Genomic DNA, 115343 nt, shown 5'->3' with positions numbered 1-115343 from the left:
CGCCGGACAGGTGCTCGGCGCCGCGTTCGGCGAACTCCGCGACGCCGGTCAGGGCGAGCGCGCGGTCCACCGCTGCGCGGCCGTCCGGGTCCGTCCGGCCCCAGCGGCCCCGGTAGGGGTAGCGGCCGAACTCGACGACGTCGCGTACGGTCAGCCCGCTCGGCGTGGGCCGGCCCTGGGTCAGCAGGGCGACCCGGCGCGAGAACTCACGGGGCGACAGGGCCAGACCGTCCGTGTCGGCGTCGATGACGAGCGTGGCGGTACGGGGCCGCTGCAAGCGCGCGATCGTACGCAGGAGCGTCGACTTGCCGCTGCCGTTGGGGCCGACGAGGACGGTGACCTCGCCGGGCCGCAGCGTCATCGAAGCGCCGTGGACGACGTCGACGCCGTCGTACGCCACGGTGACGTCCGTGGCCGACAGTTCATGGCCGCGGGGGCGTCCGGCCGCGGATCTCTCTTCACCAGCTTGCACGAGCAGAAGGTTAGCCTAACCTAACCATTTCGCAAAAGGCGGTCCGGCGAGGGCGTACGAGGCACTCACCGGCCACCCCCCTCCCCTCCGGTCACTCCCCTTTCAGTCGCGCCCCCCACTCAGGGATCGGCGCGGCTCACCGGGATATGGACGCACGAGCGGGTGCAAGTTAGGTTAGCCTTACCTCAGTCGAGGCGCCCCGGCGTCCCGTCCCGAGCCTCCATCCGTCCCCTTTTCGCGAGGAGTTCACGTGAGCGCCGCCCCCGACACCGCCCTGCCCGAGCAGACCGCGGCGGAGCTCGTCCGCTCCGTCCTCGCGCGGGCCGTCTCCCTGTCGCTCACCACCGACGGGCAGGAGTACGACCTGATCGGCATGCACGCGGTGGGCAGGAAGGGGCGGATCACGCTCCGTCCCCAGGCGGACAGCCCGCTGGCGGCGCAGATCACCACGGCGCCCCGCGGAAGCCTCGCCGCCCTCCTGGAGTTCACCGACATCACGCCGACGGCGCTCCGGGACCGCGTACGGGCGAGGGTGACGATCTCCGGCTGGCTCGCCCCGGCCGGACCGGAGGAGGACGACGCGCTGCGGCTCGACCTCGCGCGCGTGACCCTGCGGACCTCGGCGGGGACCGTGGAGGTCGGCCTCGACGAGTTCGCCCTCGCCGAACCCGACCCGCTCGCCGTCGAGGAGGCCGCGATGCTGACCCATCTCGCGGACGCGCACGAGGACATGGTGGCGGACCTGGTCGTCCTGGCCGGATCGCGTCTGCCGCACGGGGTCGTACGGGCCATGCCGCTCGCGGTGGACCGGCACGGCATCACCCTGCGCTGCGAGTACCGCGAGGGCCACTGCGACCTGCGCCTGCTCTTCCCGGCCACCGCCCGCGACGCGGCCGAGGCGGGGGAACAGGTCCGCCGGCTCCTCACGACGCCCCGCTGCGCGCACCACGGGCATCCTTCCGCGCGGTCCTGACCCACGGGCGGAAGGGCCGGAGGACGAGCGCCCGCACGTCCCGCCGTACGCCCGCCGGCTCGCCGCCCCGCCCGCCGACGCACCCATGGGGCTCGCCGCACGCCGTCGACCTGCGACGGAGCCGCAGAGCGTTCACCTTTTCGTCACACTCCGTCAGACAACGCTACTGACAAGGCGGTTGAGCGCGAGCGGGCGTCGGGACGAGCCGCGCGCGATCGACCCACCGCCGACAGAACTTAGGTTAGCTCAGCTAAGCAGTGATCGTGGGGCGGGCATCGCGTACGCCCTCGTCATCCGGGGAGGAATCACCATGGGTCTGCCGGCCATCGACCCCTACCCCATGCCGCGATCCGGCATGCTCCCCCGCTCCTGCGCGTCCTGGACCATCGACCCCGGCCGTGCCGCGCTCCTGGTCCTCGACATGCAGAACCACTTCGTGGAGCCGTACTCCGCCGGAGGATCGCCGGTCGTGGAGCTGGTCGACAACATCGCCGCCCTGCGCGAACTCGCCGGGGCGCTCGGCCTGCCGGTCGTCTTCAGCGCCGAGCCCGCCGGCCAACGTCCCGGCCAGCGGGGCCTGGTGGCCGACGTCTGGGGCCCCGGCATAGGAGACGAACGAGAAGCGGCGGCCATCGTCGAGCCGCTCACACCCCGTCCGGGCGAGCACGTGCTCGCCAATGTGCGCCCCAACGCCTTCCTCCGCAGCCACCTCGGCCGGCTGCTGCGGGAGGAGGGCCGTGACCAGCTGATCGTCTGCGGCGTGTACGCCCACCTCGGCGTCCTTCTGACCGCCGCAGACGCCTTCATGAACGACATCCAGCCCTTCGTCGTCGCCGACGCGGTGGCGGACCTCTCGCCGGAGGAGCACGCCATGGCCCTGCGGTGGGCCGCCCGCAGCGGCGTCGTGTGCACGACGGAGTCCTTGATGCGCGACCTCCTGCTCAACAGGTGGTCGCCGCACGGCCTCCGCAGGGACGCCTGACGGCTCCCCGCGAGCCGGTCGTCCGCCCCGGGGCCGGACCGAACGGGCCCCGGCGGCGACCCCGCCGCACCCGCCCTGCGACAACAGCCCCCACACGTACCGAGAGAGACGGATCGAGATGACCTTGAAGGTCGCGGTGGCCGGTGCCAGCGGCTACGCCGGCGGGGAGATCCTCCGCCTGCTGGTGGCGCACCCCGAGGTGGAGATCGGCGCGGTGACCGCACACGGCAACGCGGGCCAGGCTCTGGGCTCCGTACAGCCCCATCTGACCGCGCTCGCCGACCGCGTCCTGACCCCGACCTCGGCACTCGCTCTACGCGGCCACGACGTGGTGTTCCTGGCCCTGCCGCACGGTCAGTCGGGCGCGATGGCGGCGGAGTTGGACCCCGGCACGCTCGTCGTGGACTGCGGCGCCGACTTCCGGCTGCGCGATCCGGCGGCCTGGGAGCGCTTCTACGGCTCCGCACACGCCGGCACCTGGCCCTACGGACTCCCGGAACTGCCGGGCGCGCGGGCAGGGTTGAAGGGAGCGCGGCGGATCGCCGTGCCGGGCTGCTACCCCACGGCGGTGACGCTCGCGCTGTTCCCCGCCTACGCCGCCCGTCTGGTGGAGCCGGAGGCCGTGATCGTGGCGGCGAGCGGCACGTCGGGCGCCGGCCGGGCGCTCCGGCAGCAGCTCCTGGGAGCCGAGGTGATGGGCTCCATGAGCCCGTACGGCGTCGGGGGCGGCCACCGGCACACCCCCGAGCTGATCCAGAACCTCTCCGCGGTGGCCGGCGAACACGTCAGAGTCTCCTTCACCCCGACGCTGGCGCCCATGCCCCGGGGCATCCTCGCCACCTGCTCGGCCGCCCTCCGTCCCGAGGCGGCCGCCGCCGGGCCGGGGGCCGCGCGCGCGGCCTACGAAACCGCCTACGCCCACGAGCCGTTCGTCCGTCTGCTGCCGCCCGGCCGGTGGCCCTCGACGGCCGCGGTCCTCGGCTCCAACACCGTCCAGGTGCAGATCGCCCTGGACCCGGACGCCGGCCGGCTCGTCTGCGTGAGCGCCGTCGACAACCTGACGAAGGGCACCGCGGGTGGTGCGGTGCAGAGCATGAATGTCGCCCTCGGCCTGCCGGAACGGCTGGGCCTGCCCACGAATGGAGTGGCTCCGTGAGTGTGACCGCTGCCCGAGGATTCCTCGCCTGCGGTGTGGCCGCCGGGATCAAGGAATCCGGTGACCGCGATCTGGCCCTGGTGGTGAACCGGGGGCCGTCCCGCGCCGCCGCCGGCGTCTTCACCTCCAACCGCGTGCAGGCCGCGCCCGTACGCTGGTCCCGGCGCGCCCTCGCGGACGGCCGGATCTCGGCCGTCGTCCTCAACTCCGGTGGCGCCAATGCCTGTACGGGACAGGCCGGGGCCGTGGACGCGCTGCTGACGGCCGAGCACACGGCCCGGGTGGTGGACGCGCCCCCGTCCGAGGTCGCGGTCTGCTCCACCGGGCTCATCGGCGTGCGGCTGCCGATGGACCGCCTCATGGCGGGCATCACCGCGGCCGGCGGCCGGCTGTCGCCGGAGGGCGGCGAGGACGCCGCCGTCGCGATCAAGACGACGGACTCCGTGCACAAGACCGCCGTCGCCTCCGGGTCCGGCTGGACGGTGGGCGGGATGGCGAAGGGCGCGGGCATGCTCGCGCCCGGTCTCGCCACCATGCTGGTCGTCCTCACCACGGACGCCGACGTGAGCGCGGCCGGCCTCGACGCGGCGCTCCGCGCGGCGGTGCGCACCACCTTCGACCGGGTGGACTCCGACGGCTGCATGTCCACCAACGACACCGTCCTGCTGCTCGCCTCGGGCGCCTCGGGGATCACGCCCGAGCCGGAGGAGTTCGGGCGGGCCGTGCACGCCGTGTGCCTGGACCTGGCGCGGCAGCTGGTGGCGGACGCGGAGGGCGCGTCCAAGGAGATCGAGGTGACGGTGGTCGGCGCGGCCACCGAGGACGACGCCGTCGAGGTGGGCCGGTCCGTGGCCCGCAACAACCTCCTCAAGTGCGCGCTGCACGGGGAGGACCCGAACTGGGGCCGGGTGCTGTCGGCCATCGGTACGACCTCGGCCGCCTTCGATCCCGACCGCCTGGACGTGGCGATCAACGACGTGCGGGTGTGCCGCAACGGCGCGGCGGGCGAGTCGCGGGACAAGGTCGACCTGTCGGGGCGCCTGGTCACGATCACGGTGGACCTCTGCTCCGGAGACTCCTCGGCGGCGATCTGGACCAACGACCTCACCGCCGAGTACGTCCACGAGAACAGCGCGTACAGCTCATGAGCGGCCCGGGGACGACACGGGCGGGACATCCGCCCCTCGGCCGGCCCGGCGTCGGCGCCGACCGTGCCGCCGAGCCGGCCGCCGCCGACCTTCCCTGGCTCGAGGAGCTCCAGGGCAGGACGGTCGTCGTCAAGTTCGGCGGCAACGCCATGGTGGACCCGGCGCTCTACCGGACCTTCGCCCAGGACGTCGTGGAGCTGTGGCACGCGGGCCTGCGACCGGTGGTCGTCCACGGCGGCGGTCCGCAGATCAGCGCCATGCTCGACCGCCTCGGCCTGGAGGTCCGCTTCGAGGCGGGCCTGCGGGTGACGACACCGGAGACCATGGACGTCGTCCGCATGGTGCTGACCGGATCCGTCCAGCGGGAGCTCGTCGGCGCCCTCAACGCCCACGGCCCCTTCGCCGTCGGCCTGTCGGGCGAGGACGCGCACACCATGACCGCCGTACGGAGACCCGCGTGGGTGGACGGCAGGCCCGTGGACATCGGCCTCGTCGGCGAGGTCGTCGACGTGGAGCCCCGCACCGTGCGCACCCTGCTCGAGGAGGGCCGCATCCCCGTGATCTCGCCCGTCGCACGCGGCACGGACGGGGCGGTCTACAACGTCAACGCCGATCTCGCGGCCTCCGCGCTGGCCGTGGCCCTCGAAGCGGAGCGCCTGGTGGTGCTGACCGACGTCGAGGGGCTGTACGCGGACTGGCCGCACAGCACCGAGGTCATCGAGCGACTGACGGCCGCGCAACTGGACGCGATGCTCCCCGCGCTCGCCAGTGGCATGCTCCCGAAGATGGAGGGCTGTCTGAGAGCGGTGCGGGCGGGGGTCCGCAAGGCCCAGGTCATCGACGGCCGGGTGCCGCACGCGCTGCTGCGCGGCGTCTTCGCCGAGAACGGCCCGGGCACGACCGTCGTGCCGGACGCGGCCACGCCCACGGCTGCGGCGGAACACGGTCCGGGGACGGACCCGGACGCCGACGGGGACGCCGACCGGAGCACGGGCCTGCGGGCCGAGGCCGAGGAGGTCGGCGCGTGAGCGACCTCGAAGGACCGCTGCCCCTCGCCGACCGCTGGCGAGCGGTCATGATGGACACGTACGGCACTCCCCCGCTGGCTCTGGTCCGGGGCGAGGGCGCCACGGTGTGGGACGAGGCCGGGCGCGCCTACACCGACTTCACCGGCGGCATCGCGGTCAACACCCTGGGCCACGCCCATCCGGCCGTCGTCGCCGCCGTCCGGGCGCAGATCGCCCGGCTGGCGCACGTGTCGAACCTGTTCGTCTCCGAACCGCCGGTCGCGCTGGCCGAACGGCTGCTGAGCCTGCTGGGCAGGCCGGGCCGGGTCTTCTTCGCGAACTCCGGTACGGAGGCGGTCGAGGCCGCCTTCAAGATCGCCCGCAGGACCGGGCGGCCGCACCTCGTCGCGGCGACGGGCGGATTCCACGGACGCACCATGGGGGCGCTGGCCCTCACCGGACAGCCTGCCAAGCGGGCTCCCTTCCTGCCGCTGCCCGGCGAGGTCACGCACGTCCCGTTCGGCGACGTGGCCGCCCTGCGCGCGGCCGTCACCACGCACACCGCGGCGGTGGTCCTCGAACCGGTGCAGGGGGAGGCCGGGGTCGTCCCGGCGCCCGAGGGGTACCTGCGCGCCGCCCGGGAGATAACCCGGGCGGCCGGAAGCCTGCTCGTCCTGGACGAGGTGCAGACCGGCGTCGGCCGCACCGGCCACTGGTTCGCGCACCAGGCCGCCGACGGCGTCGAGCCCGATGTCGTCACCCTCGCCAAGGGGCTGGGAGGCGGACTGCCGATCGGGGCCGTGGTCGCCTTCGGCGGGGCCGCCGGCCTGCTGGGTCCCGGCGAGCACGGGTCCACCTTCGGCGGCAATCCGGTGGCGTGCGCTGCCGGGTTCGCCGTCCTGGAGACCATCGAGGCCGAGGGGCTCCTCGACCGGGCCGTCCGCGTGGGTGACCGGCTGCGCCGGGGCATCGCGGCGGCGGCAGGCGTGGGGGCCGCCGACGGGCCGGGCCGTGTGGGGGTCGCCGAGGTGCGGGGCGCGGGTCTCCTGCTGGGTGTCGTGCTCACCGCGCCGAGCGCGGCCTTCGTCCAACGGGCGGCGCAGGACGCGGGATTCCTTGTCAACGCGGCCGGCCCGGCCGTCGTCCGGCTGGCGCCGCCCCTGACGGTCACGGAGCGCCAGGTGGACGAGCTGGTGGAGGCGCTGCCGAAGATCCTCCGGGCCGCCGGAGGCGCCTGACCCGTACGGACACCCCGCGACACCCGGACGCGGCCCAGGTCGTGTCCGCAGAGTCTCGCCTGGATCGCGACGCCCTCCGGGCGGACGCCGATACTCTCCGGACACTCCCTGAGCGGGCCCGGAAGCCGACGCGGCTTCCGGGCCCGCCCGTCGCGTTCCGTTCTCACCGCGCCCCGCGGGGCTTGCGGCCCTGGGGCAGGGCTCCTGCGCCGTCCGTGCGTTCGTCGTTCGTGGGTGCCGTCGAGCGTGCGGTCGCCGTCGTGCACGCGCCCAGGCGCGTGCGTCGGCGAGCGGGCCCCGGCCGTGCGAGACCCCTCGCGCGCGCTCCGTGCGAGACCCCTCGTCTGCCCGACTCCGCACCGGACGCTGCCTGCAAGCGCCGCGCCTCGTGGCTCAGCGCCTCACAGGGGGCGGGCAAGCACGCGGGCGTGGCGGCAGGGGTCCAGGGACCGCGCCCAGGCCGTCGGGGCAAGGTTCGGGCAGGCCGGGGCGAAGCCGTGCCGGAGGAAGAGGCGGCCGCTGCCGGTCGTCGCGGTGAACAGGGCCCGCAGGGAGTGGCTTCGTGCCCTCGCCACCGCCGCGTGCAGCAGCCGGGCGCCCATGCCGCCGCCCTGCCGGTGCGTGGCGACGCAGAAGTTGTAGAGGACGCCCGCGGCGCTACGGCCGGCGGCCGGGTCGGCGGCGTGGAGGCTCAGCCCGAGACACCCTTCGAGGGAGCCGTCGGGGGCTTCGGCGACGAGGAAGTCGTCCACCTGGGCGGCGTATTGGGCCCGCGAGCGCTCGCGCAGGGCGCCGGAGCGGGCGAACGGCCCGGACAGCGCGGCGAGTGCGACGGCGTCGCCGGGCCGGGCGGGCCGGACGGTGAACGGGGTGGGGCCGGGCGGGGGCGCGACGCGGGGCGGCAGCGTGGCGGTGCGCGGCGGGGCCGTGATCAAGGCTTTCCTTCCTCGGTTCCACCGCGCGCGACAGGGGAGGCGGGTTCGCCGCGTCACCCCGGTGAAACTCACGACCCAGGTTAGCCTCACCTAAGTGAATGACCAAGTCGGCTTGTGCGCACGGCACTTCGGCCAGGAAGCAGAGCCGCTACCGGCGGATCGCACAGGCCGCCGCGTAGCCGGGGTAGGTGGGGACGTCCGTCACCGACCAGCCGGGTACGTCCGCCGGCGCCGCGCCCGCACCGACGTAGGTGACGGACAGGTCCTCGCCCAGGCCGATGCCGACCCCTTTGAGGTACGCCTCCTTACGGGCCCAGCAGCGTCCGACGGCGGCGGGGCGGTCCGAGGGCGGCAGGGCCGCCAGTTCGGCGCGCTCGTCACGGTGCAGCAGCTGTCCGACCTCCGCGGCCGTCTCGGGCGCGGGCCACTGCTCGACGTCGACACCCACCGGAGTGTCCGCGAAGGCCATCAGGACGGCGTCGCCGGCGTGCGAGAGGGAGAAGTGGAGCGGTACGGGCCCCGGGTCGGCCACGGCCGGGCGGCCGTGCGGTCCGCCGCATCCCGGGCACGGCTCGGGCGCGAGGCGCACGCGCGCCGGATCGCGCCGCAGGTAGGCGCCGAGGAGCTGACGGAGCGCCACATGGGCGACCCGGTAGCGGTCCCGGTCGGCGGCCCGGCGCAGGGACCCGCAGCGGGCGCGCTCCGCCTCGTCGAGGAGCTCGGACAGCGCGTGGGCCCGCGTCGCGTCCGCGCTCACGCGCGCGGCCCACAGACGAGGTCCGTACCCGCCCTGCCACGGCGACGGCAACGGGTCCGAGCCCCAGCACGCCGGGGCCGTCGCTACCCGCACCGTCGGCCCGGGTAGTCGTCGAACTCCGGCACCCCGGCCCCGCGCATCCGGCGCAGGACCTCCGCGAGGTCGGCGTCGTCCACGGCGTGGGGGATGTTGCACTCCTTGTCGAAGACCATGACGTCACCGCCGCCCGCGTGCCAGATGACCCAGCGCGGCGAGGTCCCGGGGGTCTGCCAGAGGGCCGAGAGCCGGTCCAGAGGGTCGCTCACGGCTTGTGTCCCTCCGTCGCGTCGCGTCCGTCCACGTAGGTCGCCACGACCTCGATGTCGCCGATGCGGGAGGTGTCGACGTCCCGCGGGTCGTCGCCGAGGACGACGAGGTCGGCGCGCTTGCCCGGGCTGAGGCTGCCGGCCGTGTCGTCCCACCGGCAGGCGTACGCTCCGGCCACCGTGTAGGCGCGCAGCGCCTCGTCGACGGTGATGGCCTCGTCGGGGCCGATCGGGCGGCCCGAGGTGGAGGCGCGTTCGACCATGAACTGCACGGCCCGCAGCGGTGATCCGTCGGTGACGGGCCGGTCCGAGCTGCCGACGAGCGTGATCCCGTGGTCGAGGAAGCCTCGGCCGCGGTACATCCAGGGCGCCCGCTCGGGTCCCATGATCGTCGCGTAGTCGTCGCCGAAGTAGTGCAGGAAGTTGGGCTGGACCACGGCGCTGAGGCCGAGCCGGGCGAAGCGCGGCAGCTGGTCGGGCCGGATGAGCCCGGCGTGCTCGACGCGGTGGCGGGCGTCGGGGCGGGGCCGCAGCGCCTGTGCCCGCTCCAGGGCGTCCAAGGCGAGGTCCGCGGCCCGGTCGCCGATGGCGTGGACGGCGAGCTGCCATCCGGCGAGGTGCCCGTCCACGATGAGGGAGGCGAGGTGGTCGGGGTCGGCCTGGAGCTGCCCCCGCTGGTCCGTGCCCTCGTACGGCTCGGTGAGGGCGGCGGTACGCGCCATCATGCCGCCGTCGGTGTAGATCTTGAGGGCGCCGACGGACAGCCAGTCGTCACCGAAGCCGGTGCGCAGGCCGAGGTCCAGGCCGCGGGGGATGCCGTCCCGCTCGTGCGCGCCGACCGGGCGCAGGGTGTCGGCCCCGGGCATGAGCTGGACGCGCAGCGGCAGTCGGTCCTGGTCGCGCAGGAGTTGGTAGGCGCCGAGCTCGACGGGGCTGTGGCCGAGCAGGCCGCCGCCGATGCCGGCCTCGGCGCAGGCCGTGATCCCCTCGGAGAGACACTGGCGGCCGGCGTACTCGATGGCGTCGGCGAGCTCCTCCTGGGAGTACGGGAGGCGCAGGCGCCGCACGGCGCCCATCGCGCTCTCCACGAGGACGCCGTCGTCGTGCGGCACGTCGGCCGGGAGGAGGTCGAGGACCGCGGTGTTGACCACGCAGGCGTGGCCGGAGGTGTGCATGAGGAACACCTTGCGGCCGTGGGCGACCCGGTCCAGTTCGGCCGCCGTCAGGTGCCGGCCGAGGGCCCGCTGGTCGTAGCCTCCGACGTGGACCCACGCGCCGGGCGCGCTCGAGCGGGAGACCGCCTCCGCCACGACGGCGAGGGCGTCCTCGATCCGCTCGCAGCCGGCGAGGGTCGGGGAGGCGGCCTTCAGGCCGGTCCACGCCAGGTGCACATGGCTGTCGATGAACCCGGGGAGCACCGTGGCGCCCTGAAGGTCGACGACCTCGCGGGCGGGCAGGGAGGTCACGGCCTCGTCGAGGCCGACGATCCGGCCGTGCCAGATGCCCAGGTCGTGGGCGACCGGGTGGTCGGGATCCATGGTGAGGATGCGCGCGTTGGTGATCCTCGTGCACAGCATCATGGGCAGTTCCCCTAGGTCGTTTCGGCGAGCACGGTGCCGGGGGCCGCGGTGGCCCGGGAGTCGTGCGTGCCGGTCGGCGTCTCGTGGCGGCGGGGGGCGGCGGGCACCATCAGCGGGGTGCCCGTCTCCGGGTCGTCGATGATCCGGCACGGCAGTCCGAAGACGTCCTCGACGAGTTCGGCGGTCATGACGGTGGCCGGGTCGCCCTGGGCGGCGATGACGCCGCCGGGTCGCATCACGATGAGGTGGGTGGCGTAGCGGCAGGCCTGGTTGAGGTCGTGCAGGACCGCGACGACGGTGTGTCCCTTGCGGGCGTGCAGGTCGGCGCAGAGGTCGAGCACCTCGACCTGGTGGGCGATGTCGAGGAAGGTGGTGGGCTCGTCGAGCAGCAGGATGGAGGTCTGCTGGGCGAGGACCATGGAGAGCCAGACGCGCTGGCGCTGCCCGCCGCTGAGGTCGTCCACCGGGCGGTCGGCGAGTTCGAGGACGCCGGTCTGGCGCATCGCCTCGACGACGGCGGTCTCGTCCTCGGCGGACCACTGCTTCAGGAGCCGCTGGTGCGGGTAGCGGCCGCGGGCCACGAGGTCGCCGACGGTGATGCCGCCGGGCGCGCTGGACGACTGCGGGAGCAGGCCGAGGCGCCGCGCGACCTCCCGCGAGCGGTACGAGGCGATGGCCGCGCCGTCGAGGTAGACCTGGCCGGCCTTGGGCTTGAGCATCCGGGCGAGCGCCGTGAGCAGGGTCGACTTGCCGCAGGCGTTGGGGCCGATGATCACGGTGAAGGAGTGGTCGGGGATGTCGACGCTCAGGGAGGTCGCCACCGTCCGCTGGTCGTAGGAGAGCGTGAGTTCCTCGGCGCGCAGCCGGGGCTGCGGGGGGTTCGTTGCGGTCATGCGCGGCTCTTTCGCGACTCGGTGATCAGCAGCCAGATGAGGTACAGCCCGCCGATGGCGCCCGTCGCCGTGCCCACCGGAAGGAGCGCGGGCGCGAAGGCCCGCTGGACGACGAGGTCGCTCACGGTGAGCAGGACGGCGCCCATGAGGGCGGACGGCAGGAGCGCCGGCGCGGACGAGCGGGTGAGCCGGCGCACCACTTGGGGTGCCGCGAGGGCGATGAACCAGATGGGACCGGTCACGGCGGTGGCGAACGCGGCGAGGGCGACACTGATGACGAGCAGGGCGGTGCGCGTGCGGGAGACGTGGACCCCGAGCCCCATGGCCGTGGTGTCGCCCATCTCCACCATGGCGAGGCGCCGGGAGAGGAACAGGGCGGGCGGCAGCAGGACGGCGAGGGCGAGCCCGATCGCCTGGGCGTGGACCCACAGCCGGTTCCCGAGGCTGCCGATCAGCCACGCCTGGGCCTCCAGTGCCTCCTGGAAGGTCGCCCGGGTGATCAGGTAGGAGTTGACGGCGAGCAGCAGGGCGCTGACGCCGACACCGATGACGACCAGGCGGAACCCCTGGAGGCCCCGGCCGATCATGAGGAGGTGGACGGCGAGGGCCGTGGCGAGGCCGCCGATCAGCGCGCCGAACGCGATCTGGGTCATGCTGCCGTGCAGCAGGATGATGACGATCAGCGCGCCGACGGCGGACCCGTTGGTGAAGCCGATGATGTCGGGGCTGCCGAGGGAGTTGCGGGTGAGGCTCTGCAGGATCGCCCCGCTGACGGCGAGGGCGGCGCCGACGAAGACGGCGGTCAGGATGCGGGGCATGCGCAGCGTGTTGACGACGAAGTCGGCGGCTCCCGACCCGTTGCCGGTCAGCGCCTGGAACACCTCGGGGACGGTGAGCGGGAAGTCGCCGGTGGTCAGGGTGACGCCCACGACGAGCACGAGCGCGGCGAGCAGCAGGGCGGTGACGGTGACCGTGCGGCCCTGGACGCGCAGGGAGACTCCGGCGGTGCGGATGACGCGGCCGCTGATGACGCGGGGGGCCGGGGCGTCCACGGACGCCGGTCCCCGGCGGGTGCCGCTGGTGGGGGTGTGTCCGGGTGTGGAGGGGCCGGAGGACTTCGCCTCCCGTACGACGCTCACAGCATGACCAGCTTTCGACGGCGGCACAGCGCGATGAACAGGGGCGCGCCGATGAACGCGGTGACGATGCCGACCTGCACCTCGCCCGGGGCGCCGAGCACCCGGCCGACGACGTCGGACCCGATGAGCAGGACGGGAGCGAGGAGCGTCGAGTACGCGAACACCCAGCGCTGGTCGGGGCCGACGACGAACCGGGCGATGTGCGGGACGGCCAGGCCGACGAAGCTGATCGGCCCGACCGCGGCGGTGGCGGCCCCGCACAGCAGCATCACGGCGAGGGCGGCCAGCACCCGGGTGCGGCCGATGTTCACGCCCAGGGCGCGCCCCACCTGTTCGCCCATCGCGAGGGCGTTGAGGGACGGGGCCAGGGCGAGCGCGACGACCAGGCCGACGGCGACGAACGGCAGGATCAGGAGGACGATGTCGTAGTACCGGCCCGCGAGCGACCCGACCGTCCAGAAGCGGAACTGGTCGAAGGCCTCCGGGTCGAAGAGCAGCACGCCCCAGTTGAAGGCGTACAGCACGGCGGTCACGGCCGCGCCGGCGACGACGAGCCGGTCGGGGGTGGCCAGTTTCCGTCCGGAGGAGCCGAGGAGGTAGACGCCGACCGACGCGGCGGCCGCCCCGGCGAGCGCGAACCACACGTAGCCGAGGGGCGAGGCGACGCCGACGAAGGCGATGGCGACGACGACGCCGGAGGAGGCGCCCAGGTTCACCCCGAGCAGCCCGGGGTCGGCGAGGGGGTTGCGGGTCAGCGCCTGCATCAGCGCGCCGGACAGTCCGAGGGCGATGCCGACGAGGAGCCCGAGGAGGGTGCGGGGGATGCGGTACTCGTGGACGATGACGGAGGCCTCCGAGCCGTCAGGACTCCACAGCAGGTCCCAGGTGGAGGCGAAGGGGATGCCTCTGGTCCCGACCCAGACACTGACCAGGCAGACGACGGCCAGCGCGCAGAGCGTCACGAGGAGCCCGGTTCCGCGCAGGGCCACGGCGGCCGGACGGACCGTGGGCACGGCGGGGCCGGCAGGACCACCGGTCTCGTTCCCGGACGCCGTCTGGGTTTCGACGGACAACGACCACTCCCCTGGCGGTGGTTGGCGCACCCCGCGTACGCGAGGCGTCAAACTGGTTCTGCCGGTCGGTGACTTGACGCGATGAACACTGCAACTTAGGTGAGCCTAACCGTACAGTCCTGAGGGGTCAACGCGGCCGCGCGCCCCGCGCGCGGGCTCGCGCATCAGTACCCCCGCAGCTCCCGCACGACCCCTTCGCTCCGAAGGTAATTAAGGTAGCCTTACCTAACCACCCACTCTGTCTCGTGGAGGATCCGCATGCCCGCTGGAGGACCAACGGGAGGCCATGTCCTCCGCAGAGCGCTCGGCGACCAACGTAGCCGTGTCGGCGGAGCGTCCCTCCTCGCCATGGCGCATCAGGCGTGCGAGGCCCTCGTGCCCGTCGTCATCGGCCTGGTCATCGACGAGGCGGTGGCGACCGGTTCGTCCGGTGCGCTCCTGCGCTGGCTGCTGGTGCTCGCCGTCCTGTTCCTCGTGCTGTCCACGTGCTACCGCATCTCCGCGCGGCTCACCGAGGGCGCGGGCGAGAGCGCGGCGCACCGGATCCGGCAGGACCTCGCCGCCCGGGTGCTCGACCCGCGGGGCGACGCCGACACCGGCCGGCTGACCGGCGCGCTGACCGCCGTCGCGACCGGCGACGCCCGACGGGTCGGCTCGGTGGCCTCCGCCCTGCCGTACGCGCTGTCCGCGCTGACCGGCCTCGCCATCAGCGCGGTGGCCCTGCTCCGCACCTCCGTCCCGCTCGGCCTGCTCGTGCTCCTCGGCGTCCCGCCCCTGCTGTGGATCGGCCACCTCATCAGCCGCCCGCTCGAGCGCCGCAGCGAGGCCGAGCAGGAGCACGCCGCCCACGCGTCCGGTGTCGCCGCCGACCTGGTCGCCGGACTCCGCGTCCTCAAGGGCATCGGCGCCGAACCGGCGGCCGTCGCCCGCTACCGCGAGACCAGCCGCGGCTCCCTGGCCGCGGCCCTGCGAGCGGCCCACAGCCGCGCCTGGCACGACGGCGCGATCCTCGCCCTGACGGGCGTCTTCATCGCCGTCATCGGCCTGTTCGGCGCCCACCTGGCGATGCGCGGCACGATCACCGTCGGAGAACTGGTGGCCGCCGTCGGCCTCGCGCAGTACCTCCTCGGCCCCTTCCAGCTCCTCACCTACGTCAACGGCGAGTTCGCCCAGGCCCGCGCGTCGGCCGACCGCATCGCCGATGTCCTCGCCTCGCCCCCGGCCGTCCCGGCCGGCACGACCGCCCTGCCCGAGCGGGTCGCCGGACGGCTGCGGCTGCGGGGCGTCACCCACGGGGCCCTGCGCGGCGTGGATCTCGACATCGCCGCCGGCAGCGTCGTCGGCGTGGTCACCAGGGACCCGGCCGCCGCGAACGACCTGCTGCTCTGTCTGGGCCGCGAACTCGACCCCGCCGAAGGGACCGTCGAACTCGACGGCGTCCCGCTGACCGACCTCCACCCCGGCGAGCTGCGCCGGGCGATCCTGGTCGCCCACCACGACGCCGACCTGTTCGAGGACAGCCTCCTCGCCAACGTACGGGCCGGGGCGGACACCGGCACGGTGGACGTCGGGCCGGCGCTCGCCGCCTCGACGGCGGACGACGTCGCCCAGGCCCTGCCCCAGGGCGTGGACACCGTGCTCACCGAGCGGGGCCGGTCTCTCTCCGGCGGCCAGCGCCAGCGCGTGGCGCTCGCCCGCGCGCTCGCCGCCGACCCCCCGGTCCTGGTCGTCCACGATCCGACCACGGCCGTCGACACGGTCACCGAGGCCCGTATCGCCGCCCGGCTGCGCGAGCTGCGCCGGGGCAGGACGACGGTCCTCGTCACCACCAGCCCGGCCCTGCTCGCCGGAACCGACCTCGTCGTGGTGCTCGACGACGGCGCCGTGACCGCCGAGGGCAGCCACCCCGAGCTGGTCGCCGCCCACGAGTCGTACCGCGCGGCGGTGCTGGCATGACGACCGCGCGGGACACCACACCGGACCAGCACACGCGGCAGCCCGAGGCGAAGGACGAAGGACGGACGATGAGCGGACCCGGCACGCCCGAACGCGAGCTCCTGCCCACCGCCACCGGCGCGCAGACCCTCTCCGTCGTCAGGGAACTGCTGCGCCGCCACCGGCTGCTGTCGGTCGGCGCGGTGACGGTCCTCGTCGTCGGCACCGCCATCGGACTGCTGACCGCCCCGCTGCTCGGGCGCATCGTCGACCTGGTCGTGGACCGGCGCGGCGCGTCCGCGCTCACCCTCCCCATGGTGCTGCTCCTCGTGGTGGCCCTCGCCAGGGGCGTCGCCACCGCCATCGGCAAGTCGCTCGTCGCCCGGCTTGGCGAGACGGTCCTCGCGGACCTGCGGGAGCGGTTCATCGCGCGGGCGCTGCGGCTGCCGCTCGAACGCGTCGAGCGGGCCGGGTCCGGCGACCTGACCTCGCGGGTGACCGGCGACGTCACGCTGATCGCGCGCGCGGTCCGCCAGGCCCTGCCCGAGTTCGCGAGCGCCTTCCTCACCATCGCCCTGACCCTGGCCGGCCTGACGGTCCTCGACTGGCGCTTCCTGCCGGCGGTCCTGCTGGCCGTGCCGATCCACGTCCTCACCGTGCGCTGGTACATCCCGCGGGCCTCGAAGATCTACGCCGAGCACCGGGTCGCGACCGGCGCCCTGCAGCACCAGCTCCTCGACAGCGTCGGCGGAGTCCGTACCGTACGGGCGTTCCGCCTGACCGACCGGCACACGGACCTCCTGGAGCGGCGGTCCCAGGCGGCCGTCGACCTGGCCGCCGGGGGCATGCGCCTGATCTCCGGCTTCTTCTCCCGCCTGAACGCCGCCGAGTTCGTCGGCATGGCCTCGATCCTCGTCACCGGCTTCCTGCTGGTCGACGCCGGAGCGGTGAGCATCGGTACGGCGACCGCCGCGGCCCTCTACTTCCACGGCCTGTTCAACCCGATCAACGCCGCGCTCTTCCTCATCGACGACGCCCAGTCCGCCGGGGCCAGCCTCGCCCGCCTGGTCGGCGTGTCGAGCCTCCCGGCCGAACGGGAGCCCGAGGCGCAGGCCGCCACACCGGTCGACGGCTCCGTCAAGGTGTCGGGACTCGGGCACGCGTACGTGGACGGCCACCCGGTCCTGTGCGACGTCGACCTGGACGTGCGGTCAGGGGAGCGCGTCGCCCTCGTCGGAGCGAGCGGCGCGGGCAAGACCACACTGGCCAAGCTCATCGCGGGCGTCCACGACCCGGCGGCCGGCGTGATCTCCCTGGGCGGGGTGGACAGCCGGGAGCTGGGCCCCGCCGGGGTCCGCAAGGCGGTCACACTGATCAGCCAGGAGGTCCACGTCTTCGCAGGACCGCTGGCGGAGGACCTGCGGCTGGCCCGGCCGGAGGCGACGGACGAGGAGCTGCGCACCGCGCTGGACCACGTCGGCGCCCTGGAGTGGGCCGACGCGCTCCCCGACGGCCTGGCCACGGTCGTGGGCGAGGGCGGGCACCGCCTGACGGTGACCCAGGCCCAGCACCTGGCGCTGGCCCGGCTGGTCCTGACCGACCCGCCCATCGCCATCCTCGACGAGGCGACCGCCGACGCCGGCAGCGCGGGCGCCCGCGTCCTGGAGACCGCCGCCCTGCGCGCCCTGGAGGGCCGCACGGGCCTGATGGTGGCCCACCGGCTCCCCCAGGCCGCCACCGCGGATCGCGTCGTCGTCCTCGACCAGGGCCGCGTCGTCGAGACCGGCACCCACGACGAACTGGTCGCGGCGGGCGGGCGCTACGCCGAGCTGTGGTCGGCCTGGTCCGCCAGCCGCCGCGAACCGACGGTCGGCGCGTAGCCCGGACCGGGCGGAACGAAGGGGCCCCGCCGGACGGCGGGGCCCCTTCGCGTGTCCGTGCCCGAAGCCGCACCACCGGCTGCGGGACGGGCGTACGGCGTGCGGGCTCGGCACGGGCCCGTCGTCCAGCCGATGCGGAGACGGGCGCTCCCCCGATGCTCGGGGCGGGCAGGCACGCGCCGAGCCCCGTACGCGGCCGGGACCGGACAGCCGGGTCGGAGGCGTGCGAGGGCTGGGAACGCGGGACGCCGCCGCCCGGGGAGGGGTTCCTCCCCGGGCGACGGCGTCCCGCGGGCGGGCGTCAGCCCTGTTCCGCCGCGAGGCTCGCCGGGCGCAGGTCCGTCCAGTGGGACTCGACGTACGCCAGGCACCCCTCCCTCGTGTCCTCACCGAAGACGGTGCGCCAGCCGGCCGGTACCTCCGCGAAGGACGGCCACAGCGAGTGCTGGTTCTCCTCGTTGACCAGGACCAGGAAGCGGCCCTGCGGGTCCTCGAACGGGTTGGTGCTCATGCGGTTTCACTCCTTGTGGACATGGCGGTGAACAGCTCCGAAAGCGGCTGCTCGGGATCGGCGGCCACGGTGCGCAGCAGCCTCTGGAGTTCGTCGGCGAGCCGCCGTGCCTTGGCGGCTCCGAACAGGTCGGTCGCGTGGATCAGACCGCAGTGGACGGGGCCCTCGCCCCGCGGCTCGTAGAAGCTGAGGGTCAGTCGCGCCCGCGTCGAGCCGGTCGGCACGGCGTCGAGGGAACCGACGCCGCCCTCCAGCTGCTCCAGGTCCGCCTGCTCGTGGTGGATCACCATGACCTGGGGACCCTCGGGGGGCAGCCCGGTCGCCCGAACCACCTCCTCGAACGGCAGTTCCTGGCGGTCCAGCGCGCTGAGCGTCGTCTCGCGGACGCGGGACAGCAGCTCGGCGAAGGTCGGGTCCCCCGCCGTGTCGGTGCGCAGCACGACCGTGTTGAAGAAGCAGCCGACCAGATCGGCCAGTTGGTCGTCGGTGCGGCCCGCCACCATCGTGCCGATGGGGAGGTCCGTGCCGGCGCCGTGGGCGGTCAGCAGCGCCGCCAGGGCGGAGTGCAGGACCATGAACATGCTGGTGCCGGTCGCCCGGGCCAGCTCGTCCACGGCCTCGTGCAGCCGCTCGTCGAGGACGAAGCCGACGTGGCCGGCGCCGGGGGCCGACGCGTCCGGGCCGTCCGCGGGGAGCGCCAGCTCGGCCGGTACGTCCTTGAGCGTGTCCCGCCAGTAGGCGAGCTGGCGCGCGCCGCGGCCGTCCGGGTCGTCCGGGTCGCCGAGGACCTCGCGGGCCCAGCGGCCGTAGTCCGCGTACGAGACCGGCAGCGGGGTCCACTCGGGTGCGCGGCCCTCCGTGCGGGCGGCGTACGCCGCCGTCAGGTCACGGAACAGGGGCACGACCGACCACTCGTCCACCGTCAGGTAGTGCATGGTCAGGAGCAGCGCCTGGTCTCCCTCGGCTCCCGTGAGCAGATGGGCGCCGAACGGCGCCGCGCGGTCCGGCTCCGGTGTTCCCGCGGCGAGTTCCGTCAGGCGGGTCTCCAGGTCCGCGCACGCCTCCCGGACCAGGGCCGGGGGCTCGGCGGGCCGGTGGTGGACGGTGCCGTCGCGTTCCGTGAACGCCGTCCGCAGCGGCTCGTGGCGGCCCGCCACGTCGGCGAGCGCGGCCGCGAGGGCGTCCGCGTCGAGCCCGCCGCCGGGTGAGCGCAGCACGAGGGCGTGGTCGAAGCGGGGGGTACGGCGGTACGCCTCCCACTGCCAGCGCTGGACGGGGGCGGCCGCCAGCGGTTCGTGGCCGGCGTCCCCCGGGCGCAGCGCCGGGCGGGCGGCGGCCGCGCCCTTCAGCTTGCCCTCCAGTCCGGCGACGGTCAGCGCGTCGAAGACGTCGCGGATGCTCAGTTCCACCCCGAACTCGGCGCGGATGCGGCCCAGGAGCCGCATCGAGGCCATGGAGTGGCCGCCGAGCGCGAAGAAGTTGTCGTGGACGCCGACCTTCTCCAGCTTGAGGATGTCGCAGAACAGCGCGGCGAGCCTGGCCTGCGTCCCGTTCGCCGGCCGGGTGTCTCCGGTCATGGCGGCCCAGTCCGGCGCGGGCAGCGCCTTGCGGTCGAGCTTGCCGTTGGGCGTCAGCGGCAGCGGGCCGTCCAGCGGGACGACGAGCGCCGGGACCATGTACTCGGGCAGGACGCCGGCCACGTGGGCGCGCAGCTCGTGCGGGGCCGCTTCCCCGGCCTCGCCCGCCTCCCGCACGGCGTAGCCGACCAGGCGGACGATGTCGCCGTCGCGGTCGGGCACGACGGCGGCCTGGGCCACGGACGGGTGCGAGGCGAGGACCGCCTCGATCTCGCCCAGTTCGATGCGGAAGCCGCGCACCTTCACCTGGGTGTCGACGCGCCCGAGGAAGTCGACGTTGCCGTCCGCGCGCCAGCGGGCGCGGTCGCCGGTGCGGTACATCCGGCTGCCGGGCGGGCCGTAGGGGTCGGCGACGAACCGCTCGGAGGTCAGCCCGGCCTTGCCGAGGTAGCCCCGGGCGAGGCCGCGTCCGGAGACGTACAGCTCGCCGGCGACACCGGGCGGGACGGGACGCAGATGGTCGTCCAGGACGTAGCAGCGGGTGTTGGGGTCGGGCCGGCCGATGGGCACCCGGCCGGTCGGGCGGCCCGTCTGCTCGCGTGCGGGCCACAGCGTGGAGTTGACGGTCGCCTCGGTCAGGCCGTACGCGCAGATCAGGTGGGCCGTGGCGCCGAATCGCTCGAAGAGGTCCGGCGGCACGGTCTCCGTGCCGACCAGGACGGTCGACCCTTCGGGCAGTTCGCAGCCCGGCGGCAGGGCGGACACCAGGGACGGCGGCAGGATCATGTGGGTGATCCGCTGGTCCGCGAGGAAGTCGGTGAGCGCCGGGCCCGCGACCCGGGCCTCGTCCGTGATGAGGACGAGCCGGCCGCCGTGGCAGAGCGCCATCGACAGTTCGAAGGCGAAGACGTCGAAGCCGATGGACGCGAACTGCAGGACGCGGCTGTCGCGCTCCAGGCCCATCCGGTCGACGGCGGTGGCGACCAGGCTGGCGATGCCCTCGTGGGGGACGATCACGCCCTTGGGGCGGCCGGTCGAGCCGGAGGTATAGATGACGTACGCCGCCTGGTCGAGGGCGATCCGGCCGCCGTCGACGGGGGTCTCGGGCAGGGCGTCCAGTTCGGCGGCGGTGGCGGGGTCGTCCAGCAGGACCGCCGGTACGCCCGCCACGTCGGGGATCTTGCCCGCCACCGGCTCGGTGCCGACCACGAGGGCGGCCCGGGAGTCCTCGATCATGTAGGTGAGACGGTCGGCCGGGTGGACCAGGTCGAGCGGCAGGAAGGCCGCGCCCAGCTTCAGGGCCGCGAGGACCGTGGCGACCATGTCGACCGAGCGGGGCACCGCCACGCCGACGACGCTCTCGGCGGCCACGCCGCGTGCGGCGAGGAGCCGGGCGATGCGGTTGGCCCGGGCGTCCAGCTGCGCGTAGGACACGGAGCGGGAGCGGTCGACGACGGCGACGGCGTCGGGGCGCTCGGCGAGCCTCGCCGCGAACAGGGCGGGGAAGGTCTTCTCGTCGACCTCGCGGGCGGTGTCGTTGAAGCCCTCCAGGACCAGCCGCCGCTCGTCGTCGCGGAGGATCTCCGCCCGTGAGACGGGCCGCTCGGGCGCGGCGACCAGGGCCGTGACGAGCGTCCTGAGGCGCTCGCCGAGGCGCTCGGCGGTCTCCTGGTCGAACAGCTCGGTGGCGAACTCCAGGCGGCAGCCCAGGGAGCCCGTCGAGCCGTCGGCCGGGGTGTGCTCGGTGAAGCTGAAGACGAGGTCGAACTTGGCGGAGCGGACGCGGAAGGGCACGTAGTCGGCGTGGAGACCGGGCAGTTCGAGGCCGTCGCCGGTGCGGGCGTGGTAGCCGACCATCACCTGGAAGAGCGGGTTGCGGGACAGCGAGCGGGTGGGGTTGAGCTTCTCCACGACCGCCTCGAAGGGCACGTCCGCGTGCGAGAACGCCGCCAGGTCGGTCTCCCTGACCCGCCCGAGCAGCTCCATGAAGCTGGGGTCGCCGGTCAGGTCGGTGCGCAGGACCAACGTGTTGACGAAGAAGCCGACCAGGTCGTCCAGGGCCTCGTCGCCGCGCCCGGCGATGGGCGAGCCGAGGGGGATGTCCGTCCCGGCGCCCATCCGGTGCAGCAGGGTGGCCACGGCGGCGTGCGCCACCATGAACATGCTGGCCCCGCTCTCGCGGGCGAGCCGCCTCAGGCCCTCGTGGACGTCGGCGTCGAAGGCGATGTCGAGTTCGGCGCCGGAGAACGCCGGCCGTGCCGGGCGCGGCCGGTCGGTGGGCAGCTCCAGCTCCTCGGGGGCGCCGTCCAGCGCCGTCCGCCAGTACTCCAGCTGCCGGGCGGCCAGGCTGCCGGCGTCGGCCGGGTCGCCGAGGAGGCGCTGCTGCCACAGGGCGTAGTCGGCGTACTGCACCGGGAGCGGCTCCCAGTCGGGTGCCGAGCCGCCGAGGCGGGCCGTGTAGGCGGTGGCCAGGTCGCGCAGGAACGGGCGGTCCGACCACTCGTCGGTGGTGATGTGGTGCAGCAGCAGGACGACGACGTGGTCCTCGGGGGCCAGCTCCACCAGGGTGGCGCGCAGCGGCAGTTCGGCGGCCAGGTCGAAGGGGCGGTTGGTGGCCGCGTCGACGATGCCGGGCACCTCGTCCTCGGTGGCGCGCAGCCGCTCCACCACGGGCCGCGCCTCCGCGGCGGGCAGCACGCGCTGGATCGCCTGGCCGTCGCGGTCGACGAACACCGTGCGCAGGGCTTCGTGCCGGGCGGTCACGTCGGCGAGCGCCGCCTCCCACGCGTCGGCGTCGAGCGCGCCGCTCAGCCGCATGACCAGCGGGAAGTTGTAGGCGGCGGAGGTGCACTCGATCTGCTGGATGACCCACAGGCGCTGCTGGGCGTGGGACAGCGGCAGTTCGTCGGGCCGCTCCACGGCGGTCAGCGCCGGGCGGGCGGCGCCGCCGGAGCGGGCCGCGCGCTCGACCAGCTCGGCGACCGTGGGGGCCTCGAAGAGGTCGCGGATCGCCAGTTCGGTGTCGAGCGCCGTACGGGCCCGGCTGACGAGGCGGGTGGCGAGCAGGGAGTGGCCGCCCAGTTCGAAGAAGTCGCTGTCGATGCCGACGCTGCCCTCGGGCAGAGCGAGGACCTCGGCGAAGAGCGCGCAGAGCGTCTCCTCGCGGGGGTCGCGCGGTGCGCGGCCGGTGCCGGTGCCGGCGAAGTCGGGTGCGGGCAGGGCGCGTACGTCCAGCTTGCCGTTGACGGTGAGCGGCAGGGTGTCCACGGGGACGAGCGCGGAGGGGACCATGTAGTCGGGCAGGCCCGCCTTGAGGTGGTCGCGCAGCCGCTGGACCAGGTGGTCGTCGGCCGTGGTGCCGTCCTCCGGGGCGAAGTAGCCGACGAGGCGCTTCGTGCCGGTGCTCTCGTTCACGACCACCGCCGCGTGGGCGACCTCGGGGTGCGCGGACAGGGCGGAGGCGATCTCGCCGAGCTCGATGCGGTATCCGCGGATCTTGACCTGGTCGTCGGTGCGGCCGAGGAAGTCGAGCAGGCCGTCGGGCCGCCGGCGCACCAGGTCGCCGGTGCGGTACATCCGCTCCCCCGGCTCGCCGTAGGGGTTGGCGACGAACCGCTCGGCGCTCAGTGCGGGACGGTCGTGGTAGCCGCGGGCCAGACCGGTGCCGGCGATGTACAGCTCGCCCGGGCAGCCCTGCGGGACGGGCCGCAGCATGGTGTCGAGGACGTAGGCACGGGTGTTGCGGATCGGCAGGCCGACCGTGGGCGTCGGGCTGTCGGTCGTCGAGCCGCCGAGCGTGTTGATCGTGTACTCGGTCGGTCCGTACAGGTTGTAGCCGTACGTGCCCTCGGTGCGGCGCAGCGTCGTCCACACGGTGTCGGACACGGCCTCGCCGCCGAGCAGGACCAGGGCCGGCCGGTGCTTGCCGGCCTTCTCGTCCCGGTCGAGGAGTCCTTCCTCGATGAGCAGCTGGGCGTAGGTGGGCGTCACGTTGACGACGTCGACCCGGTGGGCGTCACAGTAGGCGACCAAGGCCTCGGCGTCGCGGCGCAGCTCCTCGTCGCAGACGTGCACCTCGTGGCCCTCGACGAGCCAGAGCAGCTCCTCCCAGGACATGTCGAAGGCGAAGGAGACGGTGTGCGCGATCCGCAGCCGGCGCCCACCGGCCGAGGCGATGGCCGGGTCGAAGATCTCCTTCTGGTGGTTGAGCTGCATGTTCGTCAGGCCCCGGTAGGGGGTGACGACGCCCTTGGGGCGGCCGGTGGAGCCGGAGGTGTAGATGACGTAGGCCGGGTGCTCCAGGCGGTCGGCGAGGTCCCGCGCGAACGCGGGCCGCTCGGCGTCGGTGACCTCGTCGCCGGACAGGGCGGCCAGTTCGGCGGCCACGGCCGCGTCGTCCAGGAGGAGTTCGGGGGCGACGGGGCCCGCCTCCGCGCGCAGCGTGGGGGCGACGGCCGTGGTCGACACCAGGCACAGCGGGCCGGTGTCCTCCACCATCAGGCGCAGCCGGTCGGCCGGGTGGTCCAGGTCCAGCGGCAGATAGGCGGCGCCGGTCCGCAGGACGGCGAAGAGCGCGGCCACCATGTCGATGGAGCGGGGCAGGGCCAGCGCCACGACCTTCTCCGAGGCGGCTCCCCGGGCGAGGAGCAGCCGGGCGAGCCGGTTGATGTGCGCGTCCAGTTCGGCGTAGGTGAGGGCGCGCTCGCCGAAGACCAGCGCGACCGCGTCCGGGGTACGGGCGACCTGGGCGGTCAGCATGTCCGCGACGGTCTCGTTCGGCACGGGCTCACGGCTGTCGGCCCACTCGGCGGTCAGCGCGGCGCGCTCGGCGGGCAGCAGCAGGTCGACGCCGACGGTCCGGGCGGTGGCCGCGTCCGGGGCGTCGAGGGTCGCGGCGAGCCGCTCCAGGACGGTGGTGAACCGGCCGAGGACGGTGGTCGCCGCCTCGGCGTCGAAGAGGTCGGGCCGGGCCGCCAGGGTGACCCGGAGCCGGGTCTCGGGGGTGACGATGAGGGTCAGCGGGAAGTGGGTGCCGTCGACGTTCGACACGTCGGTGATGCCGTACCGCTGCCGCAGCGCCGCGGCCCGGTCCTCGCCGTCGGCGGAGCGGAGCACGAAGAGCGTGTCGAAGAGGCGGCGGTGGCCGGTCTCCTGCTGAAGCGTGCCGAGCCCGACGTACTCGTACGGCATGACGGCGGCGCGCTCGGACTGCATGCGGCGCAGCAGGTCGAGCAGCGGCTCGTCCGGGGCGAAGGCGACCCGCGCGGGGATGGTGTTGAGGAACATGCCGATGATGCCGGCGACGTTCGGCACGTCGGTGGGGCGTCCGGCCACGGCGGTGCCGAAGGCGACGTCGGCGCGGCCGGTCATCGCGGAGAGGACCAGGCCCCAGGCGGCGTTGAGGACGGTGTTGAGGGTGAGGCCGTGGCGGCGGGCCAGGGCGCGCAGGCCGTCGCTGGTCTCCCGGGTGAGCAGTGCGTCGAAGTCGGCCGGGATGACCGGGTCCGCGTCGCGGCCGGTGGGGGCGACGAGGGTCGGCTCGTCGAACCCGGCGAGCGCGTCGCGCCACGCGCCGACGGCCTGGGTGGTGTCCTGCCGGTCGAGCCAGGCGAGGTAGTCGCGGTAGGAGCCGGGGGCGGGCAGACCGGTGGTGTCGCCGCCGCGCTCGTACAGCGTGAACAGCTCCTCCAGGAACAGCCAGGCGGACCAGCCGTCCCACAGGATGAGGTGGTGGGTGACGACGAGCCGGTCGCGGCCGTCGCCGAGCCGGATCAGCTGGAGGCGGCAGAGGGGCGGCGCGGACAGGTCGAAGCGCCGGCGGCGGTCGGCCGCGAGCAGCTCGTCGACGCGGGCGCGCTGCTCGTCGGCGGGCAGGCCGGACAGGTCGGTCTCGACGAGCGGGATCTCGGCGCCGTCCGCGATGAACTGCACGGGCCGGGGCAGGCCGTCGCTGGTGAAGCCGGCGCGCAGGCTGGCGTTGCGGGCGAGGAGCGCGCGGCAGGCGGCGCGCAGGCGGTCGGCGTCGAGGCGGTGGTCGAAGTCCAGGTTCTCCTGCGACAGGTAGACGTCGAGGGCGTCGCCCGCGTCGTAGGTCGCGTGGAAGTACATGCCCTCCTGGAGCGGGGAGAGCGGCCAGATGTCGGCGACGGGCAGTCCGGCGGCGGCCTCGACGCGCGCGGTCTCCTCGTCGGTCAGCTCCAGTCCGCCGAGCGGGGCGGGCGCGGGCGGTTCCTCGGGGCCGGCCGCGGCGGCGGTCAGTTGGCCAAGCAGCGCCTGGAGGGCGGGGTCGACGGCCGCGCCGGACAGACTCTGCTGGGCCAGCATGGCCCGGAGCGCGGCGGCGGCCTGTCCGGCGTCGGTGGCCGAGACGGTGAGGGCGGGAGCGTCGGCGGGCGGGGCCGCCGGGGCGGTGGGGCCGTCCTGGGGGTGCGGAGCGTCCTGGGCCGTCGCGGCGAGCGCGGCGGGCGTACGGTGCTCGAACACGTCGCGCGGGCTGATGGTCAGTCCCCTTTCCCGGGCCTGGGTGACGACGGCGATCGAGGTGAGGCTGTCGCCGCCGAGCATGAAGAAGTCGTCGTCGGCGCCGATCCCCGGCGTTCCGAGGACGGCGGTGAAGATCTCGCACAGGGCGCTCTCGCGCTCGTCGCGGGGCGCGCGTCCGCCCGCCCTGGGGGCGACGGACGGTGCGGGCAGGGCGTTCTGGTCGAGCTTCCCGCTGGGGCTCAGGGGCAGTGCGTCGAGGGTGACGACGGCGCTGGGCACCATGGCGGCGGGCAGCGCCCCGGCGAGGGCGCCGAGCAGGGCGTCGCCGTCCGGGGCGGTGGTCCCCGGAGCGGGGACCGCGTAGCCCACGAGGGCCCCGTCGCGGACGACGACGGCCGCGCGGGCGACGCCCGGCAGGCCGCCGAGAGCCGCCTCGATCTCGCCCAGCTCGATGCGGTTGCCGCGGATCTTCACCTGCCGGTCGGTGCGGCCGAGGTACTCGACGGCGCCGTCGGCCCGGCGCCTGACCAGGTCGCCGGTGCGGTACATCCGGGTGCCGGGCTCCCCGAAGGGGTCGGCGACGAACCGTTCGGCGGTCAGGCCGTACCGCGCGTGGTAGCCGCGTGCCAGCTGCGCACCGGCGAGGTACAGCTCGCCCGGGACGCCGTCCGGGACGGGTCGCAGGAAGGCGTCGAGGACGTACAGGCGGGTGTTCCAGACGGGCCGGCCGATGGGGACGGCGAGTTCGCTGCCGCCCTCGTACGGGAAGAAGGTCACGTCGACGGCCGCCTCGGTGGGCCCGTACAGGTTGTGCAGCGGCACCGGGCCGGGGGCGTGCCGGGCCGTCAGGTCGGACCAGCGGCGGGCGTCGGGGCCGGTGAGCGCCTCGCCGCTGCAGAAGACCCGGCGCAGGCTCGCGGCCCAGTCGGGGGCGGCGGGTGCGGCTTCGAGGGTCTGGACGAACGCGGCCAGCATCGACGGGACGAAGTGGGCGGTCGTGATCCGCTCGGTGCGGATCAGGTCGGCCAGGTACGCCGGGTCGCGGTGGCCGTCGGGCCGGGCGAGGACGACGGTGGCGCCTTCGACCAGGGCCCAGAAGAACTCCCACACGGACACGTCGAAGCTCGACGGGGTCTTCTGCAGCACCCGGTCGTCGGCGGTCAGGCCGTACTCGCCCTGCATCCAGGCCAGCCGGTTGACGATGGCCCGGTGGGTGACGGAGACGCCCTTGGGGCGGCCCGTGGAGCCGGAGGTGTAGATGAGGTAGGCGGGGTGGTCGGGGCCCGCCGGTTCGAGCGGCGCGCCGGGGGCCTGCCCGTCGTGTTCCGGGACCTCGTCCTCGCGGTCCACCAGGACGTGCGCGAGGCCCGCCACAGGAGGCAGCCGGTCCGCGGACGCGGAGGTGGTGAGGACCGTACGCGCGCCGGAGTCGCCGAGCATGAACGCGACCCGGTCGGCGGGGTAGTCGAGGTCGACGGGCAGGTAGGCCGCGCCCGCCTTGTGGACGGCGAGGAGCGCCACCATCAGCTCCGCCGAGCGGGGCACCGCGACGGCGACGAACCGCTCGGGGCCGGCGCCCCGGGCCCGCAGCCGCCGGGCCAGGGCCTCGGCGCGCCGGTCGAGTGCGGCGTACGTGAGGGTGGTGCCCTCGAAGACGACGGCGGGGGCGTCGGGGGTGCGGGCCACCTGCGCGGCGAAGAGCGTCGCGAGGGTGGCGCCGGTGTCGGGGAGCGGGCGCGCGGTGGCGTTCAGCTCGGCGAGCCGCTCCCGCTCGCGGTCGGACAGCAGGCCGAGGCGGGCGACGGTGCGGTCGGGGTCGGTGGTGAGGGTGCGCAGCAGCGTCTCGAAGCGGTTGGCGAGGACAGCCACCGCGACCTGGTCCAGCCGGGCGGCGTCGTACGCGAACCGCAGCGCGAGGTGCCCGTCGCGGGGTTCCACGATGAGGGCGAGCGGGTAGTGCACGGCGTCGATGACCTCGGCGCCGGTGACCAGCGGGGCCACCGGCCCGCCGGCGGAGGCGAGGTCGCCCGCCGGGTAGTTCTCGAAGACCACGAGGGTGTCGAAGAGTTCACCGCCGCCGGCGACGCGCTGGATGTCGGCGAGGCCGAGGTGCTGGTGGTCAAGGAGCGCCGCGTGCTCGTCCTGGACGCGCCGCAGCAGGTCGGCGAGGGACTCCTCGGCGCGCAGGGTCACGCGCGCCGGGACGGTGTTGATGAACAGGCCCACGGCCGCGTCCAGGCCCTCGACCTCCGTGGTGCGCCCGGACACGGTGGTGCCGAACACGACGTCCCGGCTGCCGGTGAGCGCGCCGAGCAGCAGGGCCCAGGCGCCGTTGACGACGGTGCTCAGGGTGAGGCCGGCCAGCCGGGCGCGAGCCGTCAGGTCGGCGGTGAACACCTCGGGCAGCCGGAGGTCGACGTGCTCGTGCCGGGCCCGGCGCGCGGAGCCGGCGCCGTCGTCGGTGGTCAGGGCGGGCAGCCGGGTCGGTCCGTCGAGGCCGGCGAGCGCCCGGGCCCAGGCGTCGCGGGCGGCGTCACGGTCCCGGCCGGCCAGCCAGGACAGGTAGGCGCCCGGTGCGACGGGCTCGGGCAGGGGCTCGCCCGCGTAGGCGGCGGTGAGTTCGCGCAGCAGGACGGAGACGGACCAGCCGTCGGCGATGATGTGGTGCAGGGTGAGCAGCAGCCGGTGGCGCTGCCCGTCCCGGATCAGGGTGGCCCGCAGCAGGGGTGGGGCGGCCAGGTCGAACCCCTCGGCGCGGTCGCGCCGCAGGATGTCCGCGATGCCGGTCGGGGCCGTGTCGGCCTCGCGCCAGGGCAGGGTCACCCTCTCGGCGAGCCGCTGGACGACCTCGCCGCCGGGGAGCTGGCGGAAGGAGGCGCGCAGCAGCGGGTGCCGGTCGAGCATCAGCTGCAGCGCCCGGCGCAGCCGGTCGGGGTCGACGGTGCCCGCGAGGTCGAGGACTTCTTGGACGACGTAGAGGTCGTCGTCCTCCCGGTCGAACGAGGCGTGGAAGAAGAAGCCTTCCTGGAGCGGCGAGACGGGCAGGGCGTCCTCGTCGAGGACGACCGCCGGGGCGGTCACCGCGCCGGCCGCGGGATCGATCCGGCTCGCGGTCCTGGCGAGCGCCGCCACGGTGCGCTGGCGGAAGACGTCTCGCGGGGTGAGGGCGAGTCCGCTCTCCCGGGCACGGTTCACCATCTGGATGGCGACGATGCTGTCGCCGCCCAGCTCGAAGAAGCTGTCGTGGACGCCGACCGACGGCAGGCCGAGGACCTCGGCGAAGAGCCGGGCGAGGGTGGTCTCGACGGGGCCGGCCGGCGCGTCGTGGCCGGCCATCGCGGTCCACTGCGGTGCGGGCAGCGCGCGGCTGTCGAGCTTGCCGTTGGGGGTGAGCGGCAGGGGGCCGTCGAGGCGTACGAGCGCGGAGGGGACCATGTAGTCCGGGAGCGCCTCCGCGAGCCGGGAGCGGGCGTCGGCGACGGCGGCGTCCGCGTCGGTGCCGGACTCGGCCACGAGGTAGGCGACCAGGCGCTTGACGCCGCGGTGGTCCTCGCGGACGAGGACGGCGGCCTGGGCGACGCCCGGGCAGGCCATGAAGGCGCTCTCGACCTCGCCGGGCTCGATGCGGTGGCCGCGGATCTTGATCTGTCCGTCGGCGCGGCCCAGGAACTCCAGGTTGCCGTCGGCGCTCCAGCGCACCCGGTCGCCGGTGCGGTACATGCGGGCGCCGGGCTCGTCGGCGTACGGGTCGGCGACGAAGCGCTCGGAGGTGAGCCCGGGCCTGCCGAGGTAGCCGCGGGCCAGACCGCGGCCGCCGACGTACAGCTCGCCCTCGGCGCCGACCGGGACCGGTCGCAGGGCCGAGTCGAGGACGTAGGTACGGGTGTTGGGGTCGGGCCGCCCGATCGGCGCGGGGCCCGGCCGGTCGGCGTCGGCGGACCAGAGCGTGGAGTTGACGGTGGCCTCGGTGAGGCCGTAGGCGACGACGACCCGGACGCGGCCGGCCCAGCGGGCGATGAGCTCGCTCGGCACGGCCTCCGTGCCGACGATCAGCACGGCGCCGTCGGGCAGGTCGCACTCCTGCGGCAGCGCCGAGACGAGCGACGGCGGCAGGATCATGTGGGTGGCGCGGTGGTGGGCGATGTAGTCGGTGAGGGCCGGCCCGGCGACCCGGCGTTCGGTGGGGACCACGATGACGCGGCCGCCGACGCACAGCGACATGATCAGGTCCCAGACGGTCACGTCGAAGCCGGCCGAGGCGAACTGCACGACCCGGCTGTCGGCCGTGATGCCGATGCGGTCGGTGGCGGTCGCGATGAGGCTGCCGACGCCGTCGTGCGAGACGACGACCCCCTTGGGGCGGCCGGTGGAGCCGGAGGTGTAGATGAGGTACGCGGCCTGGTCGAGGACGACGGGGACGCCGGGAGCGGTCGGGGCGAGGGCGGCGCACTCGGCGGCCACGGCCGGCTCGTCGAGGAGCACGCGCGCGGTGCCGGGGGTGTCCGGCAGACCGTCGGACAGCTCCCGGGTGGTGACGACCGTCCGGGCGCCGGCGTCGTCCAGCATGTAGGCGATGCGGTCCTGGGGGTGGTCGGCGTCGAGCGGCAGGTAGGCCGCCCCCGCCTTCATCACGGCCAGCAGGGCGATCACGAGTTCCGGGGAGCGGGGCAGCGCCACGGCGACGATGTCCTCGCGGGCGACGCCCCGGGCGAGAAGGAGGCGGGCGAGGCGGTTCGCGGCGGCGTCGAGTTCCGCGTACGACAGCTCCCGGTCCTCGCAGACGAGCGCGACGGCGTCGGGAGCGAGGCGTACCCGCTCCTCGAAGGCGGCGGGCCAGGACAGCTCGGGGGCGGGGCGGGGCGCCACGCCGAACTCGTCGAGCAGCCGGGAGCGCTCGGCGCCGGAGGTCAGTTCGATGTGCCCGACGGGCAGGTCGGGGTCGGAGGCGAGCGCGTCGAGCACGGCGAGGAAGCGGCGCTCGTGGTCGGCCAGCGTGGCCTCGTCGCAGACGGCGGCGTCGGCGTCGAGGTGGATGCGCAGCCCGTGGCCCTCCGCGAACTCCCCGAAGGTGAGGGCGAGGTCGCTGACGGGGCCGAGCCAGCACGGCACGAACTCCGCGTCGGCGCCCTCGAAGCGGAGTCCCTCCGGCTGGGGAAGGATGTTGACCGTCGGGCCGACGAGCTCCTGGACGCCGTCGACAAGGCCCAGGTCACGGGCGAGGTCCTCGGCGCGGTAACGGCCGTGGTCGACGGCCTCGGAGACGGCCTCGCGGACGGTCTCCAGGAGCCGGGTGCCGGTCATGTCGGGGCGGACGGTGAGGCGCAGCGGCAGGATGTTGGACACCATGCCGGGGGTGCGCCGGGTCCCGGGGTCCTGGCGGGTGGTGACGGGCAGGCCGAGGACCAGGTCCTGCTCGCCGGTGGCGCGGTGCAGATAGGCGGCCGAGGCGGCGATCAGGAGCCGGGAGAGCGACCGGCCCGCGGCGGTGGCCCCGGCGCGCAGCGCCGCGGCGGCCTCGGGGGCGAGCTGGGTGGTGCGGCGGACGCGGCGCCTCATGGGCGCGGCCGCGCGCTCGACGAGGCGGACGGGCTCGGGCCGGCCGGCCGTCCTCTCCCGCCAGTACGCGCGGTCCCGCTCGTACCGCTCGGAGCCGCGGTAGGCGGTGTCCGCCCGGACGAGCCGGGCCAGGGACCAGTCAGGGGCGGTGGCGGCCCCGTCGGCCGAGTAGAGGTCGCCGGCACGGCGGGTGATCTCGGCGATGCCGGCGCCGTCGACGACGATGTGGTGGTAGCGCTGGAACCACCAGACGCGGTCGTCGGCGAGCCGGAGCAGTGCCTGGCCGAACAGCGGGCCGGCGGACAGGTCGGCGGGGCGGTCGCGGTCGGCGTCCATCCACCGGTAGGCCGCCTCCTCGGGCTCTGCCTCGCCCCGCAGGTCGACGTGGGTCACCTCGACGGGGAAGCGTGTGGGTGTCTGGCGCGGTACGCCGTTCACGTCCTCGATCCGGACGTGCAGGCTCTCCGCCTCCTCGGTGGCCCGGCGGACGGCGGCCGTCAGGCGGTCCAGGTCGATGCGGCCGCTGAGTTGGAGTACGAAAGCGATGTTGTAGGCCGAGCCCTCCGGCTCGATCTGCTGGGCCAGCCAGATGCCGGACTGCCCGCCCGTGACGGGCATCCCGGAAGCGGACGTCCGGTCCGACTCGACGTCAAACATCGTTCGTGAGGGCCTTTCCCTGGTGGTGCGTCGGTGACGTGCGGTACGCGTCCCGCCCGCCCGCCCGCGGGGCCGAGCTGCGGCGGGCGGGGCGGGACGCGCGATCGGGGGCGGACGGCTACTTGACGGCCGTCAGCAGCGGCTCGATCTCGTCGATCGCGTAGGGGATCGACAGGACCGTGTTGAAGGAGAAGGCGGCGCCGATGTCCGGGTCCTGGTACGGCACGAACAGGTCGCGCTTCTCCTGGTTGACCTTGAGCTTCTTGTAGAGCGGCTCGGCCTTGATGCGGTTGTTGGCGTCCGTGCTGGAGGTGACCCAGACGAGACGGTCGACGTCGAGGACGTTCAACTTCTCGGCGCTGAGTTCGGCGACGTTCCAGCCGGGCTTGGCCATGGTGTCGATCTCGGGCTTCAGCTTGAAGCCGAGCTCGGAGAAGAAGATCGACTTGGGGTCGGTCTTGGTGAAGGCGGAGTACTTGCCGGCCTCGAAGCTGTCGGCGACGGCCAGGGTCTTCTGCGCCCACTCGGGGTGCTTGTCGCGCGCGGCCTTGAAGCGGGCGTCGACGCCGGTGATCAGCTTCTCGGTCTCGTCGGCCTTGCCGAGCGACTTGCCGATCTGGCGGGTCATCACCTGCCACGGGGCGCCGTAGTCCGGGTGGTCCTTGGGCTGGGCGACGACCTTGGCGATCTTCGACAGGGTGTCGTACTGCTCCTTCTTCATGCCCGAGTACTGCGCGACGATCAGGTCGGGCTTGAGGGCCGCGATCTTCTCGATGTTGTACTCGTCGCGCTCGCCGACGACCTGCGGCGGCGTCGAGCCCCACTTGTCCTTCGCCCAGGGCCACTTGCCGTACGGCTGCTCCTTGAACCAGTCGACGGAGCCGACCGGCTTGATGCCGAGGGCGAGGACGGCGTCCTGGTCGGACAGGCCGAGGGTGACGACCTTCTTCGGCTCCGACTCGATGGTCGTGCTGCCGTACTTGTGCTCCACGGTGACCGGGAAGGCGGTGGACTTGCTCGCGCCGGCCTCGGCCGACGGCTTGGACTCGGTCTTCTCCGTACCGCCCCCACAGGCGGACAGGGCGAGCGCGGCGGCGGCGGCGACGGCCACGCGGGGGACGTTTCTGACGAACCGCGTCAGCGCGGGGCGTGTACCAGTGGACACGGATGTTCCTTTCACGGGGGTTTCTCTGTGCTGCCACGCCTGCCGGGTGCGACGGCGCCACCCGGTGGAGCGCGGCGGTATGTGCGTGGGGGGTACGGGGACAGGGGGTACGGGGGACGGGGGTGCGGCCTGGGCGCGGAGCGTGCGCCCGGTGCCGGGGTGGCCGCCACTCGGACCGGACCGGCGAGCGGGCCGGCCGGATCCCCGGGGCGGTCCTGGGGGTGTGTCGCCGATCGGGCCGGATCAGGGAGCGGAGGCCGGCGGGATCGGCAGGACGTCCGCTAGCGGCTCGTACCGATCCCGTCGGCGACCGGGCGGGCCACCTCGGCGGAGGCCGGGAGACCGCGGTCGAGGATCGAGTCAAGGATCTCGCCGACCCGGATGGCGGTGTTGGACAGCAGCGACGACGTGATGCCGTGCGTGTGCTCGGTGCCGCCCTGGAGGTAGATGCCGCAACGCAGTTCGGCGTCTGTGGCGATGCGGTAGTCGCGTTCGACGCGGACGCGGCCCTGGTCGTCGCGGTGGCACCGGCCGGCGACGTCGCCGAGGAGGCCGAGGCCGTCCGCCTGCTGGTAGCCGGTGGCGAAGACCACGATGTCGGCGTCCAGCGTGCTGTCCTCGCCGCTCACCAGCGACTTGACGGTGGCGCGGACGCTGTCGGGGGTCTCTTCGACGCCGGTGAGGCGGGAGACGTTGATGAAGCGCAGGCGCTCGGTGCCGAGGACCTTCTCCTGGTACGCCTGCCGGTACAGGTCGTCGATCAGGTCGATGTCCACCACGGAGTAGTTGGTGTTGCCGTGATAGCCCATCAGCTTGCGCTTGATGTCGTCCGGGGCGGCGTAGTACTCGTCGACCGCCGCGGGGTCGAAGATGCGGTTGGCGAAGCTGCTGTCGTCGGCGGGGCTGTAGCCGTAGCGCGAGAAGACGGCGCAGATCTCCGCCTCGGGGAAACGGCGGTGCAGGTAGGCGACGTTCTCGGCGGCGCTCTGACCGGCGCCGACCACGACGAAGCGGGAGGGGTCGGTGCCCTCCAACCCCTCCACCTTGGCGAGGAGTTCGGAGTTGTGCCAGACGCGGTCGCCCCGCTCGACGCCCTCGGGCATGAGTGGCCGCAGCCCGGTGCCGATGACGAGGTTGCGCGCCCGGTGGACCACCGTCTCGGTGCCGGACCGGGCGGTCACGTCCAGGTACTCCACCACGCCGTCGACGACCACGGGTTCGACGGAGACGACCTCGTGGCCGTAGGAGACCATGTCGTCGACCTTGGCCGCCGCCCACTCGAAGTAGTCGTGGAACTCCACGCGCAGCGGGAAGAGGTTCTTGTGGTTGACGAAGTCGATCAGCCGGCCCTTGCTCTGCAGGTAGCAGAGGAAGCTGTACTCGCTGGTCGGATTCCGCAGCGTCACCAGGTCCTTGAGGAAGGAGACTTGCATCGTCGCGTCGTCGATGAGCATGCCGCGGTGCCACCCGAAGCGGGGCTGCCGCTCGAAGAAGTGAGCGGTGACCGCCTCTTGCCTTCCGACGCGTGCGTTGTGCTCGCTGAGCGCGATCGCCATGGCCACGTTGGACGGCCCGAAGCCGATTCCTATGAGGTCGTGGATCAGTGGTGCGTCGTCAGGAAGAGCCTGAGACATGTCACTCCCATCGTGCGGGACAGCCGCCTGCCAGGCGCGGCTGTCAGGCGTGGGGAACGGCGGAGCCCGAGCACGCCGGTAAGTCGGCACTGCCGAGCGGAACTTAGGTAAAGCTAACCTGATCTGGCCCTACTGTCGACGGGGCAAAACGGACACGAGGCCCGTCACCCCCGTCAACTGGGCCACAAATGATGGGTCGTTGCATCCTTAGGTAAGGCTTGCTTTACTTGACGCCGGTCAGTCGCTTTTCTGAGGAGGAACCTCCATGCGGGTCGTCATGTTCGGTTATCAGACCTGGGGCCATCGCACCCTGCAGGCGCTCCTGGACTCCGAGCACGACGTGGTGACGGTCGTGACGCACCCGAAGAGCGAGCACGCCTACGAGAAGATCTGGAGCGACTCCGTCGCCGATCTGGCCGAGGAGCACGGCGTCCCGGTCATCATCCGCAACCGGCCCGACGACGAGGAGCTGTTCCAGCAGCTCAAGGAGGCCGACGCGGACATCATCGTCGCCAACAACTGGCGTACATGGATCCCCCCGCGCATCTACACCCTGCCGAGGCACGGCACGCTGAACATCCACGACTCGCTGCTCCCCAAGTACGCCGGATTCTCGCCGCTGATCTGGGCGCTCATCAACGGCGAGCCCGAAGTCGGCGTCACCGCCCACATGATGGACGAGGAGCTCGACGCCGGCGACATCGTCATGCAGCGCGCGGTCGCGGTCGAGGGGACGGACACGGCCACCGACCTGTTTCACAAGACGGTCGACCTCATCGCCCCGGTGACCATCGGCGCCCTCGACCTGATCGCCTCCGGACAGACCGAGTTCACCCGGCAGGACCGGTCGCAGGCCACCTTCTTCCACAAGCGCGCCGAGGAGGACATCCGGATCAACTGGGAGTGGCCCGCCGAGGTCCTGGAGCGACTGGTGCGCGCCCAGTCCGCCCCGTACCCGAGCGCCTTCGCCTTCCACAAGGGCAAGCGGATCGAGATCGTGTCCGCGGTGGTCTCGCAGGGACGTTACGGCGGCACCCCGGGGCGCGTCTTCTACCGCGAGGGCGAGGGCGTGGTGATCGTCGCCGGCGCCGACGCCCGCACCGGCCGCAACCACGGTCTCGCGATCACCCGCGTGCGCACCGAGGACGGCCGGGAACTGCCCGCGACGGAGTACTTCACCTCCATGGGCGGCTACCTGACCAGTCGTCCCTGACGACCGGTCCCCCGCACACCGGCCCGCCCGGACGGTCCCGGGACGGGCCGGCATCTTCGGTCAAAGTTAGGTTAGGCAAACCTAACCAGGACGCATCTGTGACATCTGAACAGTGAGGAAAGCGATGGATCAGCCGGTCATCTCCGGAACAGCGCACGACCCGTCCGGCGCGCGGTTCGCCGTCGTCGGCATTTCGAACATGCCGACCGACTGGGCGCAGGTCTTCCGATCCCTCGCGGGCGCCGACCTGACCCTGACGCTCACCACCCCGCCCCTCGCCCCCGAGGGCACGGCCCCGGAACGCGTGCCGGTCTCCGGGCCGCCCTCCATGAGCATGACCCCGCCCAGTGTGCTCGGCCTCAACGCCTACCTCATGTACGCGATCGGCAAGGCCGCGCGACGCAGGCTCCAGGACAAGCTGACCTCCCGCGGGTTACGCCTCTGGCACCTCACCGTCCTCGCGATCCTCGCCGACCTGGGACCCCAGGCGAAGACCGTCCTCGCCGCGCGCCTCGACATGAACGCGAGTGACCTCGTGAAGATCGTCAACGACCTCGTCACGACCGGTCACGTCGACTGCGACCGGGACCCCGACGACCGCCGCCGCGTGGTGGTCCGGCTCACTCCCTCCGGCCGGTCCGCGCTGGCCGAGCTCAACGCGGACATCGCCACGGCCGACGACGAACTCCTCGCCCCCCTCACCCCGGAGGAACGCGACACCCTCTCCTCCCTCCTGCGCCGCGTCCACCACCACCTCGACCCCTCGCCCGCCGGGGTGCCGACGACACCCGGCTGAGCCGACCCCCGCCACCGGGCCCGTCGGTGGTGCCGCGTCACCAGCCGTCCTCACAAGGGTCTTTCGGGCCAGTCGAGCAGGCGGGCGCCGATGACCGCCGTCTGGAGGGTGTAGCGGTGCATGGGATCGGCCGGATCAGCGCCCGTCAGGGTGCGGACGCGTTCCAGCCGGTACGTCACCGCCCGGACGCTCAACGACAGCCGACGGGCCGCTTCGGCGGCCACGCAGCCCGTGGCGAAGTACTCCGTCAGGGTGTCGAGGAGCGGCCGGGGCCCGCCACGCGCCGCCTCCAAGGGGCTGAGGGTGCTGCGCACGAGGTCGACGAGGGCCTGCCGGTCCCGGGCGAGCACGGGGAAGACCAGAAGGTCGGCGGCGCGGAGCAAGGGCTGTTCGTAGCCCATGCGCTGGGCCACGTCGAGGGCGTTGAGGGCCTCCTCGTAGCTGTGGCCGATACCGACGGCACCGGGCCGGGGACGGCCGATGGCGACCTGTCCCCCGTCGGTGGCCGCGTGGGCGTGCTTGGCGAAGTGGGTGAGGACGTCCTCCTGGTCGCCAGGGGCGATGCACACCATGCGTCCGTCCTTCGTGGTGAAGAGGATGCGGCGGTTCTCGAAGCGCGCGAACAGGGCGCTCTCCACCCGGCGGGGGACGGGGTCGGTCTCGTCGTACTTGGCGGGGCCTTCGGCGACGGCGACCGCGTGGGCGCGGGACAGCCGCAGGCCGAACCGCTCGGCCCGGGCGGCGAGGTGACCCGGGTCGCCGCGGCCGTGGAGGAGGTCGTCGATGAACTCCCGCCGGGCGGCCTCCTCCTGCCGGATGACACGACGCTGGGCGTGCTCGTACCCGTCGGCGAAGGCGTCGACGGCCTGCTCCATGACGGCCAGGACACTGTCGGGGGTGGCGGAGGCGGGCCAGCAGGCACGTCCTGCGGCGAGGTGCTCGCGGACCAGGACGCGCCAGGCGAGTCCCCGCTCGGCGGCCCGGGCGCCCAGCGCGCGGCGGGAGGCGAGCTCGTCGCGGGTGAGCCGGCGACCGGTGGCGGAGGCGTCGGCCAGTATCTCCGGATAGCCGTCGAGGAACTCGGCGGGCGTGTCGTGCACGGTTGCGTCCCCTCCAGGGGCGGCGGGCTTCGTGGGCGGGGCTCGATGCCCGGTCGGGCCGGGCGGGGTCGGTCGGGTCGGACGAGGTCGGCTCGGGGCGAGCGGCCGGACGGGGCGGGGGCCGCGACGCGCGGACGTCGGCGGTACCGGCGCGGCTGGGCGGAGGGCCGACTCCGATGGAGCGCGGACGCCGCGCGGGCCGACGCCCCTACCGTACGGCGTACGGCGGAGGCGGGCCGCGCCCCGGCCGTACGCATGGCGGAGCGTACCGGCTCGACGGACGGGCCGGCCCGGCCGGTTCAGGGCAGAGGCGGAGAGCCGCGCAGTTCGGCGAGGCCGCGGCGGGTCGCCGCGATGACGATGCGGTCCTCGGGACGCAGGACGTAGCCGGGGTGGAGGTCCCAGAGGAGGTGGGGGTGTGCGCCTTCGCCCGGGGTGGTCGCGAGGTCGGGGCGGCGGGCCGTGGGGGTGGCGGTGTCGAGTGCGAGGACGCGCCAGGCGCCCGGGCGGAACGCCTCGGCGATCGTGCGGCCCTCGAACCGGGGGCTGCCGGCGACCGGCAGGGCGGCGACGAGCAGGACCCGGCGTTCGACCGGGATGGCGCCCAGTATCTGACGGCCCATCATGGCCGCGGCGAAGGCGGGAGCGGCGAGGTGGGTGACGCTGCGGCTTCGGGTGAGCCCGTCGGGGTGGGCGGTGCGCAGGGTGCGGTGGACGGCGGTGGCGAAGTCGTCGTCGTACAGCCGCAGCGCGACCCGCAGGTCGGCCTTCACGGTGCGCGCGTGGAGCGTGGCCTCCAGATTCGTGGTGTCGGAGCTGGTGAGCGCCAGCAGCGCATGGGCCCGGTGCACCTTGGCGGATGCCAGGACGCCCTCCTCCGTGACGTCGCCGAGGACGACGGGCACGCCCAGGCGGCGGGCGGTCGGGATGCCCCGAGCCTCGGGGTCCTCCTCCACGCACACCACCGGGATGTCGAGTTCGCGCAGCCGGGCCAGCACGCGCGTACCGATCCTGCCGAGGCCGAGCAGGACGACGTGGTCCGAGAGCCCTCGCGGCGGGCGGCGCAGGGCGCCCGCCGAGCGGAGGGTCCCGAGGGTCTCCAGGGCCCCCGCGACGAGCAGCGGCAGCAGCGCCAGGCCGACGAGCCCCGACAGGAGCTGGAGGACCTGGCGGGTGGTCGACGCGTCGACGGCCGGATCGTTGATCGAGAACAGGTCCAGCAGGGTGAGGTACACCGCGTGGACGGGGTCCGCGTCGGTGGCGACCGTGGTAGCCACGGTCAGCGCGAGCACCGAGGCGGCGATCCCCGCGAGGGCCCGCGCCAGGCGGCTGGAGGCGAGTTCGCTCCAGGGAGCGCCCCGTCGGGCGAGCCGCCGGCTCGGCAGGACGGGACCGGCGTGCCGGACCGCCTCCAGGACGACGCTTCCCCGATCGGCCGCGCCGCGCACCGCCCGGTCGTCCGGGAGCAGTTGCGGGCCCTGGGGCCCGCTGGAGTCGGAGCCCTCGGCGCCCGCCGGGTCGGCGGTGGTGGACGAGAGGAGGGCGAGGGTGCACAGCCCCGGGTCGGGAGTCTCACCCCGGGCGGGCGGCCTGCGCTCCACCGCCCGCAGGAGCAGTCCGTCGGCCTGGACGACCTTGCTCGTGCCGGCGACGGCGGTGGCGGCAAGGGCGGGCGCCGCCGTGTCCGCGTCAGAGAGCACGGTCGTGGAGGCGTCCAGGACCGTCCTGTCCGTCCCCGGCATCGCCACGAGGGCCGCCTGGTCGAGCAGTTCCTCCATGTGCTGTCCCAGCTTGCGGTTGTACATCCGGACCACGAGCCGCAGCCGCGGACTGAGACGGCGGGCGGCGAGCGCGGCCCGGAGGTTGGTCTCGTCGTCCTCGTACAGCAGGGCCAGCGCCGCGGCCCGGTCCACACCGGCCCGCAGGAGCGCCGCCTCGGTCGGGGCGTCCGAGGACAGCTCCTCCAGGGGCGGCGGCCCGCCCGGCGACGGAGGGGCCGGCGGCCGCGCCGTACGGACGCTCGTGTCGTACGGCGCCGGGCCGCCGGACCGTCTCGCGGCCGCGCCGAGCCGTACCACCAGCCCGGCCGCCCGGCCGAGGGCGGCGGGCCGCGGCTCGGCGGGACCGTGGGGCACGACGAGGACGACCCGCTCGCGGTAGACGTCCCGTAACTCGGCGGCGAGCCGGTGCGCGAGGCCGTCGTCCCCGCAGACGACCATGTGGCCGGCCAGGCCCGCGCCCGTATCCTCGCCCTGGCTCCGATACGTGAGCGGCAGCATGCTTCCCCCCTCTGGTCAGCGCACCGCGGACTCGCCGGCCCATCGGCCCGTCGATCCGTCCCGTCGGTGGTCCGTCTCGTCGGTGATCTCGACCGGCGTGCCGCCGGCCGCCGGCTGGTGCTTCCGGGTGAGCCCCTCAAGCAGGGCGGCGAGGTCGACTCCGGTGGCGGAGCCGAGGAGTTCCATGCCCTGGGCGACGTTGTCGGTGACCGTACGGGAGAGCCGGCCGGCGCCGTCGGTGGAGATGACGGTCAACTTGTCGATGGCGGCCAGCGGTTCGGCGGCCTTCGCGACGACCTGGGGCAGGACCTCGACGAGCATCTGGAGGACGGCCGCGTCGCCGTACCGGGCGTAGGCGTCGGCCTTCGCGCGCATCGCCTCGGCCTCGGCGGCGCCCCTGGCCGCGGTGGCGGCGGCCTGGGCCTCCCCCTCGATGCGTACGGCGTCGGCGAGCGCGGCGCGGTGCGCCTTCTGTCCCTCACCGGTCAGCCGCGAGCGTTCGGCGTCGGCCTCGGCCTCCTTGACCAGGGCGATGCGGCGGGCCTCGGCCTCCTGCTCGGCGCGGTAGCGGGCCGCGTCCGCGGGCTTGCGCACCTGCGTGTCGAGCTGCCGGTCGGTGAGCGCGGCCTGCCGTCCGGCGACCTTCTCCTGCTCGGCGAGGACCTCCTGCTGCCGGGCGGCCTCGGCGAGCGGACCGGCGGCGTTGGCCTGGGCGGCGGCCTCGTCCGTCTGCGCCTTGATCTCGGCCTGCTTCAGGTAGAGGGTCCGCTGGGCGATCGCGATCTCCTCCTCGGCCTTCAGCCTGGCCTGTTCGGACGCGCGGCGGGCGACGGCCTCCGCGATGTCGGCCTCCTGCCGGGCGCGGGCGGCCTCCGGCCTGCCGAGGTCCTCCAGGTACGAACCCTCGGTGGTGATGTCCTGGATCTGGAAGGCGTCCAGGACCAGGCCCTGCCCCGACAGGCTGGCCTCCGCCTCCTCCGCGACCTGTCCGGCGAACGCGGCGCGGTCACGGATGACGTCCTCGACCGACATCCGGCCCACGATGGAGCGCAGGGCGCCGGAGAGCACCTCCTGGGTGAAGCCGACGATGCCGTCCTGCTGCATCAGGAACCGCTGGGCGGCGGCGCGGATCGAGTCCTCGGTGCCACCGACCTTGACGATCGCGACGCCTTCGAGGTTCGCCTTGACCCCGCGCAGCGTGACCGCGCCCCGGACCGCGACCGGGATATGGCGGCTGGAGAGGTCGAGGGTGAACTTCTGCTGGACGAACGGCACGACGAAGACACCGCCGCCGACCACGACCTTCTGGCCGCTGTTGTCGGTGAAGACGCGTCCCGTGGCCGGGTCGGTGGCCTTCTTCCCCCGCCGGCCGGTGATGATGAACGCCTCGCTGGGCCCGGCGACCTTGTAGCGCGTCACGACGACGAGGGCGAGCAGGACGACGAGGACGACGATGCCCACCACAGCGGTGAGGACGGGGCCCATGACAATCAACTCCCTTGACTTCGAGCGTGGTTCGGACGGGGCGGGCGCTGTTCGCCGGGCGAACGGGCACACGTCGAAGCGGCAGACGCCGGGACTTGCCGTCCGCCGCCGCGAACAAGGCCTGCGGCCAAGGGCGTTCGACGGCGCGGCGGCGACGCGAGACAGCGCCGCGGGTGTCAGCGTTCGACGGCGCGGACGAGCACCGACGTGGGGGACAGCAGGCTCTCGACCCACACCTCGGTGCCCCGGGAGACCGGGAGGGCGGACTTCGCGGCGTACTTCACCGGCTGGCCGGCCAGGTGGAGCAACACCTCGCCGTACCCGTCGGCGGGGATCGCGGTGACCACCGCCCCCGGAGCCCCGGCCAGGTCCTCGCTCCGCGGCGCGGGGGCGCCGTCACGCATCAGCGCCCGGCCTAGCCTCCAGGTCAGCCAGGCGACGACGCACCCGGCCACCGCGCCCGCACCGGTGGCGATCCCCGCGCCCGCGCCGGTGACCCCCTTCGTGATCGCCCCCGTGAAGCCGAGCGCCGACACGAACCCGGCGGCCACCGGCAACGACAGGAAGCCGTCCGGCCCTCCCCCGACGCCGTCGAGGAGCCCGTCCAGGACACCGTCGAAGAGCAGGGAGAGAGCGAGCAGTACGAGCCCGGCGATGCCGAGACCCAGAAACCACCCCATGTGTCCGCCCCCTTCCCCCGCCGGAGCCCTCGTACGGCTCCGCCCTACGGCCGCACCGGCTCAGGTCCCGCCGTCCCGTGCATCGTTCCACCGCACCGCACGTCGGTTCACTGCCGGACCCCGGCAGTCTTCGCCCCCCTTCGATGCCGCTCCCGCGCCCCTCGACCGGGCCATTGGCCACCGAAGCCCCCTCCGCTCCGTGCCTCCCACCTCTCGGGCTCTCGGCCGGGGGAAGCCCCCGGCTCAAGGCACTCACACCCCGGTCCGGTCCGGATCGGATGGCCGGCGACGGCGGGAGCCGCGACCGGCCCGCGGGACGGGACGCGGCGGACCGGTGGCCCCGCTCAGCCGGCGGACGGCGTCAGGACGACGAAGTCCGCGTTCGACGGGTCGAGGCAGACGGCCAGACGGCCGACGCCTTCCGCGTCATCCGGACCCATCTGCACGGTGCCGCCGTTCTCGGTCACCTTGGCGACCGTGGCGTCGCAGTCGGCGACGGCGAAGACGGGGTGCCAGTACGGCCGCCCGCCCGCGAGGGCGAGGGCGTCGGCGGGCAGCTCCATGAGGCCGCCGTGCATGCGCTCGTCGGGCAGTCCTGCCGGGGTGATGAGGGCGTACGCGCCCCCGCCGCCGGGCAGCTCCATGTCGCCGAACCGCCAGCCGAGGACGCCGCCGTAGAACTCCTTCGCGGCGGCGGCGTCGGTCGTGTACAGCTCGGTCCAGGACAGCGAACCCGGTTCGTCGACCAGCTCGACGCCCTTGTCCGTCCCCGGCTGCCAGACGGCGAACTGGCCTCCCAGCGGGTCGCTGTACTGCGCCATCCGGCCCCACTCGTCGAGGTCCCGGGGCGCGACCCGGACCGTGCCGCCCGCCCGTTCCACCGCCTGGGTCGTGGCGTCCGCGTCGGCGACGCTGTAGTAGATCATCCAGGCCGGGCGCGCCCCCTCCTCGGTGAGCTTGCCGAGCCCGGCGACGATCTTGCCGTCCTTGCGGAACATCCCGCCTTCCATGTCCTCCCCCTCCCCCATGGACTCGTACTCCCAGCCGAGCACGGCGCCGTAGAAGGCCGCGGCGGCGGAGACGTCAGGGGCGCCGAGGTCGAGCCAGCAGGGGGAGCCGGGTACGAAGTCGGTGGTGATCATGGCAAGCGCCTTTCGCAGGTCCGGTACGTCCTCAGCCTCGCACCGGAGCCCTGCCCTCGCCCGTCGGCCGCGCCGTTCCGGCGGCCGTCACCCCTCCGGCCGGTCGGGAAGCCGGAAGCCGTTGAACAGGTCGTCCAGGCCACGCAGGGCCAGCCGGTCGGGAGTGGCCCGGACCGCGAGGTCGCGGGCGGCCACGGCGAGCGGGTGGCGGAGGGCGCCCAGGCGGCCGACCCGGCGTGCGCGGACGCGCACGGCGTCGGTCCGGTCGCGGCGGGCGGCGGTGTACGCGGCGAGGGCGGCCGGGACGCCGTCCGGGCCGTCGCCGCCGTCCCCGGCCGGGAGGAGGTGGGCGAGGATCACCGCGTCCTCGATGGCCTGGCAGCCGCCCTGGCCGAGGTTCGGGGCCATGGCGTGGGCGGCGTCGCCGAGCCAGGCGATCCGGCCGTGGTGCAGGCGCGGGAGCGGGGCGGCCAGCTCGTGGAGGTCGTGCCGCAGGACGTCGTCGGGGGCGAGGCGGTCGACGCGGTCCAGCAGGGCCGGGATCGGGTCGTGCCACGAGCCGAAGCGACGACGGAGTTCGCCGCGGGCGTCGGCCGCCCGCATGCCGGCCGGGACGACCGCGGTGGCGTAGAGGTAGAACCGGCCGTCGGAGAGCGGGGTGACGCCGAACCGCTCGCCGCGCCCCCAGGTCTCGCTCATGGCCTCGATGCCCAGGTCCGGAGCGTCCACGAGGGCCCGCCAGGCGGTCTCGCCGATGTAGTGCGGACCGGGGTGGGCGGGGAAGTACGCGCGGCGCAGCGGGCTGTGGATGCCGTCGGCGGCGACGACCACGTCGGCGGGCAGGTCCGGACCGGCTTCCGTACGCACGACCGGGCGGCCCGTGGCGTCGTCGACGGCGGTCACGGCGGTGGCGTAGCGGAGGGCCCGCGCCGGCAGGGCGGCGGCCAGAGCGACGGTGAGCGCCGGGCGCGGGACGGCGATCGGGGGCATCCCGTAGCGCGCCGCCAGGTCGGCGGTACGGGTCCGGGTGAGCCAACGGCCGTCGGAGCGGCGCACGCCCATGGCGGCGGGTACGGCGCCACCGGTGGCCCGGGTGACGTCGACGTCGATGGCGCGCAGTGCGCGCAGCGCGTTGGGGGCGAGGCCGATACCGGCACCGGTGACGGGGGGTTCGGGGGCGCTCTCGCAGACGGTGACGTGCCAGCCACGGCGGTGCAGCGCCACCGCGGCGGTGAGGCCGCCTATCCCGGCTCCGACCACGACCACGCGACGTCTCGGCATGGAGCCTGTCTCCCCTCGGTCCTGGCGTTCACCACCGCTGCGGGCGCCGCGGCCGGCCGCGGCGCCCGGGCCTGTAGCCGGATGCCGCCGAGGCCCCGGGGCGAGCCCGGGAGCGTCGCCGCGCGGATCCCGTTCCCGGCCACCGTACTCACCTCACCGGCGCGACATCCGCCCACAGGGCGACGGCTTCGGGCGAGAGCGGTGTGACCGCCCGGCCCGAGGCGGTGTCCTTCGGAGGCTCGGCTCGCCTCCGGGGCGCTTCGAGCGTGCGTCGACGGTCGGCCGTGCTCGCCCGCTCGTACCTCGCGGCCTCTGCGCGATCTCCATCCTCGACCACCGCGCGCCCCCGGGGCTCGTCCCACCACACACCCTGCCCCGCGGCCAGGGTGTGCCCCTCGGTATCCGTCCGCCAGTGGCCGCGCAGCACGTACAGCACTCCGGCGTGGCCGCCGGGCGGCACGACGGGCGCGGTGACGCGGTCCACCCGGGCGGCCCGGACGCCGCGCCGGACCATGAGGTTGAGCACCCGGCAGGCCCCGCCCCGCAGTTCGGCGGTGAGCTCCAGGTCACCGGAGAAGCCGAAGGGCTCCCCCGCTCGCACCGTCCGGTCGAACGCTCCGGGGGCCGTCAGGCGCACGCCGTCGCCCGCGAGGACGGTGAACGTCCGGTCGACGCCGGGAAAGGCGGAGAACGGCCCGTCCCGGTCGATGTCGGCCACGCTCGCCCGCCACTGGAACTCCCCGGCGCCCACCGGCCACGAGACGATCTCCCGCGTGGCGCCCCCGCCGTTGCGCCACCGGCCCGCCGTCAGGGTCTCGACGTCGAAGAGGTGCATGCGGACTCCCGGGCTGCGCGGCGTACGGGGTGCGGATCACCCGTCCGGCCAACGATAGAGGGGCCGTCCCCGAGGCCCCGCAGGGCGGAGGGCTCCCGAACGGGGACCGCCGGCCCGGGTGGACGTCCGCGTCCACGCCGGGCCGGCGGTTCCTCGGCCGTCGCGCTCCTCAGAGGGCGCCGACGATGTCCTCGACCCGTGCCTTCGCGTCACCGAAGAGCATCGCGGTGTTCTCCTTGAAGAACAGCGGGTTCTGCACGCCCGCGTATCCGGAGGCCATCGAGCGCTTGAACACGATGACCTTGCCGGCCTCCCAGACGTTGAGGACCGGCATGCCGGCGAGCGGGCTGCTGGGGTCCTCCGCCCCGGCCGGGTTGACGGTGTCGTTGGCGCCGATCACGAGGACGACGTCGGTCTTGGCGAAGTCGTCGTTGATCTCGTCCATTTCGAGCACGATGTCGTACGGCACCTTGGCCTCGGCGAGGAGGACGTTCATGTGGCCGGGCAGGCGGCCGGCGACGGGGTGGATGCCGAACCGTACGTCGACGCCCCTCGCGCGCAGCTTCGACGTCAGCTCCGCGACCGGGTACTGGGCCTGGGCGACGGCCATGCCGTACCCGGGCGTGATGACCACGGACCGGGCGGCGCCCAGGAGTTCGGCCGCGCCCTGGGCGGTGGTCTCCTGGTGCTCGCCGTAGTCGACGTCCGAGCCCGACGGCGCCTCGATGCCGAAGCCGCCGGCGATCACGGAGAGGAACGAGCGGTTCATCGCCTTGCACATGATGTAGGACAGGTAGGCACCCGAGGAGCCGACGAGCGCGCCGGTGATGATCAGCAGGTCGTTGCCGAGCAGGAAGCCGGAGGCCGCCGCCGCCCAGCCGGAGTAGCTGTTGAGCATCGAGACGACGACCGGCATGTCACCGCCGCCGATCGAGGCCACCAGGTGCCAGCCGAGGGCCAGCGCCAGGACCGTCACGGTGATCAGCAGCCACAGGTCCGGCGTGATCACGAACCACACCGTCAGGGCGAGGAAGAGGACCAGCGAGCCGAGGTTGAGGGCGTTCTTGCCCGGCAGCACCAGCGGCTTGGAGTCGATCTTGGCGGCGAGCTTCAGGTACGCCACGACGGAGCCCGTGAAGGTGACCGCGCCGATGAACAGGCCGATGAACACCTCGGCGTGGTGGATGCCCAGCGTGCCGAGCGCGTCCAGGGCCTTGGCCTCGTGGCCGTCCGGGTCGTGCTCGACGTTGAGGAAGCCGTTCCAGCTGACCAGCACGGCGGCCAGACCGACGAAGGAGTGCAGCAGCGCGATCAGTTCGGGCATCCCGGTCATCTCGACGCCGCGGGCCCGCTGCAGGCCGATCAGCGCGCCGATCAGCATGGCGCCGGCCATCAGGCCGAGGCCGGCACCGCTGATGTCACCGTCCAGCGCGAGCACGACCGTCGCGACGAGCGCGACGCCCATGCCGAGCATGCCGAACGCGTTGCCGAGCCGTGCCGATTCGTGCTTGGAGAGTCCTGCCAGCGCGAGGATGAATAGCAGCGCGGCAACGAGGTAGGCCGCCTGTGCGGCGAGGGTCGCAGACATGTCAGCTCCGGTTGAACATGGCGAGCATGCGACGCGTCACCGCGAAGCCGCCGAAGATGTTGATACTGGCCAGAAGGATCGCGACGAACGAGAGCACCGTGACCGCCGTGCTCGTGTGGCCGATCTGCAGGAGCGCGCCGACGACGATGATCCCGGAGATCGCGTTCGTCACCGACATCAACGGCGTGTGCAGGGCGTGGTGCACGTGCCCGATCACGTAGTAGCCGATCACGATCGCCAGGATGAAGACCGTCACGTGGGGCAGCAGCGCCGCCGGGGCGAACGCGGCCATGAGGAAGAGGGCCAGCGCGCCGAGGGCCACGCCGCCGAACTTCTGCTTCGCCGACTTCGGCTGCTTCTTCGGCGCCGGCTGCGCGGGGGCCGCCGCGGGCGCGGGGGCCGGGGCGGCGGAGACCTGGACCGGCGGGGGCGGCCACGCCGACTCCCCCGCGCGTACGACGGTGATCGAGCGCTGCACCGGGTCGTCCCAGTCGAGGACCAGCGACCCGTCCTTGCCCGGCGTCATCAGCTTCAGCAGGTTCACCAGGTTCGTGCCGTACAGCTGCGAGGCCTGGGCCGGCAGCCTGCCCGCCAGATCGGTGTACCCGATGATCGTCACGCCGTTCTCGGTGACGGCCTTCTCGCCCTTCACGGTGCCCTCGACGTTGCCGCCGTTGGCGGCCGCCATGTCGACGATCACCGACCCCGGCTTCATGCTCGCCACCATCTCGGCGGTGATCAGCGTCGGCGCGGGACGGCCCGGGATCAGCGCGGTGGTGATGACGATGTCGACCTCGCGGCACTGCGCGGCGTAGAGCTCGACCTCGCGCGCCTTGTAGTCGTCGCCCATCTCCTTGGCGTAGCCGGTCTTCGAGACCTCCACCTCCGGGGACTCGATCGACAGGTACTCGCCGCCCAGCGAGCGAACCTGGTCGGCCACCTCCGGTCGCGGGTCGGTCGCCCGTACGATCGCGCCGAGCGAGCCGGACGCACCGATCGCCGCCAGGCCGGCGACGCCGGCGCCCGCGACGAGCACCTTCGCCGGCGGGACCTTGCCCGCCGCGGTCACCTGGCCGGTGAAGAAGCGCCCGAACTCGTGCGCGGCCTCGATGACGGCCCGGTAGCCGGCGATGTTCGCCATGGACGACAGCACGTCCATCGACTGCGCCCGGCTGATGCGCGGCACGGCGTCCATCGACAGGGCCGTGAAGGGACGCCGGCCCAGGTCCTCGACCATCGCCGGGTCGAAGGCCGGCGCGAACAGCGCGACCACGGTGGCCTCTGGGCGTACCCGGTCCAGCTGGGAGGGCGTCGGGGCGTTGACCCCGAGCACCACGTCGGCGGCCTCCGCCTCGCCGACGGTCGCGCCGGCGGCCTCGTAGGCACCGTCGGTGAAGCCGGCCGCGACCCCCGCGCCCGGGGCGACGACCACGTCGTACCCCAGTTTGCGGATCTGTTCGATCGTGGCCGGCGTGGCCGCGACGCGACTCTCACCCGCCCGCGCTTCCTTGAGGACTCCGACGATCACGAGTGTTCTCCGTTCGCTGCTCCGGCCCACACGGCCTGTTCCCGACACGATCAGAAGTGCACCCGCGATGATCCGGAGCACGACGCTCAGCTTGGCCGTCGAAAGCTCTCCTTGAACAGCACCCACCAGTGAGGCACACGCAACACTCGACAGAATTCGAATCCCGTGCTCACCTCACGCCGCGCGTCCCGGGGCGGAGGTCACCGGGCGACCGCGCTCGGCGCCGTACCCCTGCCCGCTTGGCGCCTCAAGGGCCTCTACCTGGGCGGACGCAGGAGGACCGACGCGCCTCCGGTCCGCGACCACCGCACGCGCGAACGCACGAAAGGCCGCCCTCTCACGGATGAGAGAACGGCCTCCGACCAGCGTTTCCGCATGGTCGGGACGACAGGATTTGAACCTGCGACCCCTTGACCCCCAGTCAAGTGCGCTACCAAGCTGCGCCACGTCCCGGTGCTTCGGCCCGCCCGGATCGTCCCGGTGGGGCGTTGCGAGACAGACTTTACCCCACTCCGGGGGGCCGGTGAGCGCACGGGGTCGTCGTCGCGTCGGGCGGCGGTGGGGCGACGGCGCAGGTGGGCGCGCACGTGGGGGTGCGGCGGCTGCCGGAGCGGGGCCCGGGGGCCACAATGGCGGGGTGAGCCGGACGCCGAGGGATCGCGACGAGGAAGGGCGGGCGCGCAGTGCGCGGCCGCGTGACGGGCTGGGGCGGCCCCTGCCGTACGGGGCGGAGGGCGTGCCCCGGCAGCCTGAGGGGCTGACGCGGGCGCCCGCCGAGACGCTCGCCGAGGCGCAGCGGCTCCTCGACGCCGGGATGCCGTTCCACGCGCACGAGGTCTTCGAGGACGCCTGGAAGACGGGGCCCGCCGAGGAGCGGGACCTGTGGCAAGGGCTGGCGCAGCTCGCGGTGGGGCTCACGCACGCGGCCCGCGGCAACGCGCCGGGCGGGGCACGGCTGTTGCGCCGGGGCGCCGACCGCGTCGCGAGTCCCGGGCCGGCGTCGCGGGCGCGGTCGTACGGGGTCGACGTGGACGGCCTCGCGGGATGGGCACGGGTGCTCGCCGACCGGACCGACCGGCCCGGCGAGGTGATCGACGCGTCCGCCGAGGCGCCCCGGCTGCGAACGGAGTAGCTTCTTCCGGCCGCCCGCGGGGCTGCTCACCAGGTGAGGCGCGGCGCCTCGGGTGAGCGGTGGACGAGGGTCGGCCGCATCACCGCCTCGTGGCCCTCCGCGAGCCGCAGGCCCGGCAGGCGGCGGGTGAACCGTTCCAGGGTGAGCCGGAGTTGTGCCCGGGCGAGCTGGGAGCCAGCCGGGCGTGCGGTGGCCGAAGCCGACATGGCGGGTGGGGAGCGGCGGGTCGGGTGATGTGGAAGGCCGTTCCGGTCATGGTGACCGGCGCGGCGCCCCGGGTCCCTGGCGATGGACCGGAAGGGGGTGGACGGTCAGCCGCTCGGCGCGGCCAACAGGCGCTCCAGGACGGCAGTGTGGCTGACGGAGGGGTCCTTGGCGGCGGTGAGGAGGGTGATCGTGCCCCGCCCGGCGAGGTCGCGCACCCGGTCGAGCGCCTCGGCGGCGGCGGGCTCGGCGAGCTCCTCCTCGTACCGTCCGCGGAACTCCTCGTACGCGCCCTCGGAGGCGTGGTACCAGCGGCGTAGCTCGGTGGACGGAGTGAGCGCCTTGGGCCATTCATCGACGCGCGCGTCGGTCTTGGCGAGGCCGCGCGGCCAGAGGCGGTCGACGAGGATCCGCACGCCGTCGTCGGGCGAGGGGGTTTCGTAGACCCGGCGGACGCGGATGCCGGGCGTGGTGGCGGCCATGTCTCCAGGGTGCGGGACGGGGCGGCCGGTCACCCCTCGACGCGCAGCGCCGGAAGGAGGACCGCGTCCACCAGGCCCCGCAGCGCCGCCTCGTCCGCGAAGCGCTCCTCGAAGAGGCGCTCGACGCGGAGCATGCCGAGGAAGCAGGGGGCGACGAAGCCGACGGCGGGGTTGTCCGCGTCGATCTCGCCGCGCTCGACCGCGCGCCGCAGCATCGCGTCGAGCGCCGCGACCTCGGGGTTGATGACCGTGTCGCGCAGTGCGTCGCGCAGGTCCGGATGCCGGGTGTAGGCCTGGCTGACGGCCTCCATCAGCTCGACGTCCCGGTCCCGGCGGGATCCGGCCGCCCGCGCCGCCTCGCGCAGGTCGCCGGCGAGCGAGCCGGTGTCGATGCCGGTGAAGAACGCGCAGCGGCGGTGGGCGAGCGCGGCCGTGACGAGCTGCGGCTTGGTGCCCCACTGCCGGTAGAGCGTCGCCTTGCCGCACTTGGTGCGGGCGGCGACGCCCTCCATGGTCACGGCGTCGTAGCCGCCCTCGCGGAGGAGGCCGATCACCGCCTCGTACAGCTCCGTCTCCCGCTCGGGGGTGATCTTGCTACGGCGGGCTGCGGCGGTCGCGGCCTGCGTGGACATCGATTCCTCCCGGTCGTCCCGGAGCGTGCTCTGCACATACGAGAGTAGGGGGTGCACAATCGAGACGCAAACGTATCGAGACGCTTGCGTCTCGATGAAATCGGATCTAGACTTCCCCCGTTTGTTGACGGTTTGATCGGAAAAAGGGGCCGCGCCATGGCTGCCGGGATACGCGGGACACGTCCCGCGGAACCGTGGCCGCCGCCTACCCCGGCGCGGGGAACGGCCTCGCGGGAGACCCCGTCACCGAGAACGGCCACACGGAAGACCCCGGCGCGGGGAACGACCTCGCGGGAGACCCCGTCACCGGGAACGGCCACGCCAGGTACCCCCAGGCCGCCCCTCGTCCGCGAACTGCTGCTCGTCACCGCCCTCTTCGTCTTCTACAAGTGCGGCCGGCTCTTCGCCAACGGCCACGAGCGCCGTGCCTTCCACAACGCCGATCGCGTGTGGGACGCCGAGCGGGCCGTCCACCTGCCGGGCGAGGCCTCGGTGCAGGCGCTGCTCCTGCACGGCGACGCCCTCGTGCGGGTCGCCAACACCTACTACGCGGCGGTGCACTTCCCGGCCACGGTCGCCTTCCTCGCCTGGCTCTACTGGCGCCGCCCCGCCCACTACCTCTGGTCCCGCCGCGTCCTCGCCCTCCTCACGGCCGCCGCGCTCGCGCTGCACCTGCTGATGCCGCTGGCACCGCCCCGCATGCTCTCGGCCGCCGGGCTCGTCGACACCGCGCGGGTCTACGGCCCCTCCGTGTACGCCGCGACGCCGCAGACGGACACGATGGCGAACCAGTTCGCCGCGATGCCTTCGCTCCACTTCGGCTGGGCGCTGATGGTCGCGATCGGCCTGATCGGCGCCGGTCGCGGCCGCCTGCGGTGGCTGTGGCTGCTCCACCCCCTGCTGACCCTCCTCGTGATCGTCGGCACGGCCAACCACTACTGGTTCGACGCCCTCGCCGCCGCGGCGCTCCTCGCCCTCGCGCTCGCCGCCGTGCGGGCCCCGGGATCCCGGCCCGCCACCCCGGCCCCTCCCGCGCGCACCGTCGCGCACCGCCCGGCAGGAGCACTGCGATGACCGGCCTCGACGGCACCGTGCTCGCGGTGCTCCTCTCCCTCGTCTCCGCCGCCGGGTACGCCCTCGCGGCGGTCGCCCAGGCCCGCCTCGCCGCGGCCTCCGACGGCGGCGGCGCTCTGCGCGCGCTGCTGGCGCGCGGCCAGTGGTGGTGGGCGGTCGGCCTCAACGCGGCCGGCGCGCTCGCCCACGTCGCCGCGCTGCACTACGGGCCCCTCACCCTCGTCCAGCCGCTCGGCGCGCTGACGCTGGTGGCCGCGCTGCCCCTGGGGGCGCGCCTCGCCCGGCGCCGGGTGACGCGGGCGGAGTGGCGCGGGGCGTTCTGGACCCTCGCGGGTCTCGTCGGACTGGTGTCGGTCACCGGTCCCGCCGAGCCCGGCGAGGCGCTGAGCCTGCGCGAGGCACTGATCGTCTCGGCGGCGACCGCCGGTCTGATCGCGGTCCTCGCGTCGGGTCGGGCAGGCGGGGTACGCCGGCGGTACGGAGCACACGGAGCGGGAGTCGGGCCCGCCCGGGACATGCCCGCGGACCGTGTCCGCGGCCTCGGTCACGCCACCGCCTCCGGGATGGCCTCGGGCGTCGCCTCCGCGCTGACCCAGACCCTGACCGCCGCGCTCGCGCTCGAACTGCCGGGCGGGTCCCTCCCCTGGTGGCAGACGGCGCTGGTGGCGCTCCTGATCTCCGCCTTCGCCGTGGGCGGCCTCCTCCTCTCACAGGCCGCCTACCGGGGTGGCCTCGCGGCTCCCCTGGCCGTGGTGAACCTCTCCAACCCGGCCGCCGCGGCGGTCATCGGCGTGGCGCTGCTCGGCGAAACGTTTCGCGCAGGCGGCTGGGGCTGGCTGGTCGCGGCCACCGCGTCCCTGGTGGCGGCACGCGGCGTGATCCTGCTGACGACGGCCGGGGGCGCCACCACCGGAGCGGCCGCGCCGGCACGGGAACGGGTGCCGACGGGAGCGGCACGGGTGTCACCCGCCGCCCAACCGCTGTCGCCGAAAGCGGCGCCTTCCCGCCCCCGTACCCCAGCGCTCACCCCGGCCCCACACCAACCCGTGCTCTCCCGCGTGCTCGTCACCCCGGCGGGCCGGACGCCCGCCGATGACGAGCGCCCCGCGTCTCGCGCCGGGGCAGCGGGGCGGGACACCGTCCCGGCCTCCCGCCCCGTCTCCCCCGCCGACTCCGTGCCGGCCCCCGCATCCCTCGCCGGCTGACACGACGAGGCAGTCTCCGGAAGGTGCCGGCCTCCGGCGGGAGCGATCCCGGCACAAGGAGCCGTACCGATGGACGAGAGCCCGGCCGTGACACCTCCCCCTGCCCGCAAGGCGGAGTGCGCGCGGGGCGCGCTCCGGCCCCGACGACAACGGCGGCCGGAGCCCTCCGACCAGCCACTTTCGTCACCTTGACGAGAAAGAGCCGGTCCACTATCGTCAAAATGACGACAAGGGGGATCCTGTGGCCGACATCACCCGGCGCGCCGGTTGGCGCCATCTGCGCTCCGCGCCCACCGCGCACATCCGCCACCACCGTCGTGGACAGCTCGTCCACGACGGCGCGGGGCTCAGTTTCTGGTTCCGTTCGCTGTCCGCCGCGCTCTCCGAAGTGCCGGTGAACGACCGGGAGCTGGCCATGGCGTTCCACGCCAGGACCGCCGACTTCCAGGACGTGAGCGTGCAGTGCACGGTGACGTACCGCGTCAGCGATCCGGAGGCCGCCGCCACCCGCGTCGACTTCTCGATCGACCCCGACACCGGGTCCTGGCGCGGGGCGCCGCTGGAGCAGATCGCCACGCTCCTCACCGAGACCGCCCAGCAGCACGCCCTCGACGTCCTGGCGCGCACCCCGCTCGCCGCCGCCCTCGTCGACGGCGTGTCGGCCGTGCGCGAGCGGATCGCGGACGGGCTCACCGCCGAACCCCGGCTGCCGGACACCGGCCTGGAGGTGGTGGCGGTACGGGTGGTGGCCGTCCGGCCGGAACCGGAGGTCGAACGCGCGCTGCGGACCCCGGCCCGCGAGCGGATCCAGCAGGAGGCGGACCGGGCCACCTACGAACGGCGGGCCGTCGCGGTCGAACGCGAGCGGACCATCGCCGAGAACGAACTGGCCAGCAAGATCGAGCTGGCCCGCCAGGAGGAGCGGCTCGTCGACCAGCGCGGCACCAACGCGCGCCGCGAGGCGGAGGAGAGCGCCGCCGCCGACGCCGTACGGGCGGAAGCGGAAGCGGTACGAAAGGTGCGGCTCGCCCGGGCGGAGGCCGAGGCGGCGCGCGAGGTCGGAGAGGCGCGCGCCCAGGCGCAGGCCGCCTGGCTGCGGGTCCACGGTGAGGCCGACACCGGCACGCTCCACGCGCTGGCGGCGACCCGTGCGGCGGAGAACCTGCCGCGGATCGAGAGCGTCACCGTCTCCCCCGACGTGCTGAACGGCCTGCTCGCGAAGCTGGGCGGCGGGAGCGCGTCATGAGCCTGGCCCCCCGGGCCGTGCTCGTCCACCGGACCACGGAGTACGAGGAGTTGCTCGCCCGGCACGGCACCCACGGACAGGCCGCCTTCTTCCTGGCCGGGCGCGGCCGCGGCGTGGAGGAGGTGCGGGAGCGGCACGAGCGGGCTCGACGGGCGCTGGCGGAGGTCTCGGGGGCGGTGCCGCTGTCCTGGCGGCAGGCCCTGGTGGAGCGCGCCGACCTGGACCGCTTCCTGTTCGGCCCCGAGGACGTGGTCGTCGTGGTCGGGCAGGACGGTCTGGTGGCCAACGCGGCGAAGTACCTCACGGGTCAGCCGGTCGTCGGGATCGACACCGATCCGGGGCGCAATCCGGGCGTTCTCGTACGCCACCGGCCGGCGGACGCGGCGGCTTTGCTGCCGGCGGCCGGCCGGACGGCCGCCGAGGAGCTGACGATGGTGGAGGCCGTCGCCGACGACGCCCAGCGGCTTCTCGCGCTCAACGAGATCTACGTCGGCCCGCCCGGGCACCAGACCGCGCGCTACACCCTCCTCGTCGAGGGCGCGGAGGCCGGTCCCGCACCCGAGCCCCAGGCGTCCTCGGGCGTCGTCGTCGGCACCGGCACGGGGGCCACGGGCTGGCTCCGCTCCCTACTGCTTCAGCGTTCGAGCCCACTGCCCCCGCCCTCCCCGACCGACCCCCACCTCGCCTGGTTCGTACGGGAGGCCTGGCCGTCCCCGGCCACGGGCACGACACGCGTGGAGGGTGTCCTGGGTGCCGGTGACGCCCTGAGCCTCACCGTGGAGTCCGACCACCTGGTGGTCTTCGGCGACGGGATGGAGTCGGACGCGCTGGAGCTGACCTGGGGACAGACGGTACGGGTGGGGGTGTCGGGGACGGCGCTGCGACTGGTGGGCTGAGGCGCCTCACGGGGCGGCTCCGCGCCCGGCCGGAAACGATCGTCGCGGAACCCGTCCGGCCCGAAGCGTCGCTACGATCGGGCCGCTTCCGCTCGCGGGAGCGCGTCACCCTCCCCCGGAATCCGACCGGCCGCGTCACCGCCCGTACGTGCGAGGGGCGGTCGGGTCCCCGACGATCCACCCCGGAACCAGGCAGCCGAAGGAACGCCCCATGCCCTCTCCCGCTCACGGCCCGCTCAGGGTCTCCCGCGCCGCGCCCGACGACTGGGCGCTGGTGCGCGCCTGGGCGGCCGACGAGGGGTGGAACCCGGGGGTCGCCGACGCGCGGGCGTTCTTCGCGCAGGACCCCGGCGGCTTCTTCCTCGGGCGGGTCGACGGGGAGCCCGTCTCGGCGATCTCGGTCGTCAACTACAGCGACCGTTACGCCTTTCTCGGCTTCTATCTCGTCCGCCCCGACCAGCGCGGTCTCGGTCACGGTCTGGCGACGTGGCGGGCCGCTCTCGCCCATGCCGGCGACCGGACGGTGGGCCTCGACGGCGTGCCCGCCCAGCAGGACAACTACCGCCGGTCCGGCTTCTCCACGGCCTACCGCACCGCCCGGTACGTCGGCGAGGTCCCCGCCGCCGCACCGGCCCCGGACGTGGTCCCCGCCGAGCGGGTCGACCCCGCCGCCGTCGCCGCGTACGACGACGCCTGCCACCCCGCCGACCGGCCGCGGTTCCTCGCGCCCTGGCTGGCCACGCCCGGGCACCGCGCCCTCGTCCGGGTCGTCGGGGGACGTCCGACGGGGTACGGAGTCGTGCGGCCGGCCCAGGAGGAGGCGCGTATCGGGCCCCTGTTCGCGGACACCGCCGCCGACGCCGCCGTACTCCTGGACGCCTTGGCCGCCGAGGCGCGGGGCTTCGGCTCACCGCGGATCGCGATCGACATGCCGGAGGCCAATCCGGCGGCGGCCCGCCTCGCGCGGGAGCGGGGTCTGGAGCCGACGTTCGAGACGGCGCGCATGTACACCGGGCCGATCAGGCCGGTCGCCCAGGAGCGGATCTTCGGGGTGACCACCCTCGAACTGGGCTGACGCTCACCCGATCCGGGCACTCACGGTCCAGAAGACGGCGAACCCCGTCCACACGATCGCGAAGCCCCAGGCCAGAAGGGGTCCGCCGAACAGCGCCAGGGAGCCGAGCCATCCGAGCCCGGCGGCCACGAACAGCCAGCCGAAGGTGGGGAAGGCGATGAGGCCCGAGAGGCGCCCGCTCACCACGCCCCACGCGCCCGCCGCGAGGACCAGGCAGCCGAGCGCGAGCCACGGCAGGACCCCGCTCTGCGAGGACGGCGCGTAGGAGTGGGTGTGACCGCGCGCTTCCAGTCGCACCACCTCACCCCGCCAGAGCCGCACTTCGGCCCGGTCGCCCGCCCTGACCTCCTCGTACGTCTCCGATCCCACCCCCAGCCACTCGGTGCGGCCGTCCCATTCGACGTCGAGGTGGTAGGAGGTGGTGCACGTGGTGCCGCCTCCCGCGCCTCCGGCCGTCACCCCGCCCGACACCGCACCGCCCGTGCTGCCGCCCGCGGTGGCCATGCCGCTCCCGCCGATCGTCGCGCCGGCGGCCGTGACACCCCCGCTCGTACCGCCGCTCGAACCGTCGGACGTGCAGCGCCTTCCCGTCCGGCGGTCGAGGACCGTGCCCGCCACGCGCCGTACGCACCCCTCGTCTTCCCCGCCCGCGCTCCCGTTCGCGCAGACCGGCGCGTCGCGGTACTCCATGGTCGCCCCGTACCCCTCGGCGACCTGCTGACCACAGAGGAGGGCGGCCCATCCGGCGGCGAGGACGACCAGTCCCCGTAACCAGAGGGGCATCCGTCCTCGGTACCGACCCCGCCCGTACCCCCGTGTTCTCACCCCGCCGTGATTCCCTCCGCACGGGGCCCCCATGCACCGCCCCTCACCCTCCCCCCTCCCCCCTGCGAGGGGTGACAAGGGTTTTCCCCGTATCGGGTTCATCCGCCCGTTCCCTACTGTCTGCCGCACCGGCAGATCCCATCCCCCGATCCACGCCCCCCGCAGGAGCTCAGGCCCTGTCAGGTGCATGAGGTGAGGGGGGGTGGTGTCCGCCGGTGACGGCCTTGACCCGGGCCGTCGCGCCGGTGGCGGCGCACGGGCCCCCCAAGCCCAGGGTGCAGCGGACCGCGACCCCCACTTCGCGCCGAGGCCCCGCGCCGCCGCCACTGCTCCGCACCTACGTCGTGCTTGAAAGGGAACACCTTGAACAGTTCCACGCGGAGAGTCATATCCGTGGTGGTCGCGAGTGCCGCGATCCTCGGTGCCGCAGCCGCCACCACCGGGGTGTCCGCCGCCTCCCCGGCCGTCTCCACCCCGAAGCCGGCTCCGGCTTCGCAGGCGATGACCGCGCTGCCCAGCGCTCCGGTCGAGAAGGTCATCGTCACGTACAAGACCAAGACCGCCGAGGCCGGTTCCAACGCCGCCGCGAAGAGCGACGCGGCCGCCAAGGGCGCCGCGACCGGCGAGAGCCTCTCCTTCGAGCGCCGCCTGGCCGGCGGCGCCGCGCTCGTCGACCTGGGCGACAGCGCCACCAAGCAGGACGTGACCGAGGTCATGGACGCCTTCCGCGCCGACCCGCAGGTCGCCTCGGTCGAGCCCGACATCCGTGCGTACGCCATGGCGGTCACGCCGAACGACACGGACTACGCCAAGCAGTGGGACCTCTTCGAGCCCACCGGCGGCATGAACGTCCCGTCCGCCTGGGACAAGACGACCGGCTCCGGTGTCACCGTGGCCGTCATCGACACCGGCTACGCCGCCCACACGGACCTGGCGACGAACATCGTCTCCGGCTACGACTTCATCTCCGCCTCCGCCGACGCCCGTGACGGCAACGGCCGCGACGCGAACGCCAAGGACGAGGGCGACTGGAACGCCACCGACGGCGAGTGCGGCGTCGGATCCAAGGCGAGCGACTCCTCCTGGCACGGCACCCACGTGGCCGGCACCATCGGCGCGGTCACCAACAACACCAAGGGCATCGCGGGCATCGCGTACAACGCGAAGATCCAGCCCGTGCGCGTGCTCGGCAAGTGCGGCGGCTCCTCGTCGGACATCGCCGACGCGATCACCTGGGCGTCCGGCGGCACCGTGCCGGGCGTCACGGCCAACCCGACGCCGGCGAAGGTGATCAACCTGAGCCTCGGCGGGGCCAGCTCCACCTGCCCGAGCGTCTACCAGACCGCGATCAACGGCGCCGTCTCGCGCGGCTCCACCGTCGTCGTCGCCGCGGGCAACAGCAACGCCAACACCTCCGGCTTCACCCCCGCCAACTGCTCCAACGTCATCACCGTGGCGTCGACCAGCCGCGAGGGCAACCGTTCGTTCTACTCGAACTACGGCACCATCGTGGACGTCGCGGCCCCGGGTGGCGAGACCCGCCGTGGCACCGACACCCCCGGCACCGTGACCACGCCCCAGAACGGCATCTACTCCACGCTGAACTCGGGTGCGACGACCCAGTCGGCCGAGAACTACGAGCCCTACCAGGGCACCTCGATGGCCGCGCCGCACATCGCCGGCCTGGCGGCCCTGCTGAAGTCGGCCAAGGGCACCCTCACCCCGGCCGAGATCGAGTCCGCGATCAAGGCCAACGCCCGCCCGCTGCCCGGCACCTGCACCGGCGGCTGCGGAACCGGCATCGCCGACGCCGCGAAGACGATCGAGGCCGTCACCACCACGACGCCTCCGTCCGGCGGCACCTTCACCAACGCGGCGGACGTGACGATCTCCGACAACACCACCGTGTCGTCCTCGATCGCCGTCACCGGCCGCACCGGCAACGCCTCCGCGGCCCTCAAGGTCGCCGTGGACATCAAGCACACCTGGCGCGGGGACCTGGTCATCGACCTGATCGCCCCCGACGGCACCGTGCGCAACCTGAAGGCGTCCTCCTCCTCCGACAGCGCCGACAACGTCCTGACCACGTACACGGTCGACGCGTCGAGCGAGGTCGCCAACGGCACCTGGAAGCTTCAGGTCCGTGATGTGGCTTCGGGTGACACCGGCTACATCGACTCCTGGGGTCTGACCTTCTAACCCCTTCCGACCCACCCCCCACATCAGCATAATTGCTGGTCAGCGACGCGCTCGTGGTCTAAACCACGGGCGCGTCCTGGCGTGTTGACCGGCGTCCGCTGTCCGTATGCCGGACAACAGGCCTGGACTGCGCCCGTACGCTCCGTATTCTCTGCCCCACGGGGCTCAGGGGCCGGGCCCGAGCGCCGGAGGGTGGTGGACAACGTGACGACAACGCCGCACCTCCCTGCGGGCATGGGGGGACCCCCCGCGCCGGTGGGCCGCGAGGAGCTTCTCTCACGTCTCGAACGCGTGCTGCACACACGGGGCCGAGCCCTGCTGACCGGACCGGCCGGGGTCGGCAAGACCGAGGTCGCCCTGGCCGAGGCCGCCCGGGCCGAGGCCCGCGGCGAGACCGTCCTGTGGCTTCCCACCCTCCCCGCCGACCGCGAGATACCGGGCGCGACGGCGGCCGCGCTCGTCGCCTCCGTCGCGGCGACGGTGACCTGGCCCGACGTGGCCCCGGCGGCGGAGACCGCTTCCCCGGAGACCGGGACGGGCGCGCACGGACACCGCGCCGACCACTCCGCCGGACGAACGGCGATACCGGGGCAGTCCAGAGGCGACACCCTCCTCCCCGGCGGCCCGGACACGCCCGCCCCGGGCGGCGTCGCCGCACCGCCCGGGACCGGCACCCATGCCGCCGGCCACGCCGCCGCCCGGACGGGCCACCCGCCCTCCGGCACCCACCCCGCGCCCGCGTACACCGCGGGCGCCCCGCTCGGCGCGACGGCGTCCGGCGCCTTCGACGGTCTCCCCGGCCCCCAGCGGACCGCCGTCGCCATGCTGTGCCGGGAGGCCCCGCTGCACGAGGGCGGCTGGGACCCGATCGCGCTGCGCCTGGGCATCGCCCAGATCCTGCGCGCGCTCACCGCCCGCGGCCCGGCCCTGCTCGTCGTCGACGGTGTCCAGCACATCGACGCCGACAGCGCCGACCTGCTGCGCTTCGCCCTCCACCTCGCCCCGCCCGCACTCCGCGTCATCGCCGTCGAGACCCCCGAGGCGTACGGATCCCAGGACGCGCACGACACCGATCTCTGGGTGCCGTCGGAGGCCGACATCCTGCTCGTGCCGCCGCTGCAGGCCGACGAGATCGCCGAACTCCTCATCCACCACCGGCTGCCCTCCCGCATGGCGGGGCGCATCCACAAGGCCAGCGGCGGCAACCCCCGCCTGGCCCTCGCCGTCGGCCGGTCGCTGGCCGACGCCCGCACGCCCGTCCACCACGCCGAGGCGCTCACCCTGTCCGGCCGGGCCCGCGACCTGGCCCGGCAGCTGCTCGGCAGCGCGCCGCCCGCCGTCCGCGAGACCCTGCTGCTCGCCGCGCTCGCGCTGCGCCCCTCCGCGGCGCTGATCCGCCGGGCCGGCCGGCCGAACGCGGAGGCGGACCTCGCGGCCGCCGAACGCGCCGGTCTCGTCTCCCTCGCCGAGGACGGCACGGTCACCTTCACGGCCGGCCTGCTGCCCTCGACCCTGGTCCACGACGCCTGCTGGGCCGAGCGCAGCGCCGGTCACGCGGCACTCGCCGGGGTCGTGGACGACTCGGTCGAAGCGGTACGGCACCGGGCGCTCGCCACCGACATCCCCGACGAGGCCCTCGCGGCCGAGGTCGCCGCGGCCGCCGACCTCGCGCGCCGCCGCGGCAACAGCGCCCTCGCCGCCGAGCTGGCCCTCCTCGCCGCCGGATCCACCCCCGTCGAGCACGGCCCCCAGCGCATCGTGCGGCTCGTCGACGCGGCCGAGGAGGCCGCCCGCGCCGCCCGCGCGGACCTCGCGATGCGGGCCGCCACCGACCTGCTGGCCCGCGACGCCGCGCCCTCCGACCGGGTACGGGCCCGGCTCGCCGTCCTCGACACCGCGGGCCAGGGCCTCACCGAGCTCGACGAGATGTACGTCCACGCCATGGAGGACTCCGAGGGCGACACCGCACTCAGAGCCGCCGTCCAGCTCCGACTGGCCGTCAAATACGTGCTGGCGGACGGCGATCCGCTGCGCTCACGGGCCGCCGCGGTCGAATCAGCGGCCCTGGCCGCCTCGATGGGCGACCCGCGGACGGCCGCCCAGGCCCTGACCGTCCAGGCGCGGATGGAGCGGGCGCTGGGATCGCCGGACGCCGAGTCGGTCCTCGCCCAGGCCCGCGGACTGGAGATGGCCGAGCGCCCGCTCGGAATCCGCAACGCCGCACAGATCCTGACGATCCGTCACGCGCTCTTCGACGACCGCCTCGGCGACGCCCGCGACCAGCTGAACGCGCTGCTGCCGCTGGTGCAGCGGCGCGGTTCGGTCGAGGACACGATCGAGCTGTTCTCCACCCTGGCGGCGATCGAGGCCCGGATCGGCGCGTGCCCGGCGGCCCTCGCCCACGCGGGGCAGTCGCTGGCGCTCACGCTCGAAGCCGGGCTCTCCCCCGGCCCCGCCTGGTACACGCTGGCGCTCGCGGAGACCGCCGGCGGCAGTTTCGGGCGTGCCGCGAGCTATGCCCGGCGCAGTGTCCAGGCGTCGGAGGAGGAGGGCGACCGGGTCTTCCTCTCGCGCAGTCTGTACGCGCTCGGCCGCGTCCAGCTCGTCAACGGCGACGTCGCCTCGGCCCTGGAGACCCTGCGCCGCGTGCAGGTCAACGAGCGCGCCCAGGCCAACGTCGACCCGTCCATGCTCCGCTGGCACGAGGAGCTGGCGGAGGCGCTGCTGGCCACCGACGCGCAGCAGGAGGCGATGGACCTGCTCGACGAGGTCCGTCCGGTCGCGGAGCGCCTGGGCCGCACGACCGTCCTGCTCGGCTGTGACCGCGCGTACGCCCTCTCCCTGGCCGCGGCCGGGAAGACCGACGAGGCCGCGCAGCTGCTGACCCGCACCGCCGAGCGGTTCGCCGAGGCGGGGCTCCCGCTGGAAGGGGGGCGTGCGTTGATCGCCCTGGCCAGGGTGGAGCGCCGTCGTCGTCGCCGGTCGGCGGCGCAGAGCGCGCTGCAGGCCGCGGCGGCCGTCTTCGAGCGGGCCGGCGCGGCGCCCTGGCTGGCCCTGACGAGCGAGACCAGGGTCGGGGAGGCCGGGGAGGAGTCGCTGCCGGCGCTCTCGTCACTGACGGACGCCGAGTTGCGGCTCGCCCGGCTGGTGGGGCAGGGCGCCAGCAACCAGGAGGCGGCCGCGAAGCTCTATCTGAGCGTGAAGACGGTCGAGGCGCGCCTGACCAGGATCTACCAGAAGCTCGACGTGCGCTCCCGCGCGCAGCTCGCTACCGCGCTGCGGGGGTGAGGCGGAGGGCGGGCCGGCCGGCCCGAAGGGGCCGTCGGAGGAACGCGGACGAGCGCGCGCGGTCACCGAGGAACGAAGAGCGAGCACGTTCGGCCGCGTGAGCCCGGCGTGAAGGCCCCGGAGACGGACCGGGCCGGGCCCGCGGGGGAGGTCTGAACGAGTGGCCTGCGGCCCGGAGCCGACCGCGGCCCGCCGCGCGCGGTACCTACTCCGTATGAACCCGACCGACCCGCCGTCCACTCCGCCGCCCTTCCCGCCTCCCCCGCGGGCGGGCGGTCCGCGCCGCGACGCGCTCGCCGACCGGACCGGCTACGACGAGGCGTTCCTCGGCCCCGTCGTGCCGCTGGCGCTGCCCGCCCGCGCCTCGGTGGAGACGGTGATCCTTCCGTACACGCACTTCACGGTGGTCTTCCGGCCGGACCGGCGGCTGGCGGCCTCGACGGCGGTCTGCATCGAGGGCCGGCGGCTCCTGGAGGACGTGGCCCGTGACGATCTGTGGGAGCTGGATCCCCGGCTGCCCGAGGAGCGGCAGACCGGCTACGACCTGTACCGGAACAACGGCCTGGAGCGCGCCCACCTGGTCCGCCGGCAGGACCCGGTGTGGGGCACGGTCGCCGAGGCCGGGCAGGCCCACACGGACACGTTCTTCTCCACCAACGCCGTTCCCCAGGCCTCGCACACGGTCTCTCCCGACGCCGAGGCGCTCGGCCGGGGCCGACGCCTCTGGCAGGGCCTGGAGACCTATCTCCTGGACCACGTGGCGGCGTTCGACCGGCGGCTGTGCGTGCTGACGGGGCCCGTGCTCCAGGACTCCGATCCGCCCTACCGGGGTGTCCAGGTGCCGTTGCGCTTCTGGAAGGTGGCCGCGTTCATGCAGGACGGGGCGCTGGCCGCGACGGCGTACGTCCTCGACCAGAGCCCGGACTTCGGCCGGGACGCGGAGCGGGCCCTCGCCGGGGCGAAGGCGGGCGCGCCGCCGCCGCTCGGCCCATTCCGTACGTACCAGGTGCCGGTCTCGGACGTGGCGGAGATCGCGGAGCTGGAGTTCGGACCGCTGCCCGACGTGGATCTGATGCCGCCGATGCGGGCGCCGGAGGACCGCTGGCGCCGTCTGGAGTCCTTCGACGACATCGCGATGCAGGGCTGAACGGTACGGCTCGCGGCGGCCCGGACGGTCACCCGTCGCGGGGCGCGTCCCGAGGCGGGTCGCGGTCTCGGCCGCCGTCCTCAGGAGCCGCTGCTCCCCCGGGCGGGCGGGGCGCCGCTCTGCGGCCCGGGGGGCGTGTCCGGCGTCGCCTCGGCGATGAGCAGGGCGATGTCGTCGTGGCTCTCGGGGTCGGGAAGCGCCGCGAGGAGCCGGTCGCAGGTGGCCTCGAGGGGCAGCCGGGGGCCGGTGAGGTGGCGGAGGAGGGCGTTGATGCGGGTGTCGATGGAGTGGCGGCGGGTCTCCACCAGTCCGTCGGTGTAGAGGAAGAGCCGTGCGCCGGGCGGGAGTGAGAAGGAGGTCGTCGTGAAGGGCACGTCCTCCGCGGCTCCCAGGGGCGCCCCGGTGGGCAGTTCGAGGAGCACGGGCGCCTTTCCCGGCAGGAGCAGGGCCGGCGGGGGGTGGCCGGCGAGGGCGATGTGGCAGGTCTCGGCGTAGGGGGCGCACAGGGCGTAGACGCAGGTGGCGATGGTCTCCTCGAGTTCGCCGGTGAGCAGGTCGAGGTGGCGCAGGATCTCGGCGGGCTGGAGGCCGAGCCGGGCCAGGGTCCGGGTCGCCGTGCGCAGTTGCCCCATGGTGGCGGCGGCCTTGATACCGGATCCCATGACGTCCCCCACCACCAGGGCGGTGGTGCCGTCGGCGAGGGGGATGATGTCGAACCAGTCCCCGCCGGCGTGCCCGGCGGCTCCGGCGGGCTGGTAGCGGGAGGCCACCTTCAGGCCGGGCGAGTCCGGTGGGGTGCGCGGCAGCAGATGGCGCTGGAGGGTGGTGGCCGCCTGGAGCTGGGTCTGGTACCAGCGGGCGTTGTCGATGCACACGGCGGCACGTGCGGCGAGCTCCTCGGCGAGGAGGATGTCGTCCTCGGTGAACGGCTGGGGGTTACGGGCGCGCTTGAGGTCGAGCGCGCCCAGCACCTCGCCGCGGGCGATCAGCGGGACGGCCAGGTACGAATGGAGGCCGGCGTGGGCGAGGACGGTGGCGGCGGGCTCGTCGCGGGCGACGTGCGGCAGGTCCTCCGCTCCGACGTGGGCGAGGTGGACGGTCCGCCCGGTGGTGACGCAGCGGGTCACGAGGCGGTCGGCCTCGTAGCGGGTGATCTCCCCGACGGGGTCGGCGGCGTCGGCGGCGCTGGTGGGGTAGGCGGTCTTGACCGCGAGGGCCCGGAAGTGGGCGGGGGCCGTGGGGGCGCGCGTGGTGCTCCGGGCCTGGATGACCGTGTCGAGGACGTCGACGGCGGCGATGTCGGCGAGGTCGGGCACGACGGTGTCGGCGAGCTCGCGGGCGGTCTGTTCCAGGTCGAGGGTGGTCCCGATCCGGGTGGAGGCGTCGGCGATGAGGGCCAGGCGCCGGCGGGCCTGGGCGCTGCGCTGGTCGGCCCGGAACTGCTCGGTGACGTCGATCATGGTCACGGCGACGCCGATCACCCGGCCGGTGGAGCCCTCGAGACGGAAGTACGACACCCGCCAGGCGCGGCCGTCCTCTCCCGGGGCCGGGTCGCGCTCGGTCGACGCACGGCTCAGCAGGGGCGTACCGCTCTCCAGGACCTGCCGCATCGCCGCCTCGACGTCGTCGCGGTCCTCGAACGGCAGGTGCTCGGCGGCGGGGCGGCCCAGGCAGCCGTCGGCGGACCGGCCGGTGATCCGTTCGAGGGCGCCGTTGACCAGGACGAGCCGCAGGTCGGTGTCGGCCACCGCCACTCCCGTCGGGGACTGGGCCACCAGCTGCGCCGAGAGCGCGAGGTTCCGCTCGATGCCCCGGACGACGGTGTGGTCGGCGGCGATGCCGAGGGCGTACTGCGCGCCCTCCCGGTCCGTCAGCCGCATGTTGCGGAACTCGACGAGCCGGTTCGACCCGTCCTTGTGCCGGATCGGGAAGACCCCCGACCAGCTGCCTCCGCCTGCCATGACCTGGGCGAAGAGGTCCAGGGCGAGGCCCGAGTCGTCCTCGGACACCAGCATGTGCGCCGCGTACCGGCCGAGCGCCTCGTCGGCGCTCCAGCCGAACAGCTCGTGCGCCTGGGGGCTCCAGAGCCGGATCCGGCCGTCGGCGTCCAGCACCACCGCCGCCACGCCCAGCGTGTCCAGCAGGCCTCCCGGCTCGGACGGTGTGGCGGCCCCGAAGGCGTCAGCCGCGTCCGCGTCCACGTCAGGTCTCCCTCCGTCCACCGGCCACCGGAGGCCCTCTCCGAGGAGTACCCGGCAGGGCCCGTGGGCCTGGCGCCGGGCCCGACCGCTTCCATCGTCCTCCGGGTCGGCCGCCCGGGCAGCTCGGCGAACGGGTGACAGCCCCGAATGGCCGGTGCTCCGGCCTCTCCGGGCGCCGGCTCGCCGTCCGGGCCGGCCCCGTCGGCCCGCACCGACCGCAAACGCGTCAGAGGCCGTACCGGATTCCTCCGGTACGGCCTCTGACCTGCGACTCTTACGAGTCGGGACGACAGGATTTGAACCTGCGACCCCTTGACCCCCAGTCAAGTGCGCTACCAAGCTGCGCCACGTCCCGAGCCCCGCTGACCTGGGGTTTCCCCCGGCCGAACGCGCATGAGAACAATACCGCACTTCCCCGGGTGCTCACGAACCCCTTTACGGTCGTGCGCGGCGTGCGACGGGCCGGCCTCGCCGGCCGCGTGCGCGCCGGAGTGCGCACCCGTCACTCCCCGTGACGCACCCGGGCGCCGACCCGCGCCCCCGTGCGCAGCGCCCGCACTCTCCACCGGAGGGTGCCCGCGCCCTCTCTCCCTCGTGCCACCGAAGCCGTCGGGCCGTGCGGCAGGCCCCGCAGAGAGACCCGGATGGTGAAAGGGAGACGCCTGAGGCGGCCGCGGACGGCCTCTCGTCATATACCCGTCATTCGCGTGCCGTTGGCATGTGGCAGAAAGATGCCCACAGGGAATGCCCCGGGAGCCGGACCGAGCAGGCCGAGACCACCCGAAACATAGACACATTTAAACGTCAACCACTCGGCTTTCAGACAAAGTCCGTGGCGATATTGCTCCACTCCCGAAAGATCAACACCATGAAGTGGTCGGCCTGTTCGGGACGGGACCACTGCCGATGCACCACCTGCTCGAACAGACGAACGAGCAGGAATGTCGCAGGGGAGGACTCGCATGGACAGCTATTTCAGCAGCCGACTCCATCACCGACTCAGGGAGACGGTCCGCGACTTCGCGGAGAGTGAGGTCCGGCCGCGAATACCCGATATGGAGGCGTCCCGTTCCGTCCACCGTGAACTGTCCCGGCTGATCGCCGAGCAAGGCTGGCTGGGAGCGACAATCAGCCAGGAATACGGCGGAATGGGAGCGGGACATCTCGCCAAGACGATCATTATCGAGGAACTCTCCCGCGTCAGCGGCGCCATGGGCGCCATGGTCCAGGCCTCGCAACTGGGCACCGCCAAAATCGTCCATTTCGGCAGCGACGAGCAGCGCAAGACCTGGCTCCCCGCCATTGCCGCCGGTGAATGCCTGCCCACCATCGCGGTCACCGAGCCTGAGTCCGGCGGACACGTCCTGGGCATGACCGCGAGCGCGGTCCGCTCCGGGGACGACTACATCCTCAACGGCAGCAAGGTGTTCGTCGGCAACAGCCACGTCGGCGATCTGCACGGCGTCGTCGTCAGGACCGGTCCCGGCTCGAAGGGGCTCACGGCCTTCCTGGTCGAATCCGACCGTCCCGGCTTCAGGACCGGCCCCCAGCAGCCCGCCATGGGCCTGCACGGCTTCAGCTTCGGCGAACTCGTCTTCGAGGACTGCCGGGTCCCGGCCTCCAACCGACTGGGCGACGAGGGCGACGGACTCGCCGTGGCGTACTCCTCCAGCGTGCTGTACGGCCGCGCCAACCTCACGGCCGTCTCGCTCGGCATCCACCAGGCGATCATGGAGGAGACCACCCGCTTCACCGTCGAACGCCACCGCTACGGCAAGCCGCTCCACGAACTCCCCACCGTGAAGCTCAAGCTGGGCCAGATCCAGTCCCGGCTGATGACCGCCCGGCTGGCCGCGTACCACGCCGTGCACCTGCTCGACCGGGGGCTGTCCTGCGACGCCGAGCTGATGAACGCCAAGCTGGTGAACGTCGAGTCGGCACTCGACTCCGCGCGCAACGCGATGGAGATCCACGCCGCCGCCGGGCTCTTCACGGACCGCCCCATCGAGCGGTACCTCCGCGACGCGCACCACATCTTCGCGCCCGCCGGCACCTCCGACATCCAGCTGTTGCGCCTCGCGGAAGTCGCCCTCGGCACGGCGAAGGGCAGCTGGTCGGAAAGGCTGTCCGAGCTGCTCAGGCTGGAGCCCACGCACGCCTGAGCACAGCCGGGCACACCGCCCCCCGGCGCGCAGCCCTCCGGCACGGCCGCCCGCCGTGCCGGAGCGCTGCGCCGTCCGGGGTCAGATCAGGCCGTCCTCGCGGCGGTGGATCTGCTCCACCAGCTCGGCCGCGAGCGCCTTGATCGTCTCCAGGCCGGCCCGGCCCCACGGCCGTACGTCGGTGTCGACCACGCAGATCGTGCCCAGCGCCACTCCCGTACGGTCGATCAGCGGCGCCCCCATGTAGGAGCGGATGCCGATCTCGTCCACCACCGGGTTGCCCGCGAAGCGCGGGTAGTCGCAGACGTCCTCCAGGACCAAGGCCTTGCGCCGCACCACCACGTGCGGGCAGTAGCCGTGGTCGCGGGCCATGAACCGGCCGACGTTGCCCCCGGCGGCGGCCGCGCCCAGGTCGCTTCCCGAGTGCGTCCCCGCCGGGGTGTGCAGCCCGGCGAAGAACTGCCGGTTCTCGTCGATGAAGTTGACCATCGAGTAGGGGGCGCCGGTGACGTCCGCGAGCCGGTGGGCGAACTCGTCGAAGGCCTGCTCGGGCCGCTCGCCGATCCCCAGCTCGCGCAGGCGCCGCACACGCGTGGGGGCCTCCCGGTCGACGGGGGTCAGCAGCATGTGCCCGGTGGGGTCGTAGGTCATGACGGTGCTCCGTAGCTCGGCACGGCGGCCGGGATGGTGGTGAGCAGGTGCTGGACGAGGGTGAGCAGCGTACGGATGCCGGCGCTGGAGATCCGGGCGTCGCACAGGACGACCGGGACGTCCGGCTTGAGGTCGAGCGCGGCCCGCACCTCGTCGGGCTCGTAACGGTGGGCGCCGTCGAACTCGTTGACGGCCACCACGAAGCCGATGCCGCGCCGCTCGAAGAAGTCGACCGCGGAGAAGCAGTCCTGCAGACGGCGGGTGTCGGCGAGGACGACCGCTCCCAGCGCGCCCTCGGAGAGCTCGTCCCACATGAACCAGAAGCGCTCCTGGCCGGGAGTGCCGAAGAGGTACAGCACATGGCGGTCGTCGAGGGTGATCCGCCCGAAGTCCATCGCCACGGTGGTCGTGGTCTTGGACTCGACGCCTTCCAGGCTGTCGGTGGCCGCGCTGACCTGGGTGAGCAGCTCTTCGGTGCTCAGCGGTTCGATCTCGCTGACCGCGCCCACGAAGGTGGTCTTGCCCACGCCGAAGCCACCCGCCACCAGGATCTTCAGCGCGGTGGGGAACGGGTCGGCCGCCACGGTCTCGTGGCGCTCAGAGCCGTTGTCGTAGGCCATCGAGCACTGCCTCCAGCAGGGAACGGTCGGTTGGGTTGGCGTGGAAGCGGGGCGCCCGGGCGGTGACCGCCCCGCAGTCCACGAGATCGGAGATCAGGACCTTGGTGACGACCGCCGGGAGCCGTAAGTGCGCCGCGATCTCCGCCACCGAGGTGGGTCCGTCGCACAGGCCGAGGGCCATGTCGTGCTCGGGACCCATGTGGGGCTGCGGGGAGGAGCCGGTCGCCATCACCATGGAGAGGAGGTCCAGCGCGGTGGTGGGCCTGGTCCGGCCACCGCTCACGGTGTACGGACGGATGAGCCGGCCGGCCGCGTCGTCGAGCCAGGGCCCCTCCTGCGAGGACGTCATGCTCACCGCCCCGGGATGCCCGCCGTGCCCGCCGCCTGCCGGGCGGGGGTGACCAGATACGGCCGTACGCTCTTGACGAGCATCGCCATCTCGTACCCCAGGACGGCCGCGTCCGCCTCGCGTCCGGCGAGCACCGCCAGGCACGTGCCGGAGCCGGCCGTGGAGACGAACAGCAGGGTGGAGTCGAGCTCGACGACCACCTGCCGCACCTCACCGCCGTCGCCGAACCGCGCGCCGGCGCTGCGGCCGAGCGAGTACAGCCCGGAGGCCAGCGCGGCCATGTGGTCGGCGGCGTCGGTGTCGAGGCCGTGGACGGATTTCACCAGGCCGTCGGAGGAGAGCAGTACAGCGTTGCGGGTGTACGGAACCCGCTGGACCAGACCGCTCAGCAGCCAGTCGAGATCCGAGGAATGGCCGTGCGGCGCATTGCTCGCCATGGTGCATCTACTCCTTGTGCGCGTCGCCGTGACGCCGCGGTTCTTGGGGGGAGGGCTGGGATTCGGCGAGTCCGATGCCGCGCTGGAACGCGGCCATCAGACCCGGGTCGTGCAGAGCGGGTTCCTCGGGCTTGCGGCCCGCGGGTTCGTCGCGCAGCTGCGGGACGAGGTGTTCCTGGGCCCGCCGCTTGGGAAGGGAGGGCTTGCCCGGCGCCTCCGGACGGTGGACGGGCGGCGCGGGCGGCGCCTGCGGGGGGAGGGGGGCGCCCCCCGTGCGGGACCGCTCGGACGGGAACGGCTCACCGGCGGGCGCGGGCCGGTGCGGCGGCGCGGACGCGGGGTAGGCCTGGGGCGGGTAGGACGGCTGTACGGGTCCGGGCTCGGGTGTCCGCAAGGAGGCGGGGGCCTGTGCCTGGACGGGGAGGGGCACGGGAGGTGCCGCCACGGGGGCCGGTTGCGGCGCCGGGGCGGGGGCCGTGTGCGCCGGCGCCACGGCCTGGGGCCGGCGCTGGGGCATGGCCGTCGGCTGCCCCTGGGCGGCGGCCTGGGCCTGTGCCGCGGCGCCCGTCGCCTGCCGGTCGTTCGCGGCCAGCCCTTCGGGGTCGGCGCCGAGCAGCCCCTGCGGCAGCACGAGCACGGCCTGGACCCCGCCGTAGATGTTCGATTGGAGGCGCACGGCGATGCCGTGGCGTCGCGCGAGGGCCGAGACGACGAAGAGTCCGATACGGCCGTCCTGGAGCAGGTGGGCCACGTTCACCTGGTCGGGGTCGGCGAGCAGGGCGTTCATCTTGTTCTGCTCGGTGACCGGCATGCCCAGGCCGCGGTCCTCGACCTCGATGGCGAGGCCGGCGGTGACGTACTGCGCGCGCAGCAGCACGGTGGTGTGCGGTGCGGAGAACAGCGTCGCGTTCTCGACCAGTTCGGCGAGGAGGTGGATGACGTCGGCGACGGCGTGGCCCCGCAGCGTCCCGTCGATGGGCGGGACGAGTTTCACGCGCGGGTACTGCTCGACCTCGGCGATGGAGGAGCGCAGCACCTCGGTCATGGTGACGGGGTTCGACCACTGGCGGCGGGAGATGGCGCCGCCGAGCACCGCGAGGTTCTCGGCGTGGCGGCGGATCCGGGTGGCCAGGTGGTCGACGTGGAAGAGGCCCTTGAGCAGCTCCGGGTCCTCGACCTCGTTCTCCAGCTCGTCGAGGAGCTGGATCTCGCGGTGCACGAGGGACTGAAGCCGCCGGGCGAGGTTGACGAAGACCTCGACCTTCTGTTCGTTGCCGACGCTGCTGGAGAGGCGGGACGCCTGGACCACGGCGGCCACGGCGGCCTCGTGCGAGCGGGTCAGCTCCTGTCCGAGCAGGTCGAACTCGTCGCCGGACCCGGCGGCCGCAGGGGCCGCGGGGCGGGCCGGCGGCCCTTCGCCGCGCCGCAGCTGCTCGACGATCGCGCGCAGCTCGCTCTGCCCCCGGGCGCTGGAGCGGCGCAGGGCGTTGCACCGGTCGAGGACTCCCCGGGCGGCCCGGTCGGCGCCGAGGGCGGCCGCGGTGACGGAGGCGATGGTGAGGGCGGCGGCCCCGGTCAGCGCGGCCCAGAGTCCGGGGGTCGGTCCGGCGCCGGTGGAGCGGATGGTGAAGAGGACCGCGGCGGCGCCGCCGAGTGCCACCGCGACCGCGGGGAGCACGGAGGTGCGCAGGAGTTGGGAGCGTATGCGGGCCTCCGCCGGCGGCGGCGCGGAGCGCTGCGCGGGCTGGGGAGCCCCGGTGGGGGGAGTGGAGCGGGCGCCTGACCGGCCGTGCCGCCCGCCCTCGCGGCGGTCGGACCGCGAGGCGGGTGCGCGAAGTTGAGACATGAGTGTCCTTGGTACGTGCCCAGGAATCGGCGTACTGCGAAATGTACTGAGGGGGTCGGTCGTACGTGGTTGCGATGAGGCTACCGATGATCACCAAGCACACACTGTAGTCGTCAACCGCTCATGTGGAGTGCGCAGTTGACAAACTCGCCCGCAAAGCGTCCCGCTCTGGTATCACCCTCCGCACGCCAGGCCGAGAACACTCGGCCGAAACCCGTCGGCGGGCCCTCGCAAGGTGGAACGGAGGAGGGCGGAGGCGCGTAAAAGCCCCCGCCCTGCGCGAAGTTCGGGTCTGACCGGAATCCGCCCACGGGCCGGAGGGCCGGGAGGCACGGGCCGCCGACGAGGCCGCACGGTGGGCCCGCGCACACCGCAGTCCGACCGCGTCCGCGACGTTCGCATGTGCGTTCGCGCCGGTGGCGACGGTGGGGGCGGGGTGGTGACTGTCCGTACCTCCGGACCCCTGCCTCCCGAGCCCGGGGCCGGCGGGCGGAGCGCCGTCAGGGGTGCATGCGTGCGCCCTTGAACACCTTGTCCACCGCGTTGCGCGGCCCGTACACCGCGAGCCCCACCAGATCCAGCAGGCCCTTCGGCACCGCACGCACCGCCGCGCGGTTGTCACGGTCGTTGCCGGTGGCGAAGAGGTCGGAGGTGAAGACCGCCCGGGGCAGCGCGCGCGCGAGCGCGCGCTCGTGCGCGGCGGTCAGGACCTCCTTCGTCCCCTCCAGGACCACGACGGGCTGGCGGAACATCGGCAGGTACGGCGTGCCGTCGGCGTCGGCGTAAGGTTCGCCGACGACCTCGGGGACCTCCGTGCCGAGGCCGCTGACGAGGAACGCCGTCACGTTCAGCCGCTGCCAGGGTTCCAGGTCCCGGCGCAGCAGGACCGCGATCTTGGTGTCGAAACGTACGGGTGTGTTCTCGGTTGTCATGGTCCCAGGCTGCCGATCGCCCCGGTGGACCGTCTTGTACATTCCTTGCATGGTGGCCCGGCAGCAGGTCTCGGCGTGGCGCCCGGCGGTGCCCGGTGTCGTCGAGGTCTTCCACGCCCGCTTCACCGAGCACGCCTACCCGATGCACGTCCATGACTCCTGGACCCTGCTGGTGGTCGACGACGGCGCGGTCCGCTACGACCTGGACCGCCGCGAGCACGGCACGCCCGGCGACACGGTCTCCCTCCTGCCGCCCCAGGTGCCGCACAACGGCTCGCCCGCGACCTCGGACGGATTCCGCAAGCGGGTGCTGTACCTCGATCTGACGCGCCTCGACAAGAGCCTCGTCGGCCCCGCGGTGGACGGCCCGGACGTGGTCGATCCCGTCCTGCGGCGCCGGGTCGGACAGCTGCACGGGGCCCTGGCGAGTCCGGGTGACGAGCTGGAGGCGGAGAGCCGGCTGGCCCTGATCTGCGAGCGTCTTCGCGGGCATCTGCGGCCGCGGCTGGTGGACCGGCCGCCGCGGGCCGACCGGGGCGTGGCCCACCGTCTGCGGGACCTCCTCGACGAGCGGCTGGTCCAGGGGATCACCCTGGACGAGGCGGCGACGGTGGTGCACGCGCACCCGACGCACCTGGTGCGGGCGTTCGGCCGCGCGTTCGGCATCGCGCCGCACCAGTACGTGATGGCCCGACGGGTCGACCGTGCCCGCCGGCTCCTGCTCGACGGGCGGCCCGCGGCCGAGGTCGCGTCCGCGACCGGTTTCCACGACCAGTCGCACCTCACCCGGCACTTCAAGCGGATCGTGGGCAGCGCGCCGGGCCGCTACACCCGAGGCACCCGGGACAGGTGAGACGAAGCCCCTGAGTCGGGGGCGGGAGAGGGGCCGGGAGACGGGGCGTCGCGGCCGTCGGGCGGACCGCTCGCCTCCGCGCGCGGGCGGGTCCTCTTGCGCGACCGCCCCGGACCCGTTTTGGTGACCTGACGACCTCTGGGGCGAACGGGAAGGCGGCCACGCATGGCGGACATCACCCAGACCGAGACCACGGGCAGCGGCAAGGAGGCGCCGCGCAAGGCGAGTTGGCGTTCCATCGGGCCGGGCATCGTCGTGGCGGCGACCGGTGTCGGGGCCGGCGACCTCGTCGCCACCCTCATCGCGGGCGGCAAGTTCGGCTACACCCTGCTGTGGGCGGCGGTGATCGGTTGCCTCGTCAAGATCTCGCTCGCCGAGGCCGCGGGCCGCTGGCACCTCTCCACCGGCCGCACCCTCTTCGACGGCTGGCGCAGCCTCGGCTCCTGGACCACCGTCTACTTCGCGGGGTACGTCGTCGTCTGGGGCTTCGTCTACGGCGCCGCGGCGATGTCCTCCAGCGCGCTCCCGCTGGCCGCGCTCTTCCCCGACCTGATGGACCTCAAGGTGTGGGCCGTGCTGTGCGGCCTGGTGGGCCTGGCCTTCGTCTGGTTCAACCAGTACGCCGTCTTCGAGAAGCTGATGACGGTCCTGGTCGGGGTGATGTTCGTGGTCACCGTCTACCTCGCGATCAGGGTCACGCCGCGCCTCGACTCCGCCGTCGCCGGCCTCGCGCCCGCGCTGCCGGACGGGTCGCTGTTCTACACGCTGGGCCTGATCGGCGGCGTCGGCGGCACGATCACCCTCGCCGCCTACGGCTACTGGGTCAACGCCAAGGGCTGGAACAACCCGAGCTGGATGAAGGTGATGCGGCTCGACAACCGCGTCGCCTACCTCACCACCGGCATCTTCGTGGTGGCCATGCTCTTCGTCGGCGCGGAGCTGCTGCACTCGTCCGGCATGGCGCTGGCGAAGGGTGACAGGGGCCTGCTCGACCTCAGCACGGTCCTGGAGGAACGCTACGGCGCGGCGACCGCCAAGCTCTTCCTGATCGGCTTCTTCGCCACGTCCTTCACCTCGCTGATCGGCGTCTGGCACGGGGTGAGCCTGATGTTCGCCGACTTCGTGACGAAGTACCGCCCGTCCCTGGCCCGCCCCGGCGTGGCTCCCGAGAAGTCCCGGCCCTTCCGGGCGTACCTGCTGTGGCTCACCTTCCCCCCGATCAGCCTGCTCTTCCTCGACCAGCCGTTCGGACTCGTCGTGGTGTACGGAGTCATCGGCGCCGTCTTCATGCCGTTCCTGGCGCTGACGCTGCTGTGGCTGCTCAACTCCTCCCGTACGCCGCCCGAGTGGCGCAACGGGATGCTGAGCAACGCGATGCTGGGAGCCGCCGGTCTGCTGTTCGTGGTCCTGTGCGTGCAGCAGGTCCGGGATCTGCCCTGGTAGGAGAGCCGGTCGCCTCGTCCCGGCCCCCTCGTCGGGGAAGAGGGCCTCGGCGCGGCGCCTGCCGGCCGCTACGGCCGGCAGGCGCCGGCCCGCCCCGGGTCCTTCGCTCAGCGCTCGCCCGCGAGGTCGGTCTCCTGGTGCTTCGCCTTCACCGTGGCGACGGCGGCGGCCGGCCAGGCCGCCCAGCCGCCGGCCGGCTTGAGGGCGACGTGCCGCCACCACGGCTCCGCGGGCGGGATCGACGCGGGTTCGAAAGGCTCGCCCGGACGGGGGGTGGCCACCACCTGACCGGCCGCGTGTCCGGCGTACAGGGTGCGCTCGGCGGGCTCGTGCCAGGGGTGCGGAGCCAGGTTGAAGGTGCCCCAGTGGATCGGCAGCAGCACGCCGTGCGGAGAGCCGCCCTGGAGGTCCAGGTGGGCGCGCATGCCCTCCTCCGGGGTCATGTGGATGTCAGGCCAGAACTCGGAGTAGGCGCCGAGCTGGATCATCGTGACGTCGAAGGGGCCGTGGGCGGCACCGATCTCCTCGAATCCGGGGAAGTAGCCGGTGTCCCCGCTGTGGTAGATCCGGTGCTCGGGACCGGTGACGACCCAGGAGGCCCACAGGGTGTGCTGCTGGTTGCGCAGGCCCCGGCCGCAGAAGTGCCGGGCGGGCGTCGCGGTCAGCCGCAGCTCGCCGACCTCCGTCGACTCGTTCCAGTCCAGCTCGCGCAGGCGGGAGGCGGGCACCCCCCAGCGCTCCAGGTGCGCGCCGACGCCCAGTGGCACGACGAAGAGGGTGTCCGTCGTGGCCAGGGCCTTGATCGTGGGCAGGTCGAGGTGGTCGTAGTGGTCGTGCGAGATCACCACGACGTCCACCGGGCCGAGCCCGGCGAGCGGCAGCGGTACGGGGTGCAGGCGCTTGGGGCCGGCGAAGGCGAAGGGCGAGCAGCGGTCGCCCCAGACCGGGTCGAAGAGCACCCGGTGGCCGTCGATCTCGGCGAGGACGCTGGAATGGCCCGCCCAGGTGAGCCGCAGGCCCGAGGCCGGCGGGCGGGCGAGGTCGGCCAGGGCGGTGGCGTGGACGGGGATCGGGCCTGCCGGGGCCCGCAGCACGCGGGCCTCCTTCCTGAAGTAGACCTTGGCGAACTCGAGGCCGGATCCCTGGGGCCGGTGCCGGGCCGCCACGGGGTTCTGGAAGACGCCGTCCGCGAAGTTCGGCGAGCGACGGATGCGCTCCATGCGCGCGCCGGCCGGGTCGGCGCCGAAGGCCTCCGGGCGCAGGGCGCGCAGCCGCGCCCGCAACGGGTGGTCGGAGCCGGTGCCGGTCACGAGACCTCCTGAAGGGGGTAGGGGTCGTTCCATTATGGGCGGACCTCGGGCCTCCCGGCCGGGAGCGGGGTCGGTACGGAACCGTCGTTCCGCACGGATCCCTCCCCCGCCCCCGGCCGTCCCCGCCACCGCCCACCCGGAGCACGTGCCACGGCCGCGCGACGGCTCCCGTTGTTGATCATGCCCGCGTCATGTGCTGTGTAGGGTGACCGGCGTGGCGAGAGTGCGGTTGAACGTGGCGGAGCGGCAGGAGGAGCTGTTGCGTGCCGCCGTCGAGCAGATCGAGGCCCGGGGCGTGGCGGCCGTACGGATCGCCGACATCGCCTCCGCCCTCGGGGTCAGCAACGCCCTCGTGCTCTACCACTTCGCGTCCAAGGAGAAGCTCGTGGCGGCGGCCTTCTCCTACGCCGCCGAAGGCGATCTCGCCCATCTGCGCAAGCTCCTCGGCCGCCGCACGACCGCTCTGCGCCGGCTGAGGTCGGCGGTCCGCTGGTACGCGCCCACCGGCCAGGCCAAGGGCTGGCGCCTGTGGATCGAGGGCTGGTCGGCCAGCCTTCGCGAACCCGCGCTGCGCGAGGTCGCGGCCGCCCTCGACCAGCAGTGGAAGGCGGCCCTGACCGAGGTGATCGCCGAGGGCGCGGCGGCCGGGGAGTTCCCCTGCCCCGATCCGGCCGCCGCGGCCTGGCGGCTGACCGCCTTCCTCGACGGGCTCGCCGTGCAGATGACCTCCTACGCCGGGTCCCTGTCGCGCGCCGCCATGCTGGAGTGGGCCGACGCGGCGCTCGACCGGGAGCTGGGCCTGAACGGCCCGGAGAAGGCCGCTCAGCGCAGCTCGTAGACCGGCCCGGAGACGACCGCTCAGCGCAGCTCGTAGACCGCCGTCACGGTCACCTGCTCCTCGATCTCCCCAGGGGCCAGCGGCACCTCCGGCGCGTCGGCGGGAATCCCGGGCACGGCCCCGGAGACCGGGCGGGCGGAGTCGCCCTCGGTCAGCGAGGCGAGCCGCCCGAGGCGGTGCCCGCTGAGCCGCGCGTGCTGACTCGCCTTCTCCCGGGCGTCCTGGTGGGCGGCCTCCCGGGCCCTGGCGCGCAGGGCGCCGGGGTCGGCGACGTCGAACGCCACGCTGTTGACCCGTCCCGCGTCCCCGGTCGCGTCGCCGACGGCCGCGACGACCCTGCCTGCCCGGTCGATGCCCCTGACCTTGACGGAGAAGGACTGACCGGCCTGGTAGCCCGCCACCCGGTTCTCGCCGCCGTCGGTCTGGCTGTAGACGGCGGACAGCGAGAGGCTGTCGGTCCGGATGTCCCGGTCGGCGACGGCCTCCTTGCGCAGGGCGGCCAGCAGCGCCTCGGCGGCGGTGCGCTGCCCGTCCATCGCCTCCCGGGCGGTCTTACGGGTGACCTCGACGCCCACCGAGAGGACGGCCACGTCGGGCGCGGCGGCGGCCCGGCCGGTCCCGGTCACGGTGACGGTCGTGGTCGCCGCGGCCGGGGCGGCGGCCACGGACGGGGCCGCGGCGGGGCCCGCGGCCAGCGCGGGCGCGGTGCCCGCGAGCAGGAGACCTCCGAGCACCGTCCCCGCCACGAGGGCGCGGCCGAGGGCCCGGGCGGCAACGGAAGCGGTGGCGGTGGCGGTGGCGGTGGCGGTGGCGGAACGATCGACGAAAGGGGCGTAAGTCGTACGGAGATGGCTGGTCGTCACGGACGGTCCTTTCGGGAACGGCTGCCGGAGAACCCGGCGCGCACATCCCAACACCCCCCGGCCCCCGCTCCCGCGCGCCACTCCTGCCCCGTCACCCGCACAGGTCTGCGCACTCGGCCGCGCCGCGCCCGACGTCCCCGGCGACGGGTGCGCGCGGTACCGCCGGGCCCGAGCCGCCCCCGGCGCACGCCGCTGTCGGTGCCGCTTGGTAGAACTCTCGCATCAGCCGATCAACGACCGTCCGGTGCCGGGAGTAGTCATGACCATTTCGACCCCCCTGGGGGAGCTGCACGGCCTGCCCGTCTTCGACCTCCCCGCCCCGGGCTCCACCGCCGCGCTGCCGGACGCCGCCTCCGTGGCCTGGCGTGTCTCGGCTCCGACGTACAGCGAGCCGGACGACGAGGGGTGGGAGGCGCTCTTCGACCGCTTCCTCGCGACGGTCGACGCCGGCCGGGTCCGCGCGCTGGTCGTCGGCGGCTGGGACGAGGCGTACGACACCTCGTCGGCGCCGATCGTCACGGCGCTCATCGGCGCCAACAACCGGCTCACCGCTCTGGAGGCGGTGTTCCTCGGGGACATGACCTTCGAGGACTGCGAAATCTCCTGGATCCAGCAGACCGACGTGACGCCGTTGCTCGCCGCCTACCCGCGGCTGCGGGAGTTCGGTGTGCGCGGGGGCACGGGGCTGGCGTTCCCCTCCACCCAGCACTCCGGATTGCGCAGGCTCGTGGTGGAGACGGGCGGCCTGCCCGCCGCCGTCGTGCGCGGTATCGCGGGCAGCGACCTGCCCGCTTTGGAGAACCTCGAACTCTGGCTCGGGACGGACGAGTACGGCGGTGACAGCTCCCCCGCCGATCTGGAGCCGCTGCTCTCCGGGAGGGCGTTCCCCGCCCTGCGTCATCTGGGGCTGCGGAACAGCCACATCCAGGACGAGGTGGCCGCCGCCGTCGCGAGCGCCCCGGTCGTCGCCCGGCTCGAACGCCTCGACCTGTCGATGGGCACGCTCACGGACGAGGGAGGCGCGGCGCTGCTCGCCGGACAGCCGCTCACGCACCTGGCGTACCTCGGGCTCGCGCACCACTACCTGTCGAAGGAGATGAGCGAGCGGATCGTCGACGCGCTCACGCCGTCCGGTGTGCGGGTCGACATCGACGACCCGCAGCAGCCGGACAAGGACGACGGCGAGGTCTACCGGTACGTCGCGGTCGCCGAATGACGAACGCGCTCGTGCCAGGCGCCGCGGACCAGGCGGAGGGTGGCGCACCCGGCCGCTTCGCGGGCCGGGCGGATGCCGACGGCCGCGTCAGGGGCCGGGCGGGAACGGACGGACGCGACCCGGCCCTCCGTCTCGCCGTCGTCGGCAATCCGGCGGGCCGCCGTGTCCGGTTCTTCCAGGACGCGGTGGCCGCGGCGGGACTGCCACCGGCGCGGGTCGTGCCGTGGCTCGACGTCCTGCGGGGCGGGGCGCGGTTCACGGCGGGCGAGACCGTCCGCCTCGACTCGCCCGGCGAGGACCCGGAGGTCGACCGGCTGCTGCGCGGTGTCGAGGACACGACCCGCGTCGAGGGGACGGGGCTCTGGTACGCGCGCTTCACCGCAGCGGTCGCGGTGCTGGCCGCCGACGTGCGGTCCGCGGGGGCGGTCCTGGTCGACGATCCCGGCGAGCTCGCGGTCCTGTTCGACAAGCGGCTCGGCCACGGCGTGCTGCGTCGGGCCGCGGTGCCGGTGCCCGCGTCGCCGACCTCGGGACGGAGCGCCCCGCCCGTGCGCGGCTGGGACGACGTCGTGCGGCTGATGGCGGACGCCGGGACGCGTCGCGTCTTCGTGAAGCCGGCGCACGGCTCCTCCGCCTCCGGGGTGCTCGCGGTGGAGACGGCACCCGCCGGACGGGTCCAGGCGACCACGTCGGTGGAGCGCGGCCCGGGCGGCGCGCTCTTCAACTCGCTGCGGGTACGCCGCTATCGGACGGAGCGCGAGGTCGCCTCGATCGTGGACGCCCTGGCGCCCGACGGGCTGCACGTCGAGCGCTGGCTGCCGAAGGCGTCGTCGGGCGGTCGCGTCGCCGACCTTCGGGTGGTGGTGGTCGACGGCCGCGCGACCCACGCCGTCGTCCGCACCAGCCGCTCGCCCATGACCAATCTGCATCTGGGCGGTGTCCGGGGCGATCTGGAGGCGGCGCGCGGAGCGGTCGCCGCCGCGGGCGGACGGTGGGAGGACATGCTCGGCGTGGCCGAGCGCGCGGCCGCCGCCTTCCCCGGCACGCGGTGCCTGGGCGTCGATCTGCTGCCCTCCTCCGGCTGGCGGCGTTTCGCCGTCGGCGAGGTCAACGCCTTCGGTGACCTCCTGCCCGGGCTCACCGGCCTGCCGGGCAGCGGCGCCGAGGGCCTGGACACCTACGCGGCCCAGGTCGCCGCCCTCCTCCGGCCCACCGCCACCACCACCGAACGAAACGCAGCCGCCACCGCCACCGCCACCGCCACCGCCGAGCGAAACGCCACCACCGCCACCCCGCGAGGCACCGCCCCGCAACCGCGCACCACAGGAACGAGCATCACGTGAACCAGCGGCCCGCGCCCGACATGAACGAGATCGTCGGCAGCCACGACCTGCTCCTGGTCACGCTCGACACCCTGCGGTACGACGTCGCCGCCGAGCTCGCCTCCGCCGGCCGCATCCCGAACCTGGCCCGCCACCTCCCCGGCGGCCGATGGGAGCGCCGACACGCCCCCGGCAGCTTCACCTACGCCTCCCACCAGGCGATCTTCGCCGGCTTCCTGCCGACCCCGGCCTCCCCGGGCCCGCACCCCCGCCTCTTCGCCGCCCGCTTCGCCGGCAGCGAGACGACCGCCGACGGCACGTTCGTCTACGACAGCCCCGATCTGGTCTCCGGTCTCGCGCGGCGCGGCTACCACACGGCCTGCGTCGGTGGGGTCGGCTTCTTCAACCGGCAGGCGCCGCTGGGCTCGGTCCTGCCCGGGATGTTCCAGGAGAGCCACTGGGACCCCTCCTTCGGGGTCGCGTCCCCCACCTCCTTCGAGTCCCAGGTCACGCGCGCGGAGGAGATCGTCGCCGCGCTCCCGCGGGAGCGACCGCTCTTCCTCTTCGTCAACGTCGCCGCGCTCCACCAGCCGAACTGGTTCCACCTGCCCGGCGCCACACCCGAGGCGGGGGACACCCGGGCCACCCACGCGGCGGCGCTGGAGTACGTCGACCGGCACATCGGCCGCCTCCTCACCGCCATGAGCAGCCGTCGCCGCTGTTTCGCGATCGTCTGCTCCGACCACGGAACGGCCTACGGCGAGGACGGCTTCACCGGTCACCGGCTCGGCCACGACGTGGTGTGGACCGTGCCGTACGCGCACTTCCTCCTCGACGGACCGGACGAGGCCGACGGACCCGAGCGGCCCGAGGTGTCCGCGTGACCACGACGACCACGACGACCTCGGCGCCCCGCCCGTACCAGAGCTACGTCTACGCCTATCCGCACAAGACCGCGTACCGCCCCCTCCCCCACCCGGCGCCCTCCCTCGCCGACCTCTGGGCGGACGAGCCGAAGGACGCGCTCTCCCTCTACGCCCACATACCGTTCTGCGAGGTCCGCTGCGGCTTCTGCAACCTCTTCACCCGCATCGGCGCCCCCGACGAGCTGACCACCGGTTATCTCGACGCCCTCGACCGGCAGGCCACGGCCGTGCGCGAGGCGCTCGGTGAGGGCGCCCCGGTGCGGTTCGCCACGGCCGCCTTCGGCGGGGGCACACCCACGTTCCTGACCGCCCCCGAGCTGGAGCGGCTCTGCGACATCGCCGAGCGGCGGATGGGCGTCGACCTCCGGTCCGTCCCGCTGTCCGTCGAGACCTCCCCGGCGACCGCGACCGCCGACCGGCTCGCGGTGCTGGCCGCGCGGGGCGCGACGCGCCTGAGCATCGGGGTGCAGAGCTTCGTCGAGGCCGAGGCGCGGGCCGCCGTCCGCCCCCAGCGCCGCGCGGACGTGGAGGCCGCGCTCGGCCGGATCCGGGACACGGGCGTCCCGGTGCTCAACATCGACCTGATCTACGGCATCGACGGCCAGACCGAGGAGTCCTGGCGCCGGTCGCTCGACGCGGCGCTCGGCTGGCGGCCGGAGGAGCTATACCTCTATCCGCTCTACGTCCGGCCGCTCACCGGCCTCGGCCGGCTCTCCCCCGCCGAAGCCGACCGGGAATGGGACCGCCGCCGGCTGCGCCTCTACCGCCGGGGCCGGGACCACCTGCTCGCCGAGGGCTACGAACAGGTGTCGATGCGGATGTTCCGCCGGACCGACGCCCCGCCCCTGGGCCCGGACGACTACGCCTGCCAGACCGACGGGATGATCGGTCTCGGCTGCGGGGCCCGCTCGTACACCTCGTCGCTGCACTACTCCTTCGACTACGCCGTCGACATGCGCGAGATCCGCTCCATCATCGACACGTACACGGCCACCGGACCGGACGGTTTCCGCCGGGTTCAGGTGGGCCGGTGGGTCGACGCGGAGGAGGCGCGCCGCCGGCATCTGCTCCAGTCGCTGCTCCAGGCCGGGGGCATGGACACGCGCGACTACGAGGACCGGTTCGGCACGTCGCCCTTCGCCGACTTCCCGGCCGAACTGCGCCGGTTCGAGGCGCTCGGCTGGCTGGACGAGGCGGCGCCGTCCGGGCTGCTGCGGCTCACCCCCGAGGGGCTCGCGCATTCGGACGGCATCGGTCCGGAGCTCTTCTCCCCCGCCGTACGGGCGGCGATGGCCGCCTACGAGCCGAAGTAGGGGCACCCGATGGACCTGACGATCCTGTACCGGGGGCCGCTCGCCTCCTGCGACTACGACTGTCCGTACTGCCCCTTCGCGAAGCGCCGCGACAGCCGCGAGCAGCTGCGCGCCGACCGGGCCGCGCTGGAACGGTTCTCCGCCTGGGCGGCCGGGCAGACCGGCGACCGGCTGCGGATCCTGTTCACTCCGTGGGGAGAGGGCCTGGTCCGGAGCTGGTACCGGCGGGCGCTCACCGAACTGTCCCGGCTGCCGCACGTCGAGCGGGTGGCGATCCAGACCAATCTGAGCTGCCGTACCGACTGGCTGGCGGAGGCCGACCCCCGCACCCTCGCGCTCTGGTGCACGTACCATCCCGGCCAGACGCCGTACGACCGCTTCCTCGCCAAGTGCCACGAGCTGGCCGCCGGGGGCACGCGGTTCAGCGTGGGCGTCGTCGGCCTGCCGGAGCACCTGGACCACGCACGGCGGCTGAGGGCGGAGCTGCCGTCACCGGTCTACCTCTGGGTGAACGCGGCCGAGGGGCACACGTACGCCGACGAGGAGGCCGAGGCCTGGACGGCCCTCGACCCCCTCTTCCCGTACAGCCGCCATCCGCACCGCTCGGCCGGTCTCCCCTGCCGGACCGGCGAGTCGGTGATCTCCGTCGACGGTGACGGGACGGTGCGCCGCTGCCACTTCGTCAAGGCCGAGCTGGGCATTCTGTACGACGGTTCCTACCGTGCCGCCCTGCGCCCGCGCGCCTGCCCGCTGGCCGTCTGCGACTGCCACATCGGCTACGTCCACCTGGAGACGCTGCCGCTGTACGACGTGTTCGCGGGCGGGGTCCTGGAGCGGATCCCGGCGGCCGTGCCGACCGCGCCTCCCGGGGCGGGCGCGCCTACAGGGGCATGAGGTCGGGCCGCTTGGCCAACACGTGGTCGCCCGAGCTCTCACCGCGCAGCCGGCGGCCGATCCACGGGACGAGGTACTCCCTGGCCCACAGGATGTCGTCGCGGCGCACCTCCAGCGTGCCTCGCGGCGGCAGGGGCGGCCACGGCTGGTCGGGGTCGGCGGGCACCTCGATGCCGAGGACCTGGGCGGCCCGGAGCGCGACGCGGGTGTGCCCCTCGGGCGACAGATGCAGCCGGTCGCCGTCCCAAGCCCGCCTGTCCTGGACGGACTTGAGGGACCACAGGTCCAGGACCGGGCAGCCGTAGCGGTCCGCGATGGCCCGGACGTGGGCGGTGTAGGTGGCGATCTTGCCCCGCAGATGGCGCAGCACGGGGACGTCGCGGGTGTCGAACCCGGTCGTCACCATGACGGTGCCGACGGCGGAGGTGAGGTCGGCGACGGCGCGCTCGAAGCGTTCGGCGACGTCGTCGGGGTCGCTGCCGGGCCGGATGATGTCGTTGCCGCCCGCGCAGAAGGTCACCAGGTCGGGGGCCAGCTCCTTGGCCCTGGGGACCTGCTCCTCCACGATCTGGTCGAGGAGGCGGCCGCGTACGGCCAGATTGGCGTATCGGAACGCGTCGTGCTCCGGCAGCCGGTCGGCGAGCAGGACCGCGAAACGGTCCGCCCAGCCGAGGTACTTCCCGTCGGGGCCGGGGTCTCCGACGCCCTCGGTGAAGCTGTCACCGATCGCCGCGTACGACCCGAATACGTCCATGTCTCTTGATCTCGAATCGTCTGCCACGGGAGCACATCCTTCCTTTACGGGTGTGACCTACGCGACCGTAAGGAGGTGTTGACGGTGGGTGAGATATGCCACCGGTCAAGATTGCGCCAAGGCGGAATACGCGAAGGGCCCGGCACGAAGGTGCCGGGCCCGGTGCGTACCCGGGGGTTCGCGGGTGCGCGGGACGCGTCAGACGCCGACGCCCTTCTGGCGCAGGTACTCGAGCGGGTCGATGTCCGAGCCGTAGCTCGGTCCGGTGCGCATCTCGAAGTGCAGGTGCGGACCGCTGGAGTTGCCGGTGGAACCGGACAGGCCGATCTCGTCGCCGCCGTTGACCGACTGGCCGGTGGAGACGGAGAGGGAGGAGAGGTGGGCGTACTGCGAGTAGGTGCCGTCGGCGTGCTGGATGACGACCTCGTTGCCGTACGAACCGCTCCAGCCGGCGGAGTACACCGTGCCCGCGCCGACGGCCTTGACCGAGGTGCCGGAGGAGGCCATGAAGTCGACACCGGTGTGGTAGCCGGAGGACCACATGGAGCCGGAGGCGCGGTACGGCGTGGAGACGCCGTTGCTGACGGGGGCGACCCAGCCGGAGGCCGCGGCCCGCGGCTCCTGGGCGGGCGCCGCCGCCGTGCGCTCGGCGCTGCGGGAGCTGCGCGTCGCGGAGTCGTCGGAGGAGGACTTCTCGGCCTTCGCGGCGGCCTTCGGCGCGGCCTTGGGGGCAGTGGCCTTGGGCGCGGGCGCCTTGGCGGTCGACTTGGCGCCGATGGTGAGCTTCATGCCGGGGAAGATCAGCGAGGGGTTCTCGCCGACGACCTGGCGGTTGTCCTGGTACAGCTTCTTCCAGCCGCCGGCCAGGTGGTGCTCGGTGGCGATCTTGGACAGGTAGTCGCCGGCGACGACGGAGTACGTCGTGGGCTTCGCCTTGGCGGCGGCGGCCGGGGCCTTCGCGGGAGCGGCGGCGACGGCGGCCACGGCCTGCTCGGGAGTCACGGCGGGAGCGGACTTCTCGGCGGCGTGGGCTCCGGTCGCGCCGAGGAGCGGCAGGGCGACGACGGCGCCGCCCGTTCCGGCGGCGACGAATCCGCGCGTGATCGGGTTGACCTTGGGACGGCGGTGCTTACCCTTCGCGGGCATGGCGAATTCCTCTCCGTCGCCTGCGAGGTGAGCTGTCGGGTTCGGGCTGGAGTTGCCCGGTCGCCATGGCGCGCGACTTCACCCCAAGCCGTTCCGGATCGACCGGATCGGCGTACTACCTGGGTCCCCCGCTCCTGCCATACGTGGGTGGGTGCGGATTCCGGACGGTGGCAGGATTCGGCGGTCCGACCGGATTGACGGTGACCGTAGACGAGCCTGTCGGCGCGAACAAGCCGTCTTATTCCCCACGCATTCCGTGGGCTGATTTCCGCCCGGAATTCCGGTCACCCTCCGTGGATGCCGCCACCTCGATCCCCTTTTCGCGCAGGGAGTTCGCGAAAGACGATCAGGCACGTTCCGTCACGGTTATGACGCTGCTCACGCACCGAAACCCATCTCCCCTGTTACCAGGGCGCGTTATCACCAAGGCCCCAATTCGGACAGAACACCCATTCCCGTCCGAGGGGTGTGCGCGGGGGCCGCCACCCGGAATGATTGCCCCAGGAACCGATCTCGTATCGTCGAAGTCCGCCAACACTCAGGAGCACTCGTGACGCAGCAGCTGCCGCAGGTCTCGTCGACCGAACCCGAGCTGAGCGGGGTCCGCAACTTCCGGGACGTGGGCGGCCTGCCGACCGTGGACGGCAGGTCGGTCCGGTTCGGCCGCCTCTTCCGCAGCGGCCACCTGGCGCACGCCACCGAGGAGGACGCGGCCTTCCTCGCCGGCCTCGGGCTGCACACCGTCTTCGACTTCCGCAACGCGGCCGACCGGAAGGTCGAGGGCGCGGACGTCGAACTCCCCGGCGTGCGGAACGTGAACATCCCGCTCAACGACCCGGCCGACGGCAAGGAGTTCTGGAAGCTGGTCAGCGGCGGCGCGCTGGAGCAGCTGCGCGAGGCCCTCGGCGGCGGCAAAGCGGCCGACCGGATGTCCGATTCATACCGGAAGATGGTGGTCGACCGGACGGCGGAGCACAGCCGCGTCCTGCACGCGATGGCCGACGACAGTGTCCCCGCCCTGATGCACTGCGCCGCCGGCAAGGACCGCGCGGGGCTGTCCATAGCTATCTCGCTGCTCGCGGTGGGCGTCGAGCGGGAGGCGATCGAGGCGGACTACGTCAAGTCGAACGACCCCCACCGCCGTTACAAGATCCGTCGCAGCTCCACCTCCGCGGACGCGATGGCCCCCGAGGTGATGGAGCTGCTCGGCCCCCTCTTCGACGCGCGGGTGGAGTACCTCCGGGCGGCGTTCGAGACCATGGAGCGGACCTGGGGCACGACCGAGAACTACCTGTCGCAGGGGCTCGCGCTCGCCCCGGAGACGCGGGAGCGGCTGCGCGCGCGGCTGGTCACGGAAGCCTGAGCCGACGAAGAGCACCGGGCACCCGGCAGACCGGGCCCCGGGCCACCGGTCACGGGTTCTGGCCGCCGAGCGAGAACAGCAGGTAGAGGAAGCCGGCGAAGAGGTGCCCGGCCACGAGATAGGCGAAGAGGCGCAGGACCAGGCCCTTGGGGAACTTGCCGCCCCCTCGCTCCTCGCCGGTGACCGCAGTTGATTTGTCGGACATGTCGGATCCCTTCCGTGGATTCACCGCGGGAGCGCGGTCCCGTCACCGAGACACGTCTCGGCGGCGGGGCTCTGCATCAGCGTGTGGACGAAGAGCAGGTCGGCGCCGCCGCTCGTGGCGGCGCCGATGCGATGGGGCGTGAGCGAGTCGAAATGGGCGCTGTCGCCCGGGTCCAGGACGTGCACCGCGTCGCCCAGCGACAGCCGCACGCGGCCGGCGACGACGTGCAGCCACTCCTCACCCGGGTGGACGCGCACGAGGTCGGAGCGGGTGGCGTACGGCACGTGGACGCGGAGCGCCTGCAGGGCGCGCCCGGGCCCGCCGGCCTGGTGGTAGATCCAGCCGTCGGCCTCGACGGGCTCGGACCGGCCGGCGCGGATGACGGGGTCGCGCTCGGCGGGCACCTCGCCGAGGAGCGCGGAGACCGTCGTACCGTAGATACGGGCCAGCGCGAGCAGCATCGGCAGCGAGGGCTGGCGACGGCCCGTCTCCAGGCGGGACAGGTGCGCCGGGGAGAGCCCGGCCCTGCGGGCGGCGGCCTCCAGCGTGAGCCCGCGCCGTCGGCGCAGCCCGCGCAGCTGGGGAGCCATGTCGGGAAGAGCGGCGGCTTCGTCCGGGCCGTCCGGCGCGAGGGGGTCCGGGGACGGTCCCGCGGAAAGATGCTCCATCCCTCTATTGCGCCAGGAACTTTCCCCCCAGGCAAGTTTCTTGCCTCAGGGGCAAACTCACCTCCGCCGCCGCGCCCCCGGCACCACCCCGCTAGCGCTGGGCCACCGCCTGCTTGACCAGCGTCTTCCCGAAGTCCCACATCAGCCCCCCACCGCCGTGGGCGTCGTCCATCACCGCCGTGAACGCGGTCAGGAACCGCTCGATGTCGGCCTCGTCGATGACCAGCGGCGGAATCAGCTTGATCACCTCCATGTGGTCCCCCGACACCTGGGTCAGGACGCGGTGCCGCTGGAGCAGCGGGACCACCACCATCTGGGCGAAGAGTCCCTTGCGGGCGGCCTGCAGCATGGTCCACCGGCCGCGCAGCCCGAGCGACGACGGCCGCCCGAACTCGATGCCGATCATCAGCCCGCGCCCGCGGATCTCGTGGAGCAGTTCGTAGCGGGGCACGAGCTCCTTCAGCCGCGAGGACAGCAGCTCGCCCATCCTCCGCGCGTGGGCCACCGTGCCCTCGGACTCCATCACCGAGAGCACGGCAAGGCCGGCCGCCATGGCTTGCGCGTTGGACCCGAAGCTGGCCGAGTGGACGAGGACCCGGTCCATCGAGGAGTACACCTTCTTGAAGATCCAGTCCTTACCCAGGGTCGCCCCGACGGGTACGTAGCCGCCGGAGAGCGCTTTGGCGACACAGACCAGGTCCGGTTCGACCCCTTCCTCGTGCTGGTACGCGTAGAAGTCGCCGGTCCTTCCGAGTCCCGTCTGCACCTCGTCGGCGATCAGCAGGGCCCCGTGCCGGCGCAGCAGCTCCTGGGCCGCGCGCAGGAAACCGGGCGGGGCCTCGTGGACGCCCTTCCCCTGGACGGGCTCGACGACGAAGGCGGCGACGTCCCCCTTGCGCAGCTCCCGCTCCAGCGCGTCGAGGTCGCCGAGACCGATCGCGGTGTCGGGAAGGAGCGGGGCGAAGCCGTCGCGGAAGGACCTCTCGCCGTTGACCGAGAGGGAGCCCGTGGTCAGGCCGTGGAAGGCGTGGGAGCAGTAGAGGACCCTCGGCCTTCCGGTGGCGTACCGGGCGAACTTCAGGGCGGTCTCCACCGCCTCCGTGCCGCTGTTGCCGAAGAAGACCCGGTCCAGGTGGGGGCTGTGGGCGAGCAGCCGCTCGGCGAGCAGTCCGGGCAGGGGCTGGCAGTCGAAGCGGGTGAGGTCCGCCAGAGAGGCGTCGAGGACGTCGTGGAGCGCCTTGCGGACGACGGGATGGTGCCGGCCGAGGCCCATGACGCCGAAGCCGGCCAGCATGTCGAGGTAGTCGCCTCCCTCGGAGTCCCAGAAGTGGGCGCCCTCCGCCCGCTCGTACACCTTGTCGAAGCCGAGGGTGTGCAGCATGCGCGGGAGCTGGTGGTTGAGGTGCCGGGTGTGCAGCTCGTAGCGCTCGGCCCCCCGCGCGGCGAGCAGGGCCGCGAGGTCGAACTCCCCGCTCTTCCCCACGCCCGGCGCGGCCCCCGCCGGGCGTCCGGCCGGAGCTTCCGCCACGGCATCCGCCGGGTGCCCGGCCGGTGCCGCGGACGGGGCCCGCGCCGGGTCGTCCGTCGATCCGTCGGTGGCGTCGCCGCCTCTCGCGTCGCTCATCGCGCCTTCTCCTCGTGTGCCAGGGCGGCACTGATCCGTCCCGCGATCTCCACGGGTGTGAGCCCGATGTCGGCGAGCACCTCGCCGCGACTGGCGTGTGCGAGGAACTGGTCGGGGACGCCGAAGTTCCGCAGCGGTACGTCGACGCCGGCGTCGCGCAGCGCCTGACCGACGGAGGCGCCGACCCCTCCCGTACGGCTGTTGTCCTCCACGACGGCGACCAGCCGGTGCCGGGCGGCGAGCGGGGCGAGCGCGGCGTCGACCGGCTTGACCCAGCGGGGGTCGACGACCGTGCAGCGCAGGCCGCGGGCGGCGAGCAGGTCGGCGCTGCGCAGGCAGACGTCGGCCATCACGCCGACGGCCACCAGCAGGATCTCCGCGTCCGACTCCTCACGCAGGACGTCCATCCCGCCGATCCGGCCCACGGCGGGGATCGGCTCGCCCGCCGTCGCCTTGGGGAAGCGCAGCAGCGTGGGCGCGTCGTCGACGTCGACGGCCTCGCGCAGCTGACTCCGCAGCCGGTCGGCGTCGCGCGGGGCGGCGATCCGCAGTCCGGGGACGACCTGGAGGAGGGAGAGGTCCCACACGCCGTTGTGGGAGGCGCCGTCGGTGCCGGTGACGCCCGCCCGGTCCAGGACGAAGGTGACACCGCACTTGTGCAGGGCCACGTCCATCAGAAGCTGGTCGAAGGCCCGGTTGAGGAAGGTCGCGTACACGGCGACGACCGGGTGCAGCCCGCCCGTCGCGAGCCCGGCCGCCGACACGGCGGCGTGCTGCTCGGCGATGCCCACGTCCCAGACCCGGTCGGGGAACCGCTCGGCGAAGCGGGTCAGGCCGACCGGCTGGAGCATGGCGGCGGTGATCGCGACGACGTCGGGCCGCTCGGCCCCGATCTCGGCGAGGGCCTCGCCGAAGACGGCCGTCCAGGACGGGCCGGTGGCCGGGGCGAGCGGCTCGCAGGTCAGCGGGTCCATCGCGCCGACGGCGTGGAAGCGGTCGGCCTCGTCCCTGAGGGCGGGCTGGTAGCCGCGGCCCTTCTCGGTCAGGCAGTGCACCAGCACCGGCCCGTGGAACCGCTTCGCGCGGCGCAGGGCGGCCTCGACGGTCCCGATGTCGTGGCCGTCGACGGGACCGACGTACTTCAGGCCGAGGTCCTCGAAGAGGCCTTGGGGCGCGAAGGTCTCCTTGAACCCCTTCTTGGCCCCGTGCAGGGATCCGTACAGCGGCTTCCCGACGACGGGGGTGCGCTCCAGGATGTCCTTGCCGCGGGCGAGGAAGCGTTCGTAGCCGTCGGTGGTGCGCAGCGTGGCCAGGTGGTCGGCGAGGCCGCCGATCGTCGGGGCGTAGGAACGCTCGTTGTCGTTGACGACGATGATCAGCGGGCGGTCCTTGGCGGCGGCGATGTTGTTCAGCGCCTCCCAGGCCATGCCGCCCGTCAGGGCCCCGTCACCGATGACGGCGACGACGTGGTCGTCCTTCCTCAGGACCTCGTTCGCCTTCGCCAGGCCGTCGGCCCAGCCGAGGACCGTGGAGGCGTGCGAGTTCTCGATGACGTCGTGCTCGGACTCCGCGCGGGACGGATAGCCGGAGAGTCCGCCCTTGCCTCGCAGCTTGGAGAAGTCCTGCCGGCCGGTGAGCAGCTTGTGCACGTAGCTCTGGTGCCCGGTGTCCCAGAGGATGCGGTCGGCCGGCGAGTCGAAGACCCGGTGCAGGGCGATGGTCAGCTCGACCACGCCGAGGTTCGGTCCGAGATGGCCACCGGTCCTGGCGACCGAGCGGATGAGGAACCGCCGGATCTCCTCCGCCAGTTCGGCCGGCTCCGTACCGCTCAGCGGCCGGAGGTCGTGCGGCCCCCGGATGTTCTCCAGGATCGTCATGTGCGGCCCCCTTTCTCACGGGGGCGGGGGGCCACGACGGTGTGGCGGGCCCCCGCGCCCCTCGGATCACCCGTTGTTTCCGGAGACGGTCTCGCGGACCGCCCTGAGGGACTCCTTCAGCGAGCCCATGGTGGCGAGGACGGCGGTGGGCTCGTACCCGCAGTGCGCCATGCAGTTGGCGCAGCGCGGGTCCTTCCCGCGGCCGTACTTGTCCCAGTCGGTGTCCTCGACCAGCTCACGGTAGGTCGGGACGTACCCGTCGCTCATCAGGTAGCAGGGGCGCTGCCAGCCGAAGAGGGAGTAGTTCGGAATCGCCCACGCGGTGCACGGGAAGTCGGCCTTGCCCTCCAGGAAGTCCAGGAAGAGCGGCGAGTGGTTGAGCCGCCAGCGCCTGCGGTTGCCGCCCGCGAAGGCCTTCTTGAACAGCTCCCTCGTCTGCTCCACGCCGAGGAAGTGCTCCTGGTCGGGCGCCTTCTCGTAGGCGTACGCCGGCGAGATCATCATCTCGTCGACCCGGAGGTCGTCGTTGAGGTAGTTGAGCACCTCGATGACGGTCTGCGGGGTGTCGGTGTTGAAGAAGGTGGAGTTGGTGGTGACCCGGAAGCCGCGCCGCTTGGCTTCCTTGATCGCCGCCACCGCCTCGTCGAACACACCCTCCTTGGCCACGGACTCGTCGTGCCGCTCCCGCAGTCCGTCGATGTGCACGGCGAAGGCGAAGTACGGGGAGGGGGTGAACTTCTCCAGCTTCTTGCGGAGCAGCATGGCGTTGGTGCAGAGGAAGACGTACTTTCTCTTCGCCACCAACTGGCCGACGATCTCGTGGATCTGCGGATGCATCAGCGGCTCGCCGCCCGCGATGGAGACCATGGGCGCCCCGGACTCCAGGACCGCACCGACCGCCTGGGCGACCGGCATGCGCTGCTTGAGCACACCTGCCGGGTGCTGGATCTTTCCGCAGCCCTCGCACGCGAGGTTGCAGGCGAACAACGGCTCCAGTTCGACGATCAAGGGGAACTTGTCGCGCTTGCGGAGCTTCTGTTCGAAGAGATAGGTCCCGACCCGGATGGACTGACGGAGCGGCATGGCCATAACTCGTTCACCTCCTGGGGAGCAGTAAAGAACGGTGCCATTCGAAGAACGCGGGGCGGACGGCACGAAGAACACGGAAAGCAGATATTCCACCGCGTACCGTGCTAATTCGGACAAGTTCGTGCTCCGGGGCGTCCACGACCACTCGTACGGCCGCAACCGGGCGGGGTCCGGCGGCCAGGGCGGTGCGCAGCGTGGCGGCGGATTCCATGTCCACCGCGATCGCCCCGGTCTCCCGCAGCTCGGCCCGCTCGTGGCCGCGTACGACGTGGTCGGAGCCGGTCAGCGGACCGGTGTGGACGGTCCGGCCGGGCACCGCCCGGCGCAGGGCCTCGACCAGCAGTTCGGTGCCGGTACAGCGGGTGGTGCCGTCGGGGCCCCGGGTCTCCTCGGCCACGATCAGGTCCCCGGGGTGCATGCCGGGGGCCAGCCCCGCGCAGAAGCCGGAGGCGACGACGGCGGCGTCCCGCCACTCCCGGGCGTCCAGCGCCCGGGAGACCGTACGGCGGGCCTGGGCGGGGCCCATGCCCGTCCGCACCACGGCGAAGGACCCCGGCGCGCCGCCCCGGCCGCCGCCGCGCAGGGCGAGCCGCTCGATGCCCAGAGCGCAGGCGACCAGCAGCGGGGGCACGGAGCCCGCGGACTCCGGCTCCTCTCCCATCAGCCCTCCCTGGCGGCGGCCGGCTCGCCGTTGACGTAACGCCCGAGCGCGGTAAGCGGGAACACCTGTCGGTAGAGGTGGTAGTTGATGGAGAAGTCCCAGGGGAAGCCGGTCCCGGTGAAGTGCGGCTCGTCCCAGGAGCCGTCCGGCCGCTGGTTCTCGGCGAGCCAGGCCACGCCCCGCTCGACCGTCGTGGAGGCGCGCTCCCCGGCGGCCAGGAGCGCGAGAAGTGCCCAGGCCGTCTGCGAGGCGGTGGAGGCGCCGCGACCGATCCAGTCCGCCTCCTTGTACGACCGCAGGTCCTCGCCCCAGCCGCCGTCCTCGTTCTGCACGGATTCCAGCCAGGTGACGGCCCGGCGGATCGCCGGATGGGACCCCGGCAGCCCGGCAGCGACGAGAGCCGGGACCACCGACCCCGTGCCGTAGACGTAGTTCACACCCCAGCGCCCGAACCAGGCGCCGAACGGCTCCTGTTCGGCGAGCAGCCACTCGATCCCCCTGCGGGTACGGGGGTGCCGGGCCTTGCCCTCGTAAGCGAGCATCTCGACCACGTGGGCGGTGACGTCGGCCGACGGCGGGTCGATGACCTCACCGAAGTCGCAGAAGGGCAGCCGATTGGGGAAGGCGCTGGTGTTGTCGGCGTCGAACGCGGCCCAGGCGCCGTTCCTCGACTGCATGCCGAGGCTCCAGCGGACGCCGCGGGCGATGGCGGACTCGATCCGAGCGGGGTCGGGGTGCCGCACCCGGCGCAGCGCGAGGACGACCTCGGCGGTGTCGTCGATGTCCGGGTAGTTGTCGTTGTGGAACTCGAACGCCCAGCCGCCCGGCGGGAGTCCGGGCCGCCGCACCGCCCAGTCGCCGGGCCTGACGACCTCCTCGCCGAGCATCCAGTCGGCGGCCCTGACCAGGGCCGGGTGGTCGGCCGGAACCCCCGCGTCGGCGAGGGCGATGGTCGCGAGGCAGGTGTCCCACACCGGCGACTGGCACGCCTCGATCATCCGCGCGCCGTCCTCCCGGTGCACGGCGAACCGGTCGAGGGAGGCGAGCCCCTCGCGCATGACGGGGTGCTCGAGGTCGTAGCCGAGGAGGTACAGCGCGATCACCGAGTAGACCGCGGGCGGCTGGATGCCTCCCCAGCAGCCGTCGTTCTCCTGGCGCTCGACGATCCAGCGGGCGGCGGCGTTCATGGCCGCCTTGCGCAGTCGGCGCGGGGCGACGCGGTGGTAGACGTGCAGCGCCTTGTCGAGCCGCTGGAAGAGGCCGTCCCAACTGGCCGCGGGCGCGAGGGGCCGGGGCGGGTTGGGCCGGGACGGGTCGGTGTGCAGTTCGTCGAGCGGGAAGGGCGCGGGGCGCACCGGCCGTTTGGCGGAGACCACGGTCAGCGGCACGATGGTCTGCCGGGCCCAGCAGCCGAAGTCGTAGATGTTGAGCGGGAACCACTTCGGCAGGAAGATCAGCTCGGGGGGCAGTTCGGGCAGGTCCTCCCAGCGCCACCAGCCGAAGAGCGCGAGCCAGATCCGGGTGAAGACCCTGGCGGCGGCGATTCCGCCCCGCTCCCGGACCCAGGCGGCGGCGCGGGCCATGTGCGGGTCGTCGGGGTCGTCCCCGGCGAGCCGCAGCGCCACGTACGCCTCGATGGTGGCGGAGAGTTCGCCGGGCCCGCCGTGGAAGGTGGCCCAGGTGCCGTCCTCGCGCTGCTCGCCCCGGATGAAGAGGGCGGCGGCCCGGGCGGTGTCCGCGTCCAGGATGCCGAGGAACTGGCGCAGGAGGAGGTCCTCGGCGTCCATGGTGACGTTGGTCTCCAGGTCGCCCTTCCACCAGCCCTCCGCGTCCTGGCGGCCGAGCAGATGGGTGATCGAGCGCTCCGCCGCCCGGGCGGCGATCCGGTCCAGGGCGTCCGGCGCGGGTTCCGCGGCCCGGACGGCGGGCTCGTGGAGGACGGCCGTCACGGGGAGGGTGTCGGGTGTTTCGCTGGCCGCGGCCGCCCGGGGGCCCACGGCCCCGGCGCTTCCGTCGGTCGTCGCTGTCATGGCTTCCCCTTCGTGCAGTAGGTGTACTTCCGCTACTTCGGGTCTGCCGTCGGCCGGTGCCCGGTGGCACCGGCCGGCGACTGCGAACTCATATCAGGGTGATGGTGATCATCTCTTCCGTACGACGACGAAGTCGGCGAGCGCGGTGAGCTGCTCCCTGACCCGCTCGGGCATGTCGACCTCGTGCAGGGCGTCGATGGCGACGGCGTGCTGGCGGCGGGCCTCCTGGGAGGTCCACTCGCGGCCGCCGGCCTTCTCGATGAGGGCGGCTCGGGTGGCGAACTCCTCCTCGGAGAAGGACTCGAACTCGTTGGACTTGGCGTCGGCGGCGAGCAGTTCGCCGAGCCGCTCGGAGGCGTGCCCGCCCGCGGCGAGGGCGGCGACGACCGGCAGGGACTTCTTGCGCTGGCGCAGATCGCTCCAGGTCTGCTTCCCGGTGGACTCCGGGTCGCCCCAGATGCCGAGGAGGTCGTCGACGGCCTGGAAGGCGAGGCCGAGGTGGTAGCCGTACTCCTCCAGCTTGTCCGCCGTGCGGTCGTCGGCGCCGCCGAGGACGGCTCCGATGGAGACCGCGCAGGCGAGCAGCGCGCCCGTCTTGTTGCCCTCCATCTCCAGGCACTCCTCGACGGTGACCCGCTCGCGGTGCTCGTAGGAGATGTCCTGGGCCTGCCCGTCGATGAGCTTGCGGCTGGCCGTGGTGAGACGGCGGGTGGCCCGGCCGGCCTCGACGGTGCCGATCTCGAGCAGGATCTCGTTGGCGAGCGCGAACAGGGCGTCGCCGACGAGGATGGCCTGGGCGGGGCCGTGCACCTTCCAGACGGTGTCGCGGTGGCGGCGCTGCTCGTCCCCGTCCATGAGGTCGTCGTGCAGCAGCGAGAAGTTGTGCACGAGCTCCACGGCGACCGCGCCGGGGACGCCGACCTCGGCGGGGGCTCCGGCGGCCTCGGCCGAGAGCAGGGCGAGCGCCGGACGGACGGCCTTGCCACCGTCACCGTCGGCGGGGTTGCCGCGTGCGTCGATCCAGCCGAAGTGGTACGCGGCCACGGTGTCCATGGGCGGTGCGAGCCGGTCGACGGCCGCCCGCAGCACGGGGGTGGACAGCGTCCGCCCCCGCTCCAGCAGGGCGGTCACGTCCGCGGTGTCGACGGCCGGTTTCACCGGGGGCACAGTCGGCACGGTCTCTCCTCTTGTTCCAGTACTCACACTCATACCGCCTCCTGCAGCGGATGTTCATGGCGGCGGCCGAGGGCGCGGAGCGCGGCGCCCGCGGCGCTGAAACCGCTGCGGACGGCACCCTCCATGGTCGCGGGCCACCCGGTGGCGGTCCACGTGCCGGCCAGGTAGAGGCCGGGGGCGTGGGTGCGGGCGCCGGGGCGGAGCCGGCCGACGCCCGGGGTGGGGGCGAACGTCGCCGTCCGCTCCCTGGTGACGAAGAAGTCCCTGACCCGGGCGGAGCGTGCGGCCGGCAGCAGCCGCTCCAGCTCCGGGAGGTAGCGCTCGCGCAGCACGGCGACCGGCTCGTCGATGTCGGCCTGTGCGGCGGACTGGGAGACGGCGAGGTACTGCCCGCCCGCCCGGCAGCCGCCACCGACCGTGACCGGGGGGCCTTCGGGCCCGCCCCTGAGCAAGCCGGAGGAGTCGGTGCGGTCGAAGACCCACTGGACCGGGGAGCCGAGGGCGGTGAAGAAGGGCTGCCGGAGCACCTTGCGGTCGTAGACGACGTGCAGGTTGAGGATGGGCGCTGTGCCGATGTCGAGGAGCCGGTCGGGGTCGTCGAGAGCGCCCTCGGGCAGCAGCGCACGGGTCTCGCGCTGCGGCACGGCCAGGACGACGGCGTCCGCCTCGATGGTCTCGCCGGGCACCTCGACGCTCCAGCCGCCGTCGGCGGTGCGGGAGATCCGCTCGGCCTTGGTGCGCAGCTCGGTGCGTACGCCGAGGGAGTCGAGGGCCTTGCGGGCGCGGGTGTCGTGGAGCTCGCCGAGCGGCACGTGGGCCCAGCCGATGTCGGCGGCGCCGGGCTCGGAGAGGAGCCCGGTCTTGAAGACCATGGCGGCCAGGCCCATGGAGGCGTGGGGCGCGGTGGCGTTGAGGGTGGCGACCCCGACCAGGTCCCAGAGCGCTTCGACGGCGCGCGCGCTCTGGCCGTGCCGGCCGAGCCAGGTGGCGAAGTCGATGCCGTCCAGGGCCGGGTCGGCGGGGTCGAGCCGCTTGAGGGCGAGCGCCGCCCGGCCGACACCGGCGCGTTCGGCGAGCGAGAGGTGCGGGTACGTCGCCAGGCTCCGCGCCAGGTGCAGCGGTACGGGAAGCCCGGTGCGGCGCAGCCGTCCAAGGCGGGGGCCGCGCGGGTGCGCGACGTCGAGGACGGGCACGTCGAGCCGGTCCTGGACGGGGGCCAGGTGGGCGCCGTCGACCCGGTCGAGGAACCAGCGGTACGCGGTGCAGCAGCGCAGGTAGACGTGCTGGCCGTTGTCGACGGTGAGGTGGCCGCGCTGGAAGGAGAAGGCGAGGCCGCCGAGGCGCGGGCGCCCTTCGAGCAGGGTGACGCGGACGCCCGCGTCGGCGAGCTGGAGGGCGGAGGTGATCCCGGCGAGTCCGCCTCCGACGACGACGGCGTGCGGCTGTCCGCCGGAGCGCGCGGTGTCCTGGGTCATGGCTTCCCCCTTCGGGCCCTCACGGGCAGGGACGCGACGGCGTGGTCCGGGGTTGCCCGGAACGGGGTCACGGACTTCGCCATCAGGCACGCCTCCTGACCGTGTGCCGGGAGATGTGGCGGGTGTCGAGACCGGAGAGCCCGCGGACGGCGACGTACGCCTTCTCGTGGCCGGGGAGCGAGACGCGGCCGCGCAGGACGGCCTCGGGGTCGCGTTCGATGCGGTCGAGCAGCCGGCGGTAGATGCCGGCCATGGCGGCGACGCAGGCGCCGCTGCGCCGGTCGAGCATGGGCAGCAGGCGGTAGCCCTCGGCGAACAGGGCCCGCGCGCGCCGGACCTCGTAGTGGACGAGCCCGCCGAAGTCGGACCCGGTCGGCGGGGTGTCGCCGTGGAAGCCGTCGCCGCAGCCGAACTTGGCCAGGTCGTCGGAGGGCAGGTAGACGCGCCCGTTGGCGGCGTCCTCCCGTACGTCCCGGAGGATGTTGGTGAGCTGGAGGGCGAGGCCCAGCGTATCGGCGTACTCGGAGGCGCGTTCGGCGCCGTGCGCGCCGGGCTGGGCGCCGAACACCCCGAGCGAGAGCCGTCCGATGGCGCCGGCGACACACCGGCAGTAGACCTTGAGGTCGTCCCAGGTCTCGTACGTCTCGCCGCGGACGTCCATCAGGACGCCGTCGATGAGTTCGTCGAGGCCGCCGAGGGGGATGGGGAAGCGGCGGGAGGCGTCGGTGAGGGCGACGGCGACGGGGTCGGTGTCGTCGTCGTCGACGGCGCCCCGGCGGATCCGGTCAAGCAGCGCGCGCGTGGACTCGAGCCGTTCGCGCTTCGCCTCGGGCGCGAGGGCGCCGTCGCCGATGTCGTCGACGCGCCGGGAGAAGGCGTACAGGGCCGACATGGCCTGGCGCTTCTCCGTCGGCAGCAGTCGGATCCCGTAGGCGAAGTTACGGGCTTGCTGTCCGGTGACGGCCTCGCAGTAGCTGTACGCGGCCTGTACCGGTGCGGATGTCTCCGTCTGTCCCTCCACGGTCCGGCTCACCCCTCTCTCCGCGCTCGGAGCAGGACCGCTCCCGCTTGGCGGATCAGACTCGGTTTGGTGGCCTTGGGCGGCCTCGGCAGGACGTCGAATCCGGCGGCGGCGATCGCGTCGAGCGCGGCGTGTCCGCCGGCGGTGAATCCGGCGAGCAGCAGGCGCAGTCTGCCGTGGACGCTCGCGACGAGCGGGGCGCCTTCGTCGAGGAGGGCGCGGGCACGTTCCGCCTCGAAGGCGACGAGGGAGCGCACCGACGCGTTCGCGGTGGGCCGGGCCAGGTCGTCCTCGGTGATGTGGAAACGTTTCATGTCCTCGTCCGGCAGGTAGATCCGGTCGCGGCCGAGGTCCTCGGCGACGTCCTGGAGGTGTTCCACGATCTGCAGCGCGGTGCAGACGGCGTCGGAGCGGCGGACCCGCTCGGGGGTCTCGGTGCCGGTGATCGCGAGGACGAGCCGGCCGACGGGGTTCGCGGAGAGCGCGCAGTAGGCGACGAGGTCGTCGTAGGTCGCGTAGCGGCGTACGAGCTGGTCCTGGCGGTTGGCCTCGATCAGGCCGAGGAAGGGCTCGGGGGTGAGGGCGTGGCGCCGGACGGTCGGCAGGAGGGCGCGCAGGAGGGGGTGACGCGGCTCGCCGTCGGCGGGGTCGAAGACCCGGGCGAGATCGGCCTCGAAGGCGTCGAGCATCGCGAGCCGGTCCTCCGCCCGCTCGGGGCCGAGGCCGAGGTGGCGGGCGTCGGCGCCGCCGGGCGCGAGGTCGCCGTCGCCGATGTCGTCGACGAGGCGGGCGTAGCCGTACACGGCCATGAGGTCCTCGCGCCAGGCGCGGGGCAGGAAGAAGGGGGCCACGGGGAAGTTCTCGTCCGTGGCCTTGTCGAGCGTGGTGCGCGAGGTGGCGTCGGGGCGCGCCTGCCGGGTTCCCGTCACTGAGGGCTGCCCGACGCGGGGACGGCGACACCCTCGGGGAGCTGGAGATTTCGCGTCATGGCCGTCACATCTCCTGTTCTACACTGCCGACCCAATCCATCCTATTTCGGACACGCCACCCGGCCTCCCCGGAGGGAACGCCGCCTGACGGCCGGGATGCCTAGGGGGTATCGCCCCACTTGCCACGAATCAGCACCGGTACAGCTTACGTTGTACAACGCCCGTCACCGCCCCGGGGTGCCGGGCATACGGCGAGAACATCTCCCGGCGCGTCAACATGGCCCGGAGGAGCGGATGTTCACGTTCCGTCGGCTCTCAGTCGGCGCGGGCTCCGGAGACGACCATGGCGAGGGTGGACTCCACGACGGCCTGGCGGCGCTGCGCCGGGAGCCGCCGCAGCGGCCCGTCGAGCAGCAGGAGCGAAAGCCCGTGGACGGCCGACCATGCCGCCACCTCGGTGGCGGGGCGGGACCGGCAGGGCCCGCGGCCGGTCCTGGCCAGGGCGTCCAGTGCGTCCGTGAGCAGGGCGAAGGCCCGGATCTCGGGTTCCTGCTCGGCCGTCTGCCCGGCGGCGGCCCGGCCGTCCGCACAGGAGGGGCGCGGGGTGCAGAAGGCGGCCCGGTAGAGCCCCGGGTGGTCGAGCGCGAAGCCGATGTACCCCCGCCCGAGGGAGGCGAGCCGCAGCTCGGCGGCGAGCGCGGGGTCGTCGGCGCCGGGAGCGCGGGCGGCGGCGCGCTCCATGGAGTCGGCGAGCGCCCGCTGGGCGTGGGTCGTGACGGCGCGGAGCAGCTCGCCCCGGCCGTCGAAGTGGCGGTAGGCGGCAGTCGGCGACACGCCGACCCGGCGGGCGGCCTCGCGCAGGACGACCCGTTCGGGACCGCCTTCGGTGGCCAGGTCGACGGCCGCGGAGATCAGGGCGTTGCGCAGATCACCGTGGTGGTAGGACTTTCCCCCCGAGAACGCTGCCATGCGCTCATCCTGCCCGATGTTGACCGCATGAACATTCCAGGTGGCGCCGCGACGCACGGGAGGCCGGGCCGGTGCGGGCGGGGCGCCGGGACACGGGAGAGGGGCCCCGCCGGTCATGGCCGGCGGGGCCCCTCTCGCGCGCGGCGCGGGCTACTTCCCGGTCTCGCGCTCGTACGCCTTCAGGACCTCTTCGGTGGGCCCGTCCATCAGCAGCTCGCCCTTCTCCAGCCACAGCACGCGGTCGCAGGTGTCCCTGATCGACTTGTTGCTGTGACTGACCAGGAAGACCGTGCCGGCCTCCTTGCGGAGCTCGCGGATGCGCTCCTCGGACCGGATCTGGAACTTGCGGTCACCGGTCGCGAGCGCCTCGTCGATCATGAGGACGTCGTGGTTCTTGGCGGCCGCGATGGCGAAGCGGAGCCGGGCGCCCATGCCGGAGGAGTACGTCCGCATCGGCAGGCTGATGAAGTCGCCCTTCTCGTTGATGCCGGAGAAGTCGACGATCCCCTGGTAGCGGTCGCGGATCTCCTCCTTGCTCATGCCCATGGCGAGACCGCCGAGGATGACGTTGCGCTCGCCGGTGAGGTCGCTCATCAGGGCCGCGTTGACACCGAGGAGCGAGGGCTGGCCGTCGGTGTAGACCTTGCCGCTCTCCGTGGGGAGCAGTCCGGCGATGGCACGCAGCAGCGTCGACTTGCCCGAGCCGTTGGAGCCGATCAGGCCGATGGCCTCGCCGCGGTAGGCGGTGAAGGACACCCCGCGCACGGCGTGCACCCGGCGGACGCCGCGGGCGGCGTCCCCCTTGCCGCGTCCGATGATCCGGCTCAGCGCGGCGGTGGCGCTGCCCTTGCCTCCGGCCCCGGCGTTGACGCGGTAGACGATGTGGACCTCGTCCGCGATGACGGTGGGAATGCGTCCCTGGTTGCTCTCGGTGTCAGCCACGGCCGTACCTCTCCTCGGCCTTCCAGAAGTAGACGAAGCCGCCCAGGCCGACCACCACCGTCCAGATCAGCGTGGCGATCCAGACGTGCGGGGGCAGGTTCGAGGCGCCGTAGCCGTCGATCAGCGCGAACCGGATCAGGTCCATGTGGAGGGCCGCCGGGTTGTACTGGAGCAGGTCGGCGATCCAGGCCGGCTGTTCGGCGAGCATCACGGGGATGGAGAACATCACGCCGGACGCGTACATCCAGGTGCGCATGATGAACGGCATGAGCTGGGCCAGGTCCGGCGTCTTGGCGCCCATCCGCGCGACGATCATGGCCAGGCCGGCGTTGAAGACGAACTGCAGCAGCAGGGCGGGGAGCATCAGCAGCCAGCTGACCGAGGGGTAGCTGCCGAACGCGACCGCGATGGCGATCAGGACGATCATCGAGAACAGCAGCTGCTGGAGCTGCTGGAGCGCGAAGGAGATCGGGAGGGTGGCCCGGGGGAAGTGCAGCGCCCGCACCAGACCGAGGTTGCCGGAGATCGCGCGGACGCCGGCCATCACGGAGTTCTGGGTGAAGGTGAACACGAAGACGCCGGTCACGAGGAACGGGATGTACACCTCCCGCGACATGCCCCGGTCAGCGTCCAGGATGAGCCCGAAGATCAGGAAGTAGACCAGCGCGTTGAGCAGGGGCGTGACCACCTGCCACAGCTGGCCGAGCTTCGCCTGGCTGTACTGGGCCGTGAGCTTCGCCTGGGAGAAGGCCAGGATGAAGTGGCGCCGGCCCCACAGCTGCCGGATGTACTGGATGAGCCCCGGCCGGGCGCCGCTGACCGACAGGCCGTGCTTCGCGGCCAGCGCGGCCGGACTCAGGCCGTCGTCGGCGGACGGCGGGGCGCTCGTCGCGACCCCACCGTCGTGGGTTGTGTCACTCACAAGTCGAAACTTTCGTATTCAAGATGCGCGGCAAGTCGGGTACCACGATGTCAGACGACGGGCGGGCGTCCCAGTCGGGTCAGCCGCCACACCGTACGCCACCTCATGGGGCGCCGCGGTCCGCAGGAAGTCGTCCAGCCTTCCCGGAAACCGCCGAACCATGCCCTGAGGGCGGAGGCGGAGGGCCGCCGCGCCAGGGTGAGCATCAGCCACACGCCGAGATAGACCGGAACCAGGGGCGCGGGGAGGTTGCGGCGAGCCAGCCACACTCGGTTCCGCGCCACGTTGAAGTGGTAGGTCGCGTGCCGTGACGGCGGAGTGGTGGGGTGGAGCAGCACCATGTCGGAACGGTAGTCGATCATCCAGTCGGCGTCGAGGGCCCGCCAGGCGAGGTCCGTCTCCTCATGGGCGTAGAAGAAGTCGTCCGGCAGGCCGCCGACCTCGGCGAACACCTTCGTCCTGACGGCGTTGGCGCCGCCGAGGAAGGTGGTCACGCGCGAGGAGCGCATCGGGTCGGACGCCCGCAGGCGCGGGACGTGCCTGCGCTGGGTCAGGCCCGTCTCCGGGTCCGCGATCCGGAAGCTGATGATGCCGAGCCGCGGATCGGCGGTGAACGCCTGGCGGACCAGCTCGGCGGTGTCCGTCCCGGCGAGCAGCCCGTCGTCGTCCAGGAAGAGCAGGGCGTCCACGTCGGTGCCGCCGGGGCCGAAGGCCTCGATGCCGACGTTACGGCCGCCGGGGATGCCCAGGTTCTCGGGCAGGTCGATGGTGCGGACGCCGTCCGGCACCCCGGTGACCGGGGCGCCGTTGCCGACCACGACGATCTCGACCGGGTCGCCGTCCTGCTTGGCGACCGAGTCGAGGAGCGCGCGCAGGTCGTCGGGCCGGTTGCCCATGGTGATGATGACGGCGCCCAGCTTCATCGGCGTACTCACGCTTGTCCTCACTTCAGCCGGCTCGACGCCAGGATCGACACCAGGTGCAGCAGCGTCTGGACCAGCGCGATGCCCGCGAGGACCGCGACGCCGAGCCGCGAGAAGAACAGGTCGCCCCTGGCCGAGTCCACGACGGCCAGGACCAGGATCAGCAGCGACGCCTCGATGCCGAGGATCAGCCGGTGGAACTTGAGCGCGGCGGCGGCCTTGCGGGCCAGCGCCATGCCGGACGAGCGCGGCTCGGACGCCGCCTCCTTGACCGGCGGCAGCCCGCCCTGGTGCCGGGCGACGCCGACGAGGTCGGTCTCGGCCTTGATCAGGATGGCGCCGAGGGCGGCGAGCGTGCCGAGGAAGGCCCACAGCCAGTCGATCCGGCCCGGTCCCCACAGGTCGGCCGCGCGCAGGCCGAAGCCGACGAGGACCGCGGCGTCGCACAGGTAGGCGCCGACCCGGTCGAGGTAGACGCCGCCGAGCGAGAACTGCTTCTTCCAGCGGGCGATCTCCCCGTCGACGCAGTCGAGGAGCAGATAGAGCTGGACCATCAGCACGCCGAGGACGGCGCCCCAGATCCCGGGCACGAGCAGTGCCGGGGCCGCGAGGACACCGAAGACGGTCATCAGATAGGTCAGCTGGTTCGGCGTGACCCGCGTGTTCACGAGGTAGCGGTCCACCCGCAGCGAGATCTCCCGCATGTACAGGCGGCCGGCCCAGTGCTCACCGCTGCGCCGGTCCTTCACGCCCGCCGGGTGAACGACCGGGCGGAGCTCAGCTACGGATGGTCTTGGCATAGTCGGCGTACGCGTCCCTGATCTCGTCTGTGGACAGGTCGAGGTGCTCGAGGATGGTGAAGCGGCCCGGACGGGTCTGCGGGGCGAACTCCACGGCGCGGACGAACTCGTCCACGCTGAAGCCGATCTCCTCCGGGAGCACGGGCAGCCCGTGCCGGCGCAGGGTGTCGACCATCAGCGCGGACGCCTCGGACGCGCCGCGCAGGTGCATCGCGAAGGCCGCGCCGAGGCCGCACTGCTCGCCGTGGCTGGCCGCGCGGGTCGGGAACAGCAGGTCGAAGGCGTGGCTGATCTCGTGGCAGGCGCCCGAGGAGGGGCGCGTGTCACCGCTGATCGACATGGCGATGCCGGACATCACCAGGCCCTCGGAGAGGGTGACCAGGAAGTCGTCGTCGCCGACGCCGCCGGGGTGGCGCAGGACCGCCTCGCCGGCGCTGCGGGCCATGGCCGCGGCCAGGCCGTCGACGGGTTCGCCCGTCTCCCGGTGGGAGAGCTCCCAGTCGGCGATGGCGGAGAGGTTGGAGATCGCGTCGCCGATGCCGGAGCGGACGAAGCGCGCCGGGGCGTCCCGGATCACGTCCAGGTCGATGACCAGGGCGATCGGGGTCGGGACGCCGTAGGAGCCGCGGCCGTTGTCGTTGTCCAGGGTGGACACCGGCGAGCAGATGCCGTCGTGCGACAGGTTCGTGGCGATGGCGACCAGCGGCAGGCCGACGCGGGCCGCCGCGTACTTGGTCACATCGATGATCTTGCCGCCGCCGAGCGCGACGACGGCGTCGTACCGCTTGCCGCGCATCGCGTCGGCGAGCTTGACGGCCGCGTCGATGGTGCCGCCCTCGACCGGGTACCAGTCGGCGCCGGGCAGCTCGGGTGCGAAGCGGTCACGCAGCTTGACGCCCGAACCGCTGCTGATGGCGACGGCGATCTTGCCGTTGCTGGAGATCCGCTGGTCCGCGAGGAGCGCGGACAGGTCGTCCAGCGCTCCCCGGCGGATGTCGACGACGACCGGCGAGGGGATGAGCCGGGTCAGTACTGGCACGCGATGTCACGGCCCTTCGCCAGGTCGTCGTGGTTGTCGATCTCCACCCACTTCACGTCGCCGATGGGCGCGACGTCGACGGTGAAGCCGCGGTTGACGAGCTCCTGGTAGCCGTCCTCGTAGTAGAGGTCGGGGTCGCGCTCGAAGGTGGCCTTCAGGGCGTCGGCGAGCTCCTCGGCGGCCTCGGGCTCGATGAGGGTGACACCGATGTACTCGCCGGTGGCGGTGGCCGGGTCCATGAGCTTGGTGATGCGCTGGACACCCTTGCCCTCGGCGGTGATGACCTTCATCTCCTCGTCGGCGAGGTTCTTCACCGTGTCGAGGGCGAGGATGATCCTGCGGCCCTCGCCGCGGGCGGCGAGCAGGGTCTTCTCGACGGAGACCGGGTGCACGGTGTCGCCGTTGGCGAGGATGACGCCCTTCTTCAGGACGTCACGGGCGCACCACAGGGAGTAGGCGTTGTTCCACTCCTCGGCCTTGTCGTTGTCGATGAGGGTGATGCTGACGCCGTACTGGGCCTCCAGGGCCTCCTTGCGGTCGTACACGGCCTCCTTGCGGTAGCCGACGACGATGGCGACCTCGGTGAGGCCGACCTCCGCGAAGTTCTTCAGCGTCAGGTCGAGGACGGTGGTGTCACCGTCGACAGGCACGAGGGCCTTCGGGAGCGTGTCGGTGTAGGGGCGCAGACGCCTTCCGGCACCGGCTGCCAGTACGAGGCCAATCATGCTGTTTCTCCTTCGTCATGTACGGCAGGTGCTCCGGAGGACACCCAGAAGCGGATGGACTCCACGAGCACCACGAGCGCCACGGCGACCGCGAGGGCGGTGAGCGCCAGGGTGAAGTCGTCGCCACGGCTCGCGAGCAGAGCGGCGAGCAGGGTCACCAGGAGCGTGCGGCCCTCGTGACCGCCGATGGTGCGCACCAGCCAGGCGGGCGGCGCGCCGGTGCCGCCGCGGATGCGGTACACCGTGTCGTAGTGATGGTAGGCGACCGCCGCGACCAGCCCGAATGCGGCGGGCAGCGCCCCGGGGACGTCCGCCTTGGCGGCGAGGACGAGCACGGTGGTGTATTCGGCGGCGCGGAAGAGCGGGGGCAGCAGCCAGTCCAGGGCGCCCTTGAGCGGGCGGGCGACCGCGCCGCCCGCCAGGAGCGCGTACAGCAGGGCGGCGACGACCGTGAGGGTGCCGCCGAAGGGCTCCGCCAGGGCGGCGGCGAGCAGGAGCGCCGTCCCCGCCGCGGCCCACAGCACCGGGGCGCGCAGGAGCGGGCGCAGCGCGGGGCGGCGGCCGGTCCGGGCCACCAGCTCGGCGATCGGGCCCGAGTCGGCGAGGTCGGCGAGGGCCTGGGCGGCGCGGTCGGTGCGCCGTGCCTTGCGGGTCACCGACCGCAGGACGCGGCCCGCGGTGGTGTAGCAGGCGCCGAAGGCGCAGCCGATCAGCAGGGCGTAGAAGACGATCCGGGGGGTGGTGACGGCGGTGAGGACCGCGATCATCGCCCAGCGCTCGCCGATCGGGAGGATGATCATGCGCCGGGCCCAGACGGTCCAGCCCACGGTGTTCAGCCGGTCGGAGAGGGCCGCGGTGGGGCTGGTGTTGGCCTGGGCGTCGTGGTTGGCCTCGTTGAAGGAGAAGTCCACGACGTGGCGGCAGCTCATCAGGACCATCGCGCCGAGCGCCAGGGCCCACACGTCGTCGCCGTCGCGTGCGGCGCCGAGCGCGAGGCCGGCGTAGAAGGCGTACTCCTTGGCGCGGTCGAAGGTGGCGTCGAGCCAGGCGCCCATCGTCGAGTACTGCAGGGAGTAGCGGGCGAGCTGCCCGTCGGTGCAGTCGAGGACGAAGGAGACGAGGAGCAGGACGCCGGCGGCGACGTAGCCGCCGCGCTCGCCGGTGGCGGCGCAACCGGCCGCGAGCAGGGCGGTGAGCAGCGAGGCGGTGGTGACCTGGTTGGGGGTCAGTCCGCGCCGCGCGCACCAGCGGGCGATGTAGCGGGAGTACGGGCTGATGAAGAACGTGGTGAAGAAGCCGTCGTGGGCCTTGACGGCGGAGCGCAGGCGTACGGCCTCGTCGTCGACGGCCGTGACGGCGGCGCGGGCCGCGTGGCGGGCCTCGGCGTCGGCGGGGACGGCGGCGACGAGCGAGCCGAGCTCGGGCCGGTGCACGGCCACGCCCTCGGCGTCGAGCGCCCGGGCGAGCGCGTCGGGCAGGCTCTCCTCCGCGGGGGAGAGCGCCGGCGCGGAGCGGGCCGTGGCGACGGCGGTGTCCGCGGGAGCCGTGTCGTTCTCGGCCGCGTCGGTCCGCGCGGGTGCGGCGTCCGAGGCGGTCAGCGCCCGGGTCAGCGCGGGCCGGGCCTCGGGCTGCGCGGTCAGCGCTCCGGGGGCCGCGGCGGCCGGGAAGCGGGGGTCGGTGAGGGCGAGCCGCAGCGCGTGGAGGTGTCCGACGAACCGCGGGTCGACCACGGCGACGCGCTCGGCCGCCGGTACGGCGGCGACCAGCGCGGCCGTCTCGTGCGGTCCGGAGGCGACCCTGACGTCGAAGCCGAGTGACCGCAGATCGCCGTCGAGCGACGATCCGGGTACCGGCGGACCGGTGAGGATGGCGGTCGACAGACGAACTCACTCCTTGGAGCTGGCGGACGGGCCGGCGGGGCCCCTGGCACACGGCCCCGGGCACGGTGGTGCGGCCCGGAAACGGGCGGCGGCACGTCGGCCGAGGCTATCGGATGAACGAAAGCGCGAGTTCACCGAGGCTTCGCGGTGAGGACTCCCCCGGGCCCCCTCGCGTCGGCGCGCACGCGCCGCGCCCTGCGGGGCTCATCATGATCGATCGGCGCCCCGGCCCACAAACCGCGTCCCGCGACCCCTGCGGCGGCCAGCGGCGCCGGCCCCGCCGTAGATCGCCGCGCACCGCTGACCAGGGCTCATCACCGCAGGTCAGAGCATATGACAACGGTGTTCAGTGCCGTGTTGCGGATACCCCCTACCCGTAGTTCACTTGCGGGCGGGGCACAGGGAGCGACACGACCGGGAGGCCATGTCATGGGGGCTGGACACGACCACGGACACAGTCACGGAGGACCGCCGCCGACGGGGACGGCCGCGGCGGCCTACCGGGGGCGGCTACGCGTCGCGCTCGCGATCACCCTCTCCGTGATGGTGGTCGAGATCGTCGGTGGCGTGCTCGCCGACTCCCTCGCGCTGATCGCCGACGCCGCCCACATGGCGACCGACGCCGTCGGCCTGGCGCTGGCCCTGCTCGCGATCCACTTCGCCAACCGGCCGCCCACCGACAACCGCACCTTCGGCCTCGCGCGGGCCGAGATCCTCGCCGCGCTCGCCAACTGCCTGCTGCTGCTCGGCGTCGGCGGGTACGTGCTGTACGAGGCGGTCCAGCGGTTCATCGAACCGGTCGAGACCAAGGGCGGCCTCGCCATCGCGTTCGCTCTGATCGGTCTCGTCGCCAACATGGTCTCGCTCTCCCTGCTGGTCCGCGGCCAGAAGGAGAGCCTCAACGTCCGCGGCGCCTACCTGGAGGTGCTCGCTGACGCCCTCGGTTCCGTGACGGTGATCGTCGCGGCCGGGATCATCCTCCTCACGGGCTGGCAGTACGCCGACCCGATCGCCTCGATCCTGATCGGCCTGATGATCGTGCCGCGCACGGTCAAGCTGCTGCGCGAGACCCTGGACGTCCTCCTCGAGTCGGCGCCCAAGGGGGTCGACATGGCGGAGGTACGGGCGCACCTACTGGCGCTGCCCGGCGTCGAGGACGTCCACGACCTGCACGCGTGGACGATCACGTCCGGGATGCCGGTCCTCTCCGCCCACGTCGTGGTCGACCAGGGCGCCCTGGACTCGGTGGGGCACGAGAAGATGCTCCACGACCTCCAGGGCTGCCTGGGCTCCCACTTCGACGTGGAGCACTGCACCTTCCAGCTGGAGCCCGCGGGCCACGCCGCCCACGAGGCCGGACTCTGCCTGTGATCCTCGCGTCCGGCGATCCCTGTTAGTCTCCCCGCACGAACGTGAGGTGAGAGGAGCTGAGGTCGATGACCGTCGCGACGGAGGCTGCCCCGCGCGGCAGCGCCCGGTCCCGCTTCAGCTCCCGGGCCTCCGGCTGAACCGACGTCCCGGCCCGCCCCTCCCCGCCCCGCGGGGCACGGCGGTGCGAACCGGTACGTCAGGTCGTCGGCCGGGGCCCTCTCTCACAAGGGTCTCCCACGTTGTCCGACAGCACCCGCGCCTCGTACGAGGCGTTCTTCGCCCTGCACCACGGTCTTCCGCGGCAGGGCCCCGGCTCCGACACCACCACCCGCCGTCTGCTCGCCCTCTCCTCCTACGCCTCCGAGGGACGGACGGGAGCCGCCGGTCGTCCGCGCGTCCTCGACCTCGGCTGCGGCCCCGGCCGCTCCGCCCTGCTCCTCGCCGCCGAGGCGGGGGCCGAGGTGACCGCCGTCGACCTGCACGAACCGTTCCTCGATGAGCTGCGGGCCGCCGCCGCGGCCCGCGGGCTCGGCGACCGCGTCCGCACCCTCCGCGCCGACATGGGTGAGCTTCCTCTCCCCGACGGGTCCTTCGATCTGCTCTGGGCCGAGAACTCGGCGTACTCGATCGGGTTCGACACCGCTCTGGACCGCTGGCGCCGGCTGCTCGCGCCCGGGGGCACGCTGGTGCTCACCGCGTGCGAGTGGACCACCGACACCCCCTCCCCGGAGGCCCGCGCCTTCTGGGACCGGCACTACGCGCTCCGCACCGGCGCCGAGAACACCGCGGCGGCGGTCGCGGCCGGCTATCACGTGCTGGGGGTGCTCCCCCAGCCCGAGAGCGACTGGGACGCGTACCACGGCCCGCTCGGCGAGCGGGCCGACGCCGCCGACCCGTCCGCCCCCGGCATGGCCGAGGCGCTCGCCGCGACCCGCGAGGAGATCGCGACGCGCCGCGACCACGGCGGCGACTTCGGCTGCACCGGCTACGTCCTGCGCCCCGCCGACCCCCGGTGGCGTACGCGGGAGGAGACCGCGGCCGACATCCCCGCCGTACGGGAGATCAACGCGGCGGCGTTCGCCAGGCCGGACGAGGCCGCGCTGGTCGACGCCCTGCGCGAGGACGAGGGCGCCTGGCTTCCGGGACTCTCGTACGTCGCCGAAGCGCCGGACGGCACGGTCGCGGCCTACGCGCTGATCACCCGTTGCCGGATCGGGGGCACCCCGGCGGCGGCGCTCGCACCGGTCGCCGTGGCGCCCGCCCACCAGCGATGCGGCGCCGGGCAGGCCGTCGTCCGGGCGGTGCTCGACGCGGCGCGGCTGCGCGGCGAGCGGCTCGTGGTGGTGCTGGGCCATCCGGAGTACTACCCCCGGTTCGGATTCGCACGGGCTTCGCAGTACGGGATCAAGCCAGGTTTCGAGGTCCCCGACGAAGCCATGATGGCGCTGGTCCTGCGCGGTTCCGGGCCCGTCCCCATGGGCACGATCCACTATCCGGCGGCTTTCGGCGTCTGAGGTGGCGGCCGGGCCCACCGCACCGGGATGTACTCCGGTGCGGTGGGCCCGGCCATGTCCGGCCGCCGAAGTACGGACAAGCCGCTTTTGTACGGCAGACTGAGGTGCCCCTCATGGGGCCGAGACCGAAGCGATGAAGGACGGGTATGGCGACCACACCAGCCACCGCGGCACACAGCTCGCCGAACGGGATCTCGCCGAACGGCGTCCAGGCGTCGATCATGCTGGAGCTGGTCGACGAGGACGGCAACACGATCGGAACGGCCGAGAAGCTCGCCGCGCACCAGGCCCCGGGACAGCTTCACCGGGCGTTCTCGGTGTTCCTCTTCGACGAGGCGGGCCGTCTGCTGCTGCAGCGCCGCGCGCTCGGGAAGTACCACTCCCCCGGTGTCTGGTCGAACACCTGCTGCGGTCATCCGTACCCGGGAGAGGCGCCGTTCGCCGCCGCCGCCCGGCGTACGTACGAGGAGCTGGGCGTCTCGCCCTCGCTGCTCGCCGAGGCGGGCACCGTCCGCTACAACCACCCGGACCCTGCGTCGGGCCTGGTGGAGCAGGAGTACAACCACCTCTTCGTCGGCATGGTGCAGACCGGTCTGCGGCCCGACCCGGAGGAGGTCGAGGAGACCGCCTTCGTGACGGCGACCGAGCTGGCCGAGCGTCACGCGACCGCGCCGTTCTCCGCCTGGTTCATGACGGTCCTGGACGCCGCGCGTCCGGCGGTCAAGGAGCTGACGGGTCCGGCCGGCGGCTGGTGATGCCGTAAGGGGGCACGGGCACAACCCCGGGGAGGTCCCCCGGTCCGGCACCGGGCACCGTACCGGGCGAGGGGACGCTCCCGGGGAGGCCTCCGCCCGCCGGGACGGCCCCCGGCAGGGTCGCGGGCGTCGAGGTGAGGGCCGCGCCCGGAGCCGGCCCCGAGCCCGGCGGCCGGGGGACGAGGGGCAGCGCGGCCCAGATGATCTTGCCGCCGCTCGCGGTGTGCTCGACGTCGCACGCCCCGCCCGCCTCCAGCGCGATCTCGCGCACCAGGAGCAGCCCCCGGCCGCCCGTCTGGCCGTAGTCCGCCTCCAGCGCCTTGGGGCGGTAGGGGTGGTTGTCCTCGACGGACACCCGGATCCACTCCGCGCCGATCGCCACCTCGACCGCCACCTCCGGGGAGAGCAGCGCCGCGTGCTTCACCGCGTTGGTGACCAGCTCCGAGACGATGAGCAGCAGCCCCTGGACGGTGTCCTCGTGCGCCGGCACACCCTGACGGTTCAGCAGATCGCGTACCGCGTGCCTGGCCTGCGGGACGGAGACGTCGACCGCGGGAGCGGTGAAGCGCCAGACCCCTTCGTAGGACGGTGGCCGGGCGGGCACGCTCCCGCGGCTTCCCATAGTCCGGCTCCCACCCTCGTGCTCGATTGTCGCCACGGGGTCGAGTCTGATAACCCGGGGGTCCGCACCGGCCTACTGACCAGAAGTCGACACTTATAGGCCACCTTCTGATCGGCTGAGTATGCCAACGTCAGTTGTTCGACCGGTCCTGATCTGTCGCTGACGGGTTCGGAAGAGGGTCCTCCCCAGGGGCGACCATGCCGACGATCCGCCGGCCCCCGACGCCGATGGCGATCAGGCCGAGCCCGTCGAAGAGGAGCGCCAGCGAGAAGAAGCAGCCGAGAACATAGCGGCTGCTCTCGGGCCAGTCGAGGAGGACGAGCACCCCGAGCAGCAGGCCGAACGCTCCCTGCAGCAGCGTCCAGCCGAACTGCGGCCCGCGGACCACCACGCTGCCGACCAGCCGGAAGACGCCACCGGTGAGGAAGAGCAGCGCGGCGAACATGGTCAGCGCCTCGGCCGAACCCTCCGGGTGGCGGATGACGACCACGCCGGCCGCGATGTTCAGCGCGGCGACCACCACGGCCAGCCAGAAGTAGGGGGTCCCGCGCGACTCGATGGCGTGGAGCAGTCCCACGAAGCCGCCGATGAGCAGCAGCCAGCCGAACAGGAGCATCGAGGTGAGCGTGGCGAGGCCGGTGTAGACGAGCCCGACGATCCCGCCGAGGACGAGCAGGGCGCCGAGCACCGCGAGCCGGCCGAAACTGCGGCTGAGCCGCTTGCTCTCCCGTACGGCGTCCTGGGGTTCCCCGGGCATGCGCGCCTCCTCGTCGGACCGGCCTCTCGCACCCCCTTCTTGATCGTACGGTCGGGGTCCCCGGATAGCATCCGCCGCATGGAGCCCACCGAGCCGCACCTGAAGACCTCCGTCGCCGACGGGGTCGCCACCGTCGTCGTCTCGCACCCGGCCAAGCGCAACGCGATGACGGCCGGGATGTGGCGGAGTCTTCCCGCGCTCCTCGCCCCGCTCGCCGCCGACCCGGACGTCCGCGCGCTGGTCCTCACCGGTGAGGGCGCGACCTTCTGCGCCGGCGCGGACATCTCCACGCTCCGGGAGCCCGGTGACGAACAGCAGTCGCTCGCGGTACGGGCGGAGGAGGCCCTCGCCGCGTTCCCCAAGCCGACGCTCGCGGCCGTGCGCGGCTACTGCGTGGGCGGCGGGAGCCAGCTCGCGGCCGCCTGCGATCTGCGGTTCGCCGAGGAGGGGGCGCTCTTCGGGGTGACGCCGTCGAAGCTCGGCATCGTCTACCCGTCGTCCTCGACCCGGCGCCTGACCGCGCTCGTGGGGCCCTCGGCCGCCAAGTACCTCCTCTTCTCCGGTGAGTTGATCGACACGGCGCGGGCGCTGCGGACCGGCCTCGTCGACGAGGTCCTGCCGTCGGGGGAACTCGACAAGCGGGTGACCGATTTCACCCGGGTGCTGGTCGCGCGGTCGCAGCTGACGCAGGCGGCGGCGAAGGAGTTCGCGGACGGCCGCACGGACCGTGACGCGTACTGGTCGGAGCAGGCGCGCGGCAGCGGCGACACCGCAGAGGGGGTCGCCGCCTTCCTGGAGCGCCGCGCGCCCCGGTTCACGTACGGGGTGTGAGGCGGGGCGGGACGGCCCAGGTGCGCGGCGCGCCTGCCTCGATCGGCCCCGCCGGGCTCAGCCCTCCTGCGCGAGGACCTTCTCGGCCTGACCCCGCCAGCGGGCGACGATCGCGGCCGGGGCCTTCTCCGGCGAGCCCGCGTCGTACGGCGGCTGGGGGTCGTACTCGGTGAGCAGCTGGACGGTCTGCGCGGCCTCGTCCCCCGCGATCCGGCCCAGCAGGTGCAGCGCCATGTCGATGCCGGAGGAGACTCCGGCGGCGGTGACGTACTTCCCGTCGAAGACCACGCGCTCGCCGGTGGGTTCGGCGCCGAGCGGCCGCAGCTCCTCGAACGCCAGCCAGTGGGTGGTCGCCCGGCGGCCGGTGAGCAGCCCGGCTCCGGCCAGGACCAGGGAGCCGGTGCAGACCGAGGTGGTCCAGGTGCTGGTGGCGTCGGCGGTACGGAGCCAGGCGAGGATCTCCGGGTCGTGCATGGCCTCGCGTGAACCGGGGCCGCCCGGGACGAGCACGATGTCCGGGTGCGGCACCTCCGCGAGGGTCCGGTCGGCGACGAGGGCGAGGCTGCCCTGATCGCCCCTGACCGGACCGGTCTTCCGGGCGACGAAGACGGTCTCGGCTCCGGGGAGCCGGGCGAGGAGTTCGTAGGGCCCGACGGCGTCGAGGGCGGTGAAGCGGTCGTACAGCAGGACGGCGATCTGCATGGGATCCCT

Annotated in this window: 91 protein-coding genes, 2 tRNA genes, 1 pseudogene and 1 riboswitch (2 of these 95 cut by a window edge); of the genes and pseudogenes, 33 read left to right on the top strand and 61 right to left on the bottom strand. The window is 73.5% G+C overall.

Going from position 1 to position 115343, the window contains the following annotated elements; genetic code table 11:
* Nucleotides 1–472, bottom strand: the 5' portion of a protein-coding gene (locus ACZ68P_RS12345; protein WP_365722363.1) for an ABC transporter ATP-binding protein. 389 nt of this gene lie to the left of the window's left edge; the window shows 472 of its 861 coding nt (coding positions 1–472); it begins with the start codon at nucleotides 470–472; its stop codon lies beyond the left edge, outside the window.
* Between the two features lie 250 nt (nucleotides 473–722).
* On the opposite strand from ACZ68P_RS12345, the gene ACZ68P_RS12340 reads away from it, so the two are divergent.
* From ACZ68P_RS12340 to ACZ68P_RS12315, 6 genes are all read left to right on the top strand, one after another.
* Entirely contained in the window at nucleotides 723–1445 is a 723-nt protein-coding gene (locus ACZ68P_RS12340) for a DUF2470 domain-containing protein (protein WP_471005318.1), read from the top strand.
* A 310-nt stretch (nucleotides 1446–1755) separates the two neighbouring features.
* The gene (locus tag ACZ68P_RS12335; protein WP_471005317.1) at nucleotides 1756–2427 is read left to right on the top strand and encodes an isochorismatase family protein; all 672 of its coding nucleotides are present in this window, start codon (nucleotides 1756–1758) and stop codon (nucleotides 2425–2427) included.
* 118 nt (nucleotides 2428–2545) lie between these two features.
* Nucleotides 2546–3583, top strand: coding sequence for an N-acetyl-gamma-glutamyl-phosphate reductase (gene argC / locus ACZ68P_RS12330; protein ID WP_471005316.1), 1038 nt, complete (start codon nucleotides 2546–2548; stop codon nucleotides 3581–3583).
* Nucleotides 3580–4731 carry a bifunctional glutamate N-acetyltransferase/amino-acid acetyltransferase ArgJ gene (gene argJ / locus ACZ68P_RS12325; protein ID WP_471005315.1) on the top strand — a complete coding sequence of 384 codons (1152 nt, stop codon included), beginning with the start codon at nucleotides 3580–3582 and terminating at the stop codon, nucleotides 4729–4731. The genes argC and argJ overlap by 4 nt, the downstream gene beginning before the upstream one ends.
* A 149-nt stretch (nucleotides 4732–4880) precedes the next feature.
* Complete coding sequence (argB, locus tag ACZ68P_RS12320) at nucleotides 4881–5759, top strand: acetylglutamate kinase (RefSeq protein ID WP_471005613.1); 879 nt, start codon at nucleotides 4881–4883, stop codon at nucleotides 5757–5759.
* Nucleotides 5756–6976, top strand: a complete 1221-nt coding sequence (locus tag ACZ68P_RS12315) for an acetylornithine transaminase (RefSeq protein WP_471005314.1) — start codon at nucleotides 5756–5758, stop codon at nucleotides 6974–6976. Before argB ends, ACZ68P_RS12315 begins: the two co-directional genes overlap by 4 nt.
* Nucleotides 6977–7377: 401 nt before the next feature.
* Here the strand turns inward: ACZ68P_RS12315 and ACZ68P_RS12310 are convergent, their stop codons facing one another.
* The 7 genes from ACZ68P_RS12310 to ACZ68P_RS12280 form a co-directional block, all read right to left on the bottom strand.
* Complete coding sequence (locus tag ACZ68P_RS12310) at nucleotides 7378–7911, bottom strand: GNAT family N-acetyltransferase (protein WP_471005313.1); 534 nt, start codon at nucleotides 7909–7911, stop codon at nucleotides 7378–7380.
* Between the two features lie 148 nt (nucleotides 7912–8059).
* Complete coding sequence (locus ACZ68P_RS12305) at nucleotides 8060–8668, bottom strand: 4'-phosphopantetheinyl transferase family protein (RefSeq protein WP_471005312.1); 609 nt, start codon at nucleotides 8666–8668, stop codon at nucleotides 8060–8062.
* A gap of 83 nt (nucleotides 8669–8751) precedes the next feature.
* Nucleotides 8752–8973, bottom strand: a complete 222-nt coding sequence (locus ACZ68P_RS12300; protein ID WP_471005311.1) for a hypothetical protein — start codon at nucleotides 8971–8973, stop codon at nucleotides 8752–8754.
* Complete coding sequence (locus tag ACZ68P_RS12295) at nucleotides 8970–10550, bottom strand: amidohydrolase (RefSeq protein ID WP_471005611.1); 1581 nt, start codon at nucleotides 10548–10550, stop codon at nucleotides 8970–8972. The genes ACZ68P_RS12300 and ACZ68P_RS12295 overlap by 4 nt, the downstream gene beginning before the upstream one ends.
* A gap of 14 nt (nucleotides 10551–10564) precedes the next feature.
* Entirely contained in the window at nucleotides 10565–11446 is an 882-nt protein-coding gene (locus ACZ68P_RS12290) for an ABC transporter ATP-binding protein (protein WP_471005310.1), read from the bottom strand.
* The gene (locus ACZ68P_RS12285; protein WP_471005309.1) at nucleotides 11443–12585 is read right to left on the bottom strand and encodes a FecCD family ABC transporter permease; all 1143 of its coding nucleotides are present in this window, start codon (nucleotides 12583–12585) and stop codon (nucleotides 11443–11445) included. The genes ACZ68P_RS12290 and ACZ68P_RS12285 overlap by 4 nt, the downstream gene beginning before the upstream one ends.
* Nucleotides 12582–13658 (bottom strand): FecCD family ABC transporter permease, encoded by a 1077-nt coding sequence (locus tag ACZ68P_RS12280; RefSeq protein WP_471005308.1) that lies wholly within the window; start codon nucleotides 13656–13658, stop codon nucleotides 12582–12584. The genes ACZ68P_RS12285 and ACZ68P_RS12280 overlap by 4 nt, the downstream gene beginning before the upstream one ends.
* Nucleotides 13659–13916: 258 nt before the next feature.
* Here ACZ68P_RS12280 and ACZ68P_RS12275 point away from each other — a divergent pair, with 258 nt between their 5' ends.
* Nucleotides 13917–15614 (top strand): ABC transporter ATP-binding protein, encoded by a 1698-nt coding sequence (locus ACZ68P_RS12275; protein ID WP_471005307.1) that lies wholly within the window; start codon nucleotides 13917–13919, stop codon nucleotides 15612–15614.
* Nucleotides 15611–17473: an ABC transporter ATP-binding protein gene (locus ACZ68P_RS12270; protein ID WP_471005306.1), complete on the top strand. Its 1863-nt coding sequence runs from the start codon at nucleotides 15611–15613 to the stop codon at nucleotides 17471–17473. The genes ACZ68P_RS12275 and ACZ68P_RS12270 overlap by 4 nt, the downstream gene beginning before the upstream one ends.
* Before the next feature lie 301 nt (nucleotides 17474–17774).
* On the opposite strand, the gene ACZ68P_RS12265 is transcribed toward ACZ68P_RS12270, so the two are convergent.
* From ACZ68P_RS12265 to ACZ68P_RS12250, 4 genes are all read right to left on the bottom strand, one after another.
* Nucleotides 17775–17984: an MbtH family protein gene (locus tag ACZ68P_RS12265; protein ID WP_365721386.1), complete on the bottom strand. Its 210-nt coding sequence runs from the start codon at nucleotides 17982–17984 to the stop codon at nucleotides 17775–17777.
* Complete coding sequence (locus tag ACZ68P_RS12260) at nucleotides 17981–32257, bottom strand: amino acid adenylation domain-containing protein (protein ID WP_471005305.1); 14277 nt, start codon at nucleotides 32255–32257, stop codon at nucleotides 17981–17983. The genes ACZ68P_RS12265 and ACZ68P_RS12260 overlap by 4 nt, the downstream gene beginning before the upstream one ends.
* Before the next feature lie 118 nt (nucleotides 32258–32375).
* Nucleotides 32376–33422 carry an iron-siderophore ABC transporter substrate-binding protein gene (locus tag ACZ68P_RS12255; protein ID WP_471005304.1) on the bottom strand — a complete coding sequence of 349 codons (1047 nt, stop codon included), beginning with the start codon at nucleotides 33420–33422 and terminating at the stop codon, nucleotides 32376–32378.
* A 281-nt stretch (nucleotides 33423–33703) separates the two neighbouring features.
* Nucleotides 33704–35056 (bottom strand): lysine N(6)-hydroxylase/L-ornithine N(5)-oxygenase family protein, encoded by a 1353-nt coding sequence (locus ACZ68P_RS12250; protein ID WP_471005303.1) that lies wholly within the window; start codon nucleotides 35054–35056, stop codon nucleotides 33704–33706.
* Nucleotides 35057–35321: 265 nt separating this feature from the next.
* Here ACZ68P_RS12250 and ACZ68P_RS12245 point away from each other — a divergent pair, with 265 nt between their 5' ends.
* Together ACZ68P_RS12245 and ACZ68P_RS12240 are read left to right on the top strand one after the other, a co-directional pair.
* The gene (locus tag ACZ68P_RS12245) at nucleotides 35322–36269 is read left to right on the top strand and encodes a methionyl-tRNA formyltransferase (protein ID WP_471005302.1); all 948 of its coding nucleotides are present in this window, start codon (nucleotides 35322–35324) and stop codon (nucleotides 36267–36269) included.
* A gap of 124 nt (nucleotides 36270–36393) precedes the next feature.
* The gene (locus tag ACZ68P_RS12240) at nucleotides 36394–37065 is read left to right on the top strand and encodes a MarR family winged helix-turn-helix transcriptional regulator (RefSeq protein ID WP_471005301.1); all 672 of its coding nucleotides are present in this window, start codon (nucleotides 36394–36396) and stop codon (nucleotides 37063–37065) included.
* 50 nt (nucleotides 37066–37115) lie between these two features.
* On the opposite strand, the gene ACZ68P_RS12235 is transcribed toward ACZ68P_RS12240, so the two are convergent.
* From ACZ68P_RS12235 to ACZ68P_RS12190, 10 genes are all read right to left on the bottom strand, one after another.
* On the bottom strand, nucleotides 37116–38165 hold the full coding sequence (locus ACZ68P_RS12235; RefSeq protein ID WP_471005300.1) for a PucR family transcriptional regulator: 1050 nt from the start codon (nucleotides 38163–38165) through the stop codon (nucleotides 37116–37118).
* A gap of 299 nt (nucleotides 38166–38464) precedes the next feature.
* The gene (locus ACZ68P_RS12230; protein WP_471005299.1) at nucleotides 38465–40444 is read right to left on the bottom strand and encodes a potassium channel family protein; all 1980 of its coding nucleotides are present in this window, start codon (nucleotides 40442–40444) and stop codon (nucleotides 38465–38467) included.
* A 15-nt stretch (nucleotides 40445–40459) separates the two neighbouring features.
* Nucleotides 40460–41929 (bottom strand): flotillin family protein, encoded by a 1470-nt coding sequence (locus ACZ68P_RS12225; RefSeq protein WP_471005298.1) that lies wholly within the window; start codon nucleotides 41927–41929, stop codon nucleotides 40460–40462.
* 176 nt (nucleotides 41930–42105) lie between these two features.
* Nucleotides 42106–42609, bottom strand: a complete 504-nt coding sequence (locus ACZ68P_RS12220) for a hypothetical protein (protein ID WP_471005297.1) — start codon at nucleotides 42607–42609, stop codon at nucleotides 42106–42108.
* Between the two features lie 344 nt (nucleotides 42610–42953).
* A complete protein-coding gene (locus tag ACZ68P_RS12215; protein WP_471005296.1) occupies nucleotides 42954–43751 on the bottom strand; it encodes a VOC family protein in 798 nt (265 codons plus the stop codon).
* An 87-nt stretch (nucleotides 43752–43838) separates the two neighbouring features.
* Nucleotides 43839–45032 carry an FAD-dependent oxidoreductase gene (locus tag ACZ68P_RS12210; RefSeq protein ID WP_471005295.1) on the bottom strand — a complete coding sequence of 398 codons (1194 nt, stop codon included), beginning with the start codon at nucleotides 45030–45032 and terminating at the stop codon, nucleotides 43839–43841.
* Between the two features lie 148 nt (nucleotides 45033–45180).
* Entirely contained in the window at nucleotides 45181–45867 is a 687-nt protein-coding gene (locus tag ACZ68P_RS12205) for a HutD/Ves family protein (RefSeq protein WP_471005294.1), read from the bottom strand.
* Nucleotides 45868–46036: 169 nt separating this feature from the next.
* Complete coding sequence (gene pntB, locus ACZ68P_RS12200) at nucleotides 46037–47455, bottom strand: Re/Si-specific NAD(P)(+) transhydrogenase subunit beta (RefSeq protein ID WP_471005293.1); 1419 nt, start codon at nucleotides 47453–47455, stop codon at nucleotides 46037–46039.
* 1 nt (nucleotide 47456) lies between these two features.
* Complete coding sequence (locus ACZ68P_RS12195) at nucleotides 47457–48983, bottom strand: Re/Si-specific NAD(P)(+) transhydrogenase subunit alpha (RefSeq protein WP_471005292.1); 1527 nt, start codon at nucleotides 48981–48983, stop codon at nucleotides 47457–47459.
* A 376-nt stretch (nucleotides 48984–49359) separates the two neighbouring features.
* A tRNA-Pro gene (locus tag ACZ68P_RS12190) sits at nucleotides 49360–49436 on the bottom strand.
* A gap of 184 nt (nucleotides 49437–49620) precedes the next feature.
* Here ACZ68P_RS12190 and ACZ68P_RS12185 point away from each other — a divergent pair.
* Nucleotides 49621–50115: a DUF309 domain-containing protein gene (locus tag ACZ68P_RS12185; protein ID WP_471005291.1), complete on the top strand. Its 495-nt coding sequence runs from the start codon at nucleotides 49621–49623 to the stop codon at nucleotides 50113–50115.
* A gap of 26 nt (nucleotides 50116–50141) precedes the next feature.
* Here the strand turns inward: ACZ68P_RS12185 and ACZ68P_RS12180 are convergent, their stop codons facing one another.
* From ACZ68P_RS12180 to ACZ68P_RS12170, 3 genes are all read right to left on the bottom strand, one after another.
* Nucleotides 50142–50321: a hypothetical protein gene (locus ACZ68P_RS12180; RefSeq protein ID WP_471005290.1), complete on the bottom strand. Its 180-nt coding sequence runs from the start codon at nucleotides 50319–50321 to the stop codon at nucleotides 50142–50144.
* Nucleotides 50322–50426: 105 nt separating this feature from the next.
* Nucleotides 50427–50801, bottom strand: a complete 375-nt coding sequence (locus tag ACZ68P_RS12175; RefSeq protein WP_471005289.1) for a DUF488 domain-containing protein — start codon at nucleotides 50799–50801, stop codon at nucleotides 50427–50429.
* Between the two features lie 29 nt (nucleotides 50802–50830).
* Nucleotides 50831–51433: a TetR/AcrR family transcriptional regulator gene (locus ACZ68P_RS12170; protein WP_471005609.1), complete on the bottom strand. Its 603-nt coding sequence runs from the start codon at nucleotides 51431–51433 to the stop codon at nucleotides 50831–50833.
* Between the two features lie 156 nt (nucleotides 51434–51589).
* Between ACZ68P_RS12170 and ACZ68P_RS12165 the strand changes: the two genes are divergently transcribed.
* The 5 genes from ACZ68P_RS12165 to ACZ68P_RS12145 all read left to right on the top strand — a co-directional run bounded on the left by ACZ68P_RS12165 (nucleotide 51590) and on the right by ACZ68P_RS12145 (nucleotide 56929).
* Nucleotides 51590–52507 (top strand): phosphatase PAP2 family protein, encoded by a 918-nt coding sequence (locus ACZ68P_RS12165; protein ID WP_471005288.1) that lies wholly within the window; start codon nucleotides 51590–51592, stop codon nucleotides 52505–52507.
* On the top strand, nucleotides 52504–53712 hold the full coding sequence (locus ACZ68P_RS12160) for a DMT family transporter (RefSeq protein ID WP_471005287.1): 1209 nt from the start codon (nucleotides 52504–52506) through the stop codon (nucleotides 53710–53712). The genes ACZ68P_RS12165 and ACZ68P_RS12160 overlap by 4 nt, the downstream gene beginning before the upstream one ends.
* A gap of 241 nt (nucleotides 53713–53953) precedes the next feature.
* Complete coding sequence (locus ACZ68P_RS12155) at nucleotides 53954–54958, top strand: SPFH domain-containing protein (RefSeq protein ID WP_365721418.1); 1005 nt, start codon at nucleotides 53954–53956, stop codon at nucleotides 54956–54958.
* Nucleotides 54955–55854 carry a hypothetical protein gene (locus ACZ68P_RS12150; RefSeq protein ID WP_471005286.1) on the top strand — a complete coding sequence of 300 codons (900 nt, stop codon included), beginning with the start codon at nucleotides 54955–54957 and terminating at the stop codon, nucleotides 55852–55854. Before ACZ68P_RS12155 ends, ACZ68P_RS12150 begins: the two co-directional genes overlap by 4 nt.
* Nucleotides 55855–56065: 211 nt before the next feature.
* On the top strand, nucleotides 56066–56929 hold the full coding sequence (locus tag ACZ68P_RS12145) for a GNAT family N-acetyltransferase (protein ID WP_471005285.1): 864 nt from the start codon (nucleotides 56066–56068) through the stop codon (nucleotides 56927–56929).
* Between the two features lie 3 nt (nucleotides 56930–56932).
* Here ACZ68P_RS12145 and ACZ68P_RS12140 read toward each other — a convergent pair whose 3' ends face one another.
* Entirely contained in the window at nucleotides 56933–57712 is a 780-nt protein-coding gene (locus ACZ68P_RS12140; RefSeq protein WP_471005284.1) for a hypothetical protein, read from the bottom strand.
* Nucleotides 57713–58255: 543 nt separating this feature from the next.
* Here ACZ68P_RS12140 and ACZ68P_RS12135 point away from each other — a divergent pair.
* From ACZ68P_RS12135 to ACZ68P_RS12125, 3 genes are all read left to right on the top strand, one after another.
* Nucleotides 58256–59953 carry a S8 family serine peptidase gene (locus tag ACZ68P_RS12135; RefSeq protein ID WP_471005607.1) on the top strand — a complete coding sequence of 566 codons (1698 nt, stop codon included), beginning with the start codon at nucleotides 58256–58258 and terminating at the stop codon, nucleotides 59951–59953.
* A 234-nt stretch (nucleotides 59954–60187) separates the two neighbouring features.
* Nucleotides 60188–63241, top strand: coding sequence for a helix-turn-helix transcriptional regulator (locus ACZ68P_RS12130; protein WP_471005283.1), 3054 nt, complete (start codon nucleotides 60188–60190; stop codon nucleotides 63239–63241).
* Nucleotides 63242–63455: 214 nt separating this feature from the next.
* Complete coding sequence (locus ACZ68P_RS12125; RefSeq protein WP_471005282.1) at nucleotides 63456–64388, top strand: DNA/RNA non-specific endonuclease; 933 nt, start codon at nucleotides 63456–63458, stop codon at nucleotides 64386–64388.
* Between the two features lie 80 nt (nucleotides 64389–64468).
* On the opposite strand, the gene ACZ68P_RS12120 is transcribed toward ACZ68P_RS12125, so the two are convergent.
* Nucleotides 64469–66589: a SpoIIE family protein phosphatase gene (locus ACZ68P_RS12120; RefSeq protein ID WP_471005281.1), complete on the bottom strand. Its 2121-nt coding sequence runs from the start codon at nucleotides 66587–66589 to the stop codon at nucleotides 64469–64471.
* A gap of 281 nt (nucleotides 66590–66870) precedes the next feature.
* A tRNA-Pro gene (locus ACZ68P_RS12115) sits at nucleotides 66871–66944 on the bottom strand.
* Nucleotides 66945–67551: 607 nt separating this feature from the next.
* Between ACZ68P_RS12115 and ACZ68P_RS12110 the strand changes: the two genes are divergently transcribed.
* Entirely contained in the window at nucleotides 67552–68751 is a 1200-nt protein-coding gene (locus ACZ68P_RS12110; protein WP_471005280.1) for an acyl-CoA dehydrogenase family protein, read from the top strand.
* 81 nt (nucleotides 68752–68832) lie between these two features.
* Here ACZ68P_RS12110 and ACZ68P_RS12105 read toward each other — a convergent pair whose 3' ends face one another.
* The 6 genes from ACZ68P_RS12105 to ACZ68P_RS12080 form a co-directional block, all read right to left on the bottom strand.
* Nucleotides 68833–69402 (bottom strand): GAF domain-containing protein, encoded by a 570-nt coding sequence (locus ACZ68P_RS12105; protein WP_365721432.1) that lies wholly within the window; start codon nucleotides 69400–69402, stop codon nucleotides 68833–68835.
* The gene (locus ACZ68P_RS12100) at nucleotides 69399–70022 is read right to left on the bottom strand and encodes a GTP-binding protein (protein WP_471005279.1); all 624 of its coding nucleotides are present in this window, start codon (nucleotides 70020–70022) and stop codon (nucleotides 69399–69401) included. Before ACZ68P_RS12100 ends, ACZ68P_RS12105 begins: the two co-directional genes overlap by 4 nt.
* Nucleotides 70000–70371, bottom strand: coding sequence for a DUF742 domain-containing protein (locus ACZ68P_RS12095; RefSeq protein ID WP_365721436.1), 372 nt, complete (start codon nucleotides 70369–70371; stop codon nucleotides 70000–70002). Before ACZ68P_RS12095 ends, ACZ68P_RS12100 begins: the two co-directional genes overlap by 23 nt.
* Before the next feature lie 2 nt (nucleotides 70372–70373).
* Nucleotides 70374–70808 carry a roadblock/LC7 domain-containing protein gene (locus tag ACZ68P_RS12090; RefSeq protein ID WP_471005278.1) on the bottom strand — a complete coding sequence of 145 codons (435 nt, stop codon included), beginning with the start codon at nucleotides 70806–70808 and terminating at the stop codon, nucleotides 70374–70376.
* Between the two features lie 7 nt (nucleotides 70809–70815).
* Entirely contained in the window at nucleotides 70816–72654 is a 1839-nt protein-coding gene (locus ACZ68P_RS12085) for a sensor histidine kinase (RefSeq protein ID WP_471005277.1), read from the bottom strand.
* Between the two features lie 500 nt (nucleotides 72655–73154).
* Complete coding sequence (locus ACZ68P_RS12080) at nucleotides 73155–73586, bottom strand: DUF2000 family protein (protein ID WP_471005276.1); 432 nt, start codon at nucleotides 73584–73586, stop codon at nucleotides 73155–73157.
* Between the two features lie 49 nt (nucleotides 73587–73635).
* Here ACZ68P_RS12080 and ACZ68P_RS12075 point away from each other — a divergent pair, with 49 nt between their 5' ends.
* Entirely contained in the window at nucleotides 73636–74439 is an 804-nt protein-coding gene (locus tag ACZ68P_RS12075; protein ID WP_471005275.1) for an AraC family transcriptional regulator, read from the top strand.
* 165 nt (nucleotides 74440–74604) lie between these two features.
* Nucleotides 74605–75882 carry an Nramp family divalent metal transporter gene (locus ACZ68P_RS12070; protein ID WP_471005274.1) on the top strand — a complete coding sequence of 426 codons (1278 nt, stop codon included), beginning with the start codon at nucleotides 74605–74607 and terminating at the stop codon, nucleotides 75880–75882.
* Between the two features lie 107 nt (nucleotides 75883–75989).
* Here the strand turns inward: ACZ68P_RS12070 and ACZ68P_RS12065 are convergent, their stop codons facing one another.
* Nucleotides 75990–77192 carry an MBL fold metallo-hydrolase gene (locus tag ACZ68P_RS12065; protein ID WP_471005273.1) on the bottom strand — a complete coding sequence of 401 codons (1203 nt, stop codon included), beginning with the start codon at nucleotides 77190–77192 and terminating at the stop codon, nucleotides 75990–75992.
* A gap of 214 nt (nucleotides 77193–77406) precedes the next feature.
* Between ACZ68P_RS12065 and ACZ68P_RS12060 the strand changes: the two genes are divergently transcribed.
* Nucleotides 77407–78030: a TetR/AcrR family transcriptional regulator gene (locus ACZ68P_RS12060; protein ID WP_471005272.1), complete on the top strand. Its 624-nt coding sequence runs from the start codon at nucleotides 77407–77409 to the stop codon at nucleotides 78028–78030.
* Nucleotides 78031–78050: 20 nt separating this feature from the next.
* Here the strand turns inward: ACZ68P_RS12060 and ACZ68P_RS12055 are convergent, their stop codons facing one another.
* Nucleotides 78051–78893 (bottom strand): SIMPL domain-containing protein, encoded by an 843-nt coding sequence (locus ACZ68P_RS12055; protein WP_471005271.1) that lies wholly within the window; start codon nucleotides 78891–78893, stop codon nucleotides 78051–78053.
* A gap of 259 nt (nucleotides 78894–79152) precedes the next feature.
* Between ACZ68P_RS12055 and ACZ68P_RS12050 the strand changes: the two genes are divergently transcribed.
* From ACZ68P_RS12050 to ACZ68P_RS12030, 5 genes are read left to right on the top strand one after another with little or no spacing between them, the layout of a single operon-like run.
* Complete coding sequence (locus tag ACZ68P_RS12050; protein WP_471005270.1) at nucleotides 79153–80109, top strand: STM4015 family protein; 957 nt, start codon at nucleotides 79153–79155, stop codon at nucleotides 80107–80109.
* The gene (locus ACZ68P_RS12045) at nucleotides 80106–81452 is read left to right on the top strand and encodes an STM4014 family protein (RefSeq protein WP_471005269.1); all 1347 of its coding nucleotides are present in this window, start codon (nucleotides 80106–80108) and stop codon (nucleotides 81450–81452) included. The genes ACZ68P_RS12050 and ACZ68P_RS12045 overlap by 4 nt, the downstream gene beginning before the upstream one ends.
* 20 nt (nucleotides 81453–81472) lie before the next feature.
* Entirely contained in the window at nucleotides 81473–82315 is an 843-nt protein-coding gene (locus ACZ68P_RS12040; RefSeq protein ID WP_471005606.1) for an STM4013/SEN3800 family hydrolase, read from the top strand.
* A complete protein-coding gene (locus ACZ68P_RS12035) occupies nucleotides 82312–83670 on the top strand; it encodes an STM4012 family radical SAM protein (protein ID WP_471005268.1) in 1359 nt (452 codons plus the stop codon). The genes ACZ68P_RS12040 and ACZ68P_RS12035 overlap by 4 nt, the downstream gene beginning before the upstream one ends.
* 9 nt (nucleotides 83671–83679) lie before the next feature.
* Nucleotides 83680–84564, top strand: a complete 885-nt coding sequence (locus tag ACZ68P_RS12030; protein WP_471005267.1) for an STM4011 family radical SAM protein — start codon at nucleotides 83680–83682, stop codon at nucleotides 84562–84564.
* On the opposite strand, the gene ACZ68P_RS12025 is transcribed toward ACZ68P_RS12030, so the two are convergent.
* Together ACZ68P_RS12025 and ACZ68P_RS12020 are read right to left on the bottom strand one after the other, a co-directional pair.
* On the bottom strand, nucleotides 84551–85345 hold the full coding sequence (locus ACZ68P_RS12025; RefSeq protein ID WP_471005266.1) for an SGNH/GDSL hydrolase family protein: 795 nt from the start codon (nucleotides 85343–85345) through the stop codon (nucleotides 84551–84553). The genes ACZ68P_RS12030 and ACZ68P_RS12025 overlap by 14 nt on opposite strands.
* 171 nt (nucleotides 85346–85516) lie before the next feature.
* Nucleotides 85517–86464, bottom strand: coding sequence for a M23 family metallopeptidase (locus tag ACZ68P_RS12020; protein WP_471005265.1), 948 nt, complete (start codon nucleotides 86462–86464; stop codon nucleotides 85517–85519).
* Between the two features lie 4 nt (nucleotides 86465–86468).
* A riboswitch (cyclic di-AMP (ydaO/yuaA leader) is annotated at nucleotides 86469–86624 on the bottom strand.
* A gap of 390 nt (nucleotides 86625–87014) precedes the next feature.
* Here ACZ68P_RS12020 and ACZ68P_RS12015 point away from each other — a divergent pair.
* A complete protein-coding gene (locus ACZ68P_RS12015; RefSeq protein ID WP_471005264.1) occupies nucleotides 87015–87827 on the top strand; it encodes a tyrosine-protein phosphatase in 813 nt (270 codons plus the stop codon).
* Nucleotides 87828–87876: 49 nt separating this feature from the next.
* Here ACZ68P_RS12015 and ACZ68P_RS12010 read toward each other — a convergent pair whose 3' ends face one another.
* The 19 genes from ACZ68P_RS12010 to ACZ68P_RS11920 form a co-directional block, all read right to left on the bottom strand.
* Nucleotides 87877–88032: a DUF6126 family protein gene (locus ACZ68P_RS12010; protein WP_471005263.1), complete on the bottom strand. Its 156-nt coding sequence runs from the start codon at nucleotides 88030–88032 to the stop codon at nucleotides 87877–87879.
* Between the two features lie 20 nt (nucleotides 88033–88052).
* Nucleotides 88053–88700 (bottom strand): helix-turn-helix domain-containing protein, encoded by a 648-nt coding sequence (locus tag ACZ68P_RS12005; RefSeq protein ID WP_471005262.1) that lies wholly within the window; start codon nucleotides 88698–88700, stop codon nucleotides 88053–88055.
* Between the two features lie 91 nt (nucleotides 88701–88791).
* Nucleotides 88792–90324, bottom strand: coding sequence for an aspartate aminotransferase family protein (locus ACZ68P_RS12000; protein WP_471005261.1), 1533 nt, complete (start codon nucleotides 90322–90324; stop codon nucleotides 88792–88794).
* Nucleotides 90321–92201, bottom strand: a complete 1881-nt coding sequence (dxs, locus tag ACZ68P_RS11995) for a 1-deoxy-D-xylulose-5-phosphate synthase (RefSeq protein WP_471005260.1) — start codon at nucleotides 92199–92201, stop codon at nucleotides 90321–90323. The genes ACZ68P_RS12000 and dxs overlap by 4 nt, the downstream gene beginning before the upstream one ends.
* Nucleotides 92202–92267: 66 nt before the next feature.
* On the bottom strand, nucleotides 92268–93290 hold the full coding sequence (gene hpnH / locus ACZ68P_RS11990; RefSeq protein ID WP_365714552.1) for an adenosyl-hopene transferase HpnH: 1023 nt from the start codon (nucleotides 93288–93290) through the stop codon (nucleotides 92268–92270).
* A 7-nt stretch (nucleotides 93291–93297) separates the two neighbouring features.
* On the bottom strand, nucleotides 93298–93951 hold the full coding sequence (locus tag ACZ68P_RS11985) for a phosphorylase family protein (protein WP_471005259.1): 654 nt from the start codon (nucleotides 93949–93951) through the stop codon (nucleotides 93298–93300).
* Nucleotides 93951–95981 carry a squalene--hopene cyclase gene (gene shc / locus ACZ68P_RS11980; protein ID WP_471005258.1) on the bottom strand — a complete coding sequence of 677 codons (2031 nt, stop codon included), beginning with the start codon at nucleotides 95979–95981 and terminating at the stop codon, nucleotides 93951–93953. Before shc ends, ACZ68P_RS11985 begins: the two co-directional genes overlap by 1 nt.
* Nucleotides 95982–96089: 108 nt before the next feature.
* Nucleotides 96090–97190 (bottom strand): polyprenyl synthetase family protein, encoded by a 1101-nt coding sequence (locus ACZ68P_RS11975; RefSeq protein ID WP_471005257.1) that lies wholly within the window; start codon nucleotides 97188–97190, stop codon nucleotides 96090–96092.
* Entirely contained in the window at nucleotides 97187–98632 is a 1446-nt protein-coding gene (gene hpnE, locus ACZ68P_RS11970) for a hydroxysqualene dehydroxylase HpnE (RefSeq protein ID WP_471005256.1), read from the bottom strand. The genes ACZ68P_RS11975 and hpnE overlap by 4 nt, the downstream gene beginning before the upstream one ends.
* A gap of 82 nt (nucleotides 98633–98714) precedes the next feature.
* The gene (gene hpnD / locus ACZ68P_RS11965; RefSeq protein WP_471005255.1) at nucleotides 98715–99665 is read right to left on the bottom strand and encodes a presqualene diphosphate synthase HpnD; all 951 of its coding nucleotides are present in this window, start codon (nucleotides 99663–99665) and stop codon (nucleotides 98715–98717) included.
* Entirely contained in the window at nucleotides 99662–100582 is a 921-nt protein-coding gene (gene hpnC / locus ACZ68P_RS11960) for a squalene synthase HpnC (RefSeq protein ID WP_471005254.1), read from the bottom strand. The genes hpnD and hpnC overlap by 4 nt, the downstream gene beginning before the upstream one ends.
* A 315-nt stretch (nucleotides 100583–100897) precedes the next feature.
* Nucleotides 100898–101551, bottom strand: coding sequence for a TetR/AcrR family transcriptional regulator (locus ACZ68P_RS11955; RefSeq protein WP_471005253.1), 654 nt, complete (start codon nucleotides 101549–101551; stop codon nucleotides 100898–100900).
* A gap of 150 nt (nucleotides 101552–101701) precedes the next feature.
* Nucleotides 101702–102493: an ABC transporter ATP-binding protein gene (locus ACZ68P_RS11950; RefSeq protein WP_365714560.1), complete on the bottom strand. Its 792-nt coding sequence runs from the start codon at nucleotides 102491–102493 to the stop codon at nucleotides 101702–101704.
* Entirely contained in the window at nucleotides 102486–103415 is a 930-nt protein-coding gene (locus tag ACZ68P_RS11945; protein ID WP_471005252.1) for an ABC transporter permease, read from the bottom strand. Before ACZ68P_RS11945 ends, ACZ68P_RS11950 begins: the two co-directional genes overlap by 8 nt.
* A 50-nt stretch (nucleotides 103416–103465) precedes the next feature.
* Nucleotides 103466–104338 (bottom strand): glycosyltransferase family 2 protein, encoded by an 873-nt coding sequence (locus ACZ68P_RS11940; protein ID WP_365714803.1) that lies wholly within the window; start codon nucleotides 104336–104338, stop codon nucleotides 103466–103468.
* Nucleotides 104339–104358: 20 nt separating this feature from the next.
* Entirely contained in the window at nucleotides 104359–105138 is a 780-nt protein-coding gene (locus tag ACZ68P_RS11935; protein WP_471005251.1) for a CDP-alcohol phosphatidyltransferase family protein, read from the bottom strand.
* Nucleotides 105116–106177: an iron-containing alcohol dehydrogenase family protein gene (locus ACZ68P_RS11930; RefSeq protein WP_471005250.1), complete on the bottom strand. Its 1062-nt coding sequence runs from the start codon at nucleotides 106175–106177 to the stop codon at nucleotides 105116–105118. The genes ACZ68P_RS11935 and ACZ68P_RS11930 overlap by 23 nt, the downstream gene beginning before the upstream one ends.
* Nucleotides 106165–106902 (bottom strand): phosphocholine cytidylyltransferase family protein, encoded by a 738-nt coding sequence (locus tag ACZ68P_RS11925; protein ID WP_471005249.1) that lies wholly within the window; start codon nucleotides 106900–106902, stop codon nucleotides 106165–106167. The genes ACZ68P_RS11930 and ACZ68P_RS11925 overlap by 13 nt, the downstream gene beginning before the upstream one ends.
* On the bottom strand, nucleotides 106899–108782 hold the full coding sequence (locus tag ACZ68P_RS11920; RefSeq protein WP_471005605.1) for a DUF5941 domain-containing protein: 1884 nt from the start codon (nucleotides 108780–108782) through the stop codon (nucleotides 106899–106901). The genes ACZ68P_RS11925 and ACZ68P_RS11920 overlap by 4 nt, the downstream gene beginning before the upstream one ends.
* Nucleotides 108783–109211: 429 nt before the next feature.
* Here ACZ68P_RS11920 and ACZ68P_RS11915 point away from each other — a divergent pair, with 429 nt between their 5' ends.
* The 3 genes from ACZ68P_RS11915 (at nucleotide 109212) to idi (ending at nucleotide 112422) form a co-directional block, all read left to right on the top strand.
* A complete protein-coding gene (locus tag ACZ68P_RS11915) occupies nucleotides 109212–110153 on the top strand; it encodes a cation diffusion facilitator family transporter (RefSeq protein WP_471005248.1) in 942 nt (313 codons plus the stop codon).
* A 239-nt stretch (nucleotides 110154–110392) separates the two neighbouring features.
* Nucleotides 110393–111667 carry a bifunctional class I SAM-dependent methyltransferase/N-acetyltransferase gene (locus ACZ68P_RS11910; protein WP_471005247.1) on the top strand — a complete coding sequence of 425 codons (1275 nt, stop codon included), beginning with the start codon at nucleotides 110393–110395 and terminating at the stop codon, nucleotides 111665–111667.
* Between the two features lie 146 nt (nucleotides 111668–111813).
* Nucleotides 111814–112422, top strand: a complete 609-nt coding sequence (gene idi, locus ACZ68P_RS11905; protein WP_471005246.1) for an isopentenyl-diphosphate Delta-isomerase — start codon at nucleotides 111814–111816, stop codon at nucleotides 112420–112422.
* Nucleotides 112423–112597: 175 nt separating this feature from the next.
* Here the strand turns inward: idi and ACZ68P_RS11900 are convergent.
* Both ACZ68P_RS11900 and ACZ68P_RS11895 read right to left on the bottom strand, forming a co-directional pair.
* Nucleotides 112598–113044: pseudogene (locus ACZ68P_RS11900) on the bottom strand (ATP-binding protein); the annotation flags it as partial.
* A 130-nt stretch (nucleotides 113045–113174) separates the two neighbouring features.
* Entirely contained in the window at nucleotides 113175–113801 is a 627-nt protein-coding gene (locus ACZ68P_RS11895; protein WP_471005245.1) for an HdeD family acid-resistance protein, read from the bottom strand.
* 78 nt (nucleotides 113802–113879) lie between these two features.
* Here ACZ68P_RS11895 and ACZ68P_RS11890 point away from each other — a divergent pair, with 78 nt between their 5' ends.
* Nucleotides 113880–114632, top strand: a complete 753-nt coding sequence (locus tag ACZ68P_RS11890) for an enoyl-CoA hydratase/isomerase family protein (protein WP_471005244.1) — start codon at nucleotides 113880–113882, stop codon at nucleotides 114630–114632.
* 57 nt (nucleotides 114633–114689) lie between these two features.
* On the opposite strand, the gene ACZ68P_RS11885 is transcribed toward ACZ68P_RS11890, so the two are convergent.
* Both ACZ68P_RS11885 and ACZ68P_RS11880 read right to left on the bottom strand, forming a co-directional pair.
* Nucleotides 114690–115334, bottom strand: a complete 645-nt coding sequence (locus ACZ68P_RS11885; RefSeq protein WP_471005243.1) for a DJ-1/PfpI family protein — start codon at nucleotides 115332–115334, stop codon at nucleotides 114690–114692.
* A 7-nt stretch (nucleotides 115335–115341) separates the two neighbouring features.
* Nucleotides 115342–115343 carry a 2-nt sliver of a GlxA family transcriptional regulator gene (locus tag ACZ68P_RS11880; protein ID WP_471005242.1) on the bottom strand. The gene runs 982 nt beyond the window's last position, so only 2 of the gene's 984 nt are visible here; its start codon lies off the right edge, out of view — the gene reads right to left on this strand; the stop codon is cut by the window's right edge — 2 of its three bases fall inside, at nucleotides 115342–115343.

The sequence above is a fragment of the Streptomyces sp. NPDC036822 genome, assembly GCF_055609145.1.
Note: the sequence above shows the minus strand (reverse complement) of the source record. Positions and strands in the feature narration are given on the sequence as shown.

Coding starts and splice junctions, on each gene's coding strand:
- ACZ68P_RS12220 (WP_471005297.1), bottom strand. CDS start 42,609: ATGGGGTGGTTTCTGGGTCTCGGCATCGCCGGGCTCGTACTGCTCGCT.
- ACZ68P_RS12005 (WP_471005262.1), bottom strand. CDS start 88,700: ATGGAGCATCTTTCCGCGGGACCGTCCCCGGACCCCCTCGCGCCGGAC.
- ACZ68P_RS11890 (WP_471005244.1), top strand. CDS start 113,880: ATGGAGCCCACCGAGCCGCACCTGAAGACCTCCGTCGCCGACGGGGTC.
- ACZ68P_RS12075 (WP_471005275.1), top strand. CDS start 73,636: ATGGTGGCCCGGCAGCAGGTCTCGGCGTGGCGCCCGGCGGTGCCCGGT.
- ACZ68P_RS11915 (WP_471005248.1), top strand. CDS start 109,212: ATGGGGGCTGGACACGACCACGGACACAGTCACGGAGGACCGCCGCCG.
- ACZ68P_RS12040 (WP_471005606.1), top strand. CDS start 81,473: ATGAACGAGATCGTCGGCAGCCACGACCTGCTCCTGGTCACGCTCGAC.
- ACZ68P_RS12085 (WP_471005277.1), bottom strand. CDS start 72,654: ATGTCTCAACTTCGCGCACCCGCCTCGCGGTCCGACCGCCGCGAGGGC.
- argC (WP_471005316.1), top strand. CDS start 2,546: ATGACCTTGAAGGTCGCGGTGGCCGGTGCCAGCGGCTACGCCGGCGGG.
- ACZ68P_RS12010 (WP_471005263.1), bottom strand. CDS start 88,032: ATGTCCGACAAATCAACTGCGGTCACCGGCGAGGAGCGAGGGGGCGGC.
- ACZ68P_RS12270 (WP_471005306.1), top strand. CDS start 15,611: ATGACGACCGCGCGGGACACCACACCGGACCAGCACACGCGGCAGCCC.
- ACZ68P_RS12095 (WP_365721436.1), bottom strand. CDS start 70,371: ATGACGTCCTCGCAGGAGGGGCCCTGGCTCGACGACGCGGCCGGCCGG.
- ACZ68P_RS12240 (WP_471005301.1), top strand. CDS start 36,394: ATGGATCAGCCGGTCATCTCCGGAACAGCGCACGACCCGTCCGGCGCG.
- ACZ68P_RS12230 (WP_471005299.1), bottom strand. CDS start 40,444: ATGCTGCCGCTCACGTATCGGAGCCAGGGCGAGGATACGGGCGCGGGC.
- ACZ68P_RS11940 (WP_365714803.1), bottom strand. CDS start 104,338: ATGAAGCTGGGCGCCGTCATCATCACCATGGGCAACCGGCCCGACGAC.
- argB (WP_471005613.1), top strand. CDS start 4,881: ATGGTGGACCCGGCGCTCTACCGGACCTTCGCCCAGGACGTCGTGGAG.
- ACZ68P_RS12105 (WP_365721432.1), bottom strand. CDS start 69,402: ATGACCTACGACCCCACCGGGCACATGCTGCTGACCCCCGTCGACCGG.
- ACZ68P_RS12335 (WP_471005317.1), top strand. CDS start 1,756: ATGGGTCTGCCGGCCATCGACCCCTACCCCATGCCGCGATCCGGCATG.
- ACZ68P_RS12245 (WP_471005302.1), top strand. CDS start 35,322: ATGCGGGTCGTCATGTTCGGTTATCAGACCTGGGGCCATCGCACCCTG.
- ACZ68P_RS12225 (WP_471005298.1), bottom strand. CDS start 41,929: ATGGGCCCCGTCCTCACCGCTGTGGTGGGCATCGTCGTCCTCGTCGTC.
- hpnH (WP_365714552.1), bottom strand. CDS start 93,290: ATGGCCATGCCGCTCCGTCAGTCCATCCGGGTCGGGACCTATCTCTTC.
- ACZ68P_RS12210 (WP_471005295.1), bottom strand. CDS start 45,032: ATGCCGAGACGTCGCGTGGTCGTGGTCGGAGCCGGGATAGGCGGCCTC.
- ACZ68P_RS11955 (WP_471005253.1), bottom strand. CDS start 101,551: ATGGCAGCGTTCTCGGGGGGAAAGTCCTACCACCACGGTGATCTGCGC.
- ACZ68P_RS12140 (WP_471005284.1), bottom strand. CDS start 57,712: ATGCCCCTCTGGTTACGGGGACTGGTCGTCCTCGCCGCCGGATGGGCC.
- ACZ68P_RS12275 (WP_471005307.1), top strand. CDS start 13,917: ATGCCCGCTGGAGGACCAACGGGAGGCCATGTCCTCCGCAGAGCGCTC.
- ACZ68P_RS11935 (WP_471005251.1), bottom strand. CDS start 105,138: ATGCCAAGACCATCCGTAGCTGAGCTCCGCCCGGTCGTTCACCCGGCG.
- ACZ68P_RS12175 (WP_471005289.1), bottom strand. CDS start 50,801: ATGGCCGCCACCACGCCCGGCATCCGCGTCCGCCGGGTCTACGAAACC.
- ACZ68P_RS12070 (WP_471005274.1), top strand. CDS start 74,605: ATGGCGGACATCACCCAGACCGAGACCACGGGCAGCGGCAAGGAGGCG.
- ACZ68P_RS11885 (WP_471005243.1), bottom strand. CDS start 115,334: ATGCAGATCGCCGTCCTGCTGTACGACCGCTTCACCGCCCTCGACGCC.
- ACZ68P_RS12180 (WP_471005290.1), bottom strand. CDS start 50,321: ATGTCGGCTTCGGCCACCGCACGCCCGGCTGGCTCCCAGCTCGCCCGG.
- ACZ68P_RS12150 (WP_471005286.1), top strand. CDS start 54,955: ATGAGCCTGGCCCCCCGGGCCGTGCTCGTCCACCGGACCACGGAGTAC.
- ACZ68P_RS12130 (WP_471005283.1), top strand. CDS start 60,188: ATGGGGGGACCCCCCGCGCCGGTGGGCCGCGAGGAGCTTCTCTCACGT.
- dxs (WP_471005260.1), bottom strand. CDS start 92,201: ATGACGATCCTGGAGAACATCCGGGGGCCGCACGACCTCCGGCCGCTG.
- ACZ68P_RS12145 (WP_471005285.1), top strand. CDS start 56,066: ATGCCCTCTCCCGCTCACGGCCCGCTCAGGGTCTCCCGCGCCGCGCCC.
- ACZ68P_RS12170 (WP_471005609.1), bottom strand. CDS start 51,433: ATGTCCACGCAGGCCGCGACCGCCGCAGCCCGCCGTAGCAAGATCACC.
- pntB (WP_471005293.1), bottom strand. CDS start 47,455: ATGTCTGCGACCCTCGCCGCACAGGCGGCCTACCTCGTTGCCGCGCTG.
- ACZ68P_RS12110 (WP_471005280.1), top strand. CDS start 67,552: ATGGACAGCTATTTCAGCAGCCGACTCCATCACCGACTCAGGGAGACG.
- ACZ68P_RS11925 (WP_471005249.1), bottom strand. CDS start 106,902: ATGATTGGCCTCGTACTGGCAGCCGGTGCCGGAAGGCGTCTGCGCCCC.
- ACZ68P_RS12125 (WP_471005282.1), top strand. CDS start 63,456: ATGAACCCGACCGACCCGCCGTCCACTCCGCCGCCCTTCCCGCCTCCC.
- ACZ68P_RS12020 (WP_471005265.1), bottom strand. CDS start 86,464: ATGCCCGCGAAGGGTAAGCACCGCCGTCCCAAGGTCAACCCGATCACG.
- ACZ68P_RS12045 (WP_471005269.1), top strand. CDS start 80,106: ATGACGAACGCGCTCGTGCCAGGCGCCGCGGACCAGGCGGAGGGTGGC.
- ACZ68P_RS12250 (WP_471005303.1), bottom strand. CDS start 35,056: ATGTCTCAGGCTCTTCCTGACGACGCACCACTGATCCACGACCTCATA.
- ACZ68P_RS12160 (WP_471005287.1), top strand. CDS start 52,504: ATGACCGGCCTCGACGGCACCGTGCTCGCGGTGCTCCTCTCCCTCGTC.
- ACZ68P_RS12295 (WP_471005611.1), bottom strand. CDS start 10,550: ATGCTGTGCACGAGGATCACCAACGCGCGCATCCTCACCATGGATCCC.
- ACZ68P_RS12100 (WP_471005279.1), bottom strand. CDS start 70,022: ATGGCCTACGACAACGGCTCTGAGCGCCACGAGACCGTGGCGGCCGAC.
- ACZ68P_RS12260 (WP_471005305.1), bottom strand. CDS start 32,257: ATGTTTGACGTCGAGTCGGACCGGACGTCCGCTTCCGGGATGCCCGTC.
- ACZ68P_RS12165 (WP_471005288.1), top strand. CDS start 51,590: ATGGCTGCCGGGATACGCGGGACACGTCCCGCGGAACCGTGGCCGCCG.
- shc (WP_471005258.1), bottom strand. CDS start 95,981: ATGACAGCGACGACCGACGGAAGCGCCGGGGCCGTGGGCCCCCGGGCG.
- ACZ68P_RS11985 (WP_471005259.1), bottom strand. CDS start 93,951: ATGGGAGAGGAGCCGGAGTCCGCGGGCTCCGTGCCCCCGCTGCTGGTC.
- ACZ68P_RS12050 (WP_471005270.1), top strand. CDS start 79,153: ATGACCATTTCGACCCCCCTGGGGGAGCTGCACGGCCTGCCCGTCTTC.
- ACZ68P_RS11975 (WP_471005257.1), bottom strand. CDS start 97,190: ATGAGTGTGAGTACTGGAACAAGAGGAGAGACCGTGCCGACTGTGCCC.
- ACZ68P_RS12205 (WP_471005294.1), bottom strand. CDS start 45,867: ATGCACCTCTTCGACGTCGAGACCCTGACGGCGGGCCGGTGGCGCAAC.
- ACZ68P_RS12080 (WP_471005276.1), bottom strand. CDS start 73,586: ATGACAACCGAGAACACACCCGTACGTTTCGACACCAAGATCGCGGTC.
- ACZ68P_RS12265 (WP_365721386.1), bottom strand. CDS start 17,984: ATGAGCACCAACCCGTTCGAGGACCCGCAGGGCCGCTTCCTGGTCCTG.
- ACZ68P_RS12030 (WP_471005267.1), top strand. CDS start 83,680: ATGGACCTGACGATCCTGTACCGGGGGCCGCTCGCCTCCTGCGACTAC.
- ACZ68P_RS12090 (WP_471005278.1), bottom strand. CDS start 70,808: ATGGCGAGCAATGCGCCGCACGGCCATTCCTCGGATCTCGACTGGCTG.
- ACZ68P_RS12215 (WP_471005296.1), bottom strand. CDS start 43,751: ATGATCACCACCGACTTCGTACCCGGCTCCCCCTGCTGGCTCGACCTC.
- ACZ68P_RS11895 (WP_471005245.1), bottom strand. CDS start 113,801: ATGCCCGGGGAACCCCAGGACGCCGTACGGGAGAGCAAGCGGCTCAGC.
- hpnE (WP_471005256.1), bottom strand. CDS start 98,632: ATGACCCAGGACACCGCGCGCTCCGGCGGACAGCCGCACGCCGTCGTC.
- ACZ68P_RS12000 (WP_471005261.1), bottom strand. CDS start 90,324: ATGAGCGACGCGAGAGGCGGCGACGCCACCGACGGATCGACGGACGAC.
- ACZ68P_RS12290 (WP_471005310.1), bottom strand. CDS start 11,446: ATGACCGCAACGAACCCCCCGCAGCCCCGGCTGCGCGCCGAGGAACTC.
- idi (WP_471005246.1), top strand. CDS start 111,814: ATGGCGACCACACCAGCCACCGCGGCACACAGCTCGCCGAACGGGATC.
- ACZ68P_RS12135 (WP_471005607.1), top strand. CDS start 58,256: ATGACCGCGCTGCCCAGCGCTCCGGTCGAGAAGGTCATCGTCACGTAC.